The organism is Burkholderia sp. Ax-1720 (assembly GCF_011753035.1).
In the GTDB taxonomy this organism is placed as follows: Bacteria; Pseudomonadota; Gammaproteobacteria; order Burkholderiales; family Burkholderiaceae; genus Burkholderia; species Burkholderia gladioli.
Genome location: NZ_VWWK01000010.1, coordinates 1 through 90,792, shown reverse-complemented (window position 1 = coordinate 90,792; position 90,792 = coordinate 1). Strand labels below are relative to the sequence as shown.

Sequence of the window (90,792 nt, the reverse complement as noted above, 5' to 3'; positions counted from 1 at the left end):
TGGCGCGCGCCCGGCCACGTCGGGGGCGGCGCCGGCGCGTGATGCGCGAGGCCACGCTGCGGTGCTCGCTCGATGCGTTGCCTTGCGAGCTGATGCCGGCCGCGCGCGATTACGCCGGCTGGCTCGACGGGCTCGGCTGCGCGACGCTGGCCGATCTGCGCCGGCTGCCGCGTGCCGGCTTGCAGCGGCGCTGCGGGCCCGAACTGCTGGCCTCGCTCGATCGCGCCTATGGCGACTTGCCCGAGCCCTTTGCCTGGCTGCCGATTCCCCCCGAATTCGATGTGCGGCTCGAACTGCCCGAACGCGTCGAGCATGCCGAGGCGGTGCTGTTCGTCGCGCGCCGTCTGGTCGCCCAGCTCGGCGGCTGGCTGGCCGCGCGGCAGTTGTCGGTCGCGGTGCTGCGCTTCGATCTCGATCACGAACGCGGCCGCGCGGCGGTGCCGCCCACCGCCATCGAGCTTGCCTTTGCCGAACCGACGCGCGACGAAACGCATTGCCTGCGCGTGCTCGGCGAACGGCTCGCGTGCCTCGAATTGCCGGCCGCGGTGCTCGCGGTGCGGCTCGTCGCGATACGCGTCGAATCGGTCGCGCCGCCGCCCGTCGACCTGTTTCCCGAGCCGGGGCGCACGCGCGAGGCCCGCGCGCGGCTCGTCGAGTTGCTGAGCGCCCGGCTCGGCGCGGACAACGTGCTGCGCGCCGTGCCTTCGGCCGACTATCGCCCCGAAACCGCGAACCGCTGGCTGCCCCTGCATGCGCCGGCCGGGCGCTTGCCGGCCCAGCCGATCGCGTCGCCGCGTCCGGCCTGGCTGCTGGCCGAGCCGATTCCGCTCGCGATGCGCGATGAGCGGCCCTGCTATCGCGGGCAGCTTCGCATCGTGTCGAGCTTCGAGCGTATCGAGGGCGGCTGGTTCGACGGCCGGATCGTCCTGCGCGACTACCACGTCGCGCAGGACGAGGACGGGGCCTGTTACTGGATCTATCAGGATCGCGAGGGCGAGGCGCGGCGCTGGTTCCTGCACGGCCTGTTCGGGTGAGGCGATGGGGAACTCAGATATTCGTGCTCGCCGGAATCCTGCTGGGCAACAGGTAGGGATAGGGCCAAGGGCGGTTCCGGTTGCGCAGATTGATGAGGTCCTCGATTTTCTCGAGCGATTGCCTGAATCTCTGCAAGGGGCCGCCATCTCCCGTGATCCTGGGATCGACCATGAGAGGGCGGTGCGGGAAGCTATTGCAGAGATAGTCCCCGAGCTTTCGATAATGGACCCCGCCCAATATCGTGTAGATGGCGATACGTTCGATCGCCGAGATCATGGGCGGCAGCATGGCCTCCCAGTCTCGTCGCGATTGACCGTTGATCGAGGTGGGCGCCGGGGCGCACGAGAGGGCCGATAGCGCGGGCGCATAGAGGCAGTAGTCGGGCTGCGAAAAATTGACGGCCGCGTGCTGCGCGCTCGCGTTGAAGATGACCAGGGTCAGGACGTCGATCAGCTGTTGCCGGGATTGGATCGTCACGAAACCCTTCACCCGGCCGCTACCGGCCACGTCCTTGGTCCAGGCCGCCAGTTCGTAGTCGTTGATCACGGCGCTGTCCGACAGGTAATAGACACCGACGTATTCACCAACCCACCGCCGGATGGCATTCCAGATCAGCATGCCGTCGTCGCGATACGGATAGTCCGGCAGGTCGTACGGGTTGTCGATCTTCCGGTTCGCCAGTTCCCTGGGCAGCATGTGCTCGTAGAAATCGAAGGCCAGCCTGTCCGCGGCGATTTCGGCGGCGATCCGCGGTATCGGCGCGGCGAACAGCGTGTTGATGAAACCCAGCGGGACGTTGGGCAGCAGCGCCAGCGCGGCGCCCTCGTTGATGAACAAGGTGCCTTCGAAATGAGGCATCAGCAAGGGGTGCAGGGGATGCGCGGGCGGAAGGTTGCGGTTCGTCGCCATGGCGAACGCTTCGCTGACCAGATGGGTGCGCGCCAGGTGCACGTACATCTCGTGATAGTTCTCCTCGGCGTTCTGGACCACGGTCTTGGCTTGCTGCCAGGCCCAATACGCGGATTCGTCGGAGGCGGGGGCGGGCAGGAAGAGGGGATGAGTCGCCGGATCCTGCCCGCATTGAATCGCGACGGGCACCAGCGATTCCGCGCCCCGAGGGCGCGCGAACAGGGCGATCGGCGCAAATGCGTAGCCCTTGCCCGTCAGCAGCTTCGAGACCGGCCCCGAGGTCGCCAGGGCGCGATTGTCGACATAGTCGAGCAGGTAGAGCCGGCGTTCGCGAGCCGCGGCGGAAAGATCGTCGGCGTTGCCCATCACCTGCCGATACTGCTGGTCGGTCAGGGGGAATTTCGCGGGCAGCTCCGATACGCCCTGGATGAGAACCGGGTTCTGGCCGCTCACGCGCAGGCGCGCGAAGACGTCGTCCCGGTGAAAATGGTCGGCATATTCGGGGAGCTTGATGGTCGCGAACAGCGCCTTGTACTTGTCCTCGCCGTTCACGTTGTGCATGGCGGTGTAGCGGGCATCGGTGGGAGCGATGGCGCCATGGATGAAGCTGTTGATGTCGGTGAGCAGGCCGATGATTTTTCTATTGAGATTCGCGAGTCTTTGCGGAGTGTTCGAGCCGCTCGGATTCTTGAGAATCGAATCGTAGCTGGCCTGTGCCGAGTCGATGCCTCTGCATATCCTGTCGATCGTTGTTTTCCAGGCTACGCCTAATTCGCCCGGTATTGCGGCAATGAAATTAACGAGAATCCTGGCGATGATCGAGGCGAATTTCAATAACCACTCGAGTGAGGGGAGATCGTCGTAAGTCACGGTGGCTGCCATCGGAATGCCGGTGGCGTTGGGGAATCGAGTCGTCCACCTATATTGGATATGCCGTTGATTCACTTGATTGCGGCGATTGATCTTTCCGATGAAGCTGTCGTTTTGCGGAAGAAGGGGAAGGGATGCGCCGAGGCGGCTGGAGGCGGGTGGCATCGACGGCTGGGCCGAGGCCGAGGCGGCATTCGCGTTATTGAGGACATTGTCGAGCAGGGTGCTTAATCCGGCCAGTAATCCTGCTTTTGCCGTGGCGGGCAGGATCGCGGTGCTGGAGAGAATGGCGGCTTTTTTCAATGCGTCTCTTCGTTTCAAGATAAATGTCCATGGCTGAAGGGTTGATGCGCTTGCGATTGTTGTTGGGGTGTGTGGAAGTATTTTTTTGCATTTGATTGTGGGTTGATTCGAAGAGAGGGTTTGTCTGAAAAGTCGCGTTTTGTATTTTGATTTGATATTGGTCAATGCAGAGGACGGGATATATTTGTCCGGGAGCATTGAGGAGGCGCGGCGACGCAAGCTGTCCTGACTGCGGGTGGGGCTGAGGGAAACGGGGCGGAATCGTCCGGGAATCTTCTGTTTGACGGATCTGCAACGGGCCGGGATTTTGCGTCACAATACTGTATGCATATCCAGTATTGTGGGTCCTCATCATGAACCGTCTGGTCGTCCTTTCCCGCCGCCGTGCGTCATCGCACGCGATGCCGATGCCAGGGCATTTCGCGAACGCCGGGCGAAGCAGCCAGGCCATCGAGCGCGGTCGCCTTCCGAAGGGCGGGAGGGCTGTCTGCCACGGTGGCCGCCAAGGCGGGGAAGACGAGTCGCCGCGCGGATTCCCTCACGGCCTGTCCGGGTGAGGCGATGGCGATTCCGAATGCCTTGCCCGCTTATGCGGAGCTGTTCTGCCGATCGAACTTCTCGTTCCTGCACGGCGCCTCGGCGGCCGAGGAACTGGTCGAGCGCGCGCAGGCGCTTGGCTATCGCGGCATCGCGATCACCGACGAGTGCTCGCTGGCAGGCGCGCCGCGCATGCACGTGGCCGCGAAGGCGAATGCCGAAGCCTTGCTCAAGCAATGGGAAGAGGCGGGCAGCGATCCGGCCAGCAAGCCCGAGCCGCTGCGCCTGGTGATCGGCTCGTATTTCGAGGTGACGGCCGATGTGGTGGCGCCGGGCGGCGATCCGGGCCCTGGCGCCTTCGGGCTGGTGCTGCTCGCGCGCAATCGCGAGGGTTACGGCAATCTCTCCGAGCTGATCTCGTGGCGGCGCATGGCGTCGAAGAAGGGCACTTACACGCTGACGCCGCGCATGCTGGCTGCCCCGCCTTCCGAGTTCGCGCATCTGCGCGGCGTGCCCGATTGCTTCGCGATCCTCGTGCCGAGTTATCCCGTGCGTGCCGACGTGCTCGATGCGCAGGTGGCGTGGTTCAAGCACGTCTTCGGCGAGCAGGCGCGGCTCGGACTCGTGCAGTTGGGGCGAGCGCTCGATGGCGTCTATCGCGAGACGATCGAGGCCGCGAGTGTGCAGCGCGCGATGCCGTTGGTCGCGCTCGGTGACGTGACCATGCATGCGCGTTCCTGCAAGCCCTTGCAGGACATCATGACGGCGATTCGCGTCGGGCAGCCGGTCGGTGAATGCGGTTATGCGCTGGCGTCGAATGCCGAGCAGCATCTGCGCAGGCTGGGGCGGATCGGGCGGCTGTTTCCGGCGGAGGCGCTTGCGGAGACTTGTCGGGTGCTTGGTGCCTGTTGCTTCGAGATGGGGGACTTGAAGTACGAGTATCCGCGCGAGATCGTGCCCGAAGGGATGACGCCGACCCAATACCTGGAGCAGGAAACCTGGAGTGGCGCGCGCAAACGCTACCCGAACGGTGTTCCCGATTCGGTGAAGGAGCGTATCGAGTACGAACTGGGCCTGATCGCCGAGATGGAGTACGAACCGTTCTTTCTCACCGTCTACGACGTTGTCAAGTTTGCCCGCAGCCAACAGATCCTCTGCCAGGGCCGCGGCTCCGCCGCGAACTCGGTGGTCTGCTATTGCCTGGGTGTGACCGCGGCGGATCCCGGCCGGACCACCATGTTGTTCGAGCGCTTCATCAGTCGTGAGCGCGGCGAGCCGCCCGATATCGACGTGGACTTCGAGCATGAGCGACGCGAGGAGGTCATTCAGTATATCTATCGAAAATACGGCAATGACCGAGCGGCACTCGCGGCGGCTGTCTCGACCTATCGCCCGCGCGGTGCGCTGCGTGAAACCGGCAAGGCGCTTGGTGTCGACCTGATGCTGGTCGAGCGTGTCGCCAAGGAGCATCGGTGGTTCGACGGCCGCGCCGATTTGCTTGCACGTTTCGCTTCGGTTGGGCTCGACCCCTCAGCGCAGATCATCCAGGCCTGGGCCGAGATGGCTTCGAGGCTGCTCGGTTTTCCGCGTCATCTGTCACAGCATTCCGGTGGCTTCGTGATCAGCCGCGATAAGCTCACACGACTGGTACCGGTCGAGAATGCCGCGATGGAAGGGCGATGCGTAATCCAGTGGGACAAGGACGACCTCGAGGCGCTCGGGTTGATGAAGGTCGATGTGCTCGCCCTCGGCATGTTGACGGCCTTGCGGCGCGCGTTCGATTTCGTCGGCGAGTGGCGCGGCAAGCGCATGAGCATCGATGACATTCGCGAGGGCGACAAGGCGACCTACGACATGATCTCGAATGCCGATACGGTGGGTGTATTCCAGATCGAGTCGCGCGCGCAGATGTCGATGTTGCCGAGATTGCGGCCGGAGAATTACTACGATCTCGTGATCGAGGTCGCGATCGTGCGGCCTGGGCCGATCCAGGGTGGTGCCGTGCATCCCTACCTGAAGCGGCGGCAAGGACTCGAACCGGTCAGTTATCTGAAGGATGACCTCAGACCTGCGCTGGAGCGCACCAAGGGCGTTCCGATCTTCCAGGAACAGGTGATGCAGATCGCCATCATTGCGGCCGGCTTCACCCCGGGCGAGGCCGACGAGCTGCGGCGCGCGATGGCGGCCTGGAAACGCAAGGGCAACCTGGAGAAGTATCGCGAGAAGATCGTCAAGGGCATGGCGGAGCGTAATTACCCCTCGGAGTTCGCCAGCCAGATCTTCGAGCAGATCAAGGGCTTCGGCGAATACGGTTTCCCGGAAAGCCACGCGGCGAGCTTCGCGATCCTCGTCTACGCCAGCAGCTGGCTCAAGTGCCACGAGCCGGCGATCTTCCTCGCCTCGCTGCTGAACAGCCAGCCGATGGGTTTCTATCCGCCCGCGCAACTGGTGCAGGACGCCAAGCGACACGGCGTGACGGTGCGCCCGATCGACGTGACGGCGAGCAACTGGGATGCCTCGCTCGAACCGCTGCCCGACGAGCCGCCGCCCGAAGGCCGCCCGGCGGTACGTCTCGGCATGTCGCTGGTTGCCGGACTGGGCCGCGAAGCCGCGCTGCGAATCGAGGCAGCACGCCAGCAGGGCCCTTTCGCGAGCGTCGACGACCTCGCGCGCCGCGCGCGGCTCGAACGGCGCGACCTGGAGGCACTGGCGGCCGCGAACGCCTTCGCCACGCTGGCCGGCAACCGGCGCGACGCCTTGTGGCAGGCGGTGGCCGCCGCGCCCTCGCGCGACCTGCTGGCGATGGCGCCGATCGACGAGCCGGTGCGGCCCGAACTCGGGGCACCGTCCGAGGCCGACGACATCGTCGCCGACTATCGCACCATCGGCCTGACGCTGAACCGCCACCCGGTCGCGCTGCTGCGCGAGCAACTGCGCGCGCGGCGGCTGGCTTCCGCGCAGGAGCTGGCGCAGCATCGCAATCGCCGCCTGGCCCGCGCCTGCGGAATCGTGACGGCGCGGCAGATGCCGAGCACCGCGAAGGGCACGCTGTTCGTCACGCTCGAGGACGAGACCGGCAGCGTCAACATCATCGTTCGGCGCGAACTGCTCGAACGGCAGCGTCGCGAAATCCTCGATTCGCGGCTGCTGGCCGTCTACGGCGTCTGGCAATCCGAGAACGAGGTCCGGCACCTGATCGCGCAATACCTGGAGGACCTGACGCCGCTGCTGGGCAGCCTGCGCACCTCGAGCCGCGAGTTTCATTGAACGCGATGCGCTCCAGGCAATCAAAAAGATCCGAATTGGCGCATCAGTGATCGTATTTGCGATCATCGATGCGCCCGAGCTCCCTACAATACGTGCTCCCGCATGCGGCTTCGCCGCTGCCCCGATCACCCACCTGGACGGACTCTTCCATGCAGCTCAGCAGCCAGAATTTCCAAGACGGCCAGCCGATCCCCGGCGAATTCGCCTTCGCCGTGCCCGATGCGGCCAGCCATGTCGCGTTGTCGGCCAACCGCAATCCGCAGCTCGCCTGGCGCGACGTGCCCGCGGGTACGCAATCCTTCGTGCTGGTCTGCCACGATCCCGACGTGCCGAGCCGCGGCGACGACGTGAACCAGGAAGGGCGCGTGGTGCCGGCCTCGCTGCCGCGTGTCGATTTCTTCCACTGGCTGCTGCTCGACATCCCGGCCGGCACCACGGAGATCGCGGCCGGCGCGCAGTCCGACGGCGTCACGCCGCGCGGCAAGCCGGGCCCGCAGGCGCCGGCCGGCCTGCGCCACGGCATCAACGACTACACCGGCTGGTTCGCCGGCGACGAGCAGATGAAGGGCGACTACTACGGCTACGACGGCCCCTGCCCGCCGTGGAACGACGAGATCGTCCATCACTACGTGTTCACCGTGTATGCGCTGGGCGCGCCCAGGCTCGAGGTGGACGGCCCGCTCACGGGCGCGAACGTGCGCGCCGCGCTGGCCAAGGCGCCGGTGCTCGGGCAGGCGAGCCTGACGGGCCTCTACAGCCTGAATCCCGCCGTGACGATCGGCTGAGGATGGATGCGCGGGATCCGGGTTCGGCCGCGACGCCGCCGGCGCGTATCGCGGCCGGCGGCGGGGAAAACGGCGCCGCCCGTCCCGTCGAGGCGGACCCGGCCGCCTGGCGCTCGCCTTCGGGCGAGCCGCTGTTCCGGCGCGCGCTCTGCGCGCTGGGCCAGCCCTGCCTGAGCCAGCCCCAGGCCACCTCGCGCTTCGTGTTCCATGACGCGACCCTGTTGCTGATCGCCGCGGGCCGGCTCGACATCGACGACGGCCTCGCGCCGCTTTCGGTCGATGCGCCGGATTCGCTGGTGCTGGTCGACCCGGGCAGTCGCGCCGACCTGCTGAAGACGCCGGGCGGTGCCGAGCGGCGTTTTCGCTCGGTCTTCCTGGGCTTGTCGGGCGCCTTGCTCGACGATCTGGAGCGCGCCGCACCGAGTCCGCGCGCGCCGGCACCGAAGGCGCCATGGCGCTGCGTGCCGCTCGATACGGATCTCGCCGCCACGCTACGCCACGTGCTCGACAGCATCGCCGCTCCCGCGATCAGCGACGAGCGCCTGCGCCTCCGCCTGCTGGACCTGCTGCTGGCGCTCGCCGAACGCGGCCAGCGCTTCGCCCGACTCGACGCCGGCAGCACGGCCGCGCGCCTGCGCACGCTGATCGCCGAGGCGCCGGCGCATCACTGGACCGCGCAGACGGCCGGCAAGGCGCTGGCGATGAGCGCCGCCACCTTGCGGCGGCGCCTGGCGGCCGAGCAGGCGGCCTTCGAGGACCTGCTGATCGAGGTGCGCATGCACCACGCGATGATGCTGGTGCAGACCACGGCCTGGGGCATCGCGCATATCGCCGAGGCTTGCGGCTACCGATCTCGCGCCCGTTTCACGGAGCGCTTCCAGGCGCGTTTCGGCTGCCTGCCCTCGACGGTCAGATAAACCCTCCTGCCTCCCTCTTCGATAGATACCAGTTCGCCGAACTGGTCCTATGCAGGTATGGTTCGCTTGCCGAACCCGCCGTCTTTATCGCCCCCCACGAGCCACTGGTATTCGACCTACGGGTAAATCCCGAGGCGCCAAAGCCTGATAAACAAAGCCGATTTCGCGCTAAAACGCTTGCCGGGCACGGCTTTTCAAGATGACTCGGCGGCTCGTCCATCAAAATTGACTGGTATTAGTTTGGTTATATAATCACCTCGCTTCGGACGGGTGGGCCCGTCGCGGCGAACCGGTCCGCGACGCACACGGCAGCGGCAGGACGATCCGTCGGCCGCCATCGCCCGTCCGGACGACGGGCACGCGCATCGCTACGCGCCAGGCGGGGAACCCGCCGCCGATCGTGCTGTCCCGTCCATCAGCCGCCCGCATCGAGGCTCGATGCCAAGTCCATCGGGGCCCGCCGGCCGGCTTCCTCTCGCAACCGCAATACCGGAGTCAAGTGAACGCGATGCTGACCGGAAATCTACTGACACCCGAGGGCTGGCGCCACGGCACGATCGAATTCGGCAATGGCCGGATCACGTCGCTGAGCGGCCGGCCGGTCGATCCCTCGCGCAACGACGACCCCTACATCGTGCCGGGCTTCATCGACCTGCACGTGCATGGCGGCGGCGGCGCCGACGTGATGGAGGGCGGCGACGCGATCGAGACGATCGGCCGGACCCACGCGCGCTACGGCACCACCAGCCTGCTGGCGACCACCATGACCGCGCCGCGCGACGAGCTGATGAACGTGGTCTCGCAACTGGGCGAGCGCGCGCGCCATCGCACGCCGGGCTGCGCCCGCGTGCTCGGGGTGCACCTGGAAGGTCCCTACATCAATCCCGGCAAGCTCGGCGCGCAGCCCGACGCGGCGGTTTCCGCCGCGCTCGACGAGGTGCTGCGCTACCTGTCGATCGCGCCGATCCGGGTGGTCACGCTGGCGCCCGAGATCGCAGGCCATATCGAGATCATCTCTGAGATGGCCGCGCGCGGCGTGCGCGTGCAGCTCGGCCATTCGCTGGCCACCTACGAGGACGGCGTGGCCGCGCTCAAGCACGGCGCCTGCGGCTTCACCCACCTGTTCAACGCGATGTCGCCGCTGCATCACCGCAATCCGGGCCTGGTCGGCGCGGCGCTCGCGCATGCCGAATACGCGGAAATAATCCCCGACCTGCTGCACGTGCATCCCGGCGCGATCCGCGCCGCGCTGCGCTCGATCCCGCGCCTGTACGTGGTGACCGACAGCACCTCGGCCACCGGCATGCCCGACGGCGAATACCGGCTCGGCAGCCAGCACGTCACCAAGTGCCTGGGCGGCGTGCGCCTGGCCGACGGCACGCTGGCCGGCAGCACCCTGACCATGGACCAGGCGTTCCGCAACCTGGTCTCGATTGGCCTGCCGATCGCCGACGTCTCGAACCGCATGTCGCGCTACGCGGCCGACTACCTCGGCATCGAGGACCGCGGCCGCCTGGCGCGCGGCGCCTGGGCCGACGTCGCGGTGTTCGACCGCGACCTGAACCTGACCGCGACCTATGTCGAAGGAGAATCGATTGTCGAATATGCTTGAAGAGGCGCGCCAGGCGTCGCAGGTAGTGGCCGCCCAGCTGGCCGATCTGTCGCGTGTCGAGGCGCTCGCCGAGCGCCTGCTGGCCACCCCGCCGCAAGTCGCGCTGACGGTCGCGCGCGGCAGCTCGGACCACGCGGCCAGCTATTTCGCCAGCCTCACCATGAGCCGCCTCGGCGTGCCGGTGGCCTCGCTGCCGATGTCGGTCGCGACCCTGCAGCAGGCGCCGCTGCGCGTGCGCGACCAGCTCGCGATCGCCTTCTCGCAGTCGGGCAAGAGCCCCGACCTGGTCAACACCATGGCCGCGCTGCGCGAGGCCGGCGCGCTGACGGTGGCTGCCGTCAACGTGCTGCCCTCGCCGCTGGGCGACGCCTGCGAGCACGCGCTGCCGATCAGCGCCGGCCCCGAGCTGTCGGTGGCTGCCACCAAGAGCTATATCGCCATGCTGTCGCTGTCGGCGCAGATCGTCGCGCTCTGGCAGCGCGACGCGGCGCTGATGACGGGCCTGCGCGCCCTGCCCGAAACGCTCGCCAAGGCCGGCACGCTCGACTGGACCCGCGCCATCGACGAGCTGCGCGAGGTCGAGCGCATGATCGTGATCGGCCGCGGGCTGGGCCTGGCGATCGCCCAGGAAGCCGCGCTCAAGCTCAAGGAAACCTCGGGCATCCAGGCCGAGGCCTTCTCGAGTGCCGAGGTGCGCCACGGCCCGATGGAGCTGATCGACCGCGACTACCCGCTGCTGGTGTTCGCGCCGCCCGGGCCCGAACAGGCCGGCCTGCTGCAGCTCGCCGCCGACATGCGCGCGCGCGGTGCGCGGGTGCTGCTGGCCGCGCCCGAAGGCACGCCCGAGGCGACCCTGCCGCTGGAACGCGCGGCCCACACGGCGCTCGATCCGATCGCCGCGATCCTGTCCTTCTACGTGATGGCAGCGCACCTGGCGGTGGCGCGAGGGCGCGATCCGGATGCGCCGCGTCACCTGAACAAAGTCACCGAAACTCACTGATCCCGCGAGATTGACGATGAGACGTGCCGAGGAGTCCCAGTTGAAGAAGCCATCCCCTGACCAGTTCGTGCTGCTCGCGCCGCTGACGGGGCCCGTCGTGCCGCTCGCCGACGTGCCGGACCCGGTGTTCTCCGGCGGCATGTTCGGCGACGGGATCGGTATCGATCCGCTCGAGGGCCGTCTGGTCGCGCCTTGCGAGGGCATCGTCACGCACCTGGCGCGCACCGGCCACGCGGTCACCATCACCACCGCCGAGGGCGCCGAGGTGCTGCTGCATATCGGTATCGACACGGTCGAGTTGAGCGGCCGCGGCTTCACGCCGAGGGTCGATGCGGGCGCGCGGGTGGCTCCCGGCGACGTGCTGGTCGAATTCGACCCGGACCTGGTCGCGCAAGCCGCGCCGAGCCTGGTCTCGGTGATCGCCATCGCGAATTCGGAAGCCTTCGAGATCGTCGAGCGCGCCGGCCGCGGCGTGGTGCGTGCCGGCCAGACGCCGCTGCTGACGCTGCGCGCGACCTCCACGGAAGTGGCCGCCGCCGCGCGCGACGTGGCCGACGCGATGGAAGCGCGTCGCCAGATCACGCTGGCCCACGCGGGCGGGCTGCATGCGCGGCCGGCCGCGCGCGCCCGGGAAGCGGCGCGCGGGCTCGACGCCAAGGTGCATATCCATTTCGGCGAGCGCAAGGCCGCGATCGAGAGCGTGGTCGGCCTGCTCGCGCTGGGCGCGGGCGAAGGCGCCGTGATCGAGCTGGTGGGCGTCGGCCCGCAGGCTGCCAAGGCAGTCGACGCGATCGCCGAGGAACTGCTGCGCGCCGCGCACGGCGAGGTGGAAGAGCGCCCGACGCGGCAGGCCTTCCCGGCGCCGGCGAGTGCGCCGCGCAATCCGGGCCAGCCGCTCGCGCCGAATACGCTGGCCGGCGTGTGCGCCGCGCCCGGCATCGCGGTCGGCCAACTGGTGCGCTGGGACCAGGCCGAGATCGTCCCGCCCGAGCTGGCGACCGGCACGCCGGCGGCCGAGAGCCGCCTGCTCGACCAGGCGCTCGGCGCGGTCGATGCCGAACTCGATCACACCGTGCGCAGCGCCTCGCAGCGCGGCGCGGTGGGCGAGGCCGGGATCTTCGCCGTGCATCGCGTGCTGCTGGAGGACCCGGCGCTGATCGACGCGGCGCGCGACCTGATCAGCCTCGGCAAGAGCGCCGGTTTCGCCTGGCGCGAAACCATCCGCGCGCAGATCGCCGTGCTCGGCAAGCTCGACGATCCGCTGCTGGCCGAGCGCGCCTCGGACCTGCGCGACATCGAGAAGCGCGTGCTGCGCGCGCTGGGCCTGAGCGCCGGCGCCGTGCGCGAGCTGCCCGACGAGGCCGTGCTCGCGGCCGAGGAATTCACGCCGTCGGACCTTTCCTCGCTGGACCGCCAGCGCGTCACCGCGCTGGTGATGGCACGCGGCGGCGCGACCTCGCATGCCTCGATCATCGCGCGCCAGCTCGGCATTCCGGCGCTGGTGGCGGTGGGCGACGCGCTGTTCGCGATCCCCGACGGCACCCAGGTGGTGGTCGATGCGACCGGCGGCCGGGTCGAACATGCGCCCACCGCGCTCGACGTCGAGCGCGCGCGCCTGGAGCGCCAGCGCCTGGCCGGCGTGCGCGAGGCCAATCGTCGCCTGTCGGGCGAGGCGGCCAGCACCACCGACGCGCGCCATATCGAGGTGGCCGCCAATATCGCCACGCTCGACGACGCGAAGACCGCCGTGGAGAACGGCGCCGACGCGGTCGGCCTGCTGCGCACCGAGCTGATGTTCATCCATCGCCAGGCCGCGCCGACCACCGACGAGCATCGCGACAGCTATCAATCGATCGTCGACGCGCTGCAGGGCCGCACCGCGATCATCCGCACGCTCGACGTGGGCGCGGACAAGGAAGTCGACTACCTGAGCCTGCCGCCCGAGCCGAACCCGGCGCTGGGCCTGCGCGGGATCCGCCTGGCCCAGGTGCGCCCGGACCTGCTCGACGACCAGCTGCAGGGCCTGCTGGCGGTCAAGCCGTTCGGCGCGGTGCGCATCCTGCTGCCGATGGTGACCGATGCCGGCGAGCTGGTGCGCATCCGCGAGCGCATCGACGGTTTCGCTCGCGCGCTGGGCCGCACCGAGCCGATCGAGGTCGGCGTGATGATCGAGGTGCCGTCGGCGGCGCTGCTGGCCGACCAGCTCGCCCAGCATGCCGACTTCCTCTCGATCGGCACCAACGACCTGACCCAGTACACGCTCGCCATGGACCGCTGCCAGGCCGACCTGGCGGCGCTCGCCGACGGCCTGCATCCGGCCGTGCTGCGCCTGGTCGATGCGACCGTGCGCGGCGCCGAGAAGCACGGCAAGTGGGTCGGCGTATGCGGCGCGCTGGGCGGCGATCCGGCGGCGGTGCCGGTGCTGGTCGGGCTCGGCGTCACCGAGCTGTCGGTCGACCCGGTCTCGGTGCCGGGCATCAAGGCGCGCGTGCGCGGCCTCGATTACGCGCTGTGCCGCCAGCGCGCCCAGGATCTGTTGTCGCTCGATTCCGCCCAGGCGGTTCGCGCGGCCAGTCGCGAAATCTGGCCGCAGGATTGAGCACGGCGGCAGCCGGATTCGCGTCGTAGTTCCCCCCGCAGCACATGCACATCAACAACGAAAGACGAGACGATTTGGAGATCTGAATGGACGGGAATCCGTTTCTGAAAATACAGAGCCTGGGCCGGGCGCTGATGCTGCCGATCGCGGTGTTGCCGGTCGCCGGCATCCTGCTGCGCCTGGGGCAGTCCGATGTACTCAACATCAAGATGATCGCCGACGCCGGCGGCGCGGTGTTCGACAACCTGCCGCTGCTGTTCGCGATCGGCGTGGCGGTCGGCTTCGCCAGGGACAACAACGGCGTGGCGGCGCTCGCGGGCGCGATCGGTTACCTGATCGAAACCGCGATCATGAAGGACATCGACCCGAAGCTGAACATGGGCGTGTTGTCCGGGATCATCGCCGGCATCGTGGCGGGGATGCTCTACAACCGCTACAAGGACATCAAGCTGCCGGACTACCTGGCCTTCTTCGGCGGCAAGCGCTTCGTGCCGATCGTCACAGGCCTGGTGTGCGTGATATTGGGGATCGTGTTCGGCTATATCTGGGGGCCGATCCAGAACGTGATCGACGCGGCCGGCCACTGGCTGACCACGGCCGGCGCGGTGGGGGCCTTCGTCTATGGCTTCCTGAACCGGCTGCTGCTGGTCACCGGCCTGCACCACATCATCAACTCGCTGGCCTGGTTCGTGTTCGGCAGCTTCACGCCGCCGGGCGGCGGCGCGGCGGTGACGGGCGACCTGCACCGCTTCTTCGCGGGCGACCCGAGCGCGGGCGGCTTCATGGCCGGCTTCTTCCCGATCATGATGTTCGGCCTGCCGGCCGCGTGCCTGGCGATGTTCCACGAGGCACCGAAGGAGCGCCGCGCGGTGGTGGGCGGCCTGCTGTTCTCGATGGCGCTGACCTCGTTCCTGACGGGCGTGACCGAGCCGATCGAATTCAGCTTCATGTTCCTCGCGCCGGTGCTCTACGTGATCCACGCGGTGCTGACGGGGCTCTCGCTGGCGATCTGCCAGTTGCTCGGCGTGAAGCTCGGCTTCACCTTCTCGGCCGGCGCGATCGACTACGTGCTGAACTACGGGCTGTCGACGAAGGGCTGGATCGCGATTCCGCTGGGCCTGGCCTACGCGGTTGCCTACTACGGCCTGTTCCGCTTCTTCATCCGCAAGTTCAACATGGCCACGCCGGGCCGCGAGCCGGCCACGGCCGAGGATGCGGCGACGAGCGGCGCGGCTGGCGGCCTGGCGCCGGCCGGCGCGGCGGCGCTTGCCGGCAACGCGGCACCGCGCGCGATCCGCTATATCGCGGCGCTCGGCGGCGCGGCCAACCTGTCGGTGGTCGATGCCTGCACCACGCGCCTGCGTCTGTCGGTGGTCGATCCCGAGAAGGTTTCGGAAGCGAACCTGAAGGCGATCGGCGCGCGCGGCGTGCTCAAGCGCGGCGGCAGCAGCGTGCAGGTGATCATCGGGCCGGAAGCGGACCTGATCGCCGACGAGATCCGCTCGGCGATCGGCAGCGGTGCGGCAGCGGGCGCGGTCAGCGCGCCGGCGGCAGCGGCGGCGGTGCCGGCTGGCGAGGCGGGCCCGCTCGATCCGGATCCGATGCGCTGGCTGGCCGTGTTCGGCGGCGCGACCAACGTGCTGTCGCTCGACGCGGTGGCGACCACGCGGCTGCGCGTGGTGGTGCGCGATCCATCGGCCGTCGATCGCGATCGCCTGGCGAGCCTTGACGTGGCCTGGGTCTCGACCGACACCTTCCACATCGTCTGCGGCTCGGCGGCATCGCGTTACGCGCAGCAACTGTCGACGCGTCTGCCGTCGACCGGCACGGGCGGCGCGGCGGCCCAGCCGGCCTGATCCGGGCCAGGGAAACCCGGTCGGGCAGCGTACCGCCCGACCAGTGGTTTCCAGCGGCGCATCAAGCACAAAAGGCACCCTCGGGTGCCTTTTGTCGTTTCTGCCGTGGAGCGGAAAGCTCAGTGCTGGCCTTTCTGCTTCTGCGCGTCGAGCGCTTCCTGCGACTCGAGCCACATCGCATTGATGACGCCGAAGGACAGCGCCACGCCGATGCCGAGGATCCAGGTGAAGTACCACATAGTCAATCTCCGGAAGAGAGCGGGTCGGTTGCTGCAAGCCGGGCCGAGCGGGGCCCGGCGCATGGGTCAGTAAAGCGAATGGCTGTTGTCCTCGAGCACCTTCGGCGTGATCTTGCCGCGCAGCACCCGATAGACCCAGCTGGTGTAGATCAGGATCAGCGGCAGGAACACGATCACGGCCACCAGCATCACCTCGAGCGTCATGTGGCTGGAGGTGGAATCCCAGACCGTCAGGCTGCTGCGCGGGTCGAGCGAGGACGGCATGATGAAGGGAAACATCGAGAACCCGGCCGTCAGGATCACGCCGATGATCAGCAGGCTGGTGGACAGGAAGGCGCTCTTCTCGAAGCGCGAGCAGGCCAGCAGCGCGGCCAGCACGCCGCCGACGAAGGCGATGGCCGGCGCGATCGTCATCCAGGGGTAGCGGTGGTAATTGCTCAGCCACAGCGCGTGGCCGGCCGCGACCTGCTTGAGCAGCGGATTGGCGACGGTATCGAACGGCGCGGCCTGGGTGATCTGGTAGCCGCCGATCGAGGTGCAGATCAGGGCGCCGGCCAGCGCGAACAGCACGATCGCGACGATCGCGCTGACGCGCAGCGCGCGGGCCGCGCGGCGGGCGATCACGCCTTCGGTCTTCATGCGGATGAAGGCGGCGCCGTGCGCGACCAGCATGCTCAGCGAGACCAGCCCGCAGAGCAGCGCGAACGGGTTCAGCAGCGCCCAGAAGCTGCCCGTGTAGGTGACGCGCAGGTCGCTGTCGAAGGCGAAGGGCACGCCCTGCAGCAGGTTGCCGAAGGCCACGCCGAACACCAGGGCCGGCACGAAGCCGCCGATGAACAGCCCCCAGTCCCAGCCGGCACGCCAGCGCGGGTCGCTGCGCTTGCTGCGGTAGTCGAAGCCGACCGGCCGGAAGAACAGCGCGAACAGCACCAGCAGCATCGCGAAGTAGAAGCCCGAGAACGAGGCGGCGTAGACCAGCGGCCAGGCCGCGAACATCGCGCCGCCGGCCGTGATCAGCCAGACCTGGTTGCCTTCCCAGGTGGCGCCGACCGTGTTGACGATGATGCGGCGCTCGTCGTCGGTCTTGCCGAGGAAGGGCAGCAGGGCGGTGGCGCCCATGTCGAAGCCGTCGGTGAGGGCGAAGCCGATCAGCAGCGTGCCGACCAGCACCCACCAGATCACCTTCAGAGTTGCGTAGTCCATGACGATTCCTTGTGCGGTTTCGGTGAGCCGGGCGCGATCAGGCCGCCGGGGCCGCCTGCTGTTCGTGGTGGTAGCGGCCGGTATGCAGCGAGGACGGGCCGAGGCGCGCGTACTTGAACATCAGCGTGATCTCGATCACGAACAGCGCCGTGTAGAACAGGATGAAGCCGGCGAGGCTCAGGTAGAGATCGGTGGGCGTGAGGCTGGAGGCCGACAGGTGGGTAGGCAGGATGCCGGCGATGGTCCAGGGCTGGCGGCCCACCTCGGCCACCACCCAGCCGAACTCGGCGGCCAGCCACGGCAGCGGGATCGCCCATACGGCCCAGCGCAGGAACCAGCGGCGCTTGGGCAGCAGCAGTTCGCGGCGCGCGCAGAACCAGAAGGCGAGCACGAAGGTGGCGAGGAACATGAAGCCGAGCAGCACCATCAGGCGGAACGAGAAGAACACCGGCGCCACCGGCGGGATGGTCTTCTTCGCGGCTTGCTCGATTTGCTGCGGCGTGGCGTCGGTGACGTTCGCGGTGAACTGCTTGAGCATCAGCCCGTAGCCGAGATAGGTCTTGTGCGCGTCGAAGCTGGCCTGGGTGGCCGCGCTGGTATCGCCTGCCTTGAGCTTCTCGAGTGCCGCGTAGGCGATCATGCCGCTGCGGATGTGGTCCTCGCTGCGCTTGATCAGCTCGTTGAGGCCGACCACCGGCTCGTCGATCGAGCGGGTGGCGATCAGGCCCAGCGCATAGGGAATGCGGATCGCGTAGTCGGTGCGCTGCTCGGCCTGGTTCGGGATCCCGAAGATCGTGAAGGCGGCCGGCGCCGGCGTGGTTTCCCATTCCGATTCGATCGCGGCCAGCTTGACCTGCTGCACTTCGCCGGTGGTGTAGCCCGATTCGTCGCCGAGCACGATCACGCACAGCGTCGAGGCCAGGCCGAAGCCGGCCGCCACCGCGAACGAGCGCAGCGCGAAGGCGGTGTCGCGGCGGCGCAGCAGGTACCAGGAGGAGATGCCCAGCACGAACATCGAGGCCGTCACGTAGCCGGCCGACACGGTATGCACGAACTTGACCTGCGCGACCGGGTTGAACAGCACGTCGAACAGGCTCGACAGTTCCATGCGCATGGTCTGGTAGTTGAACTCGGCGCCCACCGGGTTGTTCATCCAGCCGTTGGCCACCAGGATCCAGAGCGCCGAGAGATTCGAGCCGAGCGCCACCAGGAAGGTGACGATCAGGTGCTTGACGCGCGAGAGCTTGTTCCAGCCGAAGAAGAACAGGCCGACGAAGGTCGATTCGAGGAAGAAGGCCATCAGCCCTTCCACCGCGAGCGGCACGCCGAAGATGTCGCCGACGTAGTGCGAGTAGTAGGACCAGTTGGTGCCGAACTGGAATTCGAGCGTGATGCCGGTGGTCACGCCCATCGCGAAGTTGATGCCGAACAGCTTGCCCCAGAACTGGGTCATGTCCTTGTAGACCTGCTTGCCCGTCATCACGTAGACGGTTTCCATGATCACGAGCAGCCAGGACAGGCCGAGCGTGAGCGGGACGAACAGGAAGTGGTAGAGCGCGGTGATGCCGAACTGCAGACGCGACAGGTCGACGACTTCGCTACTGATCATGGTGGGCTCCCTTGGAGGAATCGGGGGCCGTCGGCCCGAGCAGGCGGGCGGCGACGACGGCGGGCGGCAACTGCATGTGCTCGGCCTGCGGGTGATTGAAGAACGCGTACTTGAGCGCCATCAGCAGCACCAGCTTGAGGGCCAGCACGACCGACAGGTCGCGCACCAGGGTGGGCCCCCGGGCCCAGGCGATGACGCGTGTGCGCAGCGTGGACCGGGCATCCTGCGAGGCGGATTTGCGGGTGAGGATCAGCGGCATGATCTGGTGGACGGCGCCCTGAGGTCGTTGGTTTTGAGACGATCGTGGCGCTGGCCGGCGCCGTGGGGAGAACACCAAAATTCTAAAATTGTGCGGTGCGATATTTGCGAATTCATCTGCGGCGGACGGTCGCGAAATGGCCTGCCGCATTTGATGTGTCGCAAGTCTTGATCGAATCGTGTCCGGCTTTGAGAAACAGTAGGGTCGATTGCCGAATATCCCAATTTATAGGTCGAAATCCGGCCCTTGTCAGGTAGATGGCATTCCGCGCCGAGGCGATCAGGATTGCTGATCGAAAACGCGGCGCAAAAGGAAAAGGCCCGCTGTCGTGAGACAGCGGGCCTTGGGGAACTGCGTGGCGGGCCGGCGATCAGCCGGCCGCTCGCGTCATGCGTAGGCGGCGAGCGCGGCGCGCATCTTCTTCATCGCGCTGGCCTCGATCTGGCGGATCCGCTCGGCCGACACGCCGAATTCGGCGGCCAGGTCGTGCAGCGTCGAGCCGCCCGAGCCATCGTCCTCGACATTGAGCCAGCGCGCCTCGATGATGCGGCGGCTGCGCGCGTCGAGCGACTCCAGCGCTTCCGAGATGCCGTCCGTCTGCAGACGGTCGCGCTGGCGCGAGGCGATCACGGCGGTCGGCTCGTTGTGCGAGTCGGCCAGGTAGGCGATCGGCGCGAAGGATTCCTCGCCGTCGTCGACCTGCCCCTCGAGCGCGATATCGCCGCCCGACAGACGCGTTTCCATCTCGGCGACATCCTCGCGCTTGACGTTCAGCTCCTGGGCGAGGCCGTCGATTTCCTCCGGCGTCATCGCCTGCATGCCTTTCTTGTGGCTGCGCAGGTTGAAGAACAGCTTGCGCTGCGCCTTGGTGGTCGCGACCTTCACCATGCGCCAGTTGCGCAGGATGTATTCGTGGATCTCGGCCTTGATCCAGTGGATCGCATACGAGACCAGGCGCACGTTCTGGTTCGGATCGAAGCGCTTGACGGCCTTCATCAGGCCGATATTGCCTTCCTGGATCAGGTCGCCGTGCGGCAGCCCGTAGCCGAGGTAGTTGCGCGCGATCGACACCACCAGGCGAAGGTGCGACAGCACCAGCCGGCGGGCCGATTCGAGATTGTTCTGGTCGCGGAATTCGGTCGCGTACTGGCGCTCTTCCTCGAGCGTCAGCATCGGGATCCGGTTCACCGACTGGATATAGGCGTCGATATTGCCCAGCTGGCCGGGCAGCATCGATTGGGACGCGAGCGCCAGCGAGCCTGCCGACGAGGCCTTCGCAGGCACCGGGCCAAGCGTATTCGGAAGGGTCAGAGCGTTGCTCACTTACGTAAACTCCTTTGGAATCAGGGACAAGCCCCGTTACAAGGCGATTCCACGAGCTATCTTAGCACTCTCGCCAAGTGAGTGCTAAAGACTTAGAGGGGGCAGGGCCATTCGAGTTCCCGCAGCTCTATCGAAGTTCTCATGTCGATAGATACTACTCGTTTCTACCTAGGTGCAGCGGATCGTGATCGATTCAAATTGACGTTTTTTCAATCACTTTCCGGCACAGGATTTCGATTCTTGTCGATTGCGAAGCAAACCATTTCGCGAGACGATGCCGATCAGAAATGTCCTTTACCATAAGATGCTGTTCGATTTGAGCCGGACGCGAGACCCGCGCCGGCGCTCCATTCAACCCCGGAATCTGGAGTGAAGGATGCAGAACAAGAAAAGTCTCAGGGCGGGACGGTGGCTGGCCGGCGCGGTGCTGGCCGCCACCCTGGCGGGCGGCTCGAACGCCGCGTTCGCCGACCGCTGGGGGGTACAGCTCGCGGGCGGCATCGCCGACCACGACATGAAAAAGGCCGATCTCGGCGTGGTCTGGGACCCGGGCTGGTCCTGGTGGCAGATGGGCGACTGGCATTTCACCTTCGTGATGGAAGGTCACGCCTCCTACTGGCATTACGGCGGCGATCACGCCGTCAATGCGAACATCGGCGAATTCGGGGTCACGCCGGTGTTCCGCTTCATCAAGCGCAGCGGCGCGATCCGGCCGTTCTTCGAGGCCGGCGTGGGCCTGCGCCTGCTGACCCACCCGACCATCGCGACCAACTACACGATGTCGACGGCGTTCCAGTTCGCCGACATGGTCGGCGTTGGCGCGCAGTTCGGCGGCCACCAGCAGTACCAGGCCGGCTTTCGCTTCCAGCACGAGTCGAACGCCAGTATCAAAGATCCGAATCCTGGTATAAATTTCAGCCAAATCTACGTGCAATACAACTTCTGAACGGCACGCGCCCGGCGCGCGGAGTCTGGGAGTGCGGCGATGATGGCGAAAGTGATCGAGGCGATCCGTGCACTGGAGCGCGACCGGTTCCGCGCGATGGTCGAAGGCGATGGCGAGGCGCTCGACGCCTTGCTCTCGGAACACGTCTACTACGTGCATACCAATGGCAAGCGCGAGTCGAAACAGCAGTTCATCGACGCGATCACCGCCGGCCGGCGCCGTTATCGTCAGATCGAAGTGCAGTCGCAGGACGTGATGCCGGTCGGCGGCGAGGCGTTTGTCGTCACCGGTCGCGTGATCGTCGAGCTCGAGGCGAACAACGGCGGCATCGTCTTCCCGATCGCCTATACCGCGCTACAGGCCCAGGAAAGCGGGCAGTGGCGCTTGCTGGCCTGGCATGCCACGCGCTGCGCGACCGAAGCCTGAAGCCCCGCTGTGGCGGGACGCTGGTGAATGCGGTTGGCATTCATCGGCATTCGAAGCGGCCTGCTGGGCCGCTTTTTCATTGCGCGGCGCCGAGGATCGCTCGACGTCGCGCCGGTCGCGCAAGGCGTGCCGGCCGGGTTGTCGGGGCCGGCCGGGCCATGGTCGATGAGGCTTGATCGGATTCAGGCCGCCGCGCGGCGATCCGAGCAATGCCAGTCCGAGCGGTTGATCGAGCTGGCGAGCGCATCGATGGCGGCCACCACGGCTTCCTCGTGCGCGCCGACGCCGTAACGCATCGGCGCGTCGCCCATCCTGGCGCCGACGAATACGGCCACGCGGCCGTCGACGGTGCGCGCCGACTCGACCGAGACGATCTCGATCGTGGTGCCTGCCGCGTTCGCGAATGCCGCGGCGGCATGCGCGACCACCGCTTCCTCGCCGGCGTCGCCGGGAATCGCGGCACCCGCGGCAATCTCGTGGCGCTGCCAGCTCATGGTGCCGCCGTGGCGCGCGGCAGGCCCGGTGGTCTCGAAATACTCGCGACGGAACAGCGAGCAGATCGCGTCGCCCGTCACTTCCTCGCCCGAGCGATCGGCCACCGTCTGCACCGCGTGGCTGAACTCGATCTGCACGCGGCGCGGCGGCGTGAAGCCCATGCCGCGCTCGAGCAGATAGGTCGCCCCGCCCTTGCCCGACTGGCTGTTGACGCGGATCACGGCGTCGTAGCTGCGGCCGAGATCGGCCGGGTCGATCGGCAGGTAGGGCACTTCCCAGATCGCGTCGGGACGCTGCTGGGCGAGACCCTTGCGGATCGCATCCTGGTGCGAGCCCGAGAAGGCCGTGAACACGAGATCGCCCGCATAGGGGTGGCGAGGGTGCACCGGCAACTGGTTGCAGCGCTCGACCACGCGGCGCACCGCGTCGATGTCGGAGAAGTCGAGGCCCGGGTCGATGCCCTGCGTGTAGAGGTTGAGCGCGAGCGTGACGAGATCGACGTTGCCGGTGCGCTCGCCGTTGCCGAACAGGCAGCCTTCGATGCGATCGGCGCCGGCCAGCAGGGCGAGCTCGGCGGCGGCCACGGCGGTGCCGCGGTCGTTGTGCGGATGCACCGACAGGACGATGCTGTCGCGGTAGCCGAGGTTGCGGTCCATCCATTCGATCTGGTCGGCGAACACGTTCGGCGTGGCGGCCTCGACGGTGGCCGGCAGGTTCACGATCATCTTGTGATCGCGGGTCGGGCGCCAGGTCTGGGCGACCGCGTCGCACACCTCGCGGGCGAAGGCCAGCTCGGTCATGCTGAAGGTCTCGGGCGAGTACTGGTAGGTCCAGTGCGTGCCGGGGCGCGCCTGCGCCTGCTCCTTGATCATGCGCGTGCCATCCACCGCGAGCGCCTTGACCTGCTCCTTCGAGAGCCCGAACACGATCTTGCGGAACGACGGGCTGATCGCGTTGTAGAGATGGACGATCGCGCGCGAGGCGCCGTCGAGCGCTTCGAAAGTGCGGGCGATCAAGTCCTCGCGCGACTGCACCAGCACCTCGATGGTCACGTCGTCGGGAATCCGCTTCTCGTCGATCAGCTTGCGCACGAAGTCGAAGTCGGTCTGCGAGGCCGAGGGAAAACCGACTTCGATTTCCTTGAAACCGATCGCGACCAGCATCTCGAAGAACTCGAGCTTCTGCTCGATGCTCATCGGCTCGATCAAGGACTGGTTGCCGTCGCGCAGATCGGTGCTCATCCAGATCGGCGCCTGCTCGATGCTGCGGGTCGGCCACTTGCGGCCGGTGAGTCGGACGGGTTCGAAGGGGCGGTACTTGTCGGCGGGGTTGCGCTTCATCTTGGCCTCGAGGCGATTCAGTCGCGAGCGAAGACGGGCGGCAACGGATCAGGTGGCGCTGCCTGCGCACGGCCGCGCGAGTTCGCGTGACGATGCGGCGGATCTTCGCGGTCGCCCGACGGATGGACGGACGACGGCTGACGACTACGGGTTTTAAAAAACGACGAGAAGGAACTGCGAGAACTGCTCAGGGGGGACCGTGCGGGGTGCACGGCGCGACGACAGCTTTACGCTAGTCGTAGCGATAGCGACCGCGCTAGGCGGCCGGAGGTAATTCGGAGGGGGTTCGGAAAGGAACGCATGGCGACAACTTTATGCGATGTCGTTTCGCGTTGTCAATCGGTCGAGTGGCGGCAGCCTGTCGCGATTCGGACAGGTCTTGCCGCGGATCGGACGCGAGGAGTTAGGACGATGCGATCGAGACCCGAATAGGTGGTCCGGCAGGCGATGCCTGGGGAGGCACCGGCTGCCGGCGCCCGAGTTTCGATGGCAGCCCGGCTCAGCCCTCGATGCGTGCCACGCGCAGGATCGTCTCGACCTGCCGCGCCAGCGCCTCGGGCACGGCCACCTCGCCGGCCAGCGCCGCGCGCGTCCAGGCGGCCGTGGTGGCCGCGTCCTTCGACTCGGGCAGCTCCACCGGCGGCGCGTCGGGCGAGGAGCGCTCCGGCGCGACCAGCGTCTCGCAGAGCCCGTCGTGCAGCCAGTCGACCTGCACCTGCCGGCGCGTGTCGGCCACGGCTTCGCCCTCGGTGCCGCGCGCGAGCAGCGCGCCGCCCGCGGCCGCCTCGGGATGTTCGCGGAACAGTTGCGCGAGGCTGTCGCGGTAGGGCGGATGCGTGTAGTTGACGAGCCGCAGCCCGAGCGGCGCGAACGGCTGCAGCAGCTTGACCAGCGTATGCGTGGAGTTGCGCACGCCGAGCACGCGGCGCAGCGCGAGCAGCCGCGCGAGCTTCGGCGCCAGCGCCTCGAGCGGCATGAAGGCGACCCGGCGCGCGGCCAGGTCGCGCTCGGCATCGGCATGCGAGGCCGCAGCCGGCATCGCCAGTTCGGCGAAGATCTCGGCGCTGGTCACGCGACCCGGATCGACGCTGACGCCATGCACCAGCACCGGCACGCCCTCGCGAGCCAGCAGCAGGGCCAGCAGCGGCACCAGGTTGGGCTGCTTGCGCGCGCCGTTGTAGCTCGGGATCGATACCGGCCGATAGGCGCCGCGCTCGCCCGCGAGCGGCGCGAACGAGGCTTGTGCCGCCGCCAGCATGGCGGCCAGCTCCTCGGCCGTCTCGCCCTTGAGCCGGTAGGCGATCAGCACCGCGCCCAGCTCGACGTCCGAGACTCGGCCGTCGAGCATGGCCTGGTAGAGCGCGAAGGTATCCTCGGGCGACAGCGCGCGGGCGCCATGCGGGCCGCGGCCGATCTCCTTGATGAAGCGGGCGCAGGCAAACGGTTCGAGCGGGGCGGATTGGGGGCGGACGTCGGTCATCGAGGCGTGAGGGCTTGGGGCTCGGGCCTCGCCTTGACGCGCCGTTGCCCGGATCTGCGGGAAGCCCACTGAGTACCGCATTTGCCGGATTCTGGCAAGCACGCGGGCCGGCTGCGCCATGGTCGAAGGCGCGCTTCAGGCCTCGGCGCGGCGACGGAAACCGGCACAATGACGCATCCATTCCCGCGTCGATTCCATGAGGGACCGCAACCGATGAAGCTCTACGGCTATTTCCGCAGCTCCGCCTCGTTTCGCGTGCGCATCGCGCTGCACCTGAAGGGGCTGCCCTTCGACTACCAGGCCGTGCACATGCTGCGCGGCGGCGGCGAGCAGTTGCGCGAGGACTACCGCGCGCTGAATCCCGACGCGCTGGTGCCGACCCTCGTCGATGGCGCGGTCACCTTGCAGCAGTCGCTGGCGATCCTCGAGTATCTCGACGAGACCGTGCCCGAGCCGCCGCTGCTGCCGCGTTCGCCGGCCGATCGCGCGCATGTGCGGGCGATCGCGCTGCAGATCGCCTGCGAGATCCATCCGCTCGACAACCTGCGCGTGCTGCGCTACCTGAAGCGCACGCTCGGCGTGGCCGAGGAGCCCAAGAACGCCTGGTACCGGCACTGGATCGAGCAGGGTTTCGCGACGCTGGAAGCGAAGCTCGCCGCGGATCCACGCACCGGCAAGCTCTGTTACGGCGATACGCCCACGCAGGCCGACCTGTGCCTGATCCCGCAGATCTACAACGCGCAGCGTTTCGAGCTCGACCTGGCGCCCTATCCGACGCTGGCGCGCATCCACGCGCATGCGATGACGATCGATGCATTTCGCGCGGCGGCGCCCGAGGCGCAGCCGGATGCGGAATAACGAAGCGAGGGTGGCGACGAAAAGGAAAAAGGACGCCGAGGCGTCCTTTCCTGTTTCCTGGCGAGGCCGGGCTCAGCCCAGCAGCGCGTCGGTGAACTCCTCGGCATTGAAGGGCTGCAGGTCCTCCACCTTCTCGCCGACGCCGATGAAGTAGACCGGCACCGGCCGCTGCCGCGCGATCGCGGCGAGGATGCCGCCCTTCGCGGTGCCGTCGAGCTTAGTGACGATCAGGCCGGTGAGGCCCAGCGCGTCGTCGAAGGCCTTCACCTGGGCGAGCGCGTTCTGGCCGGTGTTGGCGTCGATCACCAGCAGCACCTCGTGCGGCGCGTCGGCCTGTGCCTTGCCGATCACGCGCTTGACCTTGCGCAGCTCCTCCATCAGGTGCAGCTGGGTGGGCAGGCGGCCCGCCGTATCGGCCATCACCACGTTGATCTTGCGCGCGCGCGCGGCGCCCACCGCGTCGAAGATCACCGCGGCCGGATCGCCGCTTTCCTGCTGCACCACCGTCACGTTGTTGCGCTCGCCCCAGATCGCGAGCTGCTCGCGCGCGGCGGCGCGGAAGGTGTCGCCGGCGGCCAGCAGCACCGACTGGTCGAAGCTCTGCAGGTGCTTGGCCAGCTTGCCGATGCTGGTGGTCTTGCCGGCGCCGTTGACGCCCGCGATCATCATCACCAGCGGCTGCGCGCGGCCCAGCATCAGCGACTTCTCGAGCGGCGCGAGCAGCGCGATCAGCAGGCCGCGCAGGGCCGCCTTGACCTGCTGCGGATCGGTCAGCCGCTCGGCCTTGACCTTCTCGCGCAGCGCGCCGAGCAGGTACTCGGTGGCGTCGACGCCGGCGTCGGACATCAGCAGCGCGGTCTCGAGCTCCTCGTAGAGATCCTCGTCGATCCTGGTGCTGACGAAGACGCTGGTCAGGCTGGAACTGGTCTTCGACAGGCCCGAGCGCAGGCGCGCGATCCAGGATTTCTTGGCGGCCGGCTCCGGCGCGGGCGGCGGCACGATCTCGACGGCCGTGACGGCCTGCGCTTCGTCTTCGTGCGCGGCGGCGGGGAGAGCAGGGGCGACTTGCGCGGGCGCGGCCGGCTCGACCGGAACCGCCGGCGCCGGGGTGGGCGCGGCGACCCGCTCGACGGGCCGGGGCGCCTCGGCCGCGGGGGCCTCGGCGTCGTCCTGCCGGTCCGTCGGCGCGTCCTGGTCGTCGGTCGGCGCGCCGTCGGCCTTCGAGCCGATCAATCGTTTGAAGAAGCTGAACATGGTCTGCTGGCTTGGGGGAAGAGGGGCGGGAACGCGGCGGCTCGGCCGGCGACCCAAAACACGTGATTTTATCAGGCGCATCATGCCGCGCGTCGTGTCGAGCGCGGCGAGGCCCGTCGCCGGCTGTGGTAACGTGCGCCTGTTCCGGGCCCCGAGCCCGTCCCGATCACCCCGTTCCAGCCGATTTCGTATGCCCCGTTCGCCCTCCGCCCGCCCGTCCGCCAGCGCCGCCCGCGGCAAGCCGCACTCGGTGCGCATCATCGGCGGCGAGTGGAAACGCACGCCGCTGCCGGTACTCGACCTCGACGGCCTGCGTCCCACGCCCGATCGCGTGCGCGAGACGCTGTTCAACTGGCTCGGCCAGGATCTCGACGGCCGCCGCTGCCTCGACCTGTTCGCCGGCACCGGCGCGCTCGGTTTCGAGGCCGCCTCGCGCGGCGCGGCCAGCGTGGTGATGGTGGAGCGCAATGCGCGCGCGGCCGGGCAATTGCGCGCGATTCGCGAGAAGCTGTCGGCGCGCAACGTGGAAGTGGCCGAGGCCGACGCGCTGCGGCTCGCGGCGGGCCTGGCCCCCGCTTCGTTCGAGGTGGTGTTCCTCGATCCGCCCTTCGGCGATGCGGAACTGTTCGCGCGCGCCCTGACGCTCGCGGCGCGGCTCGTCGCACCGGGCGGCGACCTGTACGTGGAATCGGGCGAGCCGCTCGATCCCGCCGGGCACGAGGCGCTGGCCGGCTGGGTGGTGACGCGCGAGGGCAAGGCCGGCGCGGTCCACTATCATTTGCTGCAACGCGAAAATGATGAATAATGCGCGTTTCCAACGAGGCGCCGCGTGTGATCCGCGACGTGCGCCCATCACGGCGGCGGCGCGCGAACCGTATTGCTGCTGCCCCAATTGCAAGTTCACAGGAGGAGCGACATGGTAGTCGCCGTGTACCCGGGTACGTTCGATCCGCTGACGCGCGGGCACGAGGATCTCGTGCGACGCGCCTCGAGTATTTTTGATACGCTGGTCGTCGGCGTGGCCGACAGCCGGGCGAAAAAGCCGTTCTTCTCGCTCGAGGAGCGCCTGAAGATCGCGAACGAGGTGCTCGGCCATTATCCGAACGTGAAGGTGATGGGCTTCACCGGCCTCCTGAAGGACTTCGTGCGCGCCAACAACGCGCGCGTGATCGTCAGGGGGCTGCGCGCCGTCTCCGATTTCGAGTACGAGTTCCAGATGGCCGGCATGAACCGCTATCTGTTGCCCGACGTCGAGACCATGTTCATGACGCCGTCCGACCAGTACCAGTTCATCTCGGGCACCATCGTGCGCGAGATCGCCCAGCTGGGCGGCGATGTCAGCAAGTTCGTATTCCCCTCGGTCGAGAAGTGGCTGACCGAGAAGGTGGCCGCGATGGGCCAGCAGCCGGCCGAGTGAGGCGCGAGGCTTCGTCGCCGGCCCAGCAGCATGTGCCGGCGCGAGGCCGGCGGAAGTGAGACCAGCATGGCTTTGATGATTACCGACGAGTGCATCAATTGCGACGTGTGCGAGCCCGAGTGCCCGAACGGCGCGATTTCGATGGGTCCGGACATCTACGTGATCGATCCGAACAAGTGCACCGAATGCGTCGGCCACTTCGACGAACCGCAGTGCCAGCAGGTCTGCCCCGTCGAATGCATTCCGCGCGATCCGCAGCACGCGGAGACGCAGGACCAGTTGATGGCGAAGTACCGCCTGCTGATCGCCTCGGGCGACGAAGGCGGCACCTCGTCCTGAGCTGGCGCCGGCGCGCCTCGGGCTCGCTCGACGATTGGCGCGAGCCGACATGAAACAGGCCGATGGGCGTTTGCCCATCGGCCTGTTTTCGTTTGGCGGTCCATGGCGGGCTGCCGCGGCTCGGCAAGCAGGCCCGCGCGGCCTCCTCAGCCCAGTAGTTCGCGCAGCGCGGCCACCAGCGCCTCGCATTCCGCGTCGGTGCCGATCGTGATCCGCAGGTACTGGTCGATGCGCGGCAGCTTGAAGTGCCGAACGAAGATCTCGCGCGTCTTCAGCGCGGCGGCGAGCTGGCCCGCGTCGCGGCCGGGATGGCGCGCGAACACGAAGTTCGCGGCCGAGGGCACGATCTCGAAGCCGAGGCTCGTCAGCGCGGCGTCCAGGCGCGCACGGCTCTCGATCACGCGCGCGCAGCCGGCCTCGAAATAGTCGCGATCCTCGTAGGCGGCCTGGGCGGCGACCTGGGCGAGCCGGTCCAGCGGATAGGAGTTGAAGCTGTCCTTGACGCGGTTCAGCGCCTCGATCAGCTGCGCGTCGCCAAAGGCGAAACCCACCCGCATGCCGGCCAGCGAACGTGCCTTCGAGGTGGTGTGCACCACCAGCAGGTTCGGATGGCGGGCGATCAGCGAGATCGCCGATTCGGCGCCGAAATCGACATAGGCCTCGTCGACCACCACCACCGCATCGGGATTGCCCGCCACGATCCGCTCCACGTCGGCGAGCGGCAGGGCGCGGCCGGTGGGCGCGTTCGGATTCGGGAACAGCACGCCGCCATTGCCGCCGAGATAGTCCTCGATGCGGATCGAGAAGTCCTCGGCGAGCGGCACCGCCTCGTATTCGACGCCGTACAGGCGCGCGTAGGTCGGGTAGAAGCTGTAGGTGATGTCGGGGAAGCGGATCGGCCGCTCGTGCTGGAGCAGGGCCTGGAAGGTATGGGCGAGCACCTCGTCGGAGCCGTTGCCGACGAATACCTGGTCCGGGCTCAGGCCGTGATGCGCGGCGACGGTCTCGCGCAGGCCGCGCGCGAGCGGGTCGGGATAGCGGCGCAGCGATTCGCCGGCCTCGCCGAGCTCCTGCGCGATCGCCGCGACCACGCGCGGCGAGGGCGGATACGGGTTCTCGTTGGTGTTCAGCTTGACGGGGTTCGCCAGCGCCGGCTGTTCGCCCGGCACATAGGGAACGAGCTGCTCAACGATCTTGCTCCAATAACGGCTCACCACGGGCTCCTGACTGAAAACGTGCAGCTTAACGCAGGCGGCGCGCGCCGGGCGCGTCGCTGCGGGCATGGAAATGGCGAACGGGCTCGCGCCGCTCAGGCGCCGTTGCGATGCAGCTGCATCACCGCGCGCTCGGTTTCGCCCTTCACGAAGATCGGCATCACGGCGAGCGAGCGCTCGATCGAGGCGTCGATCACCTCCTGTTCCTCGCGGCGCGGCGGCTTCAGCACGAAGTTCGCCACGTCGGGCTTGGCGCCGGCACGCGCGCCCTCGGGGATCAGCTCGCGCGGATGGCCGATGCCGATTCGCAGTCGCCAGTATTGCTGCGAGGACAGATGCGCCGAGATGTCCTTCAGGCCGTTGTGGCCGCCGCTGCCGCCGCCGAGCTTGAGCTTGACCGAGCCGGGCGGCAGGTCGAGCTCGTCGTGCGCGACCAGGATCTCGTCGGGCAGGATCTTGAAGAACTGCGCCACCGCGACCACCGACTGGCCGGAGCGGTTCATGTAGGTCTGCGGCTCGAGCAGGTGCACTTCCTCGCCATACAGCCGTGCCTTGGCGTAATGGCCGTGGAAGCGTCGCTCGTCGCGCAGCGACGCGCCGGCTTCGCGGGCGAGCTGGTCGACCAGCCAGAAGCCGGCGTTATGACGCGTCGCCGTGTATTCGGCGCCCGGATTGCCGAGGCCGACGATCAGTTTGATCATGATGTTGAGGCCGCAAGAATGAAAAAACCCGCCGGGCGAGCCGCGGCGGGTTGCTTCGACCGTCCATCCCGCGACGGTGCGAATGTGCTGGACACCTTAGGCAGCCGGCGTTTCGCCTTCGCCTGCAGCAGCTTCGTCCGACACGGCGCCGGCCGGGATCGTCGCGGTCGCGATCACCGGGTTTTCGGCGTCGACGTGCGCGACCAGCGAGACGCCGTTCGGCAGCACGATGTCCTTGGCGTGGACCGATTGACCGGCTTCCAGCTTCGACAGGTCGACTTCCAGGAATTCCGGCAGGGCGGCCGGCAGGCACTCGATGTCGAGTTCCACGACCACGTGCGAGACGACGGCGCTCGACAGCTTCACGGCCGGGCTGACTTCGGCGTTCAGGAAGTGAACCGGCACCTTGGTGTGCAGCTTCTTCGATGCATCGACGCGCTGGAAGTCGACGTGCAGCACGAGCTGGCGGAACGGGTGGTATTGCACGTCACGCAGCAGCACGTTTTGCGACTTGCCGGCCACTTCGAGATCGAGGATCGACGAGTGGAAGGCTTCCTTCTTCAGGGCGTGCCACAGGGCGTTGTGATCGAGTTCGATCATTTGCGGGGCAGCTTCGCCACCGTAGACGATACCCGTGGTCTTGCCCGTGTTGCGCAGGCGGCGGCTCGCACCCGTACCTTGCAGTGTGCGCTCGAAAGCGACGACTTTCATGAGATTCTCCATTGCTGCCCGCGACCAGGCAGTTGAACGAGGCCTTGCGGCCCCAAAAAACCGGCCCGGGTTTCGTCCTTCCGGGCCGTTTGTGCAAAAAGCGAAGCTTCAGGCTTCGCTTTTCGCGGACTACCGAATTCGTGCGATCGCCGGGATCAGGACTCGGCGAACAGCGACATCACCGAATCGCCGCGGCGGATGCGCGCGAAGGTTTCGGCGAGCAGATCGGCGCTCGACAGCGCGCGGATCTTGGCGCAGCCGAGCGACTCGGCGCTCAGCGGGATGGTGTCGGTCACGACCAGTTCGTCGAGTTCCGAGGCGTCGATCCGCGCTGCCGCGCCGCCCGACAGCACCGGGTGCGTCGCGTAGGCGAACACGCGCTTGGCGCCGCGCTGCTTGAGCACTTGCGCGGCCTTGCAGAGCGTGCCGGCGGTATCGACCATGTCGTCCATGATCACGCAGGTGCGGCCTTCGACTTCACCGATGATGTTCATCACCTCGGCGACGTTCGCCTTCGGGCGACGCTTGTCGATGATCGCGAGATCGCAGTTCAGTTGCTTGGCCAGCGCCCGGGCGCGCACCACGCCGCCGACGTCCGGCGACACCACCAGCAGGTCCGGATGGTTCTGCTTGCGCAGGTCGCCCAGCAGGATCGGCGTGGCGTAGATGTTGTCGACCGGGATATCGAAGAAGCCCTGGATCTGGTCGGCATGCAGATCCATCGTGATGATCCGCTCGACGCCGGCGATTTCCAGCATGTTCGCGACGATCTTCGCGGAGATCGCGACGCGCGCCGAACGCGGGCGGCGATCCTGGCGCGCATAACCGAAGTAGGGGATGGCGGCGGTGATCCGGCCGGCGGATGCGCGCTTGAGCGCATCGACCATGATCATCAGTTCCATCAGGTTGTCGTTCGTCGGTGCGCAGGTGGACTGCAGGACGAAACAGTCCTTGCCGCGCACGTTTTCCTGGATCTCGACCTGGATTTCACCGTCGGAGAAACGGCTGACCATGGCCTTGCCAAGCGGAATACCGAGATTGTCGACGACTTTCTGCGCAAGCGCGGGGTTCGCGTTGCCAGTGAAAACCATCAGGCCGTCATGGCTGCTCATCATGAACCTGCTTCGGGCTGGGGGCGGGAATAACTGAGGAAACTTTGGCAGGGGAGGAAGGACTCGAACCCTCGCATGCCGGAATCAAAATCCGGTGCCTTGACCAACTTGGCGACTCCCCTACACTCAACTTTGAGCTTCACCGGAAGTGTAGGACATCCGATGCAGCAAAACTTATGACGCGAAAGCGAAGAGTGGATGTTCACCCAGGCTTCCGGTAACAGCGCTGTTCCAGTCTGCCGGCAAGGTGGCTTGTGCTGCCTGAGCCTCCTGCTTGCTACCGAACGCTGCGAAGACACTAGCTCCAGAGCCGGTCATCCGCGAAGGGGTCAAATCATACAACGCTTTGACTACCTTTGCAACTTCCGCGTACTTCTTTGTCACAACCGCTTGCATGTCGTTTTGGCCGAAGCTGTCTGGCCAACCCTTGCTGCTTTGCTGTGCAAGAAAGTCCGTAATTGTGATGGGTCTCGAATCTCTTGTCAACGACTTATCTGAAAAAATTTCAGCGGTCGGTACGTGAACTCGAGGCGTCACAACCAGGAACCAGCGAGCCGGCAATTCTACCTGCTCCAGTGCCTCTCCGATACCCTCCGCGAACGCATTTTTTCCGAACACGAAGAAGGGCACGTCGGCGCCCAGTTTCACGGCCAGTGCTTGAAGTTCAGCGCGCGGCAGGTCGAGTTTCCAGAGGCGGTTCAGGGCGAGCAGGGTGGTGGCCGCGTCGGAGCTGCCGCCGCCCAGGCCCGCGCCCATCGGCAGCACCTTGTCGATCTCGATGTCGACGCCGAGCGTGGTGCCCGTGTGAGCCTGCAGCAGGCGCGCGGCGCGCACCACCAGGTCCTGTTCCTCGGGCACGCCCGCCACCTCGGTGAGGCGGTGGACCTCACCGTCCTCGCGCAGCGTGTAGTGCAGCCGGTCGCCCCAGTCGAGCAACTGGAACACGGTCTGCAGCGAGTGGTAACCATCCGGGCGGCGGCCCGTGATGTGCAGGAACAGGTTGAGTTTCGCCGGGGCGAGGCAGTCGCGCAGCGAGCGGGATGTATCGGTCATGCTTGGGGACTTCTTGGCAAAAGGCGGGATCAGCGGTCGAGCACGAGCTTGATGTCGAGCGGCGGATCCTCGCGTGTCAGGTTCAGGCGCTTGACGCCGGTGGCGGGCGCGTCGGCGTAGGCGAGGTAGTCGATGGTCCAGCCGTCCTGGCGGATCTGCTTGATCTGCGTGCCGCTCTCGCGCACCACGTCGGCCGGCGTGGACGGCGAAGGCTGCGGCAGCATCCAGTAGCGCAGCCCGTCGAGCGGCAGCGCGAAGCCGAGCGTGTCGCGCATCAGCTGGCCGACGTCGGTGGCGCTGCGTGGCGCGCGGCCCGGCATCTCGAGCGAGGCGTTTTGCGGCGAGGAGCGCACGATGGCCAGCGTCTGGCCGAGCGGGCTGCGCAGCTCGAGCGTGATGGCATTGCCGGTTTCCTGCCAGGCGAAATTGCCGTAGACGTTCTGCGGCTTGCCGAGGCGGTCGTCGTAGCGGACCGCGAAGCGGCCCGTGTAGGCGTGCGCGGCCTGGGTGGTGATGACGTCGGCGCCCGGCGTCGCGGTGCCGGCGGCGACAGGCGCCGGCGCGCGCTGCGTCGCGCAGCCGGCGAGCAGGGCGCCCGCGGCGAGCGTGAGCAGGCCGAGGCGGGCAAGGGATGCGAGAGGGGCGAGCGCGGCGCCCCGGCCCATCGATCGGATCGCGACGCTCACAGGCCCTGTACCTCGAAGCGCTTGAGCGTGTTGACCAGCGTGTCGTTGTCGGGCTCGAGCTTCTGCGCGGCGCGCCAGGCGTCGCGTGCCTTGTCCTGCTGGCCGCTCTTCCAGAGCACCTCGCCGAGGTGCGCGCCGATCTCGGCGTTCGGCTGCAGGCTGTAGGCGCGCGAGAGGATCTTTTCGGCCGTCGCGTTGTCGCCCAGCCGGTACTTGACCCAGCCGAGGCTGTCCATGATGAAGGCATCCTTGGGCGCCAGCGCGCTGGCCTTCTCGATCAGCTCGTTCGCCTCGGGCAGGCGCTGGTTGCGGTCTGCCAGCGAATAGCCGAGCGCGTTGTAGGCTTGCGGATCGTTGGGCTGGGCGCGCATCAGCACGCGCAGCTGCTGCTCCATGGTGGTGTACTGGCCGATCTTCTCCGAGGCCATCGCGTAGTCGTAGCGCAGGTCGGGATCGTCGGGGAAGGCGTCGACGGCCTGGGCGAGCCGGTCGGCCGCCTCGCGGTAGCGCTTGGCCGAGAACAGCAGCGAGGCGTCGGTGCGCGCGATCACGGCCGCGTCGCGCGGATCGTTGACCTGCAGGCCCGCCAGCACCTTGCGCGCGTCGTCGACCTTGCCCTGCTTGGCGAGGATCTGCGCGCGCGTGACCTGCGCCGGAATGTAGTGCGGGCTGGCCGGGTCGATCTTGTCGAGCCACTGCGAGGCCTGCGCGTCGTTGTTCTGCTCGACCGAGAGCTGCGCGAGGTAGACGTAGGCCTGGCCGACATCGGCATCGGGCAGCTTCTGCGCCGCGTCGATGTACTGCTTCAGGTACTTGGAGGCGTCGTCGAGCTGCTTCTGCTGGATCTTGATCAGGGCCAGCGCCATCAGCGGCGCCGGTTCCTTCGGATCGTTGCGGTGCATGGTCTCGAACTGCTTCTGCGCGTCGTCGAGACGATTGTCGGCCAGGTAGAGCTGGGCCAGCGCCAGGCGCCCTTCGCGCGCCTTGGGGTTCTGCTGCACGTATTTCTCGAACGAGACCACGCCGATCGCGCGCTCGTCGGGGCCCATCTGCGAGAGCATCAGGGCGGCCGGCAGGTAGTCGGGCTTCAGTTCCAGCGCCTGCTTCAGCGAGGTGACGGCGGCCGGCTTGTCGTCCACGGCAAGCTGCTGGCGGGCGATCGCCAGGCGCGCCTCGGGGCGGATCAGGTCGTCCTTGAGCAGGTGCTGCAGCACCGTCAGGCCGTCCACGCGGTTCGGGCCGCGCGCGATCAGGGCCTGCAGGGCCAGGATCGCGTCGCCGCGGTTGTCGCCGTTGGTGCGGGCCAGCTCGCGGCCCAGCAGCGGCTCGGCGTCGAGCGGCTTGCCGGCCAGCACCAGCAGGGCCGCATCGACCTGGGCCGCGCGATTCGAATCGGGTGCGTACTCGCGCCACAGGTTCGCGGCGGCCAGCGCGTCGGCCGGGCTTTGCGCGGCCAGCGCGATTTCGGTGGCGCGCTGCGCCATCCGCGGATCCTTGGTATCGCGCGCCAGGGCGAGATAGGTCTGGAAGGCGGGCGCCGGCTGGGCGCGTTGCAGCGCGACCTCGGCCGCCAGTACCTGGTAGACGATCTGCGCGCTCAGCGGCACGCCGGGCAGGTCCTTCTTTTCGTCGGGGAAGGCCGGCGAGAAGGCGCTCTGCGTCAGCGCATCGTCGTCGGCCGCGCCGGCCGGCGCGGTGACGGCGGCGCCGGAGGCGGGCGTCTGGGCGTGAACGGGCATGGCGCCGAACGTCCATGCGGCGAGCAGCGCGGCGCCGAGTGCGCGGCGGACCGGGAAGGCGAACGCACGGCGCGCGTGGGCGGCGGGGCGCTTCGAAGACAGCGTCGAGGACAAGGTCATGGAAATCCGTTCGAGGTTTCGGACGATTGTAACGCGCTCGCTACAATACGCGCACCATCGCCCCTAGCCACCCACAGACCACAAAACCATGCCAGAGTTGCCGGAAGTCGAGGTTACACGTCGCGGAATCGAACCCTTCGTCGCCGGGCACCGCGTCAGGCGCGTCGACGTGCGCACCGCGATGCTGCGCTGGCCCGTCCCCGAGAATTTCGCGGCGGCGCTCGAGTCGCGCGAGGTGCTGCGCGTCGAGCGGCGCGGCAAGTACCTGCTGTTCGAGCTCGACGCCGGCTGGTTCATCGTCCATCTCGGCATGACGGGCACCTTGCGCGTGCTGCCGGGCGGCGTCGCGCCCCAGGCCGGCAAGCACGACCATATCGACTGGATCTTCGACGCCTGCGTGCTGCGTTTTCGCGACCCGCGCCGCTTCGGCGCGGTACTCTGGCACCCGCGCGAGCAGGGCGACATCCACGAGCACCACCTGCTCACCAGCCTCGGCGTGGAGCCGTTCTCGCCGGCCTTCACGGCCGCGCTGCTGTACCGACGCACGCGCGGGCGCACCGTTTCGGTGAAGCAGGCGCTGCTGGCCGGCGACATCGTGGTCGGGGTCGGCAACATCTATGCCTCGGAAAGCCTGTTTCGCGCCGGCATCCGGCCGACCACGGCGGCTGGCCGGGTCTCGCTGCCGCGCTACGAGCGGCTGGCCGAGGCGGTGCGCGCCACGCTGGCCGACGCGATCGAGCGCGGCGGCAGCACCTTGCGCGATTTCGTCGGCAGCAACGGCGAAAGCGGCTATTTCCAGCTCGACTGCTTCGTCTATGATCGCGCGGGCGAACCGTGCCGCGTATGCGGCACGCCGATTCGCCAGATCGTGCAGGGCCAGCGGTCGACCTATTTCTGTCCGAATTGCCAGCGTTGAAAACATCTTGAAACCCCCACCTACCCAAGCGGCGCCGGCCGCGCCCGCGACACCGCTCGAAGCGAGCTTCGCCACCCGCCTGATCGCCTGGCAGCGCGAGCACGGCCGCCACGACCTGCCGTGGCAGAACACGCGCGATCCGTACCGGATCTGGCTGTCGGAAATCATGCTGCAGCAGACCCAGGTATCGACGGTGGTGCCTTATTACCAGCGCTTCCTCGAGCACTTCCCCGATGTCGCCGCGCTGGCCGCCGCGCCGGCCGACCAGGTGATGGCGCTGTGGGCCGGGCTCGGCTACTACACGCGGGCGCGCAACCTGCATCGCTGCGCGCAGGTGGTGATGAACGAGCATGGCGGGCGCTTTCCCGAATCTCCCGAGGCGCTCGCCGAGCTGCCCGGCATCGGCCGCTCGACCGCGGCGGCGATCGCCTCGTTCGCGTTCGGCGCGCGCGCGCCGATCCTCGACGGCAACGTCAAGCGCGTGCTGGCACGCGTGTTCGGCGTGGAGGGGTTCCCGGGCGAAAAGCGCGTGGAGAACGGGATGTGGGCGCTGGCCGAGCGGCTGTTCCCGCGCGAAGCCGACGATGCCGGCATCAGCGCCTACACGCAGGGGCTGATGGATCTCGGCGCGACCTTGTGCGGGCGCGGCAAGCCCGATTGCAAGCGCTGCCCGTTCGCGGCCGACTGCGTGGCCAATACCACGGGCCGGCAGCGCGAACTGCCGGCCGCGCGCCCGAAGAAGGCGGTGCCGACGCGGCGCACCTGGATGCTGGTGCTGCGCGACGGCGACACGGTGCTGCTGGAGCGGCGCCCGCCCACCGGCATCTGGGGCGGCCTCTGGAGCCTGCCCGAGGCCGACGGCGACGCGGCGGCCCTGCAGCGCGTGCGCGAATTCGGCGCCGAGGCGGTGATTCCGCTGGCGCCGTTCACGCATGTCTTCACGCATTTCCGGCTGGAGATCGAGCCGCGCATCGCCGACATCGGCGCGGCGCAGGCGACAGGCGGCATGCTGGTGGCGGCCAGCGCCGATACCGAATGGGTGCCGCTGGCGCGGCTCGACGCCTATGGCCTGCCGGCGCCCGTGCGCAAGCTGCTCGACAGCCTGAGCGGGCCGCTGATCTGAGAAGAGGGAAGATGGGCGCGGCGCGCCTCTGGGCGCCGCGCGAGCTTGAAGGGGTAGCCGAGCCTGGGGCGGGCCTGAGCCTCAGAGCCAGTCGTGACGCTTGAGCACCTGATGCACGGCGTCGATGCGCGCGCCCACGTCGGGAAACTCCATCAGCTTCTGCCGCATTCGCAGGTCCAGCGGCAGCACCTCGGCGAGGCGATTCGCAACCCAGCTCGGCTCGTCGAAATGGAAGGGCTCGAGAAACGGCAGCTCGCCCGACTTCACGTTGCGCAGCGCCTCGATGATCCGTTCCAGCACTTCCGCGCAGGCGCCGAACTGCGCGATCGACAGTTCGCCGTCGAGCGGCTGGTCCTCGGGCAGCGGCTCGGCGATGCCGACCAGCAGCCCGTTCGATTCGACGCGATGCGAGAGCAGCTCGAAACGCTGGGTGCCGACCGTGCGCAGCAGCAGCATGCCGAATTCGCCGGTATCGCATTCGATGATCTCGGCCATGCAGCCGATCGTCTCGGGCACCGCCACCTCATCGTCGTGCGCCACCTCGGGCCCGCTCTTGAGCAGGCAGACGCCGAACGGCAGCTTCTCGCGCAGGCAGGCGCGCGCCATGTCGACGTAACGCGCCTCGAATACCTTGAGCGGCAGCAGGCCGCCCGGAAACAGCACCGTGTGCAGCGGGAACAGCGGCAGATCGACGAGCCGCGTCGAAAGCGAGGACATGCGCAGCCTCCTGGAGAGGTGCGGCTCGGGCCTTAGCTGACGAGCCGCGATGACGCCTCGGCATCCACCGGTGCGTCACGATGCCGCACAATCACGTTCGCCTGCTGCGACAGACGCGCGGCGAGCGTCTCCGCAATGAACACCGAGCGATGCTGGCCGCCCGTGCAGCCGATCGCGACCGTCAGATAGCTGCGGTTGTCGTCGCGGAAATGCGGCAGCCATTTGACGAGGAAGCTCTCGATGTCGTCGATCATCTGGTGGACGATCGGCAGTGCATCGAGGAAAGCGATGACGGGCTGGTCGAGCCCGGTCAGCGGCCGCAGCTCGCGGTCGTAATAGGGATTCGGCAGCGCGCGCACGTCGAACATGAAGTCGGCGTCGAGCGGCACGCCGCGCTTGAAGCCGAAGGATTCGAACATCAGCACCAGGGCGTCGTTCTGCTGCTCGATGAAGCGTTTCACCCAGGTACGCAGCACGTTCGCGCGCAGGTTGCTGGTGTCGATCTCGTGGCCGAAGCCGGCCAGCGGCGCGACCAGCTCGCGTTCGCGCTCGATCGCCTCCTCCAGCGAGGACAGCAGGCCGACATCGGCGTCATGCGAGGGCGAGCCCGACAGCGGGTGACGGCGGCGCGTTTCCGAGAAGCGCTGGATCAGCGCCTGGGTGCTGGCATTGAGGAACAGCACACGCACGTCGTGATGCTGCGACAGCTCGCGGATCAGGCCGGGCATCTCGTCGAGCGAGCCGCTCGAGCGCGCGTCGATTGCCACCGCCAGGCGGCGCTGGCCTTCGTCGGCGATATAGCGGACGAGTTCGGGCAGCACGCGTGGCGGGAGATTGTCGACGCAGTAATAGCCGGAGTCCTCGAGCGCGTTGAGCGCGACGGACTTGCCGGAGCCGGAGATGCCGGTGATGAGGACGATGCGCATGGGAGGGCTGGAATCCAGACGGTTCATCATAGCACCGGCTTACCGCCCCTGTATGACAGGGCGGGGCGTGGCATGGTGTGACGGCGCGCGCCCGGCGCGCCGGTTCGGCGCTAGACCAGCTTGCCGGGAAACTGGCTGTCCGGGTCCTGCATGGCCAGCCGCTGGCGGTCCATGAAGTCGCGCAGCGTGTCGATGCCGCGCAGTTGCAGGATCGTATTGCGCACGGCCGCCTCGACCAGCACCGCGAGGTTGCGGCCGGCCGCCACCTGGATGGTCACCTTGCTGATCGGCAGGCCCAGCACGTCGACGGTCTGGCTTTCCAGCGGCAGGCGCTGGAATTCGCCGTCGGGGCGCCGCACCAGCTGGACGATCAGCTTGAGCTTCATCTTCCGGCGCACCGCGGTTTCCCCGAAGATGGTCTTGATGTCGAGCAGGCCCAGGCCGCGCACCTCGAGCAGGTTCTGCAGCAGCGGCGGGCAGCGGCCCTCGACGAAATCGGGGCCAAGTCGCACGAAGTCGACCGCGTCGTCGGCCACCAGGCCGTGGCCGCGGCTGATCAGTTCGAGGCCCAGCTCGCTCTTGCCGAGGCCCGAATCGCCGGTCAGCAGCACGCCCATGCCGAGGATGTCGAGGAACACGCCGTGCAGCGTGGCGCGCGGCGCGAGGATGCGCGACATGTACAGGCGCAGGCTGTCGATCACGGCGGCGGCCGACATCGGCGTGGTGAACAGCGGCGTGGACGAGCGCGTGCAGCGCAGCACCAGCTCGGGCGGGGCGGCGGCGCCGCCGGCAACCACCAGGAACGGCGGTTCGAGGGCGATCAGCTCGGCCATGTGACGCGAGCGATCCTCGTCGGTCTGGCGCTGGTAGTACTCGATCTCGGCCTCGCCGAGCACCTGGATCCGGTTCGGGTGGATCAGGTTCAGGTGGCCGACCAGGTCGGCGCTGGAGGTCGCATTGCCGACCGTCTCGGCGGAAAAGCCGCGTTCCCAGCCTTCATGCCCCGTCAGCCAGCTCAATTTCAGCATGGCTGCGTTGTCGTCGAAGATGCTCTGGGCGTTGATGCTGGACGTATCCATGGACTGCGTCACTCCAAATGGCCGGTGCGGCGAGGCGTCAGCGCTGCGGCGCCGGGACCGGCTGCGGGCGGGCAGGCCGGGCGGTGGACGCCGCCCGTCGTGGGGCAGCTTCCGCCCGAATCAGCTCAAGGTTGCCATTGAGTGAGGAGTCGATGCAACTCGTGGCGATCCGGTTCGGTATGCAGGCGTTCGCGCGCGTCGCGGTCGGACAGCAGTTGCGCGATTTCGGACAGGATCTCGAGGTGCTGCTGGGTGGCCTGTTCGGGCACCAGCAGGAAGATGAGCAGCGAGACGGGCTGGCCGTCCGGGGCTTCGAAGGGGATCGCCTCGGCGAGGCGCACGAAGCCGGCCAGCGGATGCTTGAGGCCCTTGATGCGGCCATGCGGAATGGCGACGCCTTCGCCGAGACCTGTCGAGCCGAGACGCTCGCGCGCGAACAGGTTGTCGGTGACGATGCTGCGCGCGATGCCGTTCTGATTCTCGAAAATCAGGCCGGCTTGTTCGAACACGCGTTTCTTGCTGGTGACGGAGAGGTCGATGACGACATTCTCCAGTGGCAGGATTTTGGCTAGGCGATTCATGTTGGCAGGCAAGGGGGTGGCCTGGGGTCTCCTCGCGGCGTTGGACGAAGTTTCCATGTCGGGCAGGATGCGAGGCGTCGATCGAGGCAGGCTTGTGTGCACGTCAAGCCGGAGCGCCGACGCCACCCGGTAATAACCCGCACATTATAGAGCACGGACGTTCGCATGGTGCGGCGTGAGCGACCTGGTTCGTACGCCACGCCATGCCGACGTGGAACGAAAAACCGCCCGTCGGAACGGGCGGTTTGGCGGGCGCGCGAGGCGCCGGGTTCATTGCGGCGGCTGTTCGGCCTGGTCGACGATGGCCGGTTGATGCTTGATCGGATCGTGCGCGTGCGTCTGCAGACGTTCCATGTGCTTGACCACCTGGCGGTCGAGCTTGTCGATCAGCAGATCGATCGCCGCGTACAGATCGCCGTTGATGCTTTCGACGAAAATCTCTTTCTTGCCCTTCAGGTGCAGGTTGATTTCCGCACGCTGCCGCTTGTCCTTTTCCTTATGGTTGTCGACCGAGAGGATCACAGTGCCATCAATCACCTGGTCGCTATGCCGTAGCACCCTATCGAGCTTGGTGATCACGTGTTCGCGAATGGCAGGCGTCACTTCGAGATGGTGTCCACTGATCTTCAGGTTCATAGTGCTTCTCCATGCAGGTGACCCCGGCGTATCTACAGGCGGCGTCTGCCGGCGGGAGCGATCTCCGTTGATCGATGCGGAGCGGGCCCCGGGGGCGGACTATGCCTTCGACAGCGCGGTGGCCGGAAAACGCCCGCCGCGAGCAGCGGGCTACAGAGACTTGCGCAGATTCACCGCGGGGATCTTGAGGGCTTCGCGATACTTCGCAACGGTGCGGCGCGCGACCACGAAGCCTTGTTCCGCCAGCAGCTCGGCTATTCGGCTGTCCGAAAGAGGAGATTTCTGGTCTTCGGCTCCTATCAGTTGCTTGATGAGGGCGCGGATTGCCGTGGAAGAGGCAGCGCCCCCGGTATCCGTCGACACGTGTGATCCGAAGAAGTACTTAAATTCAAGAGTGCCGAACGGGGTCAGCATGTACTTGCCGGTTGTCACACGGGAGACAGTCGACTCGTGTAGGCCCAGCGTATCAGCTATTTCCCGCAAAACCAAGGGGCGCATGGCAATTTCACCATGCGCGAAAAAGTTTTTCTGACGCTCCACGATGGCCTGCGCGACACGCAGGATGGTCTCGAATCGCTGCTGGATATTCTTGATCAGCCAGCGCGCTTCCTGGAGCTGCTGCTTGAGCGAACCGGCGCCCGGATCGCCCCGGCTGTTGCGCAGGATATTGGCGTACAGGTGGTTGATGCGCAGCTTCGGCACCACCTCGGGATTGAGCTCGGCGAGCCAGTTCTGGCCGCTCTTCCTGACCATGATGTCGGGCACCACGTAGTCCGCCTCGGTCTTGCCGTAGGCGGCGCCCGGGAAGGGCTCCAGCGAGCGGATCAGCGCATGGGCGTCGCGCAGTTCGTCGTCGTTGGCCTTCAACTGCTTGCGCAGCCGCGTGAAGTCGCGCGCGGCCAGCAGCTCGAGATGCTGGGAGACGATGTCGAGCGACAGCGTGCGCGTGGGGGACGGATCGAGCCGCAACAATTGCAGGCGCAGGCATTCGGATGCCGAGCGCGCGCCCACGCCGGCCGGGTCGAAGCTGTGCAGCAGCGCCAGCGCGGCGCCCAGTTCGTCGAGCTCGACCTCCAGTTCCTCGGGCAGGTCGGTCAGGACCTCGTCGAGCCCCGCGCCGAGATAACCGTCGTCGTCGAGCGATTCGATCAGGAACATCACCAGCGCGCGGTCGCGCGGGCCCGCCTGGGTCACGCGCAATTGCGCGGACAGATGCTCGCGCAGCGAGGTCGAGGCCTCGTGCACCTGCAGCGGCGGGAGGTCGTCGTCGTCGGAGGCGCCCGAGGAGCGGCCGTAGTCGTCGAGATTCCACTGGCCCGAATCGCCGCTGTCGGCGTTGTAGTCGTAGTCGTCGCCATTGCGCGAGTCGTCGCGTTCGCCGCGCTCGCCGGAAGTCTCGCTGCCGTTCGAGCCGCCGCCGTGCATCGGCTCGGGCGTCGAGGAAGGCGGGCTCTGCGCGATCAGCGAGCCGTCGGCGGCCACGCGCAGCGGGCTCGCGATCCATTCGTCGTTCTCGAGCAGCGGATTCTGGGCGACGGCCATCGCGACTTCCTGCTGCAGTTCGAGCGTCGACAGCTGCAGCAGCCGGATCGACTGCTGGAGCTGGGGCGTGAGCGCGAGGTGCTGCGACAGGCGAAGTTGGAGGCTGGCTTTCATGGCAAAAAGGAATCGTTACCTGAAGTTTGCCACGTAGGCGGCGCGTTGCGGGAGGCGGGATGATACGAAGCGCGCGATGCGCCGGCCCGTGCGTGGTCGCCGGGACGGCGCACGGAGCTTGCGACCGGGCGCGGATGCCCGGCGGGCCGGCAGGCGGGGCGGCGCCGGGCACGCGGCGCCACGCGCCGGCTTACATGCGGAAATGTTCGCCGAGATAGACGCGGCGGACGCTTTCGTTCTCGATGATGTCCTGCGGGGCGCCGGCGGCGAGCACCGAGCCGTCGCTGATGATGTAGGCGTGGTCGCAGATGCCGAGCGTCTCGCGCACGTTGTGGTCGGTGATCAGCACACCGATGTTCCGTTGCTTCAGGAACTTGACGATCTTCTGGATCTCCAGCACCGCGATCGGATCGACGCCGGCGAAGGGCTCGTCGAGCAGGATGAAGCTGGGGTTGCTGGCCAGCGCGCGGGCGATCTCGACGCGGCGGCGCTCGCCGCCCGACAGCGACAGCGCCGGGTTGTCGCGCAGATGGCCGATCTGCAGCTCGTCGAGCAGGGCCTCGGCGCGCGAGGTGATCTCGTCCTTGCTAAGCAGCTTGCCGTTGTCGCCGTGCTGCAGCTCGAGCACGGCGCGGATGTTTTCCTCGACGGTCAGCTTGCGGAACACCGAGGCTTCCTGCGGCAGGTAGGACAGGCCCAGCGAGGCGCGCTTGTGGATCGGCAGCAGGCTGATCGGGCTGCCGTTCAGCGAGATGTCGCCGGCATCGAGCGGCACCAGGCCGACGATCATGTAGAAGGAGGTGGTCTTGCCCGCGCCGTTCGGGCCGAGCAGGCCGACCACTTCACCGCTCTTCACGTCGAGGGACACGTCCTTGACGACGGTGCGCGAGCCGTAGCGCTTCTTCAGGTTGCGGACCACCAGCGAACTGGTGGTGCCGGCGGGCTGGCGGTTCGGCAGGGCGTTCACGGGTTCGGCTCCTGGATCGAGTTCGACGGCGCGAGCGTGGCGCTCGCGCCGTTGAGCGGGGCCGGGCCGCCGTTCTTGGGCGACAGCATGGCGCGCACGCGGCCGGTCGGATTGCCCGGCGCGGCCACGTCGTTGCCGCCCTTGGCGGTGTAGAAGTCACGCTGGCCGTCGTAGGTGATCACGCTGCCGTGCACCGTGTCGGACACCGTCGTGAGGCCCTGCAGGCGGCGCACCGTGGCATTGCGCGTGAGCGTGGTGAGATCCTGCTTGCCGTCGTAGTCGATGCGCTCGGCATCGCCGTCGATGTACTCGTCGAGGCCCTCGCGCTTCTGGCGGAACGAGGCGTGCTTCTTGCTGCCCGGCGCCATGGTGGCGGTCGCGTACTGGTAGCCCTGCGGATCCTGGCGCACCTCGACGCGGTCGCCCTTGATCAGGATCGTGCCCTTCGTGATCACGACATTGCCGGTCGCGACCGTGACCTGCTTCAGGTCGTCATAGGTCAGGTTGTCGGCTTCGACGTTGATCGGCTTGTTCTGGTCCGCCTTTTCCGCATGCGCGAGCGACACGGCGCCGGGCAGCGCCAGCGCGACGAAGGCCGCGGCAAGCCCGGCGCGGACAGCGCGCCGCGCGCCGCCGATGAAAAAACTAGGGAACGATTCGTTCATGCAGTCACGCAAGCTGGGTTACTTGGATTGGCCGGAAGGGCCGCCGGACACGTCGGACGCGGCGATCGTGCCGCGGACGTTGCCGTACAGGTCGATGACCCGGGTGACATTGTTGTACTTCATGCCGTTGGTCGCATTGGCGATCGACAAACCGCGCTGAAGTTTAACCGGCTTTTCGGTCTCGATCACATCGTCGTTGACGAGCACGCGGAAATGTTCGGAATCGGCTTCCATCGGCGGATCGCCGGCGCCGGCCGCGCGCAGGATCCTGGCGTCGTCGTAGAGATCGACGATCGACACGTCGCCGTTGACGGTGCCGCGCCTGGAGGTGGCCGTGACCACCGGCTTGCCGGGCTGGAACGCGCGCATCGCCGGCTGGGTGAGCTGGCTGGTCTCGTCGTCCTCGTAGTGGATCAGCTTGGCGGCCGTCAGCCGGTACTGGGTCGCGCCCGACTGGTCGAGCTCGGTGACCGAGAAGTTGTCGGCGAAATAGTCGGGCGAATGCGTCTTCGGGCGCGCCACCGCCTCGCCCGGCGGCGGCAGGGTGGCCTGCAGCAGCCAGTAGGTGACGCCGGCCAGCGCGGCCAGCGCGAGGATCGGCAGCAGCGAGCTCAGGTGGAGGCGGGGGAACATGCGTCAGGCTCCGAGCGCGGCGGCCAGCAGGGCCTCGTAGCGGCCCTGGGCGCGCAGGATGGTGTCGACCACCTCGCGCGCGGCGCCATGGCCGCCGCGTGCCTCGGACACCCAGTGGGCGCGCGCGATCACGTCGGGATGCGCGTTGGCCGGCGCGGCCACGAAGCCGCAGCGCGCCATCACGCCGAGGTCGGGCCAGTCGTCGCCCATGTAGCCGCATTCGTCGGACTTGAGGCCGGTGGCCTGCAGCAATTCGGCGAAGGCGCTGAGCTTGTGCTCGACGCCCTGGTACAGATGGCTGATCCTCAGTTCCCTGGCGCGCACCGCGACGATCTCCGAGCGGCGCCCGGTGATGATCGCGGTGTCGATGCCGGCCTCGCGCAGCAGCTTGAGGCCGTGGCCATCCTGGGAGTTGAACGACTTCATGGTGTCGCCGGCGGCCGTGAAGTGCAGGCCGCCGTCGGTCAGCACGCCGTCGACATCGAAAATCATCAGCTTGACGCGGCTCGCGCGTTCGGCGGCCGTGGCGGGAGCAGCGGACATCAGATCACCTTCTTCGAGAACAGGTCGTGCATGTTGAGCGCGCCGATCAGCACGCCGTCGGCATCGGTCACCAGCATCTGGTTGATCCGATAGCGTTCCATCAGTTCCACGGCCTCGACGGCCAGGTGATCGGGGGCGATGCTGCGCGGGTGGCGCGTCATCACGTCGGCGATCGGCAGGCGGCGGAAATCGCCGTCGCGCTCGAGCACGCGGCGCAGGTCGCCGTCGGTGAAGATGCCGGCCACGCGGTCCTGCTCGTCGATCACCACGGTCATGCCCATGCGTTTGGCGGTGATCTGGAACAGCGCGTCGGAGAGCGTGGCGGTGAGGCGCACGGTCGGCACCTCGTCGCCGGTGCGCATCACGTCGCGCACGTGGGTCAGCAGGCGCCGGCCCAGCGAGCCGCCCGGATGCGAGCGCGCGAAATCGTTGGGACCGAAGCCGCGCGCGTCGAGCACCACCACCGCCAGCGCGTCGCCCAGCGCGAGCGCGGCGGTGGTGCTGGCGGTCGGCGCGAGGTTCAGCGAGCAGGCTTCCTTCTCGACGCCGGCATACAGGTGAACATCGGACAATTGCGCGAGGCTCGACTGCGGCCGGCCGGTCATGGCGATCAGCTTGGCGCCGAGCCGCTTGATCAGCGGCAGGATCGCGACCAACTCCTCGGATTCGCCCGAATTGGAGATCGCGATGAAGACATCATCGGCCGTTACCATACCCAGGTCGCCATGGCTGGCCTCGGCCGGATGCACGAAGAAGGCGGGGGTGCCGGTGCTGGCCAGCGTCGCGGCGATCTTGCGCGCGATATGGCCGGACTTGCCGATGCCGGAAACCACCACGCGCCCGCGGCAGTTCAGCAGCAGGCCGACCGCGCCGACGAAGCCGCCATCGAGCTGGTCACGCAGTGCGCGTACGGCGTCCGCCTCGATGTCGAGCACGTCGCGGGCGAGCGCGAGCGCCCGGTCATCATTGATTTTCGCTATCATGCGCGGAGTATAGCAAAGGCGTTTGTTCGCCGCGCCGGGCGCCAGGACCGCGCTCCCGACGGAGTCATGTCCTCGCCCACCGCGCCGCCCCCGGGGCGGCACCACCCGCGTCCGCCTGCCGCGACGCCCTGACGAACGAGGACTCTTTTGCACGTGATTTCCCCGCTCGAAATGACGCTCCTGCTGCTGCTGGCTTCAGTGGTGGGTGTGGTCGTGTTCCGCTCGCTGAACCTGCCGCCGATGCTCGGCTACCTGACCGTCGGCATCGTGGTCGGCCCGCACGCGCTCGGTTTCGCGGGCGACCTCGAACGCGCCGAGCACCTGGCCGAGTTCGGCGTGGTGTTCCTGATGTTCTCGATCGGCCTGGAGTTCTCGCTGGCCAAGCTGCGGGCGATGCAGAGGCTGGTGTTCGGGCTCGGGCTGATGCAGGTGGTGGTCACGCTGGCGGTGGCGGTGCTGCTCGGTTTCGTCTTCGAGCGCTGGGTGCACATCACCTGGCAGGGCAGCGTCGCGCTGGGCGGCGCGCTGGCGATGTCCTCGACGGCGATCGTCTCGAAGATGCTGGCCGAGCGGCTCGAGATCGAGACCGCGCACGGGCGCAACATCTTCGGCGTGCTGCTGTTCCAGGACCTGGCCGTGGTGCCGCTGCTGATCGTGATCTCGGCCTTCGGCGGCGAATCCTCGAAGGACCTGATGGTCACCCTGGGCCTGGCGGCGGTGAAGATCGTGATCGCGCTGGCGCTGCTGCTGTTCGTCGGCCAGAAGTTCATGACGCGCTGGTTCAACGTGGTGGCGCGGCGCCGCTCCCAGGAACTGTTCGTGCTCAACCTGCTGCTGGTCACGCTCGGCGCGGCCTTCATCACCGACCGCTTCGGGCTGTCGCTGGCGCTGGGCGCCTTCATCGCCGGCATGCTGATCTCGGAGACGCCTTACCGGCACCAGGTGGAGGAGGACATCAAGCCGTTCCGCGACGTGCTGCTCGGCCTGTTCTTCGTCACCACCGGGATGCTGCTGGACCCGCGCGTGATCTGGACCCACCCGTTCCTGGTGATCGGCTTCTTCGTCGGCCAGGTCGGCCTGAAGGCGGCCACCATCACCGGCCTGGCGCGCCTGTTCGGCGCCGCGCCGGGCGTGGCGATGCGCACCGGGCTGGGCCTCGCGCAGGCCGGCGAGTTCGGCTTCGTGATGCTGAACCTGATCCTCGACCGCCACCTGGTCGACAGCACCCTGCTGCAGGCGATCCTGGCCTCGATGCTGCTGTCGATGCTGGCCGCGCCGTTCCTGATCCAGAACGCCGACCGGATCGTGATGCGCCTGTCCTCGACCGAATGGATGCAGCAGTCGCTGCAGATGACGCGCATCGCCACCCAGAGCCTCAAGCAGCAAGGCCACGTGATCATCTGTGGCTACGGCCGCGCGGGCCAGAACCTGGCGCGCATGCTCGAACAGGAAGGCATCGCCTATGTCGCGCTCGATCTCGACCCGGATCGCGTGACGGCCGCGGCCGCGGCCGGCGAATCGGTGGTGTTCGGCGACGCGGCGCGCCGCGAATCGCTGCTGGCCGCCGGTATCCACCGCGCCGCGGCGGTCGCCGTCACCTACGCGAACACGCCTTCGGCGCTGCGCGTGCTGCACAACGTCCACGAGCTCGAGCCCAGCCTGCCGGCGATCGTGCGCACGGTCGACGACGCCGACCTGGAAAAGCTGCTGGCGGCCGGCGCCACCGAGGTGATCCCGGAAATCGTCGAGGGCAGCCTGATGCTGGCCTCGCACACGCTGGTGCTGATGGGCGTGCCGATGCGGCGCGTGGTGCGCCGCGTGGAGGAGATGCGCGACGAGCGCTACAGCCTGCTGCGCGGCTATTTCCGCGGCGCCGACGACGCGGACGACGACGACCACGAGCAGGTGCGGCTACAATCGATGCCGGTCGACGCGCGCTCGGACGCGGTCGGCCGCTCCCTCGAGGAAGTCGGGCTCTACGCGCTCGGCCTCGAGGTCACGGCGATCCGCCGCCATGGCATCCGTGGCGTCGAGCCGGACCCGGAAACCAAGCTGCGCGCGGCCGACATCCTGGTGCTGCGCGGCTTGCCGGAGGCGCTGTCGATGGCCGAGGAACGGCTGTCGCGCCATCGCCGCGAGGGTTCCGCCGCCTGATCGTCCCGCCGGCCGCCACCCGCGGCGCAGGCGGGATCGACGGTTTCGACCCCGTCATTTCTTTCAATTTGCTTGTCATGAACGGCGCGCGGGCCCACGTGCGCCGTTTTTTCGGAGAAGTTCATGAGCCACCAGCCATCGGGCGTGTCGCCCGATCCCGCCGAGTTCGTCCGCCGCCACGTGCGCACGGTGCCGGACTGGCCGCAGCCGGGCGTGCAGTTCCGCGACATCACCCCGATCCTGCAGAGCGCGAAGGCGCTGCGCGTGCTGGTCGACCTGCTGGTCGAGCGCTATGTGGAGGCCAAGCTCGACTACGTGGCGGGGCTCGACGCGCGCGGCTTCATCATCGCGCCGATCGTGGCCTACGAGCTCGGCGTCGGCTTCGTGCCGATCCGCAAGCTCGGCAAGCTGCCCTACAAGACCCAGTCCGAATCCTACGAGCTCGAATACGGCAACGCGACCGTCGAGATCCACGAGGATGCCTGCAAGCCCGGCGACCGCGTGATCATCGTCGACGACCTGATCGCCACCGGCGGCACCATGATGGCCGGCAAGAAGCTGCTCGAACGGCTCGGCGCGACCGTGGTGGAAGGCGCGGCGATCATCGACCTGCCGGAGCTGGGCGGCTCGGCGCTGCTGCGCGGCGCCGGCCTGCCGCTCTATACGGTCACCGAGTTCTCGGGCCACTGAGCCCGCGCCCGGCAGGCCCGCAGGCTTGCCGGGATCGCGTCGCGCTCGCGTGCCGCCCGCGCGATGCGTCATCGATTCGTTTCTTCCTCTCGTTCCAGCGAGCCCTTGCCATGCCGAACTTCCTGCTGTTCCTCGCCGCCTCGATCGCGATCACGGTCGCGCCCGGTCCCGACAACCTCCAGGTGCTCGCGCGCGGCATCTCGCAGGGCCGCGCCGCGGGCCTGGTGGCCGCGCTCGGCTTCTCGGCCGGGGTGCTGTTCCACACCACGCTGGCCGCGTTCGGCGTGGCCGCGCTGCTGCGTTCCTCGCCGGTGGCCTTCCATATCCTGAAGTTCGCGGGCGCGGCCTACCTGATCTGGATCGGCATCAAGGCACTGCGCAGCCAGGGGCTGGCCACCGCCGACACGCGTCCTGCGCAGCCGCTCGCCACGATCTTCCGCCAGAGCGTGATCGGCAACATGCTCAATCCCAAGGTGACGCTGTTCTTCGTGGTGTTCCTGCCGCAGTTCGTCGACGTGCACGGCGGCCAGGCGGTTTCGCTGCAGATGTTCGAGCTCGGCGTGCTGTTCATGCTGCAGTCGGCCGTGGTGTTCTCGATCTTCGGCCTGGGCGCGGGCGTGCTGGGCGCCTGGCTCAAGCGCCGGCCGCGTGCCGGCGTCTGGCTGGACCGGCTGGCGGGTGCGACCTTCATCGGCCTGGGCCTGCGCATCGCCCTCAAGGACTGAGGCCGGCGATGCGCTTCCCCTGCCTTGCCGCCGCGCGCCGCTTCGATGCCGGCGCCCATCTGCCCTTCGTGATCGCCGGCCAGCAGGTCGGCTGGATTCGGCGCGGCGACGTCGCCGCGCTGGCTCGCTGGCCCGACGTGTTCGAGATCGATGCGCGGCGTGTGATGCTGGCCGAGACGCTCGACACGCCCGATACGCGCAGCATGGCGCTGGCCAGCGTGATCGGCGCGCTGGCCGCCGAGGGGCGGATTCCGGGCTGGCGCAACGAGATCTACGCGATCCGCAACGAATTCGACGCGCCGCCGCTGGCCTATATCGAGCGCGCCGCCTCGCGCTTGTTCGGCACCATGACCTACGCGGTGCACCTGAACGGCATCGTAGAATACGCGACCGCGCAGCCGCTGCGGATGTGGATCGGCCGGCGCAGCGAGAGCAAGGCCACCGACCCGGGCATGCTCGACAACGTGGTGGCGGGCGGGATCGGCTGGGGCCTCGGCATCGAGGACACGCTCGCCAAGGAATGCTGGGAAGAGGCCGGCATCCCGGCCGCGCTGGCCGCGCGCGCGATCGCGGGACGCACCGTGCACGTGCTCTGCGAGATCCCGGAAGGCACCCAGGCCGAGCAAATCTTCGTCTACGACCTGCCGCTGCCGGCCGATTTCGTGCCGCGCAACCAGGACGGCGAAGTGGCCGAGCACCGGCTGGCCGGCGCCGACGAGGTGATCCGCTGGCTCGAGGCCGGCCAGGCCACCATGGACGCGAGCCTGGCGATCCTCGACAGCCTGCTGCGCCATCGCGCCCTGGCGCCCGGCGCGGTACCCGGCATCGACGCGCTGTTCGCGCCGCCGCCGGGCGCGGCGCCCTGAACGCTTCAAGCGACGCTCGCCGGCCTGCCGCGCGAGCGCCGAACGGATTCAATCGATTGGAATGATGGAGGTGCGGTCATGTCGACCGACCATAGCTTTATCCTGAAACTGTCCTGCCCCGACAAGCACGGCATCGTGCATGCCGTCTCGGGTTTCCTGTTCGAACGCGATACCAACATCGTCGATTCGGCCCAGTTCGGCGACAGCCGCACCGGCGAATTCTTCATGCGCGTGCATTTCGACCAGACCACCAACAGCGACGCCGAGTCGACGCTCGAGACGCTGCGCAACGAATTCGCGCCGCTCGCCGAGCGTTTCGCGATGCATTGGGAGATGCACGACGCGCTGAAGAAGCCGCGCGTGGTGATCCTGGTCTCGAAGATCGGCCACTGCCTGAACGACCTGCTGTTCCGCTATCGCACCGGCCAGCTGCCGATCGAGATCGCCGCGATCGTCTCGAACCACAAGGACTTCTACCAGCTGGCGGCCAGCTACGACGTGCCCTTCCACCACTTCCCGCTGGCCGCGGGCGCCTCGGCCGAAGCCAAGGCCGCGCAGGAAGCGCGCGTGCTGGAGGTGATCGGCGAGCATGCGACCGACCTGGTGGTGCTGGCGCGCTACATGCAGATCCTCTCGCCGCAGCTCTGCGAGCAACTGGCCGGCCGCGCGATCAACATCCATCACTCGTTCCTGCCCAGCTTCAAGGGCGCCAAGCCCTACTACCAGGCCTTCGACCGCGGCGTGAAGCTGATCGGCGCGACCGCGCACTACGTGACGACCGACCTCGACGAAGGTCCGATCATCGAGCAGGAAGTGGAGCGCGTGGACCACAGCATGACGCCGGAGCAGCTCACCGCGATCGGCCGCGACGTCGAATGCGTGACGCTCGCGCGCGCCGTGAAATGGCACGTCGAGCATCGCATCCTGTTGAACGGCACGAAGACGGTCGTGTTCCGTTGAGCGTGAGGCGGGCGGCCGCGATGGCCGCCCTCAGATCAGGCGCAGCGTGGCCAGCTCGCGCTTGATGTAGGCATAGAAGATCGGCGCGGCGATCACGCCCGGCACGCCGAAGGCCGCTTCCATCACCAGCATGGCGAGCAGCAATTCCCAGGCCCGCGACTCGATCTGGCCGCCGATGATGCGCGCGTTCAGGAAGTATTCGAGCTTGTGGATCAGGATCAGGAAGGTCAGCGAAGCGATCGCGGTGCCCACCCCCACCGACAGCGACACCGCCACGATCAGCGTGTTCGAGATCAGGTTGCCGATCACCGGCAGCAGCCCGACGATGAAGGTCACCAGCACCAGGGTCTTGGCGAGCGGCATCTTCACGTGCACCACCGGCAGCACCGCGAGCAGGTAGATGGCGGTGAAGGTGGCGTTGATCGCCGAGATCTTGATCTGAGCGAACACGATGCGGCGGAACGCTTCCGCGAAGGCCCCGACCCGCCCCAGCAGCGCCGTGGTGAGCGGGCGGCGCGCCTTGTTGCGATCGACGCCGATCGCGATCATCGCGCCGATGATCATCCCGAACAGCACATGGCCGAAGATCCGCGCGGCGCTCTTGCCGCCCTGCTGGAGCTGGTCCATGTGCTTGGACATCAGGCCGGTGGCCTTCAGCTTCATCTGCGCGGCGTCCACCGGCAGCACGTTGGCCACCCAGCCCGGCACGCGCCCGCGCGCCTGGTCGACCAGCTGCATGACCTGGCCCATCAGGCCCTGGAGATTCGGCACGGTGTGCTCGACGTGATCGATCACGGCGGCCGTGAGCCCGGCCAGGCCGCCCACGATCACCACCGAGAGCAGCACCACCGCCAGCCAGCGCGCGCGCCCGCTCGACATGTGACGCTCGATGACGGGGGCGATGGCATGGACCAGCTGGTAGACGAGCAGCCCGGCCAGCAGGCCGGACAGCAGATGAAGATGGAGCACCAGGAACAGGCCGGCGAGGGCGAGGAGGTAGCTGCCGATCTCGATCGCCGACAGCTTGGGCAGGCTGAAATCGCTGGTCAGCCTGACACTGCGCAGATGAGGCTCGCGCGACGGGTTGGCGTCGCGTGTCGTCTCGGTTTGCTTCTCCATGAGGTTTCCTGTTTCCGGCAGGCCGGTTCGCGCGCTGTGGACAGGCGCGCGTCGCCCGCATCGCGCGAGTATAGCAACGATTGGTGACCGAAAAAGCCGGTGCGGATACCGAGTGACGGGGGCGGAACGCGTCGCGCGCGGCGGCGGTGGCGGGGCCGGCCGACGCGATTCCGGCCGGACCGGATCGCGCGGCGGATGCAGAGGTGGCTTACTTCTTCTTGTCGCGCTTGAGCAGTGGGGCGAGATAGCGGCCGGTGAAGCTGGCCTTGGTCTTGGCGACCTGCTCGGGCGTGCCCTGGGCGATGATCTGGCCGCCGCCGGCGCCGCCTTCCGGGCCCAGGTCGATGACCCAGTCGGCCGTCTTGATGACGTCGAGGTTGTGCTCGATGATCACCACCGTATTGCCCTGGTCGCGCAGCCGGTGGATCACCTCCAGCAGCAGGGCGATGTCGTGGAAGTGCAGGCCGGTGGTCGGCTCGTCGAGGATGTAGAGGGTGCGGCCGGTATCGCGCTTGGACAGTTCCAGCGAGAGCTTGACGCGCTGCGCCTCGCCGCCCGACAGCGTGGTGGCCGACTGGCCCAGGCGGATGTAGCCGAGCCCGACGTCGAGCAGGGTCTTGAGCTTGCGCGCCACCACCGGCACCGCGCTGAAGAACTCGTAGGCGTGCTCGACCGTCATGTCGAGCACTTCGCTGATGTTCTTGCCCTTGTACAGCACCTCCAGCGTCTCGCGGTTGTAGCGCTTGCCGTGGCAGACGTCGCAGGGCACGTAGACGTCGGGCAGGAAGTGCATCTCGACCTTCAGCATGCCGTCGCCCTGGCAGGATTCGCAGCGCCCGCCCTTGACGTTGAACGAGAAGCGGCCCGGATCGTAGCCGCGCTCCTTGGAGGACGGCACGCCCGCGAACAGCTCGCGGATCGGGGTGAACAGGCCCGTGTAGGTGGCCGGGTTCGAGCGCGGCGTGCGGCCGATCGGCGATTGATCGACGTTGATCACCTTGTCGAAGTGCTCCAGGCCCTCGAGCGACTCGTAGGGCGCGGGCTCCGCCGAGGAACCATACAGGTGGCGCGCCACCGCCTGGTAGAGCGTGTCGTTGATCAGGGTCGACTTGCCCGAGCCGGAAACGCCGGTGATGCAGGTCAGCAGGCCGACCGGCAGTTCCAGGTCGACGTGCTTGAGGTTGTTGCCGTGCGCGTCGCCGATCCGCAGCATGCGGTCCTCGTCGGGCGCGATGCGCTCGTCCGGGTATTCGATGATCTTCTTGCCGGCCAGGTACTGGCCCGTCAGCGAGGCGCTGCTGGCCTGCACCTGCTTGGGCGTGCCCTCGGCGATCACCACCCCGCCGTGCTCGCCGGCGCCGGGGCCCATGTCGACCACGTAGTCGGCGGTGCGGATCATGTCCTCGTCGTGCTCGACCACGATCACCGAGTTGCCGAGGTCGCGCAGGTGCTTGAGGGTGGCGATCAGGCGGTCGTTGTCGCGCTGGTGCAGGCCGATCGAGGGCTCGTCGAGCACGTACATCACGCCGGTCAGGCCCGAGCCGATCTGCGAGGCGAGCCGGATGCGCTGCGCCTCGCCGCCCGACAGGGTTTCGGCGCTGCGTTCGAGCGAGAGGTAGTCGAGGCCGACGTTGTTGAGGAAGGTGAGCCGCGCGACGATCTCCTGGATCACCTTGTCGGCGATCTCGCGCTTGGCGCCGTCCAGCGTCAGGCCGCCGAAGTAGCCGAGCGTGTCGCGCAGCGGCCAGCCGCTGACTTCATAGATGGCGCGCGCCTGCTCGCCGCTGCCCACGCGCACGAAGCGCGCCTCGCGACGCAGGCGCGTGCCGTCGCAGGACGGGCAGGGCTGGTTGTTCTGGTACTTGGCCAGTTCCTCGCGCACCGCGGCCGAATCGGTCTCGCGGTAGCGGCGCTCCAGGTTCGGGATGATCCCCTCGAACACGTGCTCGCGAATCGAGGTGCGGCCGCGCTCGTTGATGTAGGAGAAGGGGATGGTCTGCTTGCCCGAGCCATAGAGCAGGATCTTGCGGACCTTTTCCGGCAGGTCCTCGAAGGCCGCGTCGATGTCGAACTCGTAGAACGCCGCCAGGCTCTGCAGCATCTGGAAGTAGAACTGGTTGCGCCGGTCCCAGCCCTTCACCGCGCCGGCCGCCAGCGACAGCGAGGGATGGGCCACCACCCGCTTCGGATCGAAGAAGGTGATCTGGCCCAGGCCGTCGCATTCCGGGCAGGCGCCCATCGGATTGTTGAACGAGAACAGGCGCGGCTCGAGCTCCTGCAGCGAATAGGAGCAGATCGGGCAGGCGAACTTCGAGCTGAACAGGTGCTCCTGGTCGGTATCCATCTCGAGCGCGATGGCGCGGCCGTCGGCCAGGCGCAGCGCCGTCTCGAACGATTCCGCCAGGCGCTGCTTCATGTCGGCGCGCACTTTCAGGCGGTCCACCACCACGTCGATGGTGTGCTTGTCGTTCTTCTTCAGCTTGGGCAGCGACTCGACCTCGTAGATCTTCGCCACGCCCTCGTTGGCCGTGCCGCCGCCCGAGCGCACCCGGAAGCGCACGAAACCCTGCGCCTGCATCTCCTCGAACAGCTCGGCATGCTCGCCCTTGCGGTTCGCGACCACCGGGGCGAGGATCATCAGCTTGGTTTCCTCCGGCAGCGCCAGCGCCGCGTCCACCATCTGCGACACGCTCTGCGCCTCGAGCGGGATCTCGTGGTCGGGGCAATAGGGCGTGCCGACACGTGCGTACAAAAGTCGCAGGTAGTCGTGGATTTCCGTCACGGTGCCGACGGTCGAACGCGGGTTGTGCGAGGTCGCCTTCTGCTCGATCGAGATCGCCGGGGAGAGCCCCTCGATCAGGTCGACGTCGGGTTTCTCCATCAGCTGGAGGAACTGCCGCGCGTAGGCGGACAGGCTCTCGACGTAGCGCCGCTGCCCTTCTGCATAAAGGGTGTCGAACGCGAGCGAGGATTTGCCGGATCCCGACAGGCCCGTAATGACGACCAGTTTGTGGCGCGGCAGGTCGAGATTGACGTTCTTCAGGTTGTGGGTGCGGGCCCCACGGATACGGATCTGTTCCATGAACCTGGCGAAAGAGGAGGAAACCAAACCTGCTACTATAACGGCTTTTCGAGACCGTCGTTTCAGGCCCCCCAGGCCGCGATTCCGCCTGCAGCGCAGCGGGTTCGGGGCACGTGAGACGCACCTTGCCGGTGCGTTCGCGGCGAGCCGGCGGCGGCGCTCGGAGCCGGCTGGATTCCCGCCGCCCGCGAGCCGGGCGGATGCCGCTCAATACCGACAAGCTTCCCCCGATGTCCAATCCGTCAGCTTCCCCCGTTCGCATGAGCGCGCCCGAACTGCGCGCGACCACCTCGCTCGCGGCGATCTTCGCGCTGCGCATGCTGGGGCTGTTCATGATCATGCCGGTGTTTTCGGTCTATGCGAAAACCATCCCCGGCGGCGACAACGTCCTGCTGGTCGGCATCGCGCTGGGCGCCTACGGCGTCACGCAATCGCTGCTCTATATCTTCTACGGCTGGGCTTCCGACCGGTTCGGCCGCAAGCCCGTGATCGCCTTCGGCCTGCTGGTGTTCGCGCTGGGCGCCTTCATCGCCGCCTTCGCCCACGACATCACCTGGATCATCGTCGGGCGCGTCGTGCAGGGAATGGGGGCCGTATCTTCGGCGGTGCTGGCCTTCATCGCCGACCTGACCTCGGAACAGAACCGCACCAAGGCGATGGCGATGGTGGGCGGCTCGATCGGCGTGTCGTTCGCGGTGGCGATCGTCGGCGCGCCGATCGTGTTCCACTGGGTGGGCATGAGCGGCTTGTTCACCATCGTCGGCGTGCTGTCGCTGCTGGCGATCGGCGTGGTGCTGTGGGTGGTGCCCGACGCGCCGAAGCCGGTGCACGTGAAAGCGCCGTTCTCGGAGGTGCTGCACAACGTCGAGCTGCTGCGCCTGAACTTCGGCGTGCTGGTGCTGCATGCCACCCAGACCGCGCTGTTCCTGGTGGTGCCGCGCCTGCTGGTGGATGCCGGCCTGCCGGTGGCCTCGCACTGGCAGGTGTACCTGCCGGTGATGGGCCTGTCCTTCGTGGCGATGGTGCCGGCCATCATCGTGGCCGAGAAGCGCGGCAAGATGAAGCCGGTGCTGCTCAGCGGCGTGGCGGCTATCCTGATCGGCCAATTGCTGCTCGGCTCCACCCCGCATACGATTGTGATCGTCGCGGCCGTGCTGTTCGTCTACTTCCTCGGTTTCAACATCCTCGAGGCCTCGCAGCCCTCGCTGGTATCGAAGCTCGCGCCGGGCTCGCGCAAGGGCGCGGCCACCGGCGTCTACAACACCACGCAGTCGATCGGCCTGGCGCTGGGCGGCGTGGTGGGCGGCTGGCTGCTCAAGACGGGCGGCGCCAACGAGGTGTTCTATGCGTGCTCGGCCCTGGTGGCCGTGTGGCTTATAATCGCCGCCAGCATGAAGCCGCCGCCGCGCAAGGCCTGAGGGCGCCGCGCCGCTGCTGTTTCAGGCCGGCCGCCGCGGCGGTTCCGCCCGGCCGGCATCGAATCTTTTGGAGAAATACATGGCATCCGTCAACAAGGTCATTCTCGTCGGCAACCTGGGCGCCGACCCCGAAGTGCGCTACCTGCCGAGCGGCGACGCGGTGGCGAACATCCGCCTCGCGACGACCGATCGTTACAAGGACAAGGCCAGCAACGAGTTCAAGGAAGTGACCGAGTGGCACCGCGTGGCGTTCTTCGGCCGGCTGGCCGAGATCGTCAACGAGTACCTGAAGAAGGGCTCGGCGGTGTACATCGAAGGGCGCCTGCGCACGCGCAAGTGGCAAGGCCAGGACGGCCAGGATCGTTATTCGACGGAAATCGTCGCCGACCAGATGCAGATGCTCGGCGGCCGCGGCGGCGCGGGTGGCGGCGGTGGTGGTGGTGACGATGGCTACGGTGGTGGCGGCGGCGGTGGTTACGGCGGCGGCTCCGGCGGCGGCGGTGGTGGTTACGGCGGCGGCCGCGGCGGCGACATGGAGCGCGGCGGTGGCGGCGGTGGCCGTGCCTCGGGCGGTGGCGGCGCGCGCAGCGGTGGCGGCGGTGGCGGTTCCAGCCGTCCGAGCCAGCCGGCCAGCGGCGGCGGCTTCGACGAGATGGACGACGATATTCCGTTCTGAGTCTCCGCGAGCGGAAACGCCAGAAAAGATGAACCCCGCCTTCGTGCGGGGTTTCTTTTTATCCGCGGGATTCGGCCTGTCTGGGAAACCGACGCGAGGATGTCGTTGACGACGCCTGCCGAGACGGCAGGCAAAGTTCACGCCGAACCGCCGGGCGGCTGCGCCGACTCAAGCCTTGATCCTGCTTCTCGCCTTCGGCTGCGCATCCTCGAAATACTCCGCATCCCTGGCCAGCGCGGCCGGAATCTCCTGCTTCAGCAATTCCACCCATTCGCGCGTCTTCACATTGACGAAATGCCGTGAAGGCGTCAGCAGGAACACGCCGATCTCGGGCGATTGCCAGCGCGGCAGCACGCGCACCAGGGTGCCGCGCTTGAGCGCGTCGACCACGTTGTAGCGCGGCAGCAGGGCGATGCCCAGGCCGCCGAGCGCGCCTTGCAGGACGACTTCCGGAATATCGCCCAGCACCGGGCCGATCGGCGACAGGATCTCGAGCGTCTTGCCGTCCGACAGTTCCCAGTTCGACGAGATCGAAGGATTCAGCAGCCTCAGGCAGGCATGCCCGGCAAGCTCCCGCGGCGTCTTCGGAACGCCGTGGGCCGCCAGGTATTTCGGCGCCGCGCAGAGCACCGCCGAGGTGACGCCCAGGCGCTGCGCGATCATGCCCGAATCGGGCAGGTGCTGGGAGAGATAGACGCTGACGTCGACGCCGCCCGCCAGCAGGTCGGGCACGTATTGCGAGGCGCTGTATTCCAGGTTGACGCGCGGAAACCGCGCACAGAACTTCGGCACCAGCGGCACCACGTAGCGGTTGCCGAAGCTGGTCATGCACATCACCCGCAGCCGCCCGGCCGGCTGCGTCGAGATCCCCGCCACGTTGTTCTCGGCCTGCGCGACCAGATCGAGGATGGTCCTCGCCTCCTTCACGTATTGCTCGCCGACGCTGGTGAGCGCCAGCTTGCGCGTGGTCCGGTGCAGCAGCTTGCTCTGCAGCCGGTTCTCCAGCTCCGACACCAGCCGCGAGATCTGCGCGGTGGTCAGGTGCATCTGTTCGCCTGCGGCCGTGAAGCTGCCGGCGTCGACCACGCGGACCAGCGCGGACATCGCGTGCAGCAGGCCATTGTCGAGATTCTTGCGCATGACGTAACAAAGATAGCGATAGTTGAATCTATTTCGATATTACGCGCCCTCATAGGATTCAGCCATGTGGAGTCGCGGCGGTCCCGCGCGGCTCCGGTTCCACGGCTAGGAGTCGACTCATCATGAATGGCGCAGAAAGTCTGTTGCGCTCGCTGATCGCGAGCGATGTGAAGGTGTGTTTCGCGAACCCGGGCACCTCGGAGATGCATTTCGTGGCCGCGCTCGACCAGGTCGAGGGCATGCGGCCGATACTCGGGCTGTTCGAGGGCGTGGTGACCGGTGCCGCCGACGGCTACGGCCGGATGACGGGCCGGCCAGCCTGCACGCTGCTGCATCTCGGCCCGGGCCTGGCGAACGGGCTGGCGAACCTCCACAACGCGCGCAAGGCCCAGACGCCGATCGTAAACATCGTCGGCGACCACGCCGCTTCGCACATGCGCTACGACGCGCCCTTGTCGTCGGACCTGGTCGGTTTCGCGCGGCCGGTTTCGGCCTGGATCCACACCTCGACCAGCGCGCTGACGGTGGGCGCCGACGCGGCCCGGGCCGTGCAGGCCTCGCTCGAAGCGCCGGGCCGGATCGCGACCCTGGTGCTGCCCGCCGATACCGCCTGGGATCCGGCCGACGCGGTCGCGCCGGCCCTGCCGAAGCCGGTGCGCGCCCAGGCCTCGCCGCAGAATGTCGAGCGCATCGCCAGGATGATTCGCGGCGCCAGACGCCCGGTGATGCTGATCCGCGGCGAGGGCCTGCAGGAGCGCGGCCTGCGCGCGGCCGGCAAGATCGCGGCCCGGGCGGGGGTTCGCCTCATGTGCGATACCTTCTTCCCGCGCATGCAGCGAGGCGCCGGCCGCGTCGCGGTCGAGCGCATGCCGTATTTCGCCGAGCAGGTCGCGCAGACGCTCGCCGGCACCGACCTGATCGTGCTGGTCGGCGCGCAGGCACCGGTGAGCTTCTTCGCCTATCCCGACAAGCCGAGCTGGCTGACCCCGGAGCAGTGCCGTCTCGCGGTGCTGTCGCATCCGCACGAGGACGGCGTCGCCGCGCTCGAGTCGCTGGTCGATGCGCTCGGTGCCCAGGCCGCGGTCGGCGCCACGGTTGCCACGCGGCCCTTCGAGGTCCGGCGCGACGGCCCGCTCGACGCGGTCTCGATCATGCAGGTGGTGGCCAGGCATCTGCCGGAGCAGGCCATCGTCGCCGACGAATCGATCTCGTCGGGCTTCGCGCACTATCCGCTGACCGAGCACGCGGCGCCGCACGATTTCCTCAATCTCACCGGCGGCGCGATCGGCAGCATGATGGCGGTCTCCACCGGCGCGGGCATCGCCTGTCCCGAGCGCAAGGTGGTCAACCTGCAGGGCGACGGCAGCGCGATGTACATTCTCCAGTCGCTGTGGACGCAGGCGCGCGAGCATGTCGACGTCACTACCGTGATCTACGCGAACCGCGCTTATCGGATCCTCGACAACGAGCTCGCGCGCGTGGGCGCATCTCCGGACGGCGCGCTGGCGGCCTCGATGTTCGATCTCGACAACCCCGCGCTGGACTGGGTGGCGCTGGCGAAAGGCATGGGCGTGGAAGCGCTCAGCGTGGAGACGCCGGCCGCCTTCGAGGCGGCCTTCGCCGATGCGATGAAGCAGCGCGGGCCGCGCCTGATCGAATGCGTGATCTGAGACGCGGGCGGCTTCCCATGGGTCGTGGCCGCCCGCCTTGGCGAAGGCGATGAGGATTACTTCACGGTTTCGGTATCGAGCTTCCTGCCCGTATCGGCATTGAAGCGCTCGACGTATTCCTCGATCAGCCTGCGCAGCGCCTTGCCGATCTTGCGGTAATCCGATTCGTTGAGGTTCGCCAGCGACACGCGCCCCGAGGGGTGCGCGGTGCCGAATCCGCGGCCCGGCAGCAGCACCACGCGCGCATCGCTGGCCAGCCGGAACAGCAGCTCCGAAGGCTCGGTGTTCTCGAACAACCAGTCGACGAACTCGCGTCCGAAGGCCCGTTCGCCGAGGAATTCCAGATCGAGGATCGTGTAGTAGTCGACCTGGTTCGGATCGTCGTCCTCGAACGAGATGCCCACTTCCTCGTAGAGCGCGCGCTTGCGGCTGCGAATCAGCCGCTTGAGCGCGTTCTTGTAGGCATCGGGCGTGTCCATCAGCGAGAACAACGAGAACAGCACCATCTGCACCTGCTGCGGCGTCGAGAGGCCGGCCGTGTGATTGAGCGCCACGGTGCGGCTGTCGGCTACCAGGCGATCGATGAACTTCAGCGAGTCGGGGTCGGTGGTGATCGACTCGTAGCGCGTATGCAGTTCGCGCTTCACCGCCTTCGGCAGCTCGCCGATCAGGCGGTCGAGCACGTTGTCGCGATGCGTCGCGATGGTGCCCAGGCGCCAGCCCGTCGCGCCGAAATACTTGGAGTACGAATAGACCAGGATGGTGTTCTTCGGCGCGAGCGCGAACAGGGAAACGAAATCGTCGGCGAAGGTGCCGTAGACGTCGTCGGTCAGCAGCACCAAGTCGGGACGCTCCTCGACGATGCTGGCGATATAGCGCAGGCTCTCGTCGCTGATCTTCACCGAGGGCGGGTTGCTCGGGTTGACCAGGAAGAAGGCCTTGACCTTCGGGTCGCGCAGCTTGTCGAGCTCCTCGTTCGAGTACTGCCAGTTGTTCTCGACCGAGGCGTTCAGGTTGACGACGTTCAGCTGGTAGTCGTTGAGCTTGGGGATCTCGATGTAGGGCGTGAAGATCGGCATGCCCAGCGCGATCGTGTCGCCCGGCTGGATCAGCCGGTTCTCGCGCATCGTGTTGAAGATGTAGGTCATCGCGGCGGTGCCGCCCTCGACCGCGAACACGTCGAACTCGCCGACGAAGGGATGCTTGCCGATCATCTCGCGGCGCAGGTACTGGCCGACGATCTGCTCGGAGAGCGTCAGCATGCGATCGGGCACCGGGTAGTTGGCGCCGAGGATGCCCTCGCACATCTCGTAGAGGAAATCGCCGGCCGACAGGCCGAGCTGGTCGCGCACGTAGGACACGGCGCCGCGCAGGAAGCCGATGCCGGGCTTGTCCTTCTCCTCGCGCAGGAACAGCTCGAAGCGCTCGACGATGCCCTCGTGCTTGGGAAAGCCGCCGATGCCTTCCGGCATGTAGGCGAACGAGCGCTCGGCCTCGCGCATCGCGAACAGGCCGAGCTGCCAGAAGCCGTGGCGCGGGATGGTGGCGAGGAAGTTCGGGTTGCCGCGCCCGGCATTGAGCATGGTCGCATTGGCCGGGCGCGCCACCGCCGCGCCGCCGGCCGCCTTGATCAGTTCGTCCTTCAGCTCGAACGGGCTGAGCGCCGCGAATTTGGCCCGGTCGTCCTGCTTGTTCTTGCGTTTCGCCATGATACGGACTCCATCCTAGGTGACTGCCTGGGCACGCCCTCTGGTGGCCGTTGCCGCCGGCACAGTGGAAAACGAAAATCGACGCGTCCTCGCTCAGACCAGGCCGACGACCAGCGGTCCCAGCAGGGTCAGCAGCACGTTGGCGATCGCATAGGTGATCGCGAACGGCACGGTCGGCACGGCGCTCTCTGCCTTGTCGAGCACGCCGCCGAAGGCGGGATTGGCGCTGCGCGAGCCGCTCAGCGCGCCGGCCAGGATCGCCGCGTTGCGGTAGCGCAGCACGTAGCGGCCGAACAGCATGGTCAGGATCAAGGGGAACAGGGTGACGAACACGCCGAGCAGGAAGATCGTCAGGCCGCTCTGCTTGACCGTGGCCACCGCCTGCAGCCCGGAGTTCAGGCCGACCACGGCGACGAACACGGCGAGCCCGAAGTCCTGCAGCAGCCGCGAAGCGGCCGAGGGCATCACGCCGTACATCGGATGCTTGCCGCGCATCCAGCCGAACAGCAGGCCCGCGAGCAGGCAGCCGCCGCCGGAGCCCAGCGTGAGCGGTATGCCCGCCAGGTTCACCACGATCAGGCCGAGCAGCAGCCCGACCACCAGCCCGACGCCCATGTAGATGAAGTCGGTCTTGTTGGTATAGGGCAGTTCGTAGCCGGTTTCGTCGGCAGCCCGCCTGGTGTCCTGCGGCGATCCGTAGAAGGTCACCACGTCGCCGTGCATCAGCTCGGTCTCGGGCAGGATCGGCAGCGGCTGGCCCGCGCGCGTCACGCCCTGGATGAACACGCCGTGGCGCAGGTCGCGATCGACATTGGCGCGTACCGCCGCGATCGTCGTGTGGTTCATGCCCTTGCGCGTGAACACGGCCTGGCGCGTCTGCATCACCGCGCCGAAGCCGTCGCCGCCGGGCAGTTCGTCGCCGATGGTGGCGGCCGCATCGATGATGCCTTCGCGACGGCCGACCAGCAGCACCACGTCGTCGGCTCGCAGCATCACGTCGGGACGCGGCTCGACCGCCTTGCCGGCGCGCCGGATCTTCTCGATCGTCAGGAAGTCCTGGTGCGCGACCTCGATCTCCTTCACGGTGCGCCCGGCGCCGCCGCGCACGCGGTACATGCGCCCGATCAGTTCCGGCAGCACGGCGACCTGTCCCGCGGCCGGCGCGGGCCTGCCGCCGGCCAGCGCCTGCTCGGCATCGAGCGCGGCCTCGCGCAGCCCCTGGCCCATGAACTTCGGCAGCACGTTCACGCAGACGATGATCGCGCCGAGCGAGCCGAACACATAGGTGACCGCGTAGGCGATGGCGACATCGGCCTGCATCGACTTGACCTGGTCGGCCGGCAGGCCGAGCCTGGCGATCGCGTCGCCGGCCGTGCCGATGATGGCCGACTGGGTCAGCGCGCCGCCCGCGAGGCCTGCCGCGAGTCCCTTGTTCAGGTGGAACAGCTTCGCGCAGACGATCACCGTGACCAGCGCGGAGACGGCCAGGAACACCGCCATGGCGATCTCGCGCAGCGAATTGCGATTCAGTGAATTGAAGAAGCCGGGACCCGAGTCGTAACCGACGGCATAGATGAAGACCGCGAACATCACGGTCTTCACGCCGTCGTCGATGGTCACGCCGGCCTGGCTGATCACCACGGCCGCGAGCAGCGAGCCGCCGACGCCGCCGAGCTGGAACTTGCCGAAGTTGATCTGGCCGATGAAGTAGCCGGCCGCCAGCGACAGGAACAGCGCGATATCGGGGGACTTCTGAAGGATGTCGTGAATCCAGTTCATGGTGTCCTCGTGCGAAATGGAGAAGGCGCCGCGTCGACCTCGGCGGGTCGCCCGGTGGCGAGAAGGCAGTCGTAAGGTGGGGTATCCCTGATGAGTAGGCCGCGGTGTCGACCACGGATGGCCGCCGCGCGGGATCGGGAGATATCCGGCGCGAACGGCGGCAGGCGGACAGGCAGCGGAATGCTCGTCACGGATGAATAATGGCTCGGTAAGAAAAACGATTCCACGGAAATGCCGAACAACATTCCGTCGTGATCCGATACCGGCTGCATCGAGCCCGCGCGATCCTCGCGTCTCGATGTTCATTGCCTCGATGCCTGTCGCGCAGGCGTGCCTTGATCGGGACGGCCCTGATCCCCGCCGCATGCTTCATGGCCGACGCTGCCGGCCATGCCTCGTGCAGTCATGCCTGGCCTGGGCGATGCATCGCCTCTCGCGCCGACATTTTCGAGATAATGATCGCGGGCTAATTGCGTTGTCAACCGGCGAATCGGCGAGGGTTTGACCGGGATTCCGCCGGTGATGAGATGGTGGGACGCGGGAGGGGATCGGCGCGCGAGTCAGCGTTTGTCGTGTCGGGACAGGTCGGCCGTGGAGGTGCCGCGAGCGGGTTCGGCAGCGGCGGCCGTGGTGCGGCTGCCGTCGTGCAGCAGGCGCTGCGCACACGGCAGCGCCTGCTCGCCGATCAGGATTCCCAACAAACCCACCAGCGCGATGGCCGGCGGAGCCGGCGAGCGCACCTGCAGCAGCGAGTAGATGCCGCCGACCAGCAGGCCGGCGGCGAGCGAGAGCAGATAAGGTTTCATGCGGCTTGCCTTGCCATGGAGCGACGATCTTCAACGTCGGCCCGCCAGGCCGCGGGGTTTGCGGCGAGGTGGGCCACGGCCGCTCAACGCGCGGCGTGCGAATCGAACATGGTCTTGACGTAGCTGATGCCGACGCCGAACGCGCCGCCCAGTCGCATCGCGATGCCGGTGGTGATGTCGTAGGTTTCCGCGCGTGCCCAGTCGCGCTGCAGTTCGAGCAGATAGGTGAGCGACGTGATCGGCCGCGCGCCGGCCTGGATCATGCGCTCGACCGCGCGCTCGTGCGCCTCCAGCGAGCAGTCGCCGCAGGCATCGGTGACCACGTAGACCTCGAAGCCCTGTTCGAGCGCGGATACCACCGGGCCATTGCAGCATACGGAAGTCCAGAGGCCGGCGATCACCAGCCGGTTCTTGCCGACCGCGTTGATGCGCGCGATGAAGTTCTCGTCTTCCCAGGCATTGGAGGTCGTGCGATCGGTGACCTCGGCGTCCGGAAAGGCTTCGGTGATCTCGCTGAAGAGCGGGCCGGCGAAGCTGTCGCGCGAGATCGTCGAGATGATGGTGGGCACCCCGAAGCCCTTCGCCGCGTGGGCGAGGATGCCCGCGTTCGCGCGCAGGTTGGTGATGTCGATCGACTTGGTGTTGAAGGCCATCTGCGACTGGTGGTCGACCAGGAGCAGGGCGTGGTCGTGCGGGCTCAACAGCGAACTGGCGGGCTTGGCGATCGCGTGAATGCTCATTGCATACCTCTTGGAAACGGTGGGGCGGTTGAATGCGGCCGATGGCCTGCGAAATACCGGTGACGCGTCGCGCTGTCGGCGTGTCATCGATCTCGCGAAAATTCTAGGGAGCCGCCTCGTCCCCGAGGGTGCGATTGCGCGCATCCGGCTCCGCGCGAATGCACGGAGCCGCGTCATGCGTTCGCCTTCGACGCGTGCTAGGCGCGTCCCTTGCCCTCGATGAAATCGCGTTGCCGCAGGATCGCGTCGGCGCAGTGGCGCATGAAGGCGCTGACGCGCCCCGACTTGCGGATGTCGGGATGCGTGAGCAGCCACAGCTCGTCATGGACCTCGGGAATCACGGGGCTGATGCGCACCAGGCCGCTGACCAGGTCGCCGTGCATGCAGGGCAGGAAGCCGATGCCGAGTCCGGCATGGATGGCGGCGACCACGCCCGCCACCGAATCGCTGCGGAACACGATCTGCTCGCGCGGCACGCGCGCGTTGACGTAGTCGAAGGCCTTGAGCCCGGCCAGCTCCTTGCCGTAGGACACCCATTGGCGCTGGTAGAGCGCCTCGACCTCGAGCGGCTCGCCGACATGGTCGAGGCGGCGACCATAGATCGCCCAGGCCACGGTCGCGACCTTGCGGCCGAGCAGGTTCTCGGGCGGCGTCAGGGTGGCGCGAAACGCGATATCGGAATCGCCGCGCGCGAGGTTCAGCGCCTTGTTGCCGACCCGCATCTCGATCTGCACGCCGGGATGGCGGGCCCGGAAGTCGGCGATGATCGGCGTGACGAAGTCGAGCACCAGGGCATCGCTGGTGGTGACGCGCAGGATGCCTTTGTGGCTGTGGACGTGCCCCGAGACGCGCCGCACCAGGCTCAGCACGTCGAGTTCGATGCGCGAGGCCAGCGCGACCACCTCGCTGCCGGCGGCGGTCGTGGCATAGGCGTTGCGGCGCCGGTCGAACAGCACGGTGCCGAGTGCCTGCTCGATGGCGGCCAGGCGCCGCGAAATGGTCGAATGATTGAGGCCGAGCGCGGCGGCCGCCGCGACGATGCTGCCGTGATCGGCGATCGCCTTGACGATCCTCAGGTCGTCCCAGGAGGGTTTTTGAAACAGGTCCGTCATGATGCTCCTCGAAGCGCGACAGGGGCTGACCATGATAGGTCGAGCCGCCCGCCGGGACAGGAGGGTCGCATGGGGTCGCGGCCGGGCGCGCTCATCAATAGCACGCGCCCGTTGCGCCGTGGTCCGCATCCTCGCGGAAATCATTGCGCCGCGATGCACCGCGCGCGCCGCGCCGAAGCCGGCGTCATGCCGGCTTCGGCGCGGGCGAGCGGCGACGCGGCTCAGCGCCCCGGCAGGATCGTGATGTCGCTGCAGTTGAAGAAGCCCTCGTTGCCCGCATCGCGGCGCTGCCAGTAGCTGTACAGCACGGCGTCGCCGGTGCGTCCGGCCGGCAGCGGCACGCTCAGCTTGTAGAACGAGGTGACGGTGCCGGGCAGGTGGCCGCCGCCGTTGGCCGGCTGCGGAGCCGGTGCCGGCGCGTCGTAGATCTTGTCGAGATCGGCCCAGCGCAGCGGCTGCTGCGGGTTGTAGCCGGGCTTGCTCAGGTAGATGCGCATCACCGACGGCGTGTGGCTCTGGGTGTTTTCCCAGGTCACGTCGATCTTGCCGCCCACCGGCGTCACGCGGGTCTTGCGCCAGGCCACGGCCGGCACATCGATGCCGGATTTCTTCTTGTCGCCGCCCGCGCAGAGCAGGCCGTCGGGCACGGCTTGCTGCAGCTTCTCCAGGTCGTCGCCCTGGCCGATCGGGTTGGCCGAGAACTCGTTCCACTGCGTGAACGGATAGGCCGAGTTGCCGCCGTTCTGGTAGGCGGCGCGGCAATCGGTATGCGGGATGCCGCTGCCGTCGGCCGGATCCCAGTAGCCGCCCTCGAGCCGGCATTGATACTGGCGCGCGATCGGCGTACCGATCGCGCCGTGCGCGCCGGCTTCCTGCATGCCGGCCGTGAGCGCGGCCGCGCAGATCGGCAGCAGTGCAAACATCCGGGCGAATTTGGCGTGTTTCGCTTCCTTGGAAAACGATTGGATCGACATGATGGATTCTCTCGGAAATTATTCGTGTTTTTGATCAGGAGTGCGTAGTGAGAAACCGTGTCGACATCAATCGACGGCCTTGACGCGGCCTGCACTCCTTTCGGGAATATGCACAACAACATTACGCGATGCAAGCTTTTGATCGCGATATGAAAGCGTTGTTGCCGGAATGGATTTATCCGGGATTTTTACTTTGGTTCATAAACCGGAAGATCGTTGACGTAGCTCGTATCAAGCCATTGAGAATGGCGATTTCTCGTCAATGAACCAGGATATTTTTCCGCGATTTTCTTTTTGTTTTTCGAGCGAGATCGAAGGCGGTATTCCCGCCCTCGATCATGCCCCGGTGCCGCGCTTGCGGATCTGGCCCGGCGTCTCGCCGAAATGCATGCGCATGGTTGCGGTCAGGTGGCTCTGGGTGCCGAAGCCGCAGGCCATCGCGATCGCGAGGATGGTCGCCGAGCTGTCGCGCAGCATGGCCCGCGCGTGCGCCAGCCGTCGCTCGATCAGGTATTGCTTCGGCGTGCGCGAGAAGGCGGCCTTGAAGGCCTCGATCGTGTCGTATTCGCTGAGCCCCACCAGTCCGGCGAGATCGCCGACGCTGATCGGACGCGAGAGGTTGGCGTCGATGTAGCGATCGATGCTGGCTTCGCACAGATCGCGCGTGCCCGCGTCGACGCGTGTCGCATCGAGCGGCCGGTTGGGATTGCGCCGCCAGGTCGAACTCGGCGCCTCGCCGAAACGCCGCTCATAGGCCAGCAGGAAGCGGTTCGAGATGGCGAAGCCGTGTTCGCGCAGGGTCTCGACGAAACCCTGGGCGCCGCCGGCCGAGAGCAGGGCGCGATGCAGCCGGTCGAGCCGCGCCTCGACGAGCAACTCGGCCGAGGTCCGGCCGGCATGGCGACGGATCGCGTGTTCGAGCATGCCGGTCGCGCAGCCGAGCGCGTGGGCGAGGGTGGTGATCGACTTCCAGCGCAGCGGATCGGCGCGGATCAGGTCGATGGCGCTGCGCGCCAGCGTCTCGTCGACGGGATGCGGGCTGGTGAAACGCTGGCGATGTTCGTGAGGCTGGCCTTCGAGCAGCATCTTCATCATGTGCTCGACGATTCCCTGCGCGGCGGCCTCGGGCACCGGCGCCATGAGCAGCATCTGCCGCAGGCAGCCGGCGGCGAGGTTCCATTGCGCGGCAACATCGGCACGCAGTGGTTTCAGGTCGAACAGGATGGGGGCGTCGAGCGGCTCGCCCAGCCATTGCGCGGCGAAGCGGTTCAACTGCCCGGCATCGACATGGACCGACAGATGCGCGAGCCCGTCGTCGTGCGCGATGCAGGTGGAATTGCCGGTCGACGAGATCGGGATCACGTCGCCGGGCGCGCAATCGGTGGCCAGGCGCCCGCGCGAATAACGGGCGCCGCCGCGGGTGCAGGACAGGATCAGGTAATTCGGTCGCGCCAGTTCGGAATCGAAGCGAAACGGAATGTCGTAGTCGACGTCGCAGATGCTGAGGCCGTTCCAGGCCTGCCCGGCGATGCTGATCTCGCGCGCGCCGGCGCGATGCGCGGCGAAGCGGTTGTCCGCGTAGATTTGACTGATGAATGCCGAGACTTCGTCGGGGTCGGCGCTCTGGAATCGATGGTGTTCGACAGGAGCTGGCTGCATCGTATGCCTCGTGCGGCGTGGGGGGACGACCACGCTTCGCGCGATGCTAGTCGCAAATGGCAGGAACGAATGTCAAGCATGGTGAGATCGGCGTCGCCGCGCCACGACCGCCGCGTTATCGGATTCCGGCGTGAAATTCCCGACAAATCCCGCCGCGATTCATTCCTATACTGGCGGGTCTGGCTGGGTCCGGCCGGCGCGACGCGTCCCGCGACGCGCCTGGTATTGATCCGGACCCCGAACCTTGCGGACACGAGGAGAACAGCGATGGCGGATCACGGAATCAAGGGCAAGACGGCGCTGATCGCCGGCGGCGCGAAGAACCTGGGCGGGCTGATCGCGCGCGACCTGGCCGAACAGGGCGCGCGGGCGGTGGCGATCCACTACAACAGCGCGAGCTCGCGCGCGGCGGCCGACGAGACCGTCGCCGCGATCCGCGCGGCCGGCGCCGAGGCGGTCGCCTTCCAGGCCGACCTGACCACCGGCGCGGCGGTCGAGAAGCTGTTCGCCGATACCGTGGCGGCGATCGGCCAGCCCGACATCGCGATCAACACGGTCGGCAAGGTCCTGAAGAAAGCATTCACGGAAATCAGCGAGGCCGAGTACGACGAGATGACGGCGGTCAACGCCAAGACGGCCTTCCTGTTCCTGCGCGAAGCGGGCAAGCACGTGCGCGACAACGGCAAGGTCTGCACCCTGGTGACCTCGCTGCTGGGCGCCTTCACGCCGTTCTACGCGGCCTACGCGGGCACCAAGGCGCCGGTCGAGCACTTCACGCGCGCGGCGGCCAAGGAGTTCGGCGCACGCGGCATCTCGGTCACGGCGGTGGGCCCCGGCCCGATGGATACGCCGTTCTTCTATCCCGCCGAGGGTGCCGACGCGGTCGCCTATCACCGCACGGCCGCGGCGCTCTCGCCGTTCTCGAAGACCGGCCTGACCGACATCGAGGACGTGGTGCCCTTCATCCGGCATCTGGTCAGCGACGGCTGGTGGATCACGGGGCAGACGATCCTGATCAACGGCGGCTACACCACCAAGTAAGTGCGCTCGGGCGGCGGCCTGGCCGCCTGCCTCGGCAGGGCCCGCGCGCCGCCGCCGGGCCGTTGCCGCCTCTTCCCGCATCCTCCACGCCGCTCCCGCGCATCGTCCGCGGCTCGATCGGCACGCATCGCGCGTGCATGATTCGCCAGACGATTCACAATATTCGCACGCGAGTCACGTCTTCACGGCGTTACACTCGATCGCGCGATGAAGCAGTGCCGCCAAGCCCGGCGAGCTCCCATCGGACACGATAAAATACCGCCGCCGCCCTCCTTTTCGAACGGTTCCTCGTCGCCGCAAGCGACGATGCGTTTCGCCACGAACGAAACCCGACCGACGGCGATGTGGCGGCCGCGCGGCCATCCCGCGCCATCCGTGTCGAATCGCGCACGCTACCCGGAAAAGTCGTCATGGAATATATCGATAGCTTGCGTATCTTCTGTTCGGTCGTCGAAGCTCGCGGCTTCACGCGTGCGGCCGACATGCTGGGCCTGTCCACGCCGGTCGTCTCGCGCGCGGTCGCATCGCTGGAGAAGCGGCTCGGCGTGCGCCTGTTCCATCGCACCACGCGGCAGATCTCGCTGACCGAGGCCGCCGAGCAGTTCTACGAAGGCTGCGTGCGCGTGATCGCCGATCTCGACGCGCTCGAGGAGGGCGCCTCGACCCAGGCGCGCGAGCCCAGCGGCGTGCTGCGCGTGATCTCGCATGCCACCGCCACCACCCATCGCCTGCTGCCGCTGATCGCCAGCTACAAGCGCAAGTACCCGAAGGTCAGCATCGACGTGACGCTGGCCGAGCGCCCCGTCGACCTGGTGGCCGAAGGCTACGACATCGGCCTGCTGCTGCCCTTCATGCTGACCTCGGACACGGTGGTCACGCGGCTGATGGAGATGATCCCGTTCGAGCTGGTGGGCTCGCCCGAGTACTTGGCGCGCGCCGGCACGCCCACGCATCCCTCGCAGATCGCCGACCACATGGTGGTGGCCTTCTCGACCTCGATCCGCAAGCCCGAGATGCGTTTTCGCGTCGACGACGAGACGCTCACGGTGCCGTTCCGCTACGAGATCGAATCGAACAACGCGCCCTTCAATCTCGGCATGGTGCTGAAGGGCTTCGGGCTCGGCATGCTGCCGACCTCGGTGGTCGAGGAATACCTCGAGAGCGGGCAACTGGTCTCGGTGCTGGCGGGCTTCCCGCTGGTCGACATGGGCGCCGAGATCCGCCTGGCCTATAGCTCCCGCACCCTGCTGCCGGCCAAGGTGCGCAGCTTCATCGACCACACGGTCGGCTTCTTCGAAAGCGCGAACGCACCGCTGCCGCGCTGAGCCGGCTCGCCCAGGCGCGCTCGCGCCGACTTTCCCTTTCATTTTCATTTCGCCGGTTGCGCCGCGGCATTCCCGGCAGACGCTTAAAATCCTTGCCGTGTCGATTCTTGTCGTGACAGTGATAATGGGTTGCGTCTGGCGGCGTTGATGACCCGGCCCTCCATCTCTAGTCTGTGCGCATGCACAGAGAGCCCCCCGATACGGACCACTGTTTTGCGATTCGCCAGGCCGCGCGTCATGTCTCCCGGTTCTACGAGTTGTATCTGTCGCAAGCCGGCGTGACGCCGTCGCAATTCAGCATTCTGCGTTTCCTGAGCGCGCAGGCCAGCGCGACCATGCTCGAACTGGCGCGCGCCACCTCGACCGATCGCACGACCCTGGTGCGCACGCTCAAGCCCTTGCTGCGCGAGGCGCTGGTGGTGCAGACGCAGGACGAAGGCGGCGGCCGGCGGCAGCATTTCACCTTGACGCCGGCCGGCCAGTGCCGCCTGGCGGAGGCGATGCGGCACTGGCATGCCGCGCAGGCCGCCTTCGAGGGCCGCTTCGGCGCGCCGCGCGCGCAGGCGCTCGACCAGGCGCTGGCCGAGCTGGCACGCGAGTTCGCGCCGGACGGCGCGCCGGCATGAGCGGCGCGCCCGGCAAGCCGCTGCACCTGCCCGCGCAGGCGCTGACGGTGCCCAGCGACGAGCATGGCGCGAGCCTCGGCTACCTGCTGACGCAGACGCACGCGCGGATGATGCAGCGGATCACCCATCGCGCGCTGGCCGAGCTTGGCGTGACGGGCGTGCAGGGCAAGGTGCTGTTCCTGCTGGCGGCCGGCCATTGCGAGACCGCGGCCGATCTCGCGCGCGAATGCTGCGTCGATGCCAGCGCGATCACGCGCGTGCTCGATCGCGTCGAGTCGCGCGGGCTGTTGCAGCGGGTGCGCGCGCTGGAGGATCGCCGGGTGGTGCGGCTGGCGCTCACCGCGGCGGGCTGCGAACTCGCGGCGGCCATGCCGGCGCTGTTCGAGGCGGTGCGCGACGAGGGCCTCGACGGGCTGGTCGCGGAGGAAGCCGAGGCGCTGGTCCGGATGCTGAAGCGGATTCTCGCGAACGGCGGCTGAGTTCGGCGTGTGGGGCGGTTTCGGGCGCTCTTATTGTCTTTTAATAGTTGTCTAGTCCATCAATGCAGGGAGTCGTTTTCCTATGAATACCGTCACAGGCAGGATGGTGCGCCGCGGAGTCTCACGATGATCGCGCAGCCCGTTCCGATCTCGCTGCGCGCGATCCGCGCGGCGTCGATGGCGGCGCTGGCGGCCTTCGCGCTGGCCGGCTGCGCCAACTACATCGGCATCCACAGCGACAAGCAGATCACGGCGGCCACCCAGCTCGAGACCAGCCAGAGCCTGCCCGCCGAGGGCGGCCACTGGCCGACGCTCGACTGGGCGAGCCAGTTCGGCGATCCGCAGTTGCCGAAGCTGATCGACGAGGCGATCGCGGGCAACCCGAGCATCGCCCAGGCGCAGGCGCGCCTCGCGAAGGCTTCGTCCTACATCGAATCCTCGCGCGCCGCGCTGATGCCGAAGGTCGACGCCAGCTATTCCTGGACGCGCGAGCTCTACTCGGGCAACGGCCTGTATCCGCCGCCCTATGGCGGCAACTGGTACAGCGAGAACAACGTGCTGGCCAGCGCCTCCTGGGAACTCGATCTGTGGGGCAAGAACCGCGAGCGGCTGCGCTCGGCGGTCTCGCAGCAGAAGGCCGCCCAGGCCGAGGTGCAGCAGGCGCGCGTGACGCTGGCGGTATCGGTGGCGCGTACCTACAACCAACTGGCCCAGCTCTACGCGCTGCGCGACATCGCCCAGCGCGAGATCGGCAATCGCGAGACGGTCGGCAGGATCACCGAGGGCCGCGTGGGCGCCGGGCTCGACACCAATGTCGAGCGCCAGACCGCGCGCGGCAACGTGGCCAGCAGCGAATCCTCGCTGTCGGAACTGGACGGGCAGATCACCACCACGCGCTACCAGCTCGCGGCCCTGCTCGGCAAGGGCCCCGACCGGGGGCTGTCGATCGCCACGCCGGTGCTCAAGCCCGGCGGCGCGGTCGAGCTGCCCGGCAATATTCCCGCCGACCTGGTGGCGCGCCGCCCCGACCTGATCGCCGCGCGCTGGCAGGTCGAGGGCGCGATGCACGACGTGAAGGAGGCGAAGGCCGAATTCTTCCCGGACGTGAACCTCGCCGCCGGTTTCGGCTTCGATGCCTTCGGCTGGGGCCAGTTCCTGAAGTTCGCGAGCCGCCAGGCGCAGTTCGGCCCGGCCGTGCACCTGCCGATCTTCGACGCCGGCGCCTTGCGCGCGCAACTGAAGGGGCGCTACGCCGACTTTGACCTGGACGTGGCGAACTACAACCAGACGCTGATCGGCGCGCTCAACGACGTGGCCACCCAGGTCGCCTCGATCCGCGCGCTGGACAAGCAGATGGGCGACGCGCAGCGCGCGCTCGACGCCCAGACGCGCGCCTACGATCTCGCCGTGATCCGCTACAAGGCGGGTCTCGCGCCGCAACTGCAGGTGCTCAGCGCCGACATCAACCGCCTGGGCGCGGAGCAGACCGTCACCAACCTGGTGATGCGTCGCCGCGACCTGCAGATCGGCCTGATCAGCGCGCTGGGCGGCGGCTTCGATGCAAGCGGTACGCCGCTCGCGGCACCCGACGCGAAACCGCGGGCTGCGCCCGCCACCGCGGACGTGCCGGGCGAGGCGGCGGCCACGCCGGCCGCTGCCGCCTCGGGCGCGCAGGCAGGCTGAGTTTCCGGATTTTTTTCGAATCGATAGTGGATCAGGCCCGTTGCGACAAGCACGGGCCACGACGGAGAACCTCGCGATGAGCGAACCCCAACAGCAAGCCGCGGCACCCGCCGCGCAGAACGGCAAGCGCAAGCGCATGATGACGCTGCTGATCCTCGCGATCGTGATCGCGGCGATCGCCTATGGCCTCTACTACTTCCTGGTCGCGCGTTTCCACGAGGAAACCGACGACGCCTACGTGAACGGCAACGTGGTGCAGATCACGCCGCAGGTCACCGGCACCGTGATCGCGGTGAACGCCGACGACACGCAGTCGATCCGCATCGGCGAGCCGCTGGTCAAGCTCGATCCCGCCGATTCGGCGATCGCGCTGCAATCGGCCGAGGCGAACCTGGCGCAGACGGTGCGTCGCGTGCGCGGCCTCTATGCCGACGACGACCAGTATCGCGCCCAGGTGGCCCAGCGCGATTCCGACCTGTCGAAGGCGCAGGACGACCTGCGCCGGCGCCTCGCGGTGGCGCAGACCGGCGCCGTCTCGCAGGAGGAGATCTCGCATGCGCGCGACGCCGTGAAGGCCGCGCAGGCCTCGCTCGACGCCGCCAGGCAGCAGCTCGCCGCCAACGTCGCGCTGACCGCCAATACCACGGTGGCCAACCATCCCGACGTGCTGGCCGCCGCCGCCACGGTGCGCAACGCCTACCTCAACAACGCGCGCAACACGCTGCCGGCACCGGTCACGGGCTACGTGGCCAAGCGCTCGGTGCAGGTCGGCCAGCGCGTCTCGCCGGGCACGCCGCTGATGTCGGTGGTGCCGCTCGGCCAGATCTGGGTCGACGCCAATTTCAAGGAAGTGCAGCTCGACCATATGCGCATCGGCCAGCCGGTGAGCGTGACGGCCGATATCTACGGCTCCTCGGTGAAGTACCACGGCAAGGTGATCGGCTTCTCGGCGGGCACCGGCTCGGCCTTCTCGCTGCTGCCGGCGCAGAACGCCACCGGCAACTGGATCAAGGTGGTGCAGCGCCTGCCGGTGCGCATCGCGCTGGACCCGCAGGAGCTCGAACGGCATCCGCTGCGCATCGGCCTGTCGATGCAGGTCGACGTCGACATCAAGGACGAGAGCGGCAGCCAGCTCGGCAGCGTGCAGAACAGCGTCTACCAGACCGACGTGTTCGCCAGGTACGGCGACGAGGCCGACGCGGAGATCGCGCGCATCATCGAGCAGAACGCGGCCGGCGGCCCGTCGCGCGCGGCCCAGGCATCGCGTCCCGCCACGGCGCCGCGCGCCTGAGGCGGCGTCCGCGCCTTCCATCGGATCATGGCCATGGATTCCTCCACCCTTCCGCGCCCGCTTTCGGGCGCCAAGCTCGCGCTCGGCACGGTCGCCGTGTCGCTCGCGATGTTCATGAACGTGCTCGACTCGTCGATCGCGAACGTGGCGATCCCGACCATCTCGGGCGAACTCGGCGTCTCGGTCGACGAGGGCACCTGGGTGATCACGATCTTCGCGGCGGCCAATGCCGTGTCGATCCCGCTCACCGGCTGGCTCACCCAGCGCTTCGGCCAGGTACGCCTGTTCGTCACCGCGATCCTGCTGTTCGTGCTGGCCTCCTGGCTGTGCGGGATCGCGCCGACCCTGCCGACCCTGCTGGCCGCGCGGATCCTGCAGGGAGCCGTCGCCGGCCCGCTCGCACCGCTCTCGCAGGCGCTGCTGCTGGGCGCCTGGCCCAAGCAGAAGTCATCGACCGCGCTCGCGCTGTGGTCGATGACGACCCTGGTCGGGCCGATCGCCGGCCCCTCGCTGGGCGGCTGGATCACCTACGACTACAACTGGTCCTGGATCTTCTACATCAACATCCCGGTCGGCATCTTCGCGGCCGCGGTGACCTGGTCGATCTTCCGCGAGCGCGAATCGCAGACGCGGCGCCTGCCGATCGACACGGTCGGGCTGATGCTGCTGATCGTCTGGGTGGCCTCGCTGCAGGTGATGCTCGACAAGGGCAAGGATCTCGACTGGTTCAATTCGCCCTTCATCATCGCGCTGGCGATCGTCGCGGCGGTCGGCTTCGCCTTCTTCGTGATCTGGGAGCTGACCGAGAAGAACCCGGTGGTCGACATCCGCCTGTTCAAGCAGCGCAATTTCGCGGGCGGCACGATCGCGCTGTCGGTGGCCTACGGCATGTTCTTCGGCACCCTGGTGCTGCTGCCGCAGTGGATGCAGGAGTATCTCGGCTATCGCGCCGTCGATTCGGGGCTGACCACCGCGCCGCTCGGGGTGTTCGCGATCCTGCTCACGCCGCTGATGGCGCGCATCCTGCCGCGCACCGATGCCCGCTATATCGCCACCCTGGCCTTCATCAGCTTCGCGGCGGTGTTCTTCATGCGCACCCGCTTCTACACCGACGTGTCGAACTGGGACCTGGTGCTGCCGACCCTGCTGCAGGGCATCCCGATGGCGATGTTCTTCGTGCCGCTGACCGCGATCATCCTCTCGGGCCTGCCGCCCGAGAAGATCCCGGCCGCCGCGGGGCTCTCGAACTTCGGGCGGACCTTCTGCGGCGCGGTGGGCACCTCGGTGATCGGCAATGCCTGGAACAACCGCACGGTGCTGCACCACGAGCGGCTGACCGAGCAGGCCAACGCGACCAATCCCGACTTCAGCCAGTCGATCGATTCGACGCAATCGCTGCTGCACGTCGGGCGCGATACGGCGCATGCGCTGTTCAACCTGTCGGTCGACGGGCAGGCCGCGGTGATGGGGCTCAACGACGTGTTCTACATCTCGGCGCTGATCTTCATCGCGATCATCCCGCTGATCTGGATCACCAAGCCGGCACGTTCGAACGCGCCGGCCGACGCGGGCGGCGCGCACTGAACGCGCGAGCGGCCCGCCGTCCTCGAGGGACGGCGGGCCGCGTCGTCGTTGTCCTTCCGGTTTTCTTCCCGTTCGCCGGCACCGTCATGCGAAGGCATCGGTGCCGCGCACCAGCCGCCGCGCCAGGCGCGGCGCCTTCAGTTTCTCGATCCACCATTGCAGGGCGCGGCCCTCGCGATCGCCGCGCCAGGCCGCGTAGAGCAGGTTCGGCTCGCGCGGATCGGCGGTGCGCTTCTCGAGCAGCGCGCCGCTGGCGAGCAACGAGGCGATCCGCTCGCGCGGCAGCCAGCCCACGCCGAGCGCCTCGCGCTGCGCGACGATCTTCGCCTGCATGGTGGGCAGGGCCAGCGAAGGCTGGCCGCCGAGTACGCCATAGGCGCGGCCGGCCGTGGCGCGCGAGGAATCGGCCACCACCACGGCGCGATGTCGGGCGATCGCCTCGCGCGTGAGCGGCTCCGGCTCGCCGGCGAGCGGGTGCCGCGGCGAGACGGCGAACACCCAGTCCATCGCCCCCAGTTCGAGCCAGCGCAGGTTCGCCATCGCCGGCGGCTCGTTGGTGGCGCCGACGATCAGGTCGGCGCGGCCGTCGCGCAGCGCTTCCCAGGTGCCCCCCAGCACCTCGTGCGTGATGCGCAGCGCCACGCCCGAATCGAGCCCGTCGAAATCGCGGATCAGCGGCGCCAGCAGGGCGAACTCGATCACCTCGTCGGTCACGATCCACAGCCGGTCCTCCCAGCCGCTGGCGACCTGGCGCACGCGCCGGGCGAGCCGCGCCACGTCCTGCATCAGCCGCGCCGCGTCCTCGGCCAGCAGCTTGCCGGCCGGGGTGAGCTGCAGCCGGTAGCGGCGCCGGTCGAACAGCAGCGCGTCGAAGCGCGCCTCGAGCTGCCGCGCCGCGTGGGAGACTGTCGACGGCGCCTTGCCCAGGCGGGCGGCGGCGCGCGTCAGGCTGCCGGTCTCGCGGATCGCGTCGAGCAGGGCCAGTTCATCCTCGGACAACATGTTCGACTCCTTCGAACGTGTTCATCGACGGAATGGTACGGCAAGGCAAGTTGAGGCGTCCATCATGGCTGCACCGAAGTCGAACGACTTCTTCTCTCCAAGGAGCACCGACATGAACCGTTTCACCGGCAAGACCGTCCTCGTCACGGGCGGCAACAGCGGCATCGGCCTGGCGGCCGCCCAGGCTTTCGTGGCCGAGGGCGCGCGCGTGATCATCACCGGCCGCGACGCGGCCACACTCGACAGCGCCCGCGCCTCGCTCGGCGCCGACGCGCTGGCGATCCGCAACACCACCGGCACGGCGGCCGCCGCGCGGGAGCTGGCCGAGGCGATCGCCGCGGCGGGGCTGCGGCTCGACGCGGTGTTCGTCAATGCGGGGGTGGCGAAGCTGGTGCCCTTCGAGGACGCCGACGAGGCGCTCTGGGACCTGACCTTCGACAGCAACGTGAAGGGCGCCTACTTCCAGATCCAGGCGCTGCTGCCGCTCTTGAACCGCGGCGCCTCGATCGTGCTGAACGGCTCGATCAACGCGCATATCGGCATGCCGACCTCGTCGATCTACGCGGCCAGCAAGGCGGCGCTGATCTCGCTGGTGAAGACGCTGTCGGCCGAGCTGCTGCCGCGCGGCGTGCGCGTCAACGTGGTGAGCCCGGGCCCGGTGACCACGCCGCTCTACGACAAGTTCGGCTTCGACGCGGCGGGCCTCGCGGCGGCGTCCGAGCAGATCCGCGCCCAGGTGCCGCTCGGCCGTTTCGGCGAGCCGGCCGAGATCGCCTCGACGGTGCTGCACCTGGCGGCCAGCGAATCGGCCTTCATCGTCGGCAGCGAGATCATCGCCGACGGCGGGATGGGCACGCTCTGAGCGAGGGCCCGGCGGGCGTTCAGAAGCGTTCGAGCAACTGGTGGTAGAGCATGCCGAGCTCGAGCGCGGGCTGGCGCCAGGCCGGGCCGCCGGGGAAGCGCCGGTGCCGCAGCCGCGCGAACAGCTCGAAGCTGTCGCGCTCGCCGGCGATCGCCCGCGCCACCGCGCGCCCGGCGATGCCGGTCAGCGCCACGCCGTGGCCGCTGTAGCCCTGCAGGTAGAAGTAGTTGGGATCGAGCGCGCCGAAGTCGGGCGCGCGATTGCGCGTGACGTCGACGAACCCGCCCCAGGCGTGCTCGATGCGCGCGTCGGCCAGTTGCGGGAACACCTCGATCATGCGCGTGCGGATGGCGGCCGTCAGTTCGGCCGGCGCCGCGCCCGCCGAGCTCGCGCGCCCGCCGAACAGCATCCGGTGGTCGGCCGAGAGCCGGTAGTAGTCCAGAAAGACATTGTTGTCGCAGATCGCCTCGCGGCCCGGGATCAGCGCGGCGGCGCGCTCGGCGCCGAGCGGCTCGGTGGCGATGATGTAGGAGGGCACCGGGCCGATGCGGGCCTCGATCGGCTCGGGCAGGAAGCCGCCGGGGCCGGCGTTGACGCAGGACACGACGTGGCGGCAGCGCACCTCGCCGCCGCGCGTGCGCACCAGCGGGCGCTCGCCGCGAACCACGCCGGTGACCATCGAATGCGCGAACAGCAGCGCGCCCTCGCGGCGCGCGGCCTCGGCCAGGCCGAGGCAGTACTTGAGCGGATGCAGGTGGCCCGAGAGCGGATCGTGGACGCCGGCCAGGTAGAGCCGCGAGCCGATGCGCGCGCGGATCGCGTCGGTATCGAGCCAGCTCAGCGAGGGATGGCCCCAGCGCTGGGTCGCGGCGTCCATCCATTCGCGCAGCTCCGGCACGCGGCGCGGCTTGGTGGCGACCGTCAGGTAGCCGCGCGTGAAATCGCAATCGATGCCGTGGCGCGCGATGCGCTCGGCGATCAGCTCGACGCCGGCCAGCGAAAGCTGCCAGGCCGCGCGCGCGCCGTCGCTGCCGAGCTGCCGCTCGATCTCGCCGTCCTTGGCGAAACCGCCGATCACCTGGCCGCCGTTGCGGCCGGAGGCGCCCCAGCCGGGGCGGTAGGCATCGAGCACGGCCACGCTCATGCCGGCCGCGCGGCAGTCGAGCGCGACCGACAGGCCCGAGAAGCCCGCGCCGATCACGCAGACGTCGACCTCGAGCGGGCCGTCGAGGACGGGATCGTCGGCGGCCGGGCGGGTGGCCGTTGCTTCGTAGTACGAGTCACGCGCGAGCGCCTGCGCATGCTGGAGGAAGGTCGGTGTCATGGGCGGGGATCGTCTCATGCGCGGCGGCGTCCCGCAACGCCGCCGAAATGGGTCGCGCACCGCGGCGGCCCTCCGCGCGATGCGGGGCGGCCCGCTCAGAACCGGTAGCCGAGGCCGGCCTGGATCACGTCGGTATCGCGGTCGTAGCGGGTCACCACGCGGTTCCAGGTCACGCGCGTGAGCCAGCGCTCGCTGAGCCGGTAGCTCGCCGAGATCGACACGATGCCCGACAGGCGGCCGTCGCCGATGTCGTTGCCGCGGATGTTGCGCTGGTCGACGGCGATGTACATCCCGGCGCCCGCGCTGAGCGTGAGCTTGTCGTCGAAGAAGGCGCGCGTGGCCCACAGTTCGGAGGCCACGCCGTTGCGGCGCGTGGCGCGCTTCGAGCCCTCGTAGAGATAGGTCGCGGTCCAGTCGAGGTACTTCATCAGCCCGCGCCGGTATTCGAGGCTCGCGCCCAGCGAGGAGGGCGAGCTGCGGCTGTTCAGGATGGTCTCGCCGACCATCCCGGTGATCTCGTTGTGGGTCACGCGGTCGAGCCGGCCCGCCGCGTAGTCGCGCGGGCCCGGCGCGTCGGGCGCGTCGAGCTGGTAGCCGATGCCGAACATCACCGAGGTGGTATCGGGGCCGCTGAAGGTGTGGACGCGGTTGAGCTGCAGCTGCGTGACCCAGCGATGCGAGGTGTAGTAGGCCGCGCGGATGCTCATCAGCACGCCCCAGCCGTGGGTGTTCGAATAACCGCGCCCTTCGGCGGCGGCCTCGGTATCGAAGTAGCGATAGGGGCCCACGCCCGCGGACAGCACGAAGCGGCGCTGGGCGAGCGGCAGTTGCCCCCAGAACTGCACGGACTGGCCGTCGCGGTGATGGCCCGGCAGGTGGCCTTCGTTGTACCAGGTGAAGCTGGCGGCGGCGTACTTGCCGAGGCTCTCGCGGTAGTCGAGCGCCCAGGCGGTGGTGTGCGTGCCGGCGCCGTAGAGCGGGCCGGCGAACAGGGCGAATTCCTGTGCCTGGGCCGGCGTGGTGTGGAGGGCTGCCGCGCCGAGCAGGGACGCGATCAGGGTCGCGCGTGGCAGCCGTGGAACAGGAAAGGCGGGGAGGGGCGAGCGGACCGGCACGGGATTGTTCCTGGGTTTGTCGATCGGGCGGCCATTGTGGCGCTTTTGTAAAAATGCTGGCGTGAAGCGGCGTCGCAGTTTGGCGACCGGGGATTACGACGGTAAGAAACGCGGGGCGGCGCCGGAAGCCGTCGAGCCGCGCCCGCGCGCGGCCCCGCCTGCGTTTGCCAGGATCGGCGCGCGCTCGCGTCGCATGACGGGCGTAAACGGATGTAATGCAACGGATGTAGGGCGAGCGATGACGATCGGGGCCGGCGGGCCGCCGTCCGGGCCGGTTCGCGGTGCGCGATGCGCACGGCGGCGGTCGATGGTCTACCATCGCATCAGCGAGGACCGGCCGGCCGCTTCGCGGCCGTTGCCGGCGCGCTCCAAAACGGACAAGGAGATCCCATGCGAATCCTGCGTATCCTGAACACCGGCGTGCTGCTCGGCGCCTTCGTGGCGGTGGCCGCGCATGCCGAGACGGCGAAGCTGACGGCCAACCTGCAGCCCTCCAGCGAGGTGCCGCCGACGGCCACCAAGGGCTCGGGCAAGCTCGACGCGAGCTTCGACACGGCGACCCATACGCTGGTGTGGACCGTCAGCTACAGCGGCCTGACCGGCCCGGCGACCGCCGCGCACTTCCACGGCCCGGCTCCCGTCGGCCAGAACGCCGGCGTGCAGGTGCCGATCGCCAAGGATGCGCTGGAGAGCCCGATCAAGGGCTCGGCGGTGCTCAACGACCAGCAGGTCACCGAGCTGATGGCGGGCAAGTGGTACTTCAACGTCCATACCAAGGAGCACCCGTCCGGCGAGATTCGCGGGCAGGTCGAGCCCGCCAGCTGAACGCGCGTCGCGCGGGCGCGGCGCAGGCGCCGTTCCCGCGCACGGCCGATTCCCTGCCCAAGGAGGTTCGATGAGCTGGCAGTCCGAACTGGCTTGCTGGTTGCTGCGCCGACAGGTGCGGCCCAAGACGCTGTCGCCCGTGATCGACGTGCCGGGCACGCGCGCGCTGGCCGAGCGCCGGCGCCCTTTCCAGACGCGCGTGCCGGCCGGCTGGCAACTGCGCGAATGCTACGGCGCGGCCGACGCGCCGCGCGGCGAATGGCTGGAGCCCGTGAACGGGCGCGCCGCGCCGACCCTGCTGTACTTCCACGGCGGCGGTTATTACTTCTGCTCTCCCACCACGCATCGTCCCCTGGTCTTCGCGCTGACCGCGAAGGCCGGCGCGCGCTCGTTCTCGGTCGATTACCGGCTGGCGCCCGAGGCGCCGTTCCCGGCCGCGCACGAGGATGCGCTGGCCGCCTACGGCGCGCTGCTCGAGGCCGGTGTCGATCCGGCCACGATCGTGCTCGGCGGCGATTCGGCGGGCGGCGGCCTGGCGCTGGCGCTGCTGGTGGCTTTGCGCGATCGCGGCGCGCCGCTGCCGGCCGGGGCGGTGCTGTTCTCCCCCTGGACCGACCTGGCCGCCACCGGCGAGACGCTGCGCAGCAACGACGGCGCCGACCCGATGTTCGCCGGCGCCGCGCTGGGTCGCGCCGCGCGCCTCTACATCGGCGACGCGAGCCCGACCGATCCCTATGTATCGCCGCTCTATGCCGATCCGGCGGGCCTGCCGCCGCTGCTGATCCAGGCCGGCAGCACCGAGGTGCTGCTCGACGATTCGCGTCGCTTCGCCGAGCGGGCCCGCGCGGCCGGCGTCGAGGTGGACCTGCAGGTCTGGCCGCGCATGCCGCACGTCTGGCAGATGGCGGTGCCCTTCATGCCCGAGGCGCGCCGCGCGCTGGACGATGCCGCGGCCTTCGTGCGGGGCGCGGCGGCGCCGCCGCGCGAGGCTCAGGTGGCGATCGCCTGATAGGCGGCCTCGACGGGCGCCGTACCGTATTTGCGTTCGAGCCGGCGCACCACGAAGTGGCCGTGCGCGGCCTGCTGGAAGTGGTCGATGAACAGCGTGTTGACGGTGGCGCCGAGCACCGCGCCGAGCGCCGGGATCGACTTGGCGGCGATCTGCTCGGTCACCTGCGCCGAGAAGCGCGAGGCGATCGACTGCACCAGCCGCAACAGGGCCGCCGAGCCATGCGTGGCGAAACCCTTCGAGGCGATCTCGGACGAAGCCTTCGATACCGCCTGCGCGAGCGCGCCGCGCAGCACGAAGTAGCCGAAATCGGCATCGCGCTCCGCCTCGCCGTCGCCCGATTGCCTGCCCGCGTTGGCGAACCCGCCGCCCATGCCGAGCACGGCCAGGCATTGCAGCTGGGCGTCGATCGAGGACAGGTCCTCGCCCTCGCTGCGCGCGATATCGCAGATCGAGCGGAACATCAGGGTGGTGGTGACCGGCAGCTCGACCGGCAGCGCGAACAGGCCGAAGGCGCCGCCCGCCGCGCCGGTGGTGGCCACCGCGAGCTTGTGCAGGAAATTGCTGGGCTTGTCGGGCGTCTCGCCCGCGCTGGCCACGCCGCCGGACTTGCCGAGCGTGCGCAGCGCCAGGTGCAGGCACTTGCGCAGCGCGATCTCGGTGGCGTCGTTGATCTTGTCGGTGGCGAAGCCGGGCAGCCTGGCGATCATCTTCTCGATCGGCGCGCCCACCACGCTGGTCAGCTTCATCGTCAGGGACGGGCTTTCGAGCGCCAGCTTGGCGCGCCGCAAGGTGTCCAGGTCCTCGGGCGACAGGGTGGCGCCGACGGCGCCTGAAATGGGTTCCATATCTCTCCCATGAAGCAGGTCAGGCAAGACGCCATCGGCGTAGCCTACCCGTGCATGCTACTATCTCGCAATCGTTGACTCGTCAAACGTTGCGCGATCAAAAGATGGCCGTCCATACCCGAGCCCACCATTCGAGTGGGCAAGTCCTGCCGTTTCGTGAATCCCTGTTGGCAATGCTGGGCATTTCCTTCGTCACGATGCTGGTCGCCTTCGACCAGACCGTGGTCGGCACCGCCTTGCCGACCATCGTGGCCGAGCTGCGCGGCTTCGATCTCTACGCCTGGGTCGCGACCTCCTACCTGTTGACCTCGGTGATCACCGTGCCGATCTTCGGCCGGCTGGGCGACTATTACGGCCGCAAGCCCTTCGTGATCGCCTCGATCGTGGTGTTCACGGCCGCCTCGGCGCTGTGCGGGATGGCGGGCAGCATGAGCTTCCTGGTGGCCGCGCGGGTGCTGCAGGGCATCGGCGGCGGGATGCTGGTGGGCACCGCCTTCGCCTGCGTGCCCGACCTGTTCCCCGATTCGGTGGTGCGCCTGCGCTGGCAGGTGCTGATGAGCACCGCCTTCGGCATCGCCAACGCGATCGGCCCCTCGCTGGGCGGCTTCCTCACGCAGTTCTGGGGCTGGCGCTCGGTGTTCTACGTGAACCTGCCGTGCGGGCTGCTCTCGCTGTTCTTCGTGATCCGCTACCTGCCGCACCTGCGCCATGCCAAGCACGAGGGCAAGATGCGCCTGGACTGGCCCGGCGCGCTGCTGATCGCGGTGGCGCTCGGCGCGCTGCAGTTGTTCGTCGAATGGCTGCCCAAGCGCGGGCTGCTGGGCTGGCCGGCGCTGCTGCTGTTGATCGCGGTGCTCGCGGGCCTGGCGCTGTGGCGCTGGGAAAAGCGCATCCCGCATGCGCTGCTGCCCACCGACATGTTCGCCAACCGGTCGCTCGCGATGCTGTTCTCGCTGGCGGTCCTGGCCGGCTTCTCGATGTTCTCGCTGCTGTTCTTCGCGCCGCTGCTGTTCCAGGGCGGCTTCGGCATGTCGCCCAAGGCGGCCGGCGTGGTGATCACGCCGCTGGTGGTGTTCATCACTATCGGCAGCATCCTGAACGGGCGCATCGTGACGCGCATCCCCAGCCCGAACGCGATGCTGCCGACCGGCTTCGCGCTGCTGGCGCTGGCCTGCGCGGGCATCGCGCTGTCCTCGCACGGCACGCCCCAGGCGGTGCTGCTGGCGGTGATGGTGGCCGGCGGCATCGGCCTGGGCTTCGTGCTGCCGAACCTGACCGTGTTCGCCCAGCAGACCGCCGGCCGCGAGCACCTGGGCATCGCCACCGCGCTGCTGCAGTCGCTGCGCATGGTTGGCGGTATGATCGGCACGGCGCTGACCGGCACCCTGGTCAACCAGATGTACGCCGGCGGCGTGCGCGAGGCGCTGGGCGGCGATCGCGCGCTGCAGTGGTTCGCGCGCCTGTCCGATCCGCAGATCCTGATCGACCGCGAGGCGCAGGCGCGCGTGGTGGCCGAGCTCACCCAGCAGGGCCATCCCGGCGCGCAGTTGCTGGAGGCGGCGCGCGCCTCGCTGGTCGGCGCGATCCATCTCGGCATCGCGATCGGCGCGCTGGTGGCGGTGATCGCGGTCTGGCAGAGCCGGCGCGTGCCGCCGATCCGCCTGCGCAGCAAGATCGAGCCCGCCGTGGTCGCCGAATGAGCGGCGCGGCCGGCCCGCAAGCCGGGCTTCAGCCCGGGTTCCGACCCGGGGTTTCATTGTCATCGTCGTTCTGAATCATGGAAGCACAAGACCGCGTCGCGATCCTTCAACAATTCGGGCGCACCTATCGCGCGTTCCTTTCCGCCTTCGAGTCGCATGTGGGCCAGCCGATGCCGCGCTGGCGGATCCTGCTCGCGCTCCACAATGAGAACGGCACCGCCTCGCAGAAGCGGCTGGTCGAGCTGGTGCGCACCGATCCGGGCGCGCTGACGCGGCAGTTGAAATCGATGGAGGCGCTCGGCTGGATCGCGCGCGCGCCCGATCCGCGCGACAACCGCGTCACCAACGTGACGCTGACGGGCGAGGGCCGCGCGGCCTTCGACGCCTGCATGCCGCGGCGTACCGCGTTTCTCGACGAGACCATGTCGGCGCTGCCCGACGAGGCGCTCAATGCGCTGTCGGGCGCGCTCGCGCTGCTGGAGGCGCGCATCGCCGAGGTCGGCGCGGCGCCGGCCGAGGAGCCGGCCGGGATCGACCGAAACCGTTCGGCGGCCTGAGCGCGAGCCGCCCGGGCGGGCGGCGGAATGGCGATGGGAGAAAGGGGCGGCGGGCGCCGCGAGGCGCGCCGCCGCCTTGGCGTTTACAGCTCGATGCGAGTGCCGAGCAGGGCCAGGAACTGCGCGAGCCAGGCCGGATGCGCGGGCCAGGCCGGCGCGGTGACGAAGGGCGCGTCGGTGACGGCCGCGTCGACCGGGATATCGGCGTATTCGCCGCCGGCCAGCCTGACCTCGGGCGCGCAGGCCGGGTAGGCCGAGATCTTCTTGCCGCGGATCACGTCGGCGGCGGCCAGCAACTGCGCGGCATGGCAGATCGCCGCGACCGGCTTGCCGGCCTCGACGAAGGCGCGCACCAGCGCGATCACCTTGGGATCGAGACGCAGGTATTCCGGCGCGCGTCCGCCGGCGATCGCGATCGCGTCGTAGCGCGCCACGTCGACCTCGTCGAAGCTCGCGTTCAGCGCGAACAGGTGGCCGGGCTTCTCGGTGTAGGTCTGGTCGCCCTCGAAATCGTGGATCGCCGTCTTGATCTTGTCGCCGGCGCGCTTGCCGGGGCAGACCGCATGCACGGTGTGGCCCACCGCCTGCAGTGCCTGGAACGGCACCATGGTCTCGTAGTCTTCGGCGAAATCGCCGGTCAGGAAGAGGATCTGCTTGGCTGCCATCATCTGCTCCGCGGGTTGAAGACGGGAGCGGGCAGTGTACGCCTCGCGCCGGTTCCGCGTCGTGACGGGCGGCTGCGCGGCGCGGGCGAGGGCGCATGCACGGCGGCGGGCGGCCCGCTTCATGCCGCGAAGCCTCGCGACACGAAGGCGCCGGGCCGCCGCCGGGAAGCTCCGGCGGGCGCCGGCCTCAGAAGTACGTCTCGATCACCTCGGTGACGCGGTAGTCGCCATCCACCACCAGGATCTGCCGCCACTTGTCGAAGGTCAGGCAGGGATGCGAGATGTCGAAGGCGACCATGTCGCCGACCTTCACGTCCGCGCCCGGCGCGATCTTCAGGTAGGCGTGCTGGTCCATCATGCCGGTCACCTCCCAGCCGTCGGCCGGCGTCACCGTGCGCGGCGCGGCCGCGCTGCCCGGGCGGAAATGCCGGGCGGGTTCCGGGTAGCCGGCGTCGAAGGCCGCGTCGCGCTTGCCGAGCGCGACGATCGCGCGATCCGGCTCGGGGATCGACTGCACGTAGGCCCACAGCTGCAGCGCCGGCTTGAGCGCCTCGCCCATGCGCTTGGCGACCGGGTTGCGCGCGAGGATGTCGTTCTGCGCCTTGCGATAGATGCCGACGTCGTGCGTCAGGTAGCAGCCGGGGCGCAACACCACCTCGATCACGCCCTCGGCGCGCGCCTGCGAGAACTCGTCGGCGACCACGTCGTACCAGGCCGAGCCGGCGCCCGACAAAATTGCCGGCGTGCGCGAGAAGCGGCCCTCGGCGGCGAACTGGCGCGCCAGCGCGACCGTGTCCTTGAGGAAGGCGCGCACCTCGCCCTCTTCCTTCAGCACCCCTTCGTAGACCTCGATGCCGGCCAGCCTGATCACGTCCGCGTGGCGCGCGATGGCCTCCAGCACGGCGGCGCGCTGCGCGGCATCGCGCACGCCGGTGCGCCCGCCCGGCACGCCGAGCTCGAGCAGCACCTGCAGCGTGCGCCCGGCGGCGGCGAAGAAGCGGCCGAGCTGCTCGACGTTGTCGGCCGAGTCGACCAGGCAGAAGAATTCGAATTCGGGATCGGACAGCAGCTCGGCGACGATCGCCATGTTGTGCTTGCCGACCAGCTGGTTGGCCAGCAGCACGCGGCGGATCCCGCCCTGGTAGGCGGCGCGGGTCTGGTGCGCGGTGGCCAGCGTGATGCCCCAGGCGCCGGTCTCGATCTGGCGGCGGAACAACTGCGGCGCCATGGTGGTCTTGCCGTGCGGCGCGAGCTGCACGCCGTATTCGGCGACGAAGGCCTGCATCCACTTGAGGTTGTGCTCGACCCGGTCGGCATACAGCACCGCCGCGGGCAGGCTGACGTCCTCGTCGAGCAGGTTCCAGTCCAGGCGGCCCGCGTCCGACAAGGGCACGCTCGCGCTCGGCACCCGGCCGAGTCCCTTGCCGCTCGGCTCGATCGCCGCCTCCTGATAGTTTGTAACTTTCATCGTGGGATGCTCCATCGTCTCGTCGTGTTTGTAGCGAAGTTGACGGCAGGATAGTACAGAAAGTAGCATCCGCCCGGTGATGTTATTTATTAACACGAGCCGTCCCCACGATTGATCCGATGAATCCCGCCGCCTCCGATCTCGCTTCCCCCGCCGAGCCGCTCGACGCGGCGGGCCAGCCGGTGCCCGCCACCGCCCAGCTCGGCTTCGACATCGTGTCGCGCATCGCCGAATGCGCGCCGGCGCTGCGCGATGCCGAACGCAAGGTGGCCTCGCGGATCCTCGACGACCTGGCCGCGGCCGCCCATGCCAGCATCGGCGAGATCGCCGCGCAGGCCGAGGTCAGCGTCGCCACCGTGACGCGCTTCGCCAAGGCGGTGGGCTGCCGCGACGTGCGCGAGCTGAAGCTGCGGCTGGCCCAGGCGGCCGCGGTCGGCGAGCGTTTCCTGGCGCCCGCGGCCGGCTTGCCG

The 90,792-nt window shown here is 68.1% G+C and carries 78 protein-coding genes, 1 tRNA gene and 2 pseudogenes; 37 read left to right on the top strand and 44 right to left on the bottom strand.

Going from position 1 to position 90,792, the window contains the following annotated elements:
• On the top strand, positions 1-1,034 hold a 1,034-nt coding region (locus tag F3J18_RS05695), incomplete at its 5' end, for a DNA polymerase Y family protein (RefSeq protein WP_166911859.1).
• 13 nt (positions 1,035-1,047) lie between these two features.
• Here F3J18_RS05695 and F3J18_RS05690 read toward each other — a convergent pair.
• Positions 1,048-3,135, bottom strand: a complete 2,088-nt coding sequence (locus F3J18_RS05690; RefSeq protein ID WP_240156363.1) for a lipoxygenase family protein — start codon at positions 3,133-3,135, stop codon at positions 1,048-1,050.
• A 543-nt stretch (positions 3,136-3,678) separates the two neighbouring features.
• Between F3J18_RS05690 and F3J18_RS05685 the strand changes: the two genes are divergently transcribed.
• The 7 genes from F3J18_RS05685 to nagE all read left to right on the top strand — a co-directional run bounded on the left by F3J18_RS05685 (position 3,679) and on the right by nagE (position 15,690).
• Positions 3,679-6,921, top strand: coding sequence for an error-prone DNA polymerase (locus F3J18_RS05685; protein ID WP_166911857.1), 3,243 nt, complete (start codon positions 3,679-3,681; stop codon positions 6,919-6,921).
• A 149-nt stretch (positions 6,922-7,070) separates the two neighbouring features.
• Positions 7,071-7,706, top strand: coding sequence for a YbhB/YbcL family Raf kinase inhibitor-like protein (locus F3J18_RS05680; protein WP_046579742.1), 636 nt, complete (start codon positions 7,071-7,073; stop codon positions 7,704-7,706).
• A gap of 2 nt (positions 7,707-7,708) precedes the next feature.
• Positions 7,709-8,623, top strand: a complete 915-nt coding sequence (locus F3J18_RS05675; RefSeq protein ID WP_205195311.1) for a helix-turn-helix transcriptional regulator — start codon at positions 7,709-7,711, stop codon at positions 8,621-8,623.
• A gap of 508 nt (positions 8,624-9,131) precedes the next feature.
• Entirely contained in the window at positions 9,132-10,235 is a 1,104-nt protein-coding gene (gene nagA, locus F3J18_RS05670) for an N-acetylglucosamine-6-phosphate deacetylase (RefSeq protein WP_013699439.1), read from the top strand.
• Entirely contained in the window at positions 10,228-11,235 is a 1,008-nt protein-coding gene (locus tag F3J18_RS05665; RefSeq protein ID WP_036036238.1) for an SIS domain-containing protein, read from the top strand. The genes nagA and F3J18_RS05665 overlap by 8 nt, the downstream gene beginning before the upstream one ends.
• A gap of 16 nt (positions 11,236-11,251) precedes the next feature.
• A complete protein-coding gene (gene ptsP / locus F3J18_RS05660; protein WP_166911855.1) occupies positions 11,252-13,834 on the top strand; it encodes a phosphoenolpyruvate--protein phosphotransferase in 2,583 nt (860 codons plus the stop codon).
• 86 nt (positions 13,835-13,920) lie between these two features.
• Positions 13,921-15,690: an N-acetylglucosamine-specific PTS transporter subunit IIBC gene (gene nagE, locus F3J18_RS05655; protein ID WP_025097023.1), complete on the top strand. Its 1,770-nt coding sequence runs from the start codon at positions 13,921-13,923 to the stop codon at positions 15,688-15,690.
• Between the two features lie 119 nt (positions 15,691-15,809).
• On the opposite strand, the gene cydX is transcribed toward nagE, so the two are convergent.
• From cydX to rpoH, 5 genes are all read right to left on the bottom strand, one after another.
• Positions 15,810-15,929 carry a cytochrome bd-I oxidase subunit CydX gene (gene cydX, locus F3J18_RS05650; protein WP_013699435.1) on the bottom strand — a complete coding sequence of 40 codons (120 nt, stop codon included), beginning with the start codon at positions 15,927-15,929 and terminating at the stop codon, positions 15,810-15,812.
• Between the two features lie 66 nt (positions 15,930-15,995).
• Positions 15,996-17,132, bottom strand: coding sequence for a cytochrome d ubiquinol oxidase subunit II (gene cydB / locus F3J18_RS05645; protein ID WP_025097022.1), 1,137 nt, complete (start codon positions 17,130-17,132; stop codon positions 15,996-15,998).
• 37 nt (positions 17,133-17,169) lie between these two features.
• Entirely contained in the window at positions 17,170-18,741 is a 1,572-nt protein-coding gene (locus F3J18_RS05640; protein ID WP_036049121.1) for a cytochrome ubiquinol oxidase subunit I, read from the bottom strand.
• The gene (cydP, locus tag F3J18_RS05635; RefSeq protein WP_166911853.1) at positions 18,731-19,000 is read right to left on the bottom strand and encodes a cytochrome oxidase putative small subunit CydP; all 270 of its coding nucleotides are present in this window, start codon (positions 18,998-19,000) and stop codon (positions 18,731-18,733) included. The genes F3J18_RS05640 and cydP overlap by 11 nt, the downstream gene beginning before the upstream one ends.
• 387 nt (positions 19,001-19,387) lie before the next feature.
• Positions 19,388-20,323, bottom strand: coding sequence for an RNA polymerase sigma factor RpoH (rpoH, locus tag F3J18_RS05630; RefSeq protein ID WP_013699431.1), 936 nt, complete (start codon positions 20,321-20,323; stop codon positions 19,388-19,390).
• Between the two features lie 376 nt (positions 20,324-20,699).
• Between rpoH and F3J18_RS05625 the strand changes: the two genes are divergently transcribed.
• Positions 20,700-21,269 (top strand): acyloxyacyl hydrolase, encoded by a 570-nt coding sequence (locus F3J18_RS05625; protein WP_025097019.1) that lies wholly within the window; start codon positions 20,700-20,702, stop codon positions 21,267-21,269.
• Between the two features lie 39 nt (positions 21,270-21,308).
• A complete protein-coding gene (locus tag F3J18_RS05620) occupies positions 21,309-21,695 on the top strand; it encodes a nuclear transport factor 2 family protein (RefSeq protein WP_025097018.1) in 387 nt (128 codons plus the stop codon).
• A gap of 182 nt (positions 21,696-21,877) precedes the next feature.
• Here F3J18_RS05620 and leuA read toward each other — a convergent pair whose 3' ends face one another.
• Together leuA and ybiB are read right to left on the bottom strand one after the other, a co-directional pair.
• A complete protein-coding gene (leuA, locus tag F3J18_RS05615; protein ID WP_166911851.1) occupies positions 21,878-23,530 on the bottom strand; it encodes a 2-isopropylmalate synthase in 1,653 nt (550 codons plus the stop codon).
• Positions 23,531-24,029: 499 nt separating this feature from the next.
• Positions 24,030-25,010 (bottom strand): DNA-binding protein YbiB, encoded by a 981-nt coding sequence (ybiB, locus tag F3J18_RS05610; RefSeq protein ID WP_025097016.1) that lies wholly within the window; start codon positions 25,008-25,010, stop codon positions 24,030-24,032.
• Positions 25,011-25,223: 213 nt separating this feature from the next.
• On the opposite strand from ybiB, the gene maiA reads away from it, so the two are divergent.
• Positions 25,224-25,868 (top strand): maleylacetoacetate isomerase, encoded by a 645-nt coding sequence (gene maiA, locus F3J18_RS05605; RefSeq protein ID WP_166911849.1) that lies wholly within the window; start codon positions 25,224-25,226, stop codon positions 25,866-25,868.
• Between the two features lie 72 nt (positions 25,869-25,940).
• On the opposite strand, the gene ftsY is transcribed toward maiA, so the two are convergent.
• Positions 25,941-27,122 (bottom strand): signal recognition particle-docking protein FtsY, encoded by a 1,182-nt coding sequence (gene ftsY, locus F3J18_RS05600; protein WP_166911847.1) that lies wholly within the window; start codon positions 27,120-27,122, stop codon positions 25,941-25,943.
• A gap of 190 nt (positions 27,123-27,312) precedes the next feature.
• Between ftsY and rsmD the strand changes: the two genes are divergently transcribed.
• The 3 genes from rsmD to F3J18_RS05585 all read left to right on the top strand — a co-directional run bounded on the left by rsmD (position 27,313) and on the right by F3J18_RS05585 (position 28,878).
• Positions 27,313-27,927, top strand: coding sequence for a 16S rRNA (guanine(966)-N(2))-methyltransferase RsmD (rsmD, locus tag F3J18_RS05595; protein WP_025097013.1), 615 nt, complete (start codon positions 27,313-27,315; stop codon positions 27,925-27,927).
• 111 nt (positions 27,928-28,038) lie between these two features.
• Complete coding sequence (coaD, locus tag F3J18_RS05590) at positions 28,039-28,539, top strand: pantetheine-phosphate adenylyltransferase (protein WP_025097012.1); 501 nt, start codon at positions 28,039-28,041, stop codon at positions 28,537-28,539.
• A gap of 66 nt (positions 28,540-28,605) precedes the next feature.
• Complete coding sequence (locus F3J18_RS05585) at positions 28,606-28,878, top strand: YfhL family 4Fe-4S dicluster ferredoxin (protein ID WP_013699422.1); 273 nt, start codon at positions 28,606-28,608, stop codon at positions 28,876-28,878.
• A 146-nt stretch (positions 28,879-29,024) separates the two neighbouring features.
• Here the strand turns inward: F3J18_RS05585 and hisC are convergent, their stop codons facing one another.
• The 8 genes from hisC to F3J18_RS05545 all read right to left on the bottom strand — a co-directional run bounded on the left by hisC (position 29,025) and on the right by F3J18_RS05545 (position 36,214).
• Positions 29,025-30,092, bottom strand: coding sequence for a histidinol-phosphate transaminase (hisC, locus tag F3J18_RS05580; RefSeq protein WP_166911845.1), 1,068 nt, complete (start codon positions 30,090-30,092; stop codon positions 29,025-29,027).
• Between the two features lie 95 nt (positions 30,093-30,187).
• Positions 30,188-30,793, bottom strand: coding sequence for an aminoacyl-tRNA hydrolase (gene pth, locus F3J18_RS05575; RefSeq protein WP_025097010.1), 606 nt, complete (start codon positions 30,791-30,793; stop codon positions 30,188-30,190).
• 96 nt (positions 30,794-30,889) lie between these two features.
• The gene (locus tag F3J18_RS05570) at positions 30,890-31,504 is read right to left on the bottom strand and encodes a 50S ribosomal protein L25/general stress protein Ctc (RefSeq protein ID WP_025097009.1); all 615 of its coding nucleotides are present in this window, start codon (positions 31,502-31,504) and stop codon (positions 30,890-30,892) included.
• 155 nt (positions 31,505-31,659) lie between these two features.
• Positions 31,660-32,616, bottom strand: a complete 957-nt coding sequence (locus F3J18_RS05565) for a ribose-phosphate pyrophosphokinase (protein ID WP_025097008.1) — start codon at positions 32,614-32,616, stop codon at positions 31,660-31,662.
• A gap of 45 nt (positions 32,617-32,661) precedes the next feature.
• A tRNA-Gln gene (locus F3J18_RS05560) sits at positions 32,662-32,738 on the bottom strand.
• Between the two features lie 52 nt (positions 32,739-32,790).
• Positions 32,791-33,669: a 4-(cytidine 5'-diphospho)-2-C-methyl-D-erythritol kinase gene (gene ispE / locus F3J18_RS05555; RefSeq protein ID WP_025097007.1), complete on the bottom strand. Its 879-nt coding sequence runs from the start codon at positions 33,667-33,669 to the stop codon at positions 32,791-32,793.
• Positions 33,670-33,698: 29 nt separating this feature from the next.
• The gene (gene lolB / locus F3J18_RS05550; protein ID WP_025097006.1) at positions 33,699-34,334 is read right to left on the bottom strand and encodes a lipoprotein insertase outer membrane protein LolB; all 636 of its coding nucleotides are present in this window, start codon (positions 34,332-34,334) and stop codon (positions 33,699-33,701) included.
• Positions 34,335-34,351: 17 nt separating this feature from the next.
• Positions 34,352-36,214 carry a tetratricopeptide repeat protein gene (locus tag F3J18_RS05545; RefSeq protein ID WP_166911843.1) on the bottom strand — a complete coding sequence of 621 codons (1,863 nt, stop codon included), beginning with the start codon at positions 36,212-36,214 and terminating at the stop codon, positions 34,352-34,354.
• 88 nt (positions 36,215-36,302) lie between these two features.
• Between F3J18_RS05545 and mutM the strand changes: the two genes are divergently transcribed.
• Positions 36,303-37,130, top strand: coding sequence for a bifunctional DNA-formamidopyrimidine glycosylase/DNA-(apurinic or apyrimidinic site) lyase (mutM, locus tag F3J18_RS05540; RefSeq protein ID WP_013699414.1), 828 nt, complete (start codon positions 36,303-36,305; stop codon positions 37,128-37,130).
• A 7-nt stretch (positions 37,131-37,137) separates the two neighbouring features.
• Positions 37,138-38,253, top strand: coding sequence for an A/G-specific adenine glycosylase (gene mutY, locus F3J18_RS05535; protein WP_166911841.1), 1,116 nt, complete (start codon positions 37,138-37,140; stop codon positions 38,251-38,253).
• Positions 38,254-38,334: 81 nt separating this feature from the next.
• On the opposite strand, the gene F3J18_RS05530 is transcribed toward mutY, so the two are convergent.
• The 11 genes from F3J18_RS05530 to kdsD form a co-directional block, all read right to left on the bottom strand.
• Positions 38,335-38,970: an LON peptidase substrate-binding domain-containing protein gene (locus F3J18_RS05530; protein WP_025097002.1), complete on the bottom strand. Its 636-nt coding sequence runs from the start codon at positions 38,968-38,970 to the stop codon at positions 38,335-38,337.
• A 32-nt stretch (positions 38,971-39,002) separates the two neighbouring features.
• Positions 39,003-39,896 carry an RNase adapter RapZ gene (rapZ, locus tag F3J18_RS05525; RefSeq protein WP_013699411.1) on the bottom strand — a complete coding sequence of 298 codons (894 nt, stop codon included), beginning with the start codon at positions 39,894-39,896 and terminating at the stop codon, positions 39,003-39,005.
• 110 nt (positions 39,897-40,006) lie between these two features.
• The gene (gene hprK / locus F3J18_RS05520; RefSeq protein ID WP_013699410.1) at positions 40,007-40,975 is read right to left on the bottom strand and encodes an HPr(Ser) kinase/phosphatase; all 969 of its coding nucleotides are present in this window, start codon (positions 40,973-40,975) and stop codon (positions 40,007-40,009) included.
• 125 nt (positions 40,976-41,100) lie between these two features.
• Complete coding sequence (locus tag F3J18_RS05515; protein ID WP_025097001.1) at positions 41,101-41,613, bottom strand: PTS sugar transporter subunit IIA; 513 nt, start codon at positions 41,611-41,613, stop codon at positions 41,101-41,103.
• A gap of 213 nt (positions 41,614-41,826) precedes the next feature.
• Positions 41,827-42,192, bottom strand: a complete 366-nt coding sequence (raiA, locus tag F3J18_RS05510; protein WP_013699408.1) for a ribosome-associated translation inhibitor RaiA — start codon at positions 42,190-42,192, stop codon at positions 41,827-41,829.
• Between the two features lie 150 nt (positions 42,193-42,342).
• Complete coding sequence (locus F3J18_RS05505) at positions 42,343-43,848, bottom strand: RNA polymerase factor sigma-54 (protein ID WP_166911839.1); 1,506 nt, start codon at positions 43,846-43,848, stop codon at positions 42,343-42,345.
• 190 nt (positions 43,849-44,038) lie between these two features.
• Entirely contained in the window at positions 44,039-44,815 is a 777-nt protein-coding gene (gene lptB, locus F3J18_RS05500) for an LPS export ABC transporter ATP-binding protein (RefSeq protein WP_025096999.1), read from the bottom strand.
• Complete coding sequence (gene lptA, locus F3J18_RS05495) at positions 44,812-45,480, bottom strand: lipopolysaccharide transport periplasmic protein LptA (protein WP_166911837.1); 669 nt, start codon at positions 45,478-45,480, stop codon at positions 44,812-44,814. Before lptA ends, lptB begins: the two co-directional genes overlap by 4 nt.
• An 18-nt stretch (positions 45,481-45,498) precedes the next feature.
• On the bottom strand, positions 45,499-46,113 hold the full coding sequence (gene lptC / locus F3J18_RS05490; protein WP_025096997.1) for an LPS export ABC transporter periplasmic protein LptC: 615 nt from the start codon (positions 46,111-46,113) through the stop codon (positions 45,499-45,501).
• A gap of 3 nt (positions 46,114-46,116) precedes the next feature.
• Positions 46,117-46,656, bottom strand: a complete 540-nt coding sequence (locus F3J18_RS05485; RefSeq protein ID WP_025096996.1) for an HAD family hydrolase — start codon at positions 46,654-46,656, stop codon at positions 46,117-46,119.
• A complete protein-coding gene (gene kdsD / locus F3J18_RS05480) occupies positions 46,656-47,639 on the bottom strand; it encodes an arabinose 5-phosphate isomerase KdsD (protein ID WP_025096995.1) in 984 nt (327 codons plus the stop codon). Before kdsD ends, F3J18_RS05485 begins: the two co-directional genes overlap by 1 nt.
• A 153-nt stretch (positions 47,640-47,792) precedes the next feature.
• Here kdsD and F3J18_RS05475 point away from each other — a divergent pair, with 153 nt between their 5' ends.
• From F3J18_RS05475 to purU, 5 genes are all read left to right on the top strand, one after another.
• Positions 47,793-49,793, top strand: coding sequence for a monovalent cation:proton antiporter family protein (locus tag F3J18_RS05475; RefSeq protein WP_166911835.1), 2,001 nt, complete (start codon positions 47,793-47,795; stop codon positions 49,791-49,793).
• A gap of 123 nt (positions 49,794-49,916) precedes the next feature.
• Positions 49,917-50,483 (top strand): adenine phosphoribosyltransferase, encoded by a 567-nt coding sequence (locus F3J18_RS05470; RefSeq protein WP_025096993.1) that lies wholly within the window; start codon positions 49,917-49,919, stop codon positions 50,481-50,483.
• A gap of 110 nt (positions 50,484-50,593) precedes the next feature.
• Positions 50,594-51,208, top strand: coding sequence for a LysE family translocator (locus F3J18_RS05465; RefSeq protein WP_123036050.1), 615 nt, complete (start codon positions 50,594-50,596; stop codon positions 51,206-51,208).
• Positions 51,209-51,216: 8 nt separating this feature from the next.
• Complete coding sequence (locus F3J18_RS05460) at positions 51,217-52,074, top strand: DUF4743 domain-containing protein (RefSeq protein WP_166911833.1); 858 nt, start codon at positions 51,217-51,219, stop codon at positions 52,072-52,074.
• A gap of 78 nt (positions 52,075-52,152) precedes the next feature.
• Positions 52,153-53,034, top strand: a complete 882-nt coding sequence (purU, locus tag F3J18_RS05455) for a formyltetrahydrofolate deformylase (RefSeq protein WP_166911831.1) — start codon at positions 52,153-52,155, stop codon at positions 53,032-53,034.
• A 30-nt stretch (positions 53,035-53,064) separates the two neighbouring features.
• Here purU and F3J18_RS05450 read toward each other — a convergent pair whose 3' ends face one another.
• Complete coding sequence (locus F3J18_RS05450; RefSeq protein ID WP_025096989.1) at positions 53,065-54,153, bottom strand: AI-2E family transporter; 1,089 nt, start codon at positions 54,151-54,153, stop codon at positions 53,065-53,067.
• A 208-nt stretch (positions 54,154-54,361) separates the two neighbouring features.
• Complete coding sequence (uvrA, locus tag F3J18_RS05445) at positions 54,362-57,235, bottom strand: excinuclease ABC subunit UvrA (RefSeq protein WP_025096988.1); 2,874 nt, start codon at positions 57,233-57,235, stop codon at positions 54,362-54,364.
• 230 nt (positions 57,236-57,465) lie between these two features.
• Between uvrA and F3J18_RS05440 the strand changes: the two genes are divergently transcribed.
• Entirely contained in the window at positions 57,466-58,653 is a 1,188-nt protein-coding gene (locus F3J18_RS05440) for an MFS transporter (RefSeq protein WP_166911829.1), read from the top strand.
• A 79-nt stretch (positions 58,654-58,732) separates the two neighbouring features.
• Positions 58,733-59,329, top strand: a complete 597-nt coding sequence (locus tag F3J18_RS05435) for a single-stranded DNA-binding protein (protein ID WP_166911827.1) — start codon at positions 58,733-58,735, stop codon at positions 59,327-59,329.
• A 168-nt stretch (positions 59,330-59,497) separates the two neighbouring features.
• Here the strand turns inward: F3J18_RS05435 and F3J18_RS05430 are convergent, their stop codons facing one another.
• A complete protein-coding gene (locus tag F3J18_RS05430; RefSeq protein WP_025096985.1) occupies positions 59,498-60,469 on the bottom strand; it encodes a LysR family transcriptional regulator in 972 nt (323 codons plus the stop codon).
• A gap of 122 nt (positions 60,470-60,591) precedes the next feature.
• On the opposite strand from F3J18_RS05430, the gene F3J18_RS05425 reads away from it, so the two are divergent.
• Positions 60,592-62,139 carry an acetolactate synthase large subunit gene (locus F3J18_RS05425; RefSeq protein ID WP_160293154.1) on the top strand — a complete coding sequence of 516 codons (1,548 nt, stop codon included), beginning with the start codon at positions 60,592-60,594 and terminating at the stop codon, positions 62,137-62,139.
• Between the two features lie 56 nt (positions 62,140-62,195).
• On the opposite strand, the gene F3J18_RS05420 is transcribed toward F3J18_RS05425, so the two are convergent.
• From F3J18_RS05420 to F3J18_RS05390, 7 genes and pseudogenes are all read right to left on the bottom strand, one after another.
• On the bottom strand, positions 62,196-63,848 hold the full coding sequence (locus F3J18_RS05420) for a bifunctional aspartate transaminase/aspartate 4-decarboxylase (protein ID WP_166911825.1): 1,653 nt from the start codon (positions 63,846-63,848) through the stop codon (positions 62,196-62,198).
• A 93-nt stretch (positions 63,849-63,941) separates the two neighbouring features.
• Positions 63,942-65,627 carry an aspartate-alanine antiporter gene (gene aspT / locus F3J18_RS05415; RefSeq protein WP_025096982.1) on the bottom strand — a complete coding sequence of 562 codons (1,686 nt, stop codon included), beginning with the start codon at positions 65,625-65,627 and terminating at the stop codon, positions 63,942-63,944.
• Between the two features lie 560 nt (positions 65,628-66,187).
• Positions 66,188-66,433, bottom strand: coding sequence for a DUF1427 family protein (locus F3J18_RS05410; RefSeq protein ID WP_166911823.1), 246 nt, complete (start codon positions 66,431-66,433; stop codon positions 66,188-66,190).
• A gap of 83 nt (positions 66,434-66,516) precedes the next feature.
• A complete protein-coding gene (locus F3J18_RS05405; protein ID WP_166911821.1) occupies positions 66,517-67,173 on the bottom strand; it encodes a hydrolase in 657 nt (218 codons plus the stop codon).
• A 197-nt stretch (positions 67,174-67,370) separates the two neighbouring features.
• Positions 67,371-68,285 (bottom strand): LysR family transcriptional regulator, encoded by a 915-nt coding sequence (locus F3J18_RS05400; protein WP_205194270.1) that lies wholly within the window; start codon positions 68,283-68,285, stop codon positions 67,371-67,373.
• A gap of 236 nt (positions 68,286-68,521) precedes the next feature.
• Positions 68,522-69,278, bottom strand: a pseudogene (locus tag F3J18_RS05395) (lytic polysaccharide monooxygenase); the annotation flags it as partial.
• Between the two features lie 317 nt (positions 69,279-69,595).
• Positions 69,596-70,918: a helix-turn-helix domain-containing protein gene (locus F3J18_RS05390; protein WP_025096978.1), complete on the bottom strand. Its 1,323-nt coding sequence runs from the start codon at positions 70,916-70,918 to the stop codon at positions 69,596-69,598.
• 267 nt (positions 70,919-71,185) lie between these two features.
• Here F3J18_RS05390 and F3J18_RS05385 point away from each other — a divergent pair, with 267 nt between their 5' ends.
• The 7 genes from F3J18_RS05385 (at position 71,186) to F3J18_RS05355 (ending at position 78,947) form a co-directional block, all read left to right on the top strand.
• Positions 71,186-71,959, top strand: coding sequence for an SDR family oxidoreductase (locus F3J18_RS05385; protein ID WP_036036172.1), 774 nt, complete (start codon positions 71,186-71,188; stop codon positions 71,957-71,959).
• 410 nt (positions 71,960-72,369) lie between these two features.
• Complete coding sequence (locus F3J18_RS05380) at positions 72,370-73,284, top strand: LysR family transcriptional regulator (RefSeq protein ID WP_025096976.1); 915 nt, start codon at positions 72,370-72,372, stop codon at positions 73,282-73,284.
• 179 nt (positions 73,285-73,463) lie between these two features.
• A complete protein-coding gene (locus F3J18_RS05375) occupies positions 73,464-73,910 on the top strand; it encodes a MarR family winged helix-turn-helix transcriptional regulator (protein WP_166911817.1) in 447 nt (148 codons plus the stop codon).
• Entirely contained in the window at positions 73,907-74,389 is a 483-nt protein-coding gene (locus F3J18_RS05370) for a MarR family winged helix-turn-helix transcriptional regulator (protein ID WP_013699385.1), read from the top strand. Before F3J18_RS05375 ends, F3J18_RS05370 begins: the two co-directional genes overlap by 4 nt.
• 126 nt (positions 74,390-74,515) lie before the next feature.
• Entirely contained in the window at positions 74,516-76,072 is a 1,557-nt protein-coding gene (locus F3J18_RS05365; RefSeq protein ID WP_166911815.1) for an efflux transporter outer membrane subunit, read from the top strand.
• A 76-nt stretch (positions 76,073-76,148) separates the two neighbouring features.
• Complete coding sequence (locus F3J18_RS05360; RefSeq protein ID WP_166911813.1) at positions 76,149-77,363, top strand: HlyD family secretion protein; 1,215 nt, start codon at positions 76,149-76,151, stop codon at positions 77,361-77,363.
• Between the two features lie 33 nt (positions 77,364-77,396).
• Positions 77,397-78,947 carry a DHA2 family efflux MFS transporter permease subunit gene (locus F3J18_RS05355; protein WP_166911811.1) on the top strand — a complete coding sequence of 517 codons (1,551 nt, stop codon included), beginning with the start codon at positions 77,397-77,399 and terminating at the stop codon, positions 78,945-78,947.
• 84 nt (positions 78,948-79,031) lie between these two features.
• Here the strand turns inward: F3J18_RS05355 and F3J18_RS05350 are convergent, their stop codons facing one another.
• Positions 79,032-79,949 (bottom strand): LysR family transcriptional regulator, encoded by a 918-nt coding sequence (locus tag F3J18_RS05350; protein WP_013699381.1) that lies wholly within the window; start codon positions 79,947-79,949, stop codon positions 79,032-79,034.
• A 112-nt stretch (positions 79,950-80,061) separates the two neighbouring features.
• Between F3J18_RS05350 and F3J18_RS05345 the strand changes: the two genes are divergently transcribed.
• Complete coding sequence (locus F3J18_RS05345) at positions 80,062-80,811, top strand: SDR family oxidoreductase (protein WP_025101722.1); 750 nt, start codon at positions 80,062-80,064, stop codon at positions 80,809-80,811.
• Positions 80,812-80,830: 19 nt separating this feature from the next.
• Here the strand turns inward: F3J18_RS05345 and F3J18_RS05340 are convergent, their stop codons facing one another.
• Together F3J18_RS05340 and F3J18_RS05335 are read right to left on the bottom strand one after the other, a co-directional pair.
• Complete coding sequence (locus F3J18_RS05340; protein WP_047836999.1) at positions 80,831-82,135, bottom strand: FAD-binding oxidoreductase; 1,305 nt, start codon at positions 82,133-82,135, stop codon at positions 80,831-80,833.
• Between the two features lie 95 nt (positions 82,136-82,230).
• Positions 82,231-83,193 carry a hypothetical protein gene (locus tag F3J18_RS05335; protein WP_205195312.1) on the bottom strand — a complete coding sequence of 321 codons (963 nt, stop codon included), beginning with the start codon at positions 83,191-83,193 and terminating at the stop codon, positions 82,231-82,233.
• Between the two features lie 447 nt (positions 83,194-83,640).
• On the opposite strand from F3J18_RS05335, the gene F3J18_RS05330 reads away from it, so the two are divergent.
• Both F3J18_RS05330 and F3J18_RS05325 read left to right on the top strand, forming a co-directional pair.
• Complete coding sequence (locus F3J18_RS05330; protein WP_025101719.1) at positions 83,641-84,075, top strand: CHRD domain-containing protein; 435 nt, start codon at positions 83,641-83,643, stop codon at positions 84,073-84,075.
• A 70-nt stretch (positions 84,076-84,145) separates the two neighbouring features.
• The gene (locus F3J18_RS05325) at positions 84,146-85,084 is read left to right on the top strand and encodes an alpha/beta hydrolase (RefSeq protein WP_025101718.1); all 939 of its coding nucleotides are present in this window, start codon (positions 84,146-84,148) and stop codon (positions 85,082-85,084) included.
• Here F3J18_RS05325 and F3J18_RS05320 read toward each other — a convergent pair.
• Positions 85,066-85,932, bottom strand: a complete 867-nt coding sequence (locus tag F3J18_RS05320; RefSeq protein ID WP_166911807.1) for an EcsC family protein — start codon at positions 85,930-85,932, stop codon at positions 85,066-85,068. The genes F3J18_RS05325 and F3J18_RS05320 overlap by 19 nt on opposite strands.
• 104 nt (positions 85,933-86,036) lie before the next feature.
• Here F3J18_RS05320 and F3J18_RS05315 point away from each other — a divergent pair, with 104 nt between their 5' ends.
• Both F3J18_RS05315 and F3J18_RS05310 read left to right on the top strand, forming a co-directional pair.
• Complete coding sequence (locus tag F3J18_RS05315) at positions 86,037-87,632, top strand: MFS transporter (RefSeq protein ID WP_025101717.1); 1,596 nt, start codon at positions 86,037-86,039, stop codon at positions 87,630-87,632.
• A 77-nt stretch (positions 87,633-87,709) separates the two neighbouring features.
• Positions 87,710-88,189: a MarR family transcriptional regulator gene (locus F3J18_RS05310; RefSeq protein ID WP_025101716.1), complete on the top strand. Its 480-nt coding sequence runs from the start codon at positions 87,710-87,712 to the stop codon at positions 88,187-88,189.
• 83 nt (positions 88,190-88,272) lie between these two features.
• Here the strand turns inward: F3J18_RS05310 and F3J18_RS05305 are convergent, their stop codons facing one another.
• Both F3J18_RS05305 and F3J18_RS05300 read right to left on the bottom strand, forming a co-directional pair.
• Positions 88,273-88,854, bottom strand: coding sequence for a DJ-1/PfpI family protein (locus F3J18_RS05305; RefSeq protein ID WP_013699372.1), 582 nt, complete (start codon positions 88,852-88,854; stop codon positions 88,273-88,275).
• Between the two features lie 187 nt (positions 88,855-89,041).
• Positions 89,042-90,322: an amino acid deaminase gene (locus tag F3J18_RS05300; protein ID WP_025101715.1), complete on the bottom strand. Its 1,281-nt coding sequence runs from the start codon at positions 90,320-90,322 to the stop codon at positions 89,042-89,044.
• A 182-nt stretch (positions 90,323-90,504) separates the two neighbouring features.
• Between F3J18_RS05300 and F3J18_RS05295 the strand changes: the two are divergent.
• Positions 90,505-90,792: pseudogene (locus F3J18_RS05295) on the top strand (MurR/RpiR family transcriptional regulator); the annotation flags it as partial.

Coding starts and splice junctions, on each gene's coding strand:
- F3J18_RS05685 (WP_166911857.1), top strand. CDS start 3,679: ATGGCGATTCCGAATGCCTTGCCCGCTTATGCGGAGCTGTTCTGCCGA.
- F3J18_RS05680 (WP_046579742.1), top strand. CDS start 7,071: ATGCAGCTCAGCAGCCAGAATTTCCAAGACGGCCAGCCGATCCCCGGC.
- F3J18_RS05675 (WP_205195311.1), top strand. CDS start 7,709: ATGGATGCGCGGGATCCGGGTTCGGCCGCGACGCCGCCGGCGCGTATC.
- nagA (WP_013699439.1), top strand. CDS start 9,132: ATGCTGACCGGAAATCTACTGACACCCGAGGGCTGGCGCCACGGCACG.
- F3J18_RS05665 (WP_036036238.1), top strand. CDS start 10,228: ATGCTTGAAGAGGCGCGCCAGGCGTCGCAGGTAGTGGCCGCCCAGCTG.
- ptsP (WP_166911855.1), top strand. CDS start 11,252: ATGAGACGTGCCGAGGAGTCCCAGTTGAAGAAGCCATCCCCTGACCAG.
- nagE (WP_025097023.1), top strand. CDS start 13,921: ATGGACGGGAATCCGTTTCTGAAAATACAGAGCCTGGGCCGGGCGCTG.
- cydX (WP_013699435.1), bottom strand. CDS start 15,929: ATGTGGTACTTCACCTGGATCCTCGGCATCGGCGTGGCGCTGTCCTTC.
- cydB (WP_025097022.1), bottom strand. CDS start 17,132: ATGGACTACGCAACTCTGAAGGTGATCTGGTGGGTGCTGGTCGGCACG.
- F3J18_RS05640 (WP_036049121.1), bottom strand. CDS start 18,741: ATGATCAGTAGCGAAGTCGTCGACCTGTCGCGTCTGCAGTTCGGCATC.
- cydP (WP_166911853.1), bottom strand. CDS start 19,000: ATGCCGCTGATCCTCACCCGCAAATCCGCCTCGCAGGATGCCCGGTCC.
- F3J18_RS05625 (WP_025097019.1), top strand. CDS start 20,700: ATGCAGAACAAGAAAAGTCTCAGGGCGGGACGGTGGCTGGCCGGCGCG.
- F3J18_RS05620 (WP_025097018.1), top strand. CDS start 21,309: ATGATGGCGAAAGTGATCGAGGCGATCCGTGCACTGGAGCGCGACCGG.
- leuA (WP_166911851.1), bottom strand. CDS start 23,530: ATGAAGCGCAACCCCGCCGACAAGTACCGCCCCTTCGAACCCGTCCGA.
- ybiB (WP_025097016.1), bottom strand. CDS start 25,010: ATGACCGACGTCCGCCCCCAATCCGCCCCGCTCGAACCGTTTGCCTGC.
- maiA (WP_166911849.1), top strand. CDS start 25,224: ATGAAGCTCTACGGCTATTTCCGCAGCTCCGCCTCGTTTCGCGTGCGC.
- ftsY (WP_166911847.1), bottom strand. CDS start 27,122: ATGTTCAGCTTCTTCAAACGATTGATCGGCTCGAAGGCCGACGGCGCG.
- rsmD (WP_025097013.1), top strand. CDS start 27,313: ATGCCCCGTTCGCCCTCCGCCCGCCCGTCCGCCAGCGCCGCCCGCGGC.
- coaD (WP_025097012.1), top strand. CDS start 28,039: ATGGTAGTCGCCGTGTACCCGGGTACGTTCGATCCGCTGACGCGCGGG.
- F3J18_RS05585 (WP_013699422.1), top strand. CDS start 28,606: ATGGCTTTGATGATTACCGACGAGTGCATCAATTGCGACGTGTGCGAG.
- pth (WP_025097010.1), bottom strand. CDS start 30,793: ATGATCAAACTGATCGTCGGCCTCGGCAATCCGGGCGCCGAATACACG.
- F3J18_RS05570 (WP_025097009.1), bottom strand. CDS start 31,504: ATGAAAGTCGTCGCTTTCGAGCGCACACTGCAAGGTACGGGTGCGAGC.
- F3J18_RS05565 (WP_025097008.1), bottom strand. CDS start 32,616: ATGAGCAGCCATGACGGCCTGATGGTTTTCACTGGCAACGCGAACCCC.
- ispE (WP_025097007.1), bottom strand. CDS start 33,669: ATGACCGATACATCCCGCTCGCTGCGCGACTGCCTCGCCCCGGCGAAA.
- lolB (WP_025097006.1), bottom strand. CDS start 34,334: ATGGGCCGGGGCGCCGCGCTCGCCCCTCTCGCATCCCTTGCCCGCCTC.
- F3J18_RS05545 (WP_166911843.1), bottom strand. CDS start 36,214: ATGACCTTGTCCTCGACGCTGTCTTCGAAGCGCCCCGCCGCCCACGCG.
- mutM (WP_013699414.1), top strand. CDS start 36,303: ATGCCAGAGTTGCCGGAAGTCGAGGTTACACGTCGCGGAATCGAACCC.
- F3J18_RS05530 (WP_025097002.1), bottom strand. CDS start 38,970: ATGTCCTCGCTTTCGACGCGGCTCGTCGATCTGCCGCTGTTCCCGCTG.
- rapZ (WP_013699411.1), bottom strand. CDS start 39,896: ATGCGCATCGTCCTCATCACCGGCATCTCCGGCTCCGGCAAGTCCGTC.
- hprK (WP_013699410.1), bottom strand. CDS start 40,975: ATGGATACGTCCAGCATCAACGCCCAGAGCATCTTCGACGACAACGCA.
- F3J18_RS05515 (WP_025097001.1), bottom strand. CDS start 41,613: ATGGAAACTTCGTCCAACGCCGCGAGGAGACCCCAGGCCACCCCCTTG.
- raiA (WP_013699408.1), bottom strand. CDS start 42,192: ATGAACCTGAAGATCAGTGGACACCATCTCGAAGTGACGCCTGCCATT.
- F3J18_RS05505 (WP_166911839.1), bottom strand. CDS start 43,848: ATGAAAGCCAGCCTCCAACTTCGCCTGTCGCAGCACCTCGCGCTCACG.
- lptA (WP_166911837.1), bottom strand. CDS start 45,480: ATGAACGAATCGTTCCCTAGTTTTTTCATCGGCGGCGCGCGGCGCGCT.
- lptC (WP_025096997.1), bottom strand. CDS start 46,113: ATGTTCCCCCGCCTCCACCTGAGCTCGCTGCTGCCGATCCTCGCGCTG.
- F3J18_RS05485 (WP_025096996.1), bottom strand. CDS start 46,656: ATGTCCGCTGCTCCCGCCACGGCCGCCGAACGCGCGAGCCGCGTCAAG.
- kdsD (WP_025096995.1), bottom strand. CDS start 47,639: ATGATAGCGAAAATCAATGATGACCGGGCGCTCGCGCTCGCCCGCGAC.
- F3J18_RS05470 (WP_025096993.1), top strand. CDS start 49,917: ATGAGCCACCAGCCATCGGGCGTGTCGCCCGATCCCGCCGAGTTCGTC.
- F3J18_RS05465 (WP_123036050.1), top strand. CDS start 50,594: ATGCCGAACTTCCTGCTGTTCCTCGCCGCCTCGATCGCGATCACGGTC.
- F3J18_RS05460 (WP_166911833.1), top strand. CDS start 51,217: ATGCGCTTCCCCTGCCTTGCCGCCGCGCGCCGCTTCGATGCCGGCGCC.
- purU (WP_166911831.1), top strand. CDS start 52,153: ATGTCGACCGACCATAGCTTTATCCTGAAACTGTCCTGCCCCGACAAG.
- F3J18_RS05450 (WP_025096989.1), bottom strand. CDS start 54,153: ATGGAGAAGCAAACCGAGACGACACGCGACGCCAACCCGTCGCGCGAG.
- uvrA (WP_025096988.1), bottom strand. CDS start 57,235: ATGGAACAGATCCGTATCCGTGGGGCCCGCACCCACAACCTGAAGAAC.
- F3J18_RS05440 (WP_166911829.1), top strand. CDS start 57,466: ATGTCCAATCCGTCAGCTTCCCCCGTTCGCATGAGCGCGCCCGAACTG.
- F3J18_RS05435 (WP_166911827.1), top strand. CDS start 58,733: ATGGCATCCGTCAACAAGGTCATTCTCGTCGGCAACCTGGGCGCCGAC.
- F3J18_RS05430 (WP_025096985.1), bottom strand. CDS start 60,469: ATGCGCAAGAATCTCGACAATGGCCTGCTGCACGCGATGTCCGCGCTG.
- F3J18_RS05425 (WP_160293154.1), top strand. CDS start 60,592: ATGAATGGCGCAGAAAGTCTGTTGCGCTCGCTGATCGCGAGCGATGTG.
- F3J18_RS05420 (WP_166911825.1), bottom strand. CDS start 63,848: ATGGCGAAACGCAAGAACAAGCAGGACGACCGGGCCAAATTCGCGGCG.
- aspT (WP_025096982.1), bottom strand. CDS start 65,627: ATGAACTGGATTCACGACATCCTTCAGAAGTCCCCCGATATCGCGCTG.
- F3J18_RS05410 (WP_166911823.1), bottom strand. CDS start 66,433: ATGAAACCTTATCTGCTCTCGCTCGCCGCCGGCCTGCTGGTCGGCGGC.
- F3J18_RS05405 (WP_166911821.1), bottom strand. CDS start 67,173: ATGAGCATTCACGCGATCGCCAAGCCCGCCAGTTCGCTGTTGAGCCCG.
- F3J18_RS05400 (WP_205194270.1), bottom strand. CDS start 68,285: ATGACGGACCTGTTTCAAAAACCCTCCTGGGACGACCTGAGGATCGTC.
- F3J18_RS05390 (WP_025096978.1), bottom strand. CDS start 70,918: ATGCAGCCAGCTCCTGTCGAACACCATCGATTCCAGAGCGCCGACCCC.
- F3J18_RS05385 (WP_036036172.1), top strand. CDS start 71,186: ATGGCGGATCACGGAATCAAGGGCAAGACGGCGCTGATCGCCGGCGGC.
- F3J18_RS05380 (WP_025096976.1), top strand. CDS start 72,370: ATGGAATATATCGATAGCTTGCGTATCTTCTGTTCGGTCGTCGAAGCT.
- F3J18_RS05375 (WP_166911817.1), top strand. CDS start 73,464: ATGCACAGAGAGCCCCCCGATACGGACCACTGTTTTGCGATTCGCCAG.
- F3J18_RS05370 (WP_013699385.1), top strand. CDS start 73,907: ATGAGCGGCGCGCCCGGCAAGCCGCTGCACCTGCCCGCGCAGGCGCTG.
- F3J18_RS05365 (WP_166911815.1), top strand. CDS start 74,516: ATGATCGCGCAGCCCGTTCCGATCTCGCTGCGCGCGATCCGCGCGGCG.
- F3J18_RS05360 (WP_166911813.1), top strand. CDS start 76,149: ATGAGCGAACCCCAACAGCAAGCCGCGGCACCCGCCGCGCAGAACGGC.
- F3J18_RS05355 (WP_166911811.1), top strand. CDS start 77,397: ATGGATTCCTCCACCCTTCCGCGCCCGCTTTCGGGCGCCAAGCTCGCG.
- F3J18_RS05350 (WP_013699381.1), bottom strand. CDS start 79,949: ATGTTGTCCGAGGATGAACTGGCCCTGCTCGACGCGATCCGCGAGACC.
- F3J18_RS05345 (WP_025101722.1), top strand. CDS start 80,062: ATGAACCGTTTCACCGGCAAGACCGTCCTCGTCACGGGCGGCAACAGC.
- F3J18_RS05340 (WP_047836999.1), bottom strand. CDS start 82,135: ATGACACCGACCTTCCTCCAGCATGCGCAGGCGCTCGCGCGTGACTCG.
- F3J18_RS05330 (WP_025101719.1), top strand. CDS start 83,641: ATGCGAATCCTGCGTATCCTGAACACCGGCGTGCTGCTCGGCGCCTTC.
- F3J18_RS05325 (WP_025101718.1), top strand. CDS start 84,146: ATGAGCTGGCAGTCCGAACTGGCTTGCTGGTTGCTGCGCCGACAGGTG.
- F3J18_RS05320 (WP_166911807.1), bottom strand. CDS start 85,932: ATGGAACCCATTTCAGGCGCCGTCGGCGCCACCCTGTCGCCCGAGGAC.
- F3J18_RS05315 (WP_025101717.1), top strand. CDS start 86,037: ATGGCCGTCCATACCCGAGCCCACCATTCGAGTGGGCAAGTCCTGCCG.
- F3J18_RS05310 (WP_025101716.1), top strand. CDS start 87,710: ATGGAAGCACAAGACCGCGTCGCGATCCTTCAACAATTCGGGCGCACC.
- F3J18_RS05305 (WP_013699372.1), bottom strand. CDS start 88,854: ATGGCAGCCAAGCAGATCCTCTTCCTGACCGGCGATTTCGCCGAAGAC.
- F3J18_RS05300 (WP_025101715.1), bottom strand. CDS start 90,322: ATGAAAGTTACAAACTATCAGGAGGCGGCGATCGAGCCGAGCGGCAAG.